Origin of the sequence: Cryobacterium levicorallinum, from assembly GCF_004402405.1 — a bacterium.
GTDB classification, from domain to species: domain Bacteria; phylum Actinomycetota; class Actinomycetes; order Actinomycetales; family Microbacteriaceae; genus Cryobacterium; species Cryobacterium levicorallinum.
On record NZ_SOFE01000036.1, the window covers coordinates 1 to 97,847 of the forward strand.

Here is a 97,847-nt window from a genome sequence, read left to right on the forward strand (position 1 = left end):
AACGCCGTTCTCATCTGCAACGCCGCGCATGCCAGCATCGAAACATCCGGATGGAACATCGACATGCGACACGGACGCCCCTGGGTCCGCGGACCCCTCATCTTCGACCTCACCCAAACCTGGCGCCCCGCCGGCCAAAACCGCGCCGCCACCCCAGCCGAGAAACCCCACTGGGAAAAGTGAGCGCCACCGCGCTGGGCGCGACGCCGCTACCGGGTCGGATGGGTCTGTGACAGTCTCGCTCGCTTCGACAGGCCCCATGGCCGGTTTTCACAAACAGTCTGCGCTGGTCGATGGCGGTCCCGACAAGCGCGACCAATGGAAATGGGCGCGCTGTCAAAACTGGATCGTTTGCTGCGCACCGCGGTCTCGACCAGCTCGACCAGAGGAACGCGGACATCGGCGAAGGCTGAGGGCAGGACTTCAGAAACGAGTGGCACCCGAAGTAGGCTAGTCAGGTTGCACAATCGATGCACCAGACGCGCGCGTACAGCGCGGGTCACCTGACTCAGGGGGCGGCACTTGACCGACAGCACGATATCCACGACCGACCGCGGCATTCCGAGCACGAACCGAAAGGTCATCGCGCTGGCCATCGCCGGTGCCCTCGGCGGGTTTCTGTTCGGCTTCGACTCCTCGGTCATCAACGGGGCCGTCAACGCGGTCCAGCAGGAATTCGGGCTGAACGCCACCCTGACCGGGTTCGCCGTGGCCTGCGCGCTGCTCGGCGCCGCGGCCGGAGCGTTCTTCGGCGGGCGCTTCGCCGACCGTTACGGCCGCATCCCCATGATGGTGGTCGGCGGCGTGGTGTTCCTGGTCAGCTCGATCGGCTCCGGCTTCGCCTTCGGCGTCGTCGACCTGATCATCTGGCGGGTGGTCGGCGGACTCGGTATCGGTCTCGCATCCGTTGTCGCACCGGCCTATATCGCCGAGATTTCGCCGCGTCAGATGCGTGGGCGCCTCGGCTCGCTGCAGCAGCTCGCGATCACCCTCGGAATCTTCACCGCGCTGCTCTCCGATGCCCTGTTCGCCGAGAGCGCCGGCGGCGCCGGCAGCGAGTTCTGGTTCGGCCTCGAAGCCTGGCGCTGGATGTTCCTGGCCGGCGCGGTTCCGGCCATCGTCTACGGCGGAATCGCGTTCATCCTGCCGGAATCCCCGCGTTTTCTCATTCTGAAAGATAAAGAAGCGGATGCCCGCGCCGTCTTCACCCGGCTCTGGCCGAGCGGCGACGTCGATCGCGAGATTCGCGACATGCGACGGTCGATCGAGGTCGACGCGCGATCCCAGAAATCGGGCTCGCTGCGGGGGGGTACCTTCGGGCTGAAGCCGATCGTCTGGGTCGGTATCATACTGTCGGTGTTCCAGCAGTTCGTCGGCATCAACGTGATTTTCTACTATTCGACCACCCTCTGGGAGGCCGTCGGGTTCGAAGAATCCAACTCGCTGACCATCTCGGTGATCACCTCGGTGACCAATATCCTGGTCACCCTGGTCGCGATCGCCCTGGTCGACCGGATCGGACGGCGACCGATTCTGCTCACCGGTTCCATCGGCATGACGGTGTCGCTCGCCACCATGGCTATCGCGTTCAGCCAGTCGGTGACGGTGGGTGGCGAGTTGAGCCTGCCGGGGGCGTGGGCGCCGATCGCGCTCGTTGCGGCCAACCTGTTCGTGATCTCGTTCGGCGCGTCCTGGGGTCCCGTGGTCTGGGTGTTGCTCGGGGAGATGTTCCCGAACTCGATTCGGGCCAAGGCACTCGGGCTCGCCGCGGCGGCCCAGTGGATCGCGAACTTCCTTATCACAGTCAGCTTCCCCCCGATGGCGGATGCCTCACTGCCGATCACCTACGGCCTCTACGCCCTGTTCGCCGGGTTGTCGTTCTGGTTCGTGCTGCGCAAGGTTCCCGAGACGAACGGTATGTCCCTCGAAGAGGCCGATACCCTGCTGCCGCCGAAGAACTCGGCGAAGAAGGCGGCCGCCGCCGCCCCGGCACGCTAACCCGGGCGCCGTCGCCCAGACCGCTGTCGTGGCTGCAAATTTGTGATTGTGCCCGAAAGCTGCTTGCACGCCTGGCCTGCCGGACGCGTGAGCAGCGTCCGCTCGCGCCTGCAGCGTTCAGCCTCGGCCGTACTGGGTTAGACCCAACGCGTGAGCAGTTTTTGGCCACACGACGAGACCCACTGCGCATAAATCAGTGGTTCAGGCGACGCGTCAAGCCCCCGAAGGGGAATTCGCACAGCCGGCGGTTTGTCGATAACTTCACAACACAAGATTGTGGAGTGTGACCATGCCCGAACGTGGATACGCCGTTATAAGTTTAAAAACCACTGGACTGTTCCCGTACCAACGGGACCGGGTCGTCGAGGTCGCCGTGGTGCACCTCGACGAGGGTGGTCACATTACTGCGCGGTGGGAGACTGTCGTCAACCCGGAAAGCAACGTGGGGGGCGCGACGAACCATGGCGTCAGCACGGCCGAGCTGCTGCGCGCACCGACGTTTGCCCAGATCGCTCCGCGCCTGGTCGATCTGCTCAGCGGACGTGTGCTGGTCACCCACAATGCCCAGTTCGTCACCGGCTTTCTGATGAGCGAGTTCGACCAGATCGGCTACGCCCCCGGTCGCGGACTCGAAGCTGTCTGCACCATGCAACTGGCCCGCAGCTACCTGCCGGGTGCCGGACGACTGCTGGTGGATTGCTGCGCGGCCTACGACATTGAGATCGAGCCCGGCCCTGGAGCACTCGTGCAGGCCGTCGCCGGTGCGAGCCTGCTGGCGGCCTATCTGCACGGTTCGCCGAGCGCTGCCCCGTGGACCGACGCCCTCGACCGGGCCGAGCTGAATGTCTGGCCGGCCCTCCCGCGCGCAACCACAGGCACTGCGCCGGTCGGCACTGCGCCGGCCTGGGTGCACCGCGACCCGACACCCACGGTTGTCCTGGCGACGCCGAGTTTTCTCGCCCGGGTGACCGTGAAGCTGCCCGACTACACCGGCCCGGAGGAGCACCTCGACTATCTCGCCCTGCTCGATCTGTGTCTGCTCGATCGCGTGCTTCTGCCTCGTGACACGCGTGAGTTGCGCATACAGGCGGAAGTCAGCGGGATCAGCCCGACCGACTGCACCGCCCTGCACCGCGGCTACTTCGAAGACCTCGTGCGCGTCGCGTGGTCGAGCGGCGCGCTGAGCATTGCCGATTCGGCCGAGCTGATCGCCGTCGCCCGCATGCTCGATGTTGCCCCCGAGGTCGTCGCGACCGCGCTGGCTACGCCCGCCTTGGCGCCGCGTCAACCGGTTACCTCCATCGACGAAGTACTGCTGGAACGCGGCGATATCGTCGTGTTGACCGGTGACATGGCCCGCGCCCGCGCCGACTGGGGCAAAGAATTGGTTGCCCGCGGACTGTCTCTGGGCACGGCGGTCACGATGCGCACCCGGCTGTTGGTCGCCGCCAACCCGGAGTCGTTCACCGGAAAGACCGGCAAGGCCCGCGACTACGGCATCCCGATCGTCTCCGAGTTCGGGCTGCGCTCGCTGATCGGCGTGCGTTGACGCGGCATCTGCTGCTGCACAACTCCCGCGTAGCGTGAAAGTGGGTGCAGCTAGCGTCGTCGCTGCGCGGCCGTCTCGGCGCAGGCGATGCAGAGGTCGGCGGCGGGCTTGATCTGCAGCCGGCCCTCGGGGATAATCTCGCCGCCGCGCACGCACCGGCCGTAGCTGCCATCGACGATGCGCTGCAGGGCCCGGTCGATGGCCGCGAGCTCTTCGACGGCCTCGCCCTGAAATCCCGACATGCGTGACCATTCGGTGCGCAGCGAGGAAGCCTCAGCGTCGTGGGCGCCATCGGCCGAGCCGTCGCTACGAGAGCTTTGCACGCCGGCGAACGTGTCGGCGAGACGCTGGGACTTCTCGGTCAGTTCGAGGCGGCGTTCGCCGAGTGCGGTCTCGAAAACGTGCAATTGCGTGGGATTAAAGGGTGAAACGATCATGTTCCATGGTCTCACGCCCTAGATCAGACCGCGTAGGTACTCCTCGACGGTCACGTTGCGGGCAGCGGCCCGCTGCACCAGGCGCTGGTGCTCCTCGGCGCTGAGCGACAGGGTCACCCGGTGCAACTCGCCCGCGCTGCGCACCGCGCTCGTGCCGTGTGGGTCGGTCAGGTCGCGAAAATTCTCGCCGATGTCGTGACCGAGATCGTCGAAAGAGAACAGCTCATCGTGTGCGTAGGCCGAAGCCTGCTCCGTCATCCGGTCCGCGGTCAACGTCGGCGAGCGCTGACCGACGGATGCCGCAGCCGTCGCAGCGCGCCCTCCGCTAACACCAGGCTCGGCCGCCGCTCCGCCCGCGCGAAAACCCGGCCCGGCCGGTGCCGGACGGCCGCGCTGAAACGCCTCGGCCGCCCCGCGCGCACGCTCGTCGGCGGCCTCGTTGAGCGGATGCCCGACGTGCCCCTTGACCCACTCGAACCGGTAGCGACGCCCGGCGATGGCCTCGTCGATCTCCTTGAGCAAATCCAGATTCATGACCGGTTTGCCGTCGCCCTTGCGCCAGCCCTTCGCCTTCCAGCCCTTCATCCACTTGGTGACGGAGTTGATCACGTACTGGCTGTCGCAGAGCACGAGCAGATCGTCATCGATGTGTGCGGTCGCCCGAAACAGTTCGAGCACGGCCTTGAGCTCACCCTGGTTGTTGGTCGCGTGCTTCCAGCCGCCAGCCGCCCAGGAGGAGTCGTCGACGTACCAGGCCCAACCGGCTGGTCCGGGGTTTCCGAGGGCAGAACCGTCGGCGGCAGCGGTGATCGTCATTAGGTGGCCTTTCAAACAGCGGAGCGCAGGTTGACTAAGTCTGCCACCCTCGTCATCCGTTGCCCGTATTGTGTCCGTCATGTAACAGCGCCCCATCACGTCCCCCGAGCTGGTGTGATCATCTCGTGATCGAAAGGTAACCGGTGCCACGGTTGCCGGAAACACGCGCTGGCTAACGTCGAAGTCATGGCTAGCCGCTCGGGCTGCCTGCCGCTTCATCCCGAGGGGACTTCGATGACATCCAGCACCGTTGAATCAGCACCGAACGTGATCGATACAGACACCGCCGTGCTCGTGCACCGTCCGGGCCGGTGGATCGACAATTGGAACCCGGAGAACAAGAAGCAGTGGGAACAGGGCGGCAAGCTCATCGCCGCCCGCAACCTCAAATGGTCGATCTTTGCCGAGTTCCTCGGCTTTGTGGTCTGGCAACTGTGGAGCATTGTCGTCGTGTCGTTGCCGGCCGCCGGCTTCACCTTCTCCACCACCGAGGTGTTCTGGCTCATCTCGATGCCGAGCCTCGTCGGCGCGACCCTGCGCTTTCCGTACACGTTCATGGTGCCCAAGTTCGGCGGTCGCAACTGGACCATCATCTCGGCCGGCCTGCTGCTGATACCCTCGATCGCCCTCGGAATCTGCGTCGGCAATCCGGACACCCCGTTCGGCGTCATGCTGTTTGTCGCCGCGCTCGCCGGCTTCGGTGGCGGCAATTTCGCCAGCTCGATGTCGAACATCACCTACTTCTACCCGCAGAGCCAGAAGGGCTACGCGCTCGGCCTAAATGCCGCAGGCGGCAACCTCGGCGCCGGGGTGGCCCAGCTCATCGTGCCGATCGTGATCACCCTCGGTGCCGTCGGCACCCTGAACATCAGCTTCGCCGGCTGGTTCTGGATTCCCCTCATCCTCGTCGCCATGTGGGGCGCCTGGAAGTACATGGACAACCTCACCAACGCCAAGGCCGACTTCGCCGGTTCGATCGCCGCGGTCAAGGAACCGCACTTCTGGATTCTCGCCGTGCTCTACATCGGCACCTTCGGCTCATTCATCGGCTTCGCGAGCGTCTTCCCCAAGCTCATCGCCGACCAGTTTCCGGCGTACTCCACCTTCCAGGTCGCATCCGCCTCCCTGTCGCTCGCTTTCATCGGCGCTCTCGTCGGTTCGCTGGCCCGCCCGGCCGGCGGACGCCTGGCCGACCGCTTTGGCGGGGCATCCGTCACCGTCGCCGCCTTCGGCGTGATGGCCGTCGGAGCTCTCGTGGTCGTCGCGGTGCTGCCGCTCGGTAACTTTTGGGCCTTCCTCGGCAGTTTCCTGCTCATCTTCGTCGCCACCGGAATCGGCAACGGCTCGACCTACCGCATGATTCCGAGCGTGTTCTCGGCCCGCAGCGGTGTGAAAGACGCCCACCAGAACTCGGGCGACGTCAACACCCAGCGTAAAACGGCCGCGGCCCTCGGCCTCATCTCCGCGGTCGGCGCCTACGGCGGGTTCATCATTCCGCAGGTGCTCGGCTATTCCAAGACCACCACTGGGGACTATTCCAGCGCGATCTACGCCTTCGCCATCGCCTATGTTGTGATGATGTGCGTCACCGCCTTCGTCTATCTCCGCCGCGGTTCCTCCGTCGCCGGCCAGAAGATCTAGGACCCTATGACCGCGACCGCCACCCACTGCCCGTACTGCGCTTTGCAGTGCGCGATGACACTGAGTTCCGCTGCTGCGACAGCGAGAGAAGCGGATGCTGACGGCTCCGCTTCGCTGGCCGCCGCGGTAACGGTCGCGGGCCGGGACTTTCCGACCAACCGTGGCGGCCTGTGCAAGAAAGGCTGGACCTCGGCCGAACTGCTCGTCTCGCCGGACCGGATTCTCGAACCCCTGCTGCGCCAGGCCGACGGAACCTTCGAGCCGGCCGCCTGGAGCGACGCGCTCGACCTCGTCGCCGCGAAGCTGCGCGAGACCCGTGCGGAGTTCGGGGCCGACGCGGTCGGCGTGTTCGGCGGCGGCGGCCTGACCAACGAGAAGGCCTACCAGCTCGGCAAATTCACCCGGGTGGCGCTTCGCTCCAGCCGCATTGACTACAACGGCAGGTTCTGCATGTCGAGCGCCGCCGCGGCCGGCAACCGTGCCTTCGGCCTCGACCGAGGGCTGCCGTTTCGGGTGGACGAGCTCGATGCGGCCGACACCATCCTCATTCTCGGCTCCAACGTGGCACAGACCATGCCTCCGTTCATTGGCCACCTCGACGGAGCCCGCGCCGCCGGTGGCCTCGTGGTCGTCGACCCACGGCGTACCGCGACCGCCCGGCTCACCGCGGACGGCGCCGGCATGCACGTGCAGCCGACCCCGGGCAGCGACTTCGTGCTGCTGCTCGGGCTGACCCACATCGTCATCGCCGAGAAACTCGTCGACCAGGACTACCTCGAAGCCCGCACCACCGGGTTCGACGCCGTGCGCCGCAGCGTGAGCCAGTGGTGGCCGACCCGCGTGCAGGAACAGACCGGCGTTCCGGTCTGGCAGCTGCGCGAACTCGCCCGCCGCCTCGCCGCCGGCGCTGCCCGGGGAGCCGCGACCGGCAGTGGCACCTACATTCTCACCGGGCGCGGCGTTGAGCAGCACGCCGACGGCACCGACACAGCGACCGCGGCCATCAACCTCAGCCTCGTGCTCGGCCTCGTCGGCACGAGCCATTCCGGTTACGGCACCCTCACCGGCCAGGGCAACGGGCAGGGCGGTCGCGAGCACGGGCAGAAGTGCGACCAGCTACCGGGCTACCGCAAGATCACCGACCCTGCCGCCCGGGCCCACGTCGCCGGGGTCTGGGGCGTCGACCCCGACAGCTTGCCCGGTGTGGGCCTGCCCGCGGTCGAGCTGCTGAGCGCACTCGGCGAGCCGGGCGGCATCCGCTGTCTGCTGGTACACGGCTCCAACGTCGTCGTCTCCGCGCCGAACGCCGACCGGGTGCGGGCCGCTCTTAAAACGCTCGATTTTCTGGTCGTGGCCGACTTTTTCTTCTCCGAAACCGCGGTGCTGGCGGACGTGGTACTGCCGGTGACCCAGTGGGCCGAGGAAGAGGGGACCATGACGTCGCTCGAGGGCCGCGTCATTCGTCGTCGCCAGGCCGTCGAGGCTCCGGGGGGAGTGCGCAGCGAACTGTGGATCTGGCAGGAACTCGCCAGACGGCTGAATTCTCCGGGAACCTTCAGTGCCGAGGCGGCTGCCGTGTTCGACGAACTCTGCCAGGCCTCCGCGGGCGGGCTGGCCGACTACTCCGGCCTGAGCTATGCCCTGCTCGACTCCGAGGAACCGGCCTTCTGGCCTTACCCGGTCGGGTCCACCGGAACGCCGCGGCTCTTTCTGGATCGCTTCGCCCACCCCGACGGCCGCGCGCACTTCGTCGCCGTCACGGCGCGGCGCCTCGGCGCGCCGGCCCAGGTCGGCGGCACCCTGACTCTGATCACCGGTCGCCTGCTCGAGCACTATCAGAGCGGAACCCAGACCCGGCGGGTGAAAGAACTGGCCGATGCGCGGCCGGAGGCCCGCCTGCAGCTGCACCCGGCCACCGCCGAGCAGCTCGGGATCGAGGACGAGGCCTGGGTCGAAGTCAGCAACGACCGCGGAACGGTGCGCTGCCGCGCCCAGGTGAGCACCGACATCCGCTTCGACACGGTGTTTCTACCGTTTCACTTTGCCGGCGACCAGCGCGCCAACCTGCTGACCGATGACGAGACCGATCCCATCAGCGGCATGCCCGAATTCAAGAAGACGACCGTTCGAGTGAAAGCACTCGTGGAAGCAGGCGCCCATGTCTGAGAAACCCGAGCGCATCGTGCTGGTCGGCTACGGCCCGGTCGGTGCCCGTTTCGTTGAAGAGCTGCTGCCGCTCGTGCGCCAGGGCGCGGCCACCCTGACCGTGGTCGGGGCCGAGAGCGCCGACGCCTACAATCGGGTGCTGATCGCCGAATATGCCGTCGGAAACGCCGACCGGGAGAGCCTGGATATCACCGACACGCTCGCCGCCCGGGAGGCCGGCGTGCACCTGCGCCGCGGTGTGGGTGTCACGGCCATTTTGCGCAGCCGCCGGGTGGTGTCCCTCAGCGATGGCACCCTGCTGCCCTACGATCGGCTCGTGCTCGCGACCGGCGCCCGCGCCAATATCCCCACGCTCGACGGCGTCACCCGGGTGCGCCGAGACCGCCAGATACCTCCAACGGATGCCGCCACCCTCGACACAAGCGGCGCCCCGCTCCCGCGCGGGGTTACCGTGTTGCGTGACCTGGACGACGCGGAGCGGGTACTCGCAGCAGTGACGGCCGGCAAACGCATCGTCGTGCTCGGCGCCGGAGTGCTCGGCATGGAGATCGCGCTCGCCGCTGCCGCCGCCGGGGGAGAGGCCTGTGTCGTCTACCACGGAGAGATTCCGATGGCGCGCAACCTCGACCGGGGCGGCGGCAGCGTGCTCGCCCGGAGCGCCCGGCGGGCCGGCGTCACCATGGTCAACCACTCCCGCGCCGAAAGCCTGCTGTTTCACCAGGACGACGACGGCGTCGACCGCTTCGACGCCCTGATCTGCGCCGACGGCAAACAGATTCATGGCGACCTGCTGCTGCTCTCCTGCGGGGTCGGCGCCCGCACCGAACTGGCCCAGCTGGCCGGTTTGCCGGTCTCGACCGGGGTCCTGGTCGATGAGAACCTGCAGAGCTGGACCGACGCGCGCATCTACGCGATCGGCGACTGTGCCCACGTGGCAGCCGCGCCCCGCGCCGGCGATTCGACGGCGCCGCCGGCCGGCGGGCCGAGCGGCCTGATCGGTCCGGGCTGGCGCCAGGCCGACTGGCTCGCCGCACGATTCATCGCCTCGGTGCTGGGCCGGCCCGACACGGCGGCGCTCGCGGCATCCGCTTCGGCCGTCGTCATGCTCAAAGCCGAGGGAATCGACGTCGTCTCGGTCGGCAACACCTCCGCTGACCCCGGGGACCTTTCAGTCGACGACCACGCTGCGGGGTGTGCATCCGCTCCGCTGCACGTGTCGCAGTGGGCCGACCCTGAGCACGGACGCTATGTGAAAATGGTCACCCGCGACGGCATTCTCGACGGCTTCGTCTGCGTCGGGATGCCGCGCACGGCCGCCGAGCTGACCCTGCTGTTCGAGCGCGGCAGTGAGCTGCCGGCGGACCGCTCTGTCCTGCTGCGCTACGACGGACCGGACTACGAGCCCGAGGCTGGCAGCGCGTTCGCGCGGGACGCGACCGTGTGCTGGTGCAACGGCGTCACCGTCGGCGCCATTGCCGACTCTGCCGAAGCCGGCAACACCACCATCGCCTGCATCGGTGCGGCCACTCGCGCCGGCACCGGATGTGGCGGCTGCAAAGCGCGGATCGGGGATGTTCTCGAGCGCTTCGCCGCGGCGACGGCCGAGTCAGCCAGCTGACGATAACCGGCTAGCAGAAACCTTACGGCCGCAGGAAATGCTGAGCTTTTCCCGGATTTGTCGGTGCTGCGGCGGATACACTGCTGCACGACCGACTTGATTCGAAGGAGAATTCATATGCTGGCCAACCTGACCGGATGGCATTTTCTGATCATTCTCGTTGTGATCCTGTTGTTGTTCGGCGCTCCGAAGCTGCCGGGGCTCGCCCGCAGCCTCGGCCAGTCGATGAAGATCTTCAAGAGCGAGATCACGCCGGACCGCAACAGTGAAACTCGGCCAGCCGACGGCAGCACGAGCGCCCACAGCAGCCCCAGTACAGACTCGCGCGGCGCACCACACCCGAAAGCCTGATGGTGGTTCAGGGGGTGCGCAGCACTCCCGACAAGAGCAAAATGTCGCTCGGGCAGCATCTGCTGGAATTGCGCAAGCGCCTCTTTCTCGCCGCTGCCGGGATCCTGGTCGGTGCGATTGCGGGCTGGCTGCTGTCTGGATTCGTCTGGGACGGGCTGCGCGAGCCGATCTATGCCATCGTTCGGGCGCAGAACCGCAACGCGCAGATCAACTACCCCGACATCACGAGTGCGTTCGACCTGAAGCTGCGCATCTCGTTCTACGTCGGGTTGATCGTCTCGAGCCCCGTCTGGCTCTACCAGATATTCGCCTTTCTGGTCCCCGGGCTGACCCGCCGCGAGAAGCAATACACCTTCGGATTCTTCTTCTCGGCCGTTCCGCTATTTCTGATCGGCTGCGCGGCTGGCTGGTACGTGCTGCCGCACGTCGTCGAGCTCATGACGAGTTTCGCGCCGCAGCAGGACGCAGCGCTCATCAACGCCCAGAACTATTTCGATTTCGTGCTCAAACTCATGATCGCCATCGGTATCGCGTTCGTGCTGCCGGTGTTCATCGTGCTGCTGAACTTCGCCGGGGTGATCAGCGCCCGTTCGGTCATCAAATCCTGGCGGGTGGCCATCCTCGTGATCATTCTGTTCACCGCCATCGCGACGCCGGCCGCCGACGTCGTATCGATGTTCCTGCTCGCGGTGCCCATGGTCGCGCTCTACTTTGCCGCCTACGGCATCGCCGTGCTGCACGACCGCCGGGCCGCCCGGCGCCTGGCTCCCGTCGGAGCGGACGGGCTGCTGCTCTGATCGTGGATCAGCATCCGCTTAAAGCGCACGTACTCCTTATCGTTTGCTTACGTCCGTGTCCAGCCGTTAGGGCGATCTGTTTTGCGCGGGTAGGTTGACGAGGTCTGTTCAGACACGCTCGGCACATTCATACAACGTCAGGAGAACAAGGATGTTCGATCAGGGTTTCATTACGAATGCCATCAACCGCAGTGCAGAGAATTCCACGGACCGCCGCAACTTTCTGCGGGCTGCCGGTGTGGCCGGCTTCGGCGTGGGAGCGGCGGTACTCGCCACCGGCGGTCCGGCGCTCGCGGCGGAAGCTGCCGTGGCACCAGCGGCCGCGCCCAGCGACGCCTCCATTTTGAACTTCGCACTCAACCTTGAATACCTCGAGGCTGAGTTCTACCTGCGCGCCACGACCGGCAGCGGGCTGCCCGACGGCCTGACCACAGGAACCGGAACCCGCGGCGGGGTGACCGGCGGTCGCATGGTGCACTTCAAGACGGCCATTATCAAGAAGTATGCCGACGAGATCGCCGCCGACGAGAAGGCGCACGTGGCCTTCCTGCGGTCAGCGCTCGGCAGCGTCGCCGTGTCCCGCCCCAAGATCAACCTCGATGCGAGCTTCACGGCTGCCGCCCAGGCGGCCGGCCTGGTCAAGCCGGGGCAAAAGTTCGACGTCTACGCCAACGAGGCGAACTTTCTGTTCGGTGCCTTCATTTTCGAAGACGTCGGAGTGACCGCCTACAAGGGCGCAGCGCCCCTGATCTCGAACAAGACGTTCCTGGAGGCGGCGGCTGGCCTGCTCGCGGTCGAGGCATATCACGCCGGTGTCATTCGCAGCACGCTCTACGCGCTCGGTATTGCCCTGCCGTCGGTCTACACGACCGCCCAGGCGATCTCCGATGTGCGCGACGCCGTCGATGGTTCGTCCGACCTCGACCAGGGCATTGGCAACGCGTCGAAGGCGAACCTCGTGCCGACCGATGCCAACGGTCTGGCTTTCAGCCGCAGCGCCGCCCAGGTGCTCAACATCACGTATCTCAACGCGGCCCCGGTGCGTTCGGGCGGGTTCTTCCCGGCCGGCGTCAACGGCGTGATCAACACGAGCGGGGCCAACGGCTAGTCGGTCGCCCTCGAACGGGGAGTGTCACGCGGCGCGGGACTTGCGCCAGTGCGCGGTAGGCGCAACTCCGGCGCAGCCCCCGCGCGACGGGTGGCGCGGGAGTGCTGGCCACGCCCGAACTCCCGCGTTTCTGCGCGTCTCCCGCGCACCGTGCTCGCCCGGCCTCACCCCGCTACCCGAATTCCCGCGTTCTGGCGCAGCCCCCACGCGTCTCGCTGCGGCGCCACAGGCCATTCGCCCTGATCGCAGCGGCGAGCGCCAAGCGCCTGCAGTTGGGCGTCAATCTGGCGGATGCCGCGCCCACCGACCGATTGCTGCTGGCCGGCGGGATATGCACCCACACGTTGTCGGTGACGAGTCTCGCCGAGGTCGACCCGGAGCTGCTCGGCTGGCTGCGCGCCGCCTATGAGGGCAACTGACTCCGAATGAACTACGAGACAGACACCGAGATTTCGTGCAGTCCGGTGGCGCCGTCGGGGGCGACGTCGGCTGTGGCCGACGTTTGAACGAGGCCAGCGGCATCCGTTGCCCGCACCCTTATGGTGTGGTCGCCGGCGATGGCGTCGGTCCAGGTGTACGCCCACTGCCGCCAGGTGTCGACTGAGATCGCGTCGGCGAGCGTAGTGTCCTGCCAGGGGCCGTCGTCGATCTGCACCGCGACGGCGCTCACGCCCACGTGCTGGGACCAGGCGACACCGGCAATGACGACCGACCCGGCCGTAGCCGACGTTCCGGCGCGCGGTACGTCGATGCGCGAGGAGACTTTGACCGGCCCGAGGGCGGACCAACCGCGCGGCGTCCAGTAACCCTGCTCATCGGCGAAGCGCGTGAGCTTGAGTTCCACCACCCACTTTGTCGCTGACACGTAGCCATACAGGCCGGGTACCACCATGCGCACCGGGTAGCCGTGTTCGAGCGGCAGCGGTTCGCCGTTCATGCCGACCGCCAGAATGGCGTTGCGCCCATCGGTCAGCGCCTCGATCGGGGTGCCGGCGGTGAAACCGTCCTGGCTTCGGGAGAGCACCATGTCGGCCCCGGTCTGCGGTTTCGCCCGGGCCAGCAGCTCGCGAATCGGATAGCCGAGCCAAGTGGCATTGCCGATCAGGTCGCCGCCGACATAGTTGGAGACGCAGGCGAGCGTCGTTGTGCTCTCTTCGAGCGGCAGGGCGAGCAGTTCGGCGAAGTCGATCTCGACCTCGTTCTCGACCATTCCGGTGATCTTCAGCCGCCAGTCGCGCGGGTCGATGCGCGGCACGCTGAGGGCGGTATCGATGCGGTAAAAGTCGGCGTTCGGGGTGATCAGCGGGGTGATGCCCGCCACGTCGAGGCTCGCCCCCGCCGGTATGGCGGCTTGTCGAACGGATGCCGGTGGCAGCGTGAACAGCGCGCGCGCGGCATCCGCTGCCCGGGTCGCTGCGGCGCTGATCTGGCCGCCGGCCAGGGCGAGCAGCCCGATGCCGGCGGTCACGCCGGTGTAGACGAGAAACCGACGACGGTCAGGGCCGTTCAGGTCGCGGGGTGCGCCGGCCAGTTCCGGCGCGGACCGCGGCAACCGGGTCGTGAGAAGGGTCAGCGCGATCGCCGCGACCCCCATGGCGACGACGGCGGGCACCGCGTCGAGGGTAGAGGCGCTCGAGCGGGACAGCGCCGCGAACAGGGCGATCCCCCCGATGAGTACGACGAGCAGTCGGCCGAACGGCGGGCGCCGGCTCTCCAGGATTCCGGCGAGGGCGGCGAGTACCAGCAGCACGAGCACGATGGTGACGATCAGCACGATCTTGTCGGCCGTGCCGAACAGGCCGATCACCAGGTCTTTGACGCCGGCAGGAACGATGTCGATGACGAGCGCGCCGACCGTGAGTACCGGGCTCGCGCCGGGGGCGATCCACGCGGCAGTCAGCTCGGCCAGCCCGAGGCCAGCCAGCGCCGCGGCGAGCCCGGCAGCCGCCGGTCGCCAGAGTGACCGGGCACGACTTGGCGTGGCAACAGCAGCGGTGTCCGGGGTGACGTAGACCATGTCGCCAGCCTAGAACGGGCTGCTGTGATTACCACCCAGCGGGGGGCGCAGGATCAGTTTCGTCAGACATCCGTCACATCTTGTGCGCGCGGTAGTGCAGTCTTGAGGGACTATGTCTGTGCTTGAACGCCTCGAAAACGAAACCGACCCCGATGTTCTCTTCGAGGCGTTCGAAAGCTGGGCGGCCGAGCAGGGCCTCACCCTGTACCCGGCGCAGGAGGAAGCGGTCATCGAAATCGTCTCCGGTGCCAACCTCATTTTGAGCACACCGACCGGAACCGGCAAGTCACTCGTGGCTGTCGGGGCCCACTTCGCCGCGCTCTCGGCCGGCAAGCGCAGTTTCTACACCGCGCCGATCAAGGCCCTGGTGAGCGAAAAGTTCTTCTCCCTGGTGGAGACCTTTGGAGCGGAGAACGTCGGCATGATGACCGGCGATTCGAGCGTCAACGCCGACGCTCCGATCATCTGCTGCACGGCGGAGATCCTCGCCAACCTCGCGCTGCGCAACGGTGAGGACACCGAAGTCGACCTCGTCGTGATGGACGAATTTCACTTCTACGGTGACCCGGAGCGCGGCTGGGCCTGGCAGGTGCCGCTGCTGTTGTTGCCGCGGGTGCAATTCATTCTCATGTCGGCCACGCTCGGTGACGTGAAGTTCATCAGCGACGACCTGTCCCGGCGTACCGGACGGGACACGGCCGTCGTGACCGGGGTGGAACGCCCGGTCCCACTCAGCTACTACTACGAGCAGACGCCCGTGCACGAAACCGTCGAAGAACTGTTGCACACCGACAAAGCCCCGGTGTATATCGTGCATTTCTCTCAGGCGGCCGCCCTGGAACGCGCCCAGGCCCTCGCGAGCGCCAAGGTCGCCTCCCGCGAGCAGCGTGATGTGATCGCCGAACTGATCGGCGAGTTTCGGTTCACCACGAGTTTCGGCAAGACCCTGTCGCGGCTCATTCGCATGGGAATCGGCGTGCACCACGCCGGCATGCTGCCCAAATACCGTCGGCTGGTCGAGCAGCTCGCCCAGCGCGGCTACCTGCGCGTGATCTGCGGCACCGACACCCTCGGCGTCGGCATCAACGTGCCCATTCGCACCGTGCTGTTCACCGCGCTCACCAAGTACGACGGTGTGAAAATGCGCCAGGTCAACGTGCGCGAGTTCCATCAGATCGCCGGGCGGGCCGGGCGGGCCGGCTACGACACCGCCGGCACGGTCGTGATCCAGGCGCCGGAGCACGAGAGCGAGAACCTCAAGGCCATTGAAAAGGCCGGCGACGACCCGAAGAAGAAGCGCAAGATCGTGCGCAAGAAGGCACCCGACGGCTTTGTGTCCTGGGGCGAACCGAGTTTTCGCCGACTGGTCGACGCCGAACCCGAGACCCTGTCGTCGAGCATGCAGATGACCGCGGCGATGCTGATCAACGTGATCGGGCGCGGCGGCGACGCCTTCGCGCACGTGTACTCGCTGGTCTTCGACAACCACGAACCGTGGCGGCGACAGCTGGTGCTGGCCCGGCGCGCGCTGGGCATCTACAAGACCCTCCGCGAAGCCGGAATTGTGGAGCAGAGCGCGAGCGGCAGCATCCGTTTGACCGTCGACCTGCAGGCCAACTTTGCGCTCAACCAGCCGCTCTCGCCGTTCGCGCTGGCCGCGTTCGAGCTGCTCGACCCCGAAGCGCCCACCTACTCGCTCGACATGATCTCGATTCTGGAATCTACCCTGGACGACCCGCGGCCGGTGCTCATGGGGCAGCAGTTCGCCGCCCGCGGTGAAGCTGTGAATGCGATGAAGCGGGAAGGCATCGAATACGACGAGCGGATGGCGCTGCTCGAAGAGATCACCTACCCCAAGCCCCTCGAGGAGCTGCTGAACTACACCTTCGAGACCTACAAGGCCTCCCAGCCATGGATCGCCGACTTCGAGCTGCGACCGAAGACCGTCGTGCGCGACATGTATGAGCGGGCCATGTCGTTCGGGGAATTCATCGCGTTCTACAAGCTCGCCCGCAGCGAGGGTGTCGTGCTGCGCTACCTGTCTGACGCCTACCGGGCGGCCCGACAGACCATTCCCGACGAGGCTAAGAACGAAGACCTGCTCGACCTGATCGAATGGCTCGGCGAGCTCGTGCGCCAGGTCGACTCGAGCCTGCTCGACGAGTGGGAGGAACTGCTGCACCCCGATCTCGCCGTGCACGCCGCCGAATCGCACGCGATTCTGCCGCCGCCGCCGCGCCGCCTCACCACCAACACGCGGGCCTTTCGCATTCTGGTGCGGAACGAACTGTTCCGCCGGGTGCAGTTGGCCGCACTCGAGCACTACGACCAGCTCGGCGAACTGGACCGCGAGTACGGCTATTCCAGTGACGTCTGGGCCGAGGCGATGGATGGCTACTTCGCCGAGCACAATGAGCTGCTCACCGGCGGCAACGCGCGCAGCTCCGACCTGCTCATGATCGAGGAGGGCGCCGAAGAGTGGATCGTGCGCCAGATTCTCGACGACCCGGCCGGGGACCACGACTGGGGAATCAGCGCGAGCGTGAACCTCGCCGACTCTGACGAGCTCGGCGAAGCCGTCGTGCGCGTCACCGGGGTCAACCGGCTGTAGCGCGGCTCCGCGCCCTTAACCGCGCCCGCGCCCTTAATCGCGCACAGGGTCTTGACCGCGCCCACGCCCGAGACTGGTAGCCGCTACGGTAACGGGCATAGCGGCTACCCAGATCGGGCGTGCGCGTGCGGTGTCGGCGTGCTGCGCCGCTACGCGCCGGGAGCGCTCAGCGGCGCGGCCGCGTCGGCCGTCCATTCGTTGAGCGACCCGTCATAGATCGAGACGTGCTCGTTGCCGGCGCGGATGAGCGCGAGAGCGCTGGCCGCCGCGGCGATCCCGCCGCCGCAGTAGGTCACGAGGTGAGCGCTTGAGGTCACGGTGGGCGCGAGGGTCGCTTTGAGCGCGTCACCACGGAGGAACGCGTTCGTGACGGGGTCGACGAGCTTCGCGGCTGGCAGGCTAATGCTGCCCGGAATGTGCCCGGCGCGCGGGCGGGTTCCGGCCGTACCGGCGAACTCCGCCGGCGGTATGGAGCAAACGAGGGCGGCATCCGCGTGGCCGGCGACGATCGACTCGACAAAGCTCTTGTCGACCCACAGCTCGGGCCGCGGCGTTGCCACAAAGCCGCCGGAGAATCTTGGGTGCGTGCCGCCGGCGACCCGCGGGCGTACGGCGCCGGTGGCGTACGGGCGCGTTTCGGCGTGCCACTTGGTCAGGCCGCCGTCGAGCACGGCGACATTGTCGTAGCCGAAGGATCGGAACAGCCACCAGATGCGCGCCGCCCATTGACCGACGACGGCGTCGTAGACGACCACCGTGGTCTCATTGTCAATGCCGACGGATGCTGCGGCCGCTTCAAACAGTTCGGCGTTCGGCCGCGAGAAGTCGAATTCGCCGGTCGGGTCGGAGAAAACGTCGAACAGGTCGGCGAACACGGCACCGGGGATGTGTCCCTTGGTGAGGTAGTCCTCGCGCCCACTGAGGTAACGCGGCCCATCGGGGGTGACGGGTGCCAGGGCAAACACGGTGGCGTCGAGAATGACCAGATTGTCGGAACCGAGATGGTCGGCCAGCCATTGCGTGGACACAATGGGGCTGGACACGACGAGTGAGGATGGCACGGGTGAAGTCATAATTCAAGGCTAGCGGTGGCCGCCGACACCGGCCGGAATCGGAGTCGGTTCAGGTCGTTCAGAGACACACAGCTACAGCGTCGTGGTCCAATCGAGGTTGATTTTCTGTTTGATGTAGATGTTCTCGCCGAGTCCGGGCACGGAGGGATTCATGGTGAGCAATAGCTGCACCGGGATATTGAATCGCTGGGCAATATCGAAGAATGCGTCACCTTCGATGACCGTGTAGGTGAGCAGCGCGCCGGCACCATCGGACATCGTGGTGCCGCGCGCGCCGGGTGTGCTGCCGAGGTCGACGGCCGGCCCCTGGGGCAGCGGCACGGGTTCCGCGTTCGGCACGAGATCGGGTACTTCCGGGTTGGGAATCAATGCCGCTTCCTCCGTGGGTGTCGGAGTGGGCGTGGGCGTCGGGGTGGGCGTCGGCGAAGGCGTCGGTGCGACGCTCGGCGTGATGGTCACCGTCACCGCGGGTGCTGGTTCACCGGCGCAGCCGACCAGCGCAACGAGCAGGAGGGCAGCGACGGCGATGCCCGGGGGGCGACGTGCGAAAACGGTGCGAATGGTGGAACCCTTCAAAGAAAGACGGTGCGGCCCGGCCGAGCCACGCGTTCAGCCAGCTTAGGGGGAGACCGGTCCGGTCGGACAGGCAGTACTACCCCCATGTGGGGATCAGATCAGCACTCGATCACGTTGACCGCGAGGCCATCCTCGCTGGTTTCCTTTTACTTCGTCATCATGTCGAGTCCGGTTTGGCGCATGGTTTCGATCACGGTGTCGAGGGAGACCAGGTGTGTCCCATCGCCGTGGAGCGCCAGCCGGGCCGCCGATACGGCCGTGGACGAGGCGATGGCGTTGCGTTCGATGCAAGGTACCTGTACCAGGCCGCCGACCGGGTATCAGGTCAGTCCAAGGTGATGCTCCATCGCGATCTCGGCCGTATTTTCGACCTGGCGCGGTGTGCCGCCGAGCACGGCACAGAGCGCACCGGACGCCATGGCACACGCAGCTCCGACCTCGACCTGGCAGCCGCCCCGTTGGTCGGCGCGGTGACACGCGGCCGCCGGCCGCATTCTCTTCGTTGACCGCGAGCGCGAAGGCGTGCAGCCACTTGGTCGAGGTGTCCTGGTCGTGTGCGGGCAGGCGGTCATATTCCTCTAAGCGCATACGTACCGCTGCGGCCCGACGCTTGACCTTGAGTCCGCCCGGCAGCGTGCCCTCGGCGACCAGGCCGGCTTCGACACAGACGTGCATGGCGTCCCAGATGGCGTCGAGTCCGGCATCGAATGCGGCGCTGCCATGGATGGCTCCTTCGTTGCGGCGCGCGACCTCGCAGATGCTGAGCTCGTGCGCGTCGCACAGCGCGAGCAATTCGGCACTGGACTCGAAGGGGAGCGGCTGCTGAGGAGCGGCCACGCGAATCTGGTCGCCGTCGTGCCGAATAAAACCCCCCCCCGATGAAATAGTACGTCTCCTCGAACAGCGCCGTCGAGTCGTCGGTGCCAAACGGATCGGCTCCAAACGCGGACAGGGTCAGCGCGTTCGGATGCCCGGGGAGCCGGGTATGCGGTTCGAAGTGCACATCACTCTGGAGGATCGGGATCGTGTGCCCGCCGAGCAGCGTGATGGTCGCGCCGGTGTCGAGGCCGGACCAGGCCGCGCGCACGTCACTCGGATCGCAGGTTTCGGGTCGAAGCCCCCGGAGGCCGGCCAGGACGGCGTCGGGAGTGCCGTGGCCGAGTCCGGTGGAACCGAGCGAGCCAAAGAGAGAACAGCGGATGCGGGTGACCTCGGCCAAGCGGCCGGTCGCGACCAGGTGTTCGGCGAACACGCGCGCAGCACGCAGCGGTCCCACCGTGTGGGAACTGGATGGACCCATGCCGATGGAGAAGAGGTCGAGAGCCGAGACGGACGCTGTCACACTCCCAAGATAAGTCTTTCGGCCGGGAAAGCCCCTTCGGGTCGCAGGCCGGATGCCAGCCACCGAAACGTGTGCGGCTTAAATACTCGAGCCACCCTTGCGGCAACAAGGGAGGCTCAAGAGTTCGGTGGGGCGTACTGAGCGTTACGCGATCGTGAAGGTGATGGTCGCGATGTAAGGGTTGACGGTGACGCCATCATCGCCGGCGTAATTGGAGCGGAAGGCGTTGGCCGGAACGGTCAGGTCGAACACCGGGGTCAAGGTGAAGGTGCCCTTGCCCGAGGTAGACGAGACCAGGGCCTGAGCCGTGCCGGACATTGTGACCGGCGCCGTAGTCGGAGCGGCGTCGGAGCCGGTGCCCGCGGTGACGGATCCGGGGGTGATCACGAGGTTGTTGGCGGCCAGCTCGCGCTCAACCGTGTCGACGGATCCCGCGGCGCTGGTGAAGGGGGTCACGCTGGCCGAGAGCGTCCAGGGGGCGGCGGTGCCGCGAGCGTTGACGACCTTCCACTGCGGGGCCTGGCCGGTCGAGGTCTTGTTGGAGATGCCGTCGAGCATGACACTGGTCATCGAGTCGGGCGCACTGGCCGCGAAGCTCAGAGTTCCGGCGCTGACGGTGGCGTCAACGGTGTCGGTGTCGGCGGCGTAAGCGGGGGAGAGGGCCAGACCGAGCAGCACGCCGGTGGTAGTGGTGATGACGATGCCTTTGATAAGAGCGTGCATGGTGTGTCCTCTGGATGATGCGGGTGCGGGCGCGCCAAAAAACGCGGCCACACGGTGCGGGCTGGCGAAGAAGAAGGGACAACTGGTCGCAGGGGATGAGCCGAACTTGTCAGTTGTGAGAACAAGCTCCGGTGGCGATAACCAATCTTCACACGGGCAAACCCCGAAATGGGGCTCGGTGGCGCAGGACTCGATCAGGGTTGGCGCAGGGTTCGCGCAGGGTACGGCTACGCGCCCTGTTCGGCCCGGGCGACCTGGGCGATGGCCTGCCGGGCGCGTCGGATGAACCGCGTGGTGCGCCAGCTGGCGAAGGCCAGGAGCAGCGGGACAAGCACGGCGACGGCGATGATCCACCACGGCAGATAGACGAGGCTGGTGCTGACCGTTTCGGCGCCGGCATCGCTCTGCAGAGTGGCGCGCGCGGTGCCAGCTTGGATGAGCGGCAGCTCGGTGAGCACGGCTCGCAGCGTTAGCGTCGCCCCGGGCAGGATGCTTTCGGGGGTGTTGAAGCTGAGCGAGTCGTTCACCCCGATGGCGCTGTCAATCGACAGCTCCGTGACCGGGAAGAGAATCGTGTTGCCGGTATTCGTGATGGGCAGCGCAAAGGTGATCGAATCACCCGAGCGTTCCCAGCTCAGGTCTCCGTGAGCCAAGGTCGCCGAGGCCGTTCCGTCGACGGTGAGGTAGATGCGCACCCCCTGACGCTGGATCACGTCGAGCCGCAGCGCTGCGTCACCGTTGCCCGTGGTTGTTTCGCCCTGCACCGGCGGACTTTGAATGATCAGCCCGCCGGCGTAGTCGCCGGGGGTCGTGCCGACCGGAACGGTCAGTCGGAATGGTACGGCGAGATCGGAATTGGCGGGAACGGTGATTTCCTCAGCGTCGAGGGCGACCCAGGCGCCCACCCCCGCTCTCGTGTCGGCCTGCGCAGCGAGGGCGAAGGCGCCCTGGGGGGTGCTTTGACCGTCGACGGCATAGTTGAGTAACGTCACCGCAGCATCCGTGTAGTTACTAACGATCGCGGTCGCATCGATGGCCGCGCCGGGTGCGAGAACAATGTGAAAGAAATCCGACTCAAGCTGAGGACGGATGCCCAGGGTTCCGTCATCGATAGCCTGAGCAGACTGCGGCATGGCCAGGGCCAGACCAACCGGCGCAAGCAGGGCGGCGGCCAGCAGCACGACCAGGATGGTAAGGGGCCGGGCCGTTCGCTCGGTCCGACGGGTACGGGGGAGACGTCCAAACGTGGGAAGCATGGGGTGAACCTTTGCCGAGGAAGCGGAGTGCCCCCGCGTGGGGGCCACTGAAATGTGAAGTGGGTCGTACTTTAGCTGATGGTGAAGGTGAGGGTCGTGACGTACGGGTTCACCGGGGAGGCGTTGATCTCGCCGGAAAAGTTGGACCGAAAGGCGTTCGGCGGAACAGCCAGGCTGAAGGACGGGGCCAACAGGTAGGTGCCCGGGTTGGATCCGACGGTCGAGAGCAGCACCTGCGGCGTACCCGACATGGTGAGGGGCCTGCCCACGATGCGCGCTGGGTTGGAGCCGTTCGGGCCCGCCGTGATCGGCCCGGGATCGATCACCAGGCTGTCGATGGGCAGGGTGCGGGCGATCAATTCCGTGCTGCCCGGTGCACTCGTCGCCGCCGTAGCGGTCACCGTGAGCGTCCACGGGGCTCCGGTACCCCGATCGTCGACGATCAACCACTGCGGGCCGGAGCCGGTGGCATACTGTGTGCTCGTGCCGTTCAAGACGACCGCTGACAGTGCCGCGCCGCCGGTCGAGGCGGTCAGGGTGCCCAGTCGCAGGGGCGTGAGCGTAAAGATGTTCGAATCGAGAGTGACCGCTGCGGTCACGGCGAGGGCGCGACCGTCGAACGTCGTGCCGGTCGTGACGGTGATCGACGCCAGGGCGAGGATCGTGCCGGCGAATGTCGAGTAGGTACCCATGGTCGCGGAGCTACCGACCTGCCAGAACACGTTGGCCGCCTGCGCTCCGTTGACCAGACGCACCGAGCTGCCGGACGCCGTCGTGAGGGTCGAGCCGATCTGGAAGATGAAGACGGCGTTGGGATCATTGCCGGCGTCGAGTGTGACGCTTCCGGTGATGGCGAGGGTGCTGTTCGCGCGGTAGACCCCCGGCGTGAGGGTTGACGCGCCGATTTCGGGGGAGAGAATGGTCTGCGAGACGCGGCCGACGGCATCCGCATAGGCGCTTTCCAGGTCGGCGTGGGCCGCTCCGGCGTCGGCGCCAACCAAGATGAGGCCCCCCACTTGGCCCGCCGACATGCCCGTGACGGACGTGCCGGGGCTGACGCCGAGGTCGCCGCTCGTGGTCGTGTGGCCGGTGTTGGTAACCGTCGATGCACCGAGTACCGAGTAAGTCTGTGCCGCTCCGAGATCGAGCGGTGCCGGCGACGGAGCAGCCTGCGCCGGCAGCGTGGGGCCTCCGATCAGGGCGAGGGCGAGGCCGAGAACGGCCAGAATGCCGTGCAGTCGTGGCGCGTGCCTGGTCATGGGCTACGCCATTGTGAAGGTGATGGTCGACGCGTACGGGTGCACGCCGTCGACGCCGACGTTGGAACGAAAGGCAGTGGCGGGAATGGTCAGGTCGAACAATGGAGCCGACAGCACAAAGGAACCCTTGGCTCCCGTTGCGGAGGGTGGCGCCCAGACGAGCGCCTGGGCGAGGGTGGACATGGTGAGGGCGGACGTCTCGGGGGCGGTGTCAGCACCGCCGGTGGCGACCACGGTGCCGGGTGTGATGACGAGATTCGCAACGCTGATCGTGCGCGGAACCAATTCGTCCGCCGAAGTTCCGGGGGCGCTCGTGAAGTCTGAGGCGGATGCCGACAAAGTCCAGCCGGCTCCCGACCCGCGAGCATCAATGATGGTCCAGGCCAGGGCGGTTCCGGTTGAGCGCTGCTCGCCGCTACGCAGCACGACGGACGACATATTGCTCGGCGCCGACACCGTGGATTGGAGCCCACCTGAGGTGATCGTGAACTCCGCGGTATCGGCGGACTCGGCCGAGGCCGGCGGCGTGCCCAGGAATGACGCGCCGACGAGGCAGCCTCCAACCAGCAGGCTGGTCAGCGTACCGGTGCCAATCCACGTAGTGCGTGTGTGCAATGGACGTCTCCTGAGCGAGAAAGGGGCGGGAATAGAGTCGTGGTGTGCCGGTTCAGAGACCCTGAAGGCTCAGCTCGCTGGTCGTGCGAACTGAGGGCCTGTCGTTGCCGCGAAAAACGCTCAGAGAGAAACAAAAAGTCGTATTGAGTGATGATTATAACACCGAACAATACCCATTTGACACATTCTCAGAAATGGTCCAGCTGCGATGCACGAAGGCCGCCTCCGGAGAGACGGCCTTCAGGTACTCGGTGCTGTGGAACTAGTGCGTGCGGAACCGTGCGGTCATCGGGCAGTCGAACGGGTCACGAGCGGCCAGGCCGACCTTGTTGAGGTAAGCGATGACGATGCCGTAGCTTTCGAAGACGCCGGTCTCGGTGTACTTCACGCCGTGCGACTGGCAGTATTCCTTGGCGATTTCCTGCGCCTTGCGCAGGTGCGGTCGGGCCATGTTCGGAAACAGGTGGTGCTCAATCTGGTAATTGAGCCCGCCCATATAGGTGTCGATGAAGGTGCCACCGCGAATATTGCGGCTGGTCAGCACCTGGCGGCGCAGAAAGTCGACCTTGCTTTCGGCCGGAAGCTGCGGCATCCCCTTGTGGTTGGGGGCAAAGGATGCACCCATGTAGACGCCGAACACGGCCATCTGCACGCCGACGAAGGCGAAGGCCATGCCGAGCGGCAGAAAGAAGAAGATGACGGCGAGGTAGAGCGAGATGCGGGTGACGAGCATCGTGATCTCGATCCAGCGCTGGTCGACCTTGTGCTTGCCGAAGACCGTCTTGAAGCCCTGAATGTGCAGGTTGATGCCTTCGAACATCAATAGCGGAAAGAAGAAGTAGCCCTGCTTGCGGGTGACGAGTGCGCCGAGGCGGCTGACCTTCTTGGCGTCTTCCTCGCGGAACACGATGAAGTCGGGCTCGATGTCGGGGTCCTTGCCGATGACGTTCGGGTTGGCGTGGTGCCGGCTGTGCTTGGTCATCCACCAGGCGTAGCTGATGCCGACGAACAGGTTGGCCAGGATGCGACCGGCTCGGTCGTTGGCTTTGCCGGAGGTGAACACGGCACGGTGTGAAGCTTCGTGCGCCAAGAAAGCGAACTGGGTGAAGATGAGGCCGAGGGCTGCGGCGATGATCAGCTGATACCAGGTGTCACCGAGCAGAACGAAACCGGCAATAGCGCCGCCCGTAGCGACGACGAGGATGGAGAACACCATCCAGTAGAAACCGGTGCGACGGCCGAGCAGGCCCAGATTGCGCACGGTGTGCAGGAGTGCGGAGTATTCGGTTGTGGGGTTCTTGGTGTCTCCACCCGGGCGGGTCCTGATGATGCGGACCGAGGGTGCGGCTAGTGCTTCCGACATGAGGCCTTAGTGGATCGGGACTTCTCAGTCGGGACGTGAGCGATTACTCGTCGTGCAGATAGTCGTCAGTCTACGGTCGTCCGACCGCGATTCGTGCCTCATTCACACAGCATTCCCAGTCATTATATGCCAAAAATGGAATGTATTCGACCGTTCTATCGCCAACTTGGCATCCATATATGCAGTTGCCAAAACGAGAATGATGTCTGCATTCCGGTCCATACCGGTAAGAAAAACGCCGTGAGCAGCAGGGCGACGCCGAGTCCGACGATGACCGCCCGAAGAGCCCCAGGCTGCGGTTGGGGGTCGTATTCCGGTACCTGCGAATGTGCTGAATGCTTGCGTTTGGGCTGCGCCTGGTCGGGAATTTGCTTCAGTACCAGGCCAATGACGAAGGTGAGTCCGAGCAGCAGGTACGGTTCGAAGGCGATCGTATAAAACTGAAAAACCGTGCGGTTGAGATACATCAACCACGGTAGGTAGCCGGCGACCATGCCCATCAATATGAAACCGACCCGCCATTCCCGATACCGAGCCAGCCGGTAGACGAGGTAGAACAGCGCTGCCGTCGCCGCCCACCAGATGAGGGGGTTACCGACCGATGTGATGGCCTCAGAGCAGCTCTGCAGCTGGCAGCCGGGTTCACCCGAGCTGGAACCGCGGTAGTACATGCTGGTCGGTCGGGTCATGAACAGCCAGGTCAACGGGTTTGCCTGGTACGGATGCGGTGTCGCGAGCCCCACGTGATAGGTGTACGCAGCCGCCTGGTAGTGCCAGAAGCTCTGCAGGGTATGCGGAACCCAGGCGAGCGGACCGGTCCAGGCGGCCCCTGCCCCGTCGGCCCCGGTCGAATCGGCCCATTGGCGGTAGTACCCACCGCGCGTGACAAACCACCCGGTCCAGGAAACCAGGAACGTCATGACGGCAATCGGAACCAGCAGCAGAAACGTGACCGGGGCCTGTTTGAGGATGGCGGCGCTGAGCCAGAATGACACGCCATTACGGCGCCGGGCCAGCGCATCCACGACGACGAGGTAGATGCCGAACGCGGCGAGAAAATAGACGCCGGACCATTTCACCGAGCTGGCCAGACCGAAGGCGAGGCCGGCGGCGAGCAGCCAGGGCCGCCACCACAGCGCCGGACCCCAGCCCTGCTCGCGGAGCCCGGCCAGTCGGCTGGCCAGTCGAGTCGCGTGCCACTCGCGGTCCAGCAAGATTGCCCCGAAACCGAGCAAGGCGAAGAACATCACGAAGTTGTCGAGCAGCGCCACGCGGCTCATGACGATGGCGTGACCGTCGATCGCGAGCAGAAAACCGGTGATCAGGGCGAGCAAGCGGGACTGAAACAGCTTCTGCGCCACGAGCATGATGAGCACGACCGCGAGCACCCCCACCAAGACCGTCGCCAGCCGCCAGCCCCACGGGTTGCCGGGGCCGAGCAAATTCATGCCGAGCCCGATGAGCCATTTTCCGAGCGGTGGATGCACGACAAAGGACGGGTCGGTTGTGAATATGTCGGTGTGGCCCGCCTCGAACTGAACGTTGGCGTCTGCCGGCCAGGTGGACTCGTAGCCGTTATTGAACAGGCTCCAGGCGTCCTTGACATAGAACGTCTCGTCGAAGACGAGCGCGTGCGGCACACCGAGGTTCCACAGCCGTAGCACCGCGGCCAGGAGGACCACTGCGAGGGGAGCGCCCCAGCGAACCCATCGACTAGTAGCGAGCACGTGACCATCGTACAGAGGGACCGAAGAACGGATGCTCGGCTGGTGCTGCGAGAATTGCAGCATGATCATTCTTGCTGCCACCCCGATCGGAAACCTCGGCGACGCCTCCCGGCGCCTGATCGAGACCCTGAGCACCATCACCATCGTGGCGGCCGAAGACACCCGCGTCACCGTTCACCTGCTCAAGGCCCTCGGCATCGAGAATCGGCCCAGACTCATTGCCCTGCATGATCACAACGAACGCGGCAAGGCCGCCGAACTGGTCGAACTGGCTCGCGACACGGACATTCTCGTACTCAGCGACGCCGGCATGCCCACCGTCTCTGATCCCGGCTTTCATTTAGTGGATGCCGCGGTCGCCGCCGGCGTGCAGGTCACCGCCCTGCCCGGCCCGTCCGCCGTGCTGACCGCCCTCGCCGTGTCCGGGCTGCCGACCGACCGGTTCACGTTCGAGGGGTTCCTGCCGCGCAAACACGGCGAGCGGGTCAAACTGCTGCGCGATCTCAGCGCTGAACGCCGCACTATGGTCTTCTTCGAATCGCCCAATCGCCTGGCGGACTCGCTGCTCGACCTCGCCGCAACGCTCGGCCCTGACCGCCGCGTCGTGGTCTGTCGCGAGCTGACCAAATTTTTTGAGGAGGTCAAGCGCGGCACGGCAAGCGAACTGGCCGAGTGGGCGGCAGCGGGGGTGCGTGGCGAGATCTGTATCGTCGTTGCCGGTGCGGAAGTGCGGGTGCTGGACCTGGCCATGGGCGTGGCCGAGGTGCTGGATTTGGTGGCTGGCGGCATCCGCTTGAAAGAAGCTGCGGCCGACGTGTCCGCGGCCAGCGGACTTGGCAAGCGTGAACTGTACGAGCACGCGCTGCAGGCCAAGGCCGGCCCGGGAAAACCTGCCGTAAAAAAACCGGAATACCCGAGTCCTCTTCAGCGTTAGGTTCGATAGGTGTGAGTCGCACGGTCGCGACCAACCTCGGGAGGTTCTCATGTGGCGCTCGGTGCAATTCTCCCGCTATGGGGGGCCGGAAGTTCTCGATCTGGTCGAGATGACTGCGCCGGTTCCTGGTGTCGGTGAGGTGGTCGTCGAGGTCATGGCGGCAGGCCTGAACCCTGGCGAATCCAGTATTCGGGAAGGGCGACTCGACAACGAGTGGCCTGCGCACTTCCCGGCAGGACAGGGCAGCGACTTCGCCGGCTTTATCGCGGGCGCCGGAGCGGGCGTCACCGGGTGGAAAATCGGCGACGCGGTGCTCGGTCACACGGTGCGCGGTTCCCAGGCGAATTTTGTCACAGTCCCGGTAGGGAACATCATTCACAAGCCCGAGCGGTTGCCGTGGGAGATCGCCGGCAGCCTTTACGTTGCTGCAACGACCGCGTGGCAGGCGGTCTCCGGCGCAAGCCCCGGCCCGGGTCGCACGGTGCTCGTGCACGCCGCACACGGTGGTGTCGGCGTGATCGCGGCACAGTTGGCCAAACGACGCGGAGCCCGAGTTATCGGCACCGCCAGCCCGAACAGTTTTGACTACCTGCGCCAAATCGGCGTGATACCGGTGGAATACGGTCCAGGATTCGACGAGCGGTTGCGGCGGATTGCGCCCGATGGTGTTGATGCCGAGCTGAATCGCCTGGGCGACAACGGACTGATGAATGTTGACTCGACCGACACCGTCGTGCTTGAGAAGATTGCGCGCCTGATCGCCGACCATCAGATCGTGATTCCGGTTGCCGCCATTTACCCATTCGAACGGGTGCGGGACGCCTATCGGGAGCTGGAAGCTGGGCATGCCCACGGCAAGATCGTGCTGTGCATGATGCCAGTCGAGTATGCGCACCAGAAGGTACGTGGCATCGACGTGCGCGAGAGCGAGGTAACGAAGGATGTCCCGAACCGCCCGCCGGTTCCGCCCATCCACGAGGCGCTCCCGCCGGTCTTCGGCCATCGACACCACCTGGCAGCCGCCGGCCCAGCGGCGGAGAGCTCCCACAGCGAGTAACAAAACGTCAGGTCCGCACGCTGCGCATAAGATGAACGCATGTCCGCAGGCTCTTTTTACATCACCACGCCCATTTTCTACGTGAATGATGTGCCGCACATCGGGCACGCCTACACCGAGGTCGCCGCCGATGTGCTCGCGCGCTGGCACCGGCAGTCGGGCGATGACGCTTGGCTGCTCACCGGCACCGACGAACACGGCCAGAAGATTCTGCGCACCGCCACCGCCAACGGCGTCACGCCGAAGGAATGGGCCGACCGGCTGGTCGAGACCGCGTGGAAGCCGCTGCTGGAGACCGTCAATATTGCCAACGACGACTTCATCCGCACCACCGACGAACGCCACGAGGTGAACGCGCAGAAGTTTCTGCAGCACCTGCACGACGAGGGCCACATCTACACCGGCGAGTATGAGGGCTACTACTGCGTCGGCTGCGAGGAATACAAGCAGACCACCGACCTCGTCGACGGCACCGGCGAATACGCCGGCCAACCGGTCTGCGCGATCCACTCCAAGCCGGTCGAACTGCTGCACGAGAAGAACTACTTCTTCAAGATGAGCGCCTTCGCCGACCGTCTGCTCGCGCTCTACGAAGAAAACCCTGACTTCGTGCAGCCGGAAGCGGCCCGCAACGAGGTCATGTCCTTCGTCAAGCGCGGCCTGAGTGACCTGTCGATCTCCCGCTCGAGCTTCGACTGGGGCATCAAAGTGCCGTGGGACGAATCGCACGTCGTCTACGTCTGGTTCGACGCGCTGCTCAACTACATCACCGCGGCCGGCTACGGCCAGAACGACGAGGAATTCGCGAGCCGCTGGCCCGCGACCCACATCGTCGGCAAGGATATTCTGCGTTTTCACGCCGTCATCTGGCCGGCCATGCTCATGGCCGCCGGTATCGAGGTACCCAAGCAGGTCTTCGGCCACGGCTGGCTGCTGGTCGGCGGCGAGAAGATGAGCAAGTCCAAGCTCACCGGTATCGCCCCGAGCCAGATCACCGACACTTTCGGCTCCGATGCCTTTCGTTACTACTTCATGCGTGCCATCAGCTTCGGCCAAGACGGTTCGTTCAGCTGGGAAGACCTCTCGGCCCGCTACCAGTCCGAACTCGCCAACGGCTTCGGCAACCTCGCCTCCCGCGTGATCGCCATGGTCGTGCGCTACTGCGTCGGCGTTGTGCCGGCCGCCGGCGAGCTCACAGCCGATGACCTCGCGATTGCTGCCACCGAACAGCGGGTGACGGATGCCGCGGCGCAAGCCATCGAGACCCTCGCCATCCACGACGCCCTCACCAGCGTGTGGGAACTCGTCGACGAACTCAACGGCTACATCACCCTGCAGGAACCGTGGGCCCTGGCCAAGAACCCGGAAACCCGGGCGCGCCTGGAGACCGTGCTGCACACGGCCGTGCGCGGCCTCGGCACCCTCACCGTGCTGCTCTCTCCGGTCATTCCCATTGCCACCGCCAAGCTGTGGACCGCCCTCGGCGGCGACGGCGCCCTCACCGACCAGCGCGTCGACCGGGCCTGGGAGTGGACCGGCGGCGCCCAGGTCAGCCCGCTCGAACCGCTGTTCCCGCGCATCGAATCGATCGTGGAGCCAGCCGATGCCTAATGACGCGGTGCCTAATGACGGGCCTGGTCCTGACGGCATCGACGGCTACGGCAGTGCCATTCGCCGCCGCGACAGTACCGCGGGCCGCGACCTGAGCTACCCACCGCTACCGGAGCCACTCACGGTTCCCGTCTACGACAACCACACCCATCTCGAAATCGCCGATGGGGAGCATCCGCTCAGCTATCGGGAACAGCTCGACCGCGCCTCGAGCGTTGGCGTGCGTGGTGTGATCCAGGTCGGCGGAGACGTCGAAACCTCACGTTGGTCGGCTGCTGCTGCCCGGATCGAGCCGCGCATGCTGGCCGCCGTCGCGATCCATCCCAACGAGGCACCCGATCTCGAGGAAGCCGGAACTCTCGACGACGCCCTCGCCGTGATCAACGAACTCGCCGGCCAGCCGCGCGTGGTCGCGGTCGGGGAGACCGGCCTCGACTTCTTTCGTACGGGTCACGACGGTCGCGCCGCCCAGTTCCGCTCCTTCGAAGCGCATATCCGCATCGCCAAGGAGCACAACCTTGCACTTCAAATTCACGACCGCGACGCCCACGAGGCCGTGATCGAAACTCTGCTTCGGGTTGGCGCCCCCGAACGTACGGTCTTTCACTGCTTCTCCGGCGACGCCGACATGGCTCGGCTGTGCGCCGAGCACGGCTGGTATATGTCCTTCGCCGGCAATGTCACGTTCAAGAACGCCGGCAACCTGCGGGAAGCCCTGTTCGCCGCCCCGCGCAACCTGCTGCTGGTCGAAACGGATGCCCCCTTTCTTACGCCGCTGCCCTACCGTGGCCGGCCCAATGCGCCGTACCTGCTGCCCAACACGCTGCGCGGCATGGCCGCCCACCTCGAAACGGATGTCTCCCTGCTCTCCGCGCAAATCACCGCCAACACCGAGCTGGTCTACGGACGCTGGGACGCCGAGCCCGTCACCGCTGCCTTCGCCGCCCCAAACGACGAGCAAAATCCCGATCAGGCCCCACTCGGCGGCCTCGCATGACCGGCCGCCACTCCCCGGAGCCCGTCCCCGCTGACCCCGCCATCGCGGCCAAGCCCACCAAGACGCTCCTCGGCCCCGCCGAGATTCGCGACCTCGCCGAGATGCTCGGAGTCAACCCCACCAAGAAGCTCGGCCAGAACTTCGTCATCGACGGCAACACCGTGCGGCGCATCGTCAAGGTCGCCCGGGTCGCGCCGGGTGACACCGTTGTCGAGGTCGGCCCGGGCCTCGGCTCACTCACCCTCGGCATGCTCGAAATCGGCGCGGCCGTTGTCGCCGTGGAGATCGACGACCGCCTCGCCGAGCAGCTTCCGCTGACGGTCGATCTCATGCAGCCCGGTGCTGCGCTCACGGTCATCCGCGCCGACGCCCTCAAGATCACCGAACTGCCCGGCGACCCGACCCGGCTCGTCGCCAACCTGCCCTACAACGTGTCCGTTCCGGTGCTGCTCTACCTGCTCGAGCACTTCGATTCGATTCGCGCTGGTGTGGTCATGGTGCAGGCCGAGGTCGGCGAGCGTCTCGCCGCTCCTCCCGGCAACAAGGTCTACGGCAGCCCAAGCGTCAAAGCCGCCTGGTACGGCGATTTTCGCACCGCCGGCAAGGTCAGCCGCCAGGTGTTCTGGCCGGTTCCCAACGTCGATTCGATCCTGATCGCCTTCGATCGTCGCGCCACCCCGCTGGAATCCGAGGAACTGCGGCTGAAGACCTTCGCGCTCGTCGACGCCGCTTTTCAACAGCGCCGCAAGATGCTGCGCCAGTCACTGTCGGTCGTTCTCGGGGACTCGTCGGCGGCATCCGCTCTCATGTCGGAGGCCGGAATCGACCCGACCACCCGCGGCGAACAGCTGACCGTGCACGACTTTCTCGCCATCGCCCGGGTCTGGATACCGGCTTAGCACGAGCGTGCTGTCCGTGCGGGTAGACAGGCTGGGCTAAGTTAAAAGCATGATGACGACCGCCGGCAGCCCCGTTGTGCACGCGCGGGCTCCCGGCAAAATCAACGTCTTTCTCAAGGTCGGTGCCGTCATGGAAGACGGCTACCACGACCTCGCGACGGCCTATCAGGCCGTTTCCCTGTTCGAAGAAGTGCGCGCCACGCCCGCTACCGACTTCTCGGTCGAATTCTGCGGCAGCATCGACGCCTCCGGCCTCGCGACCGGCGGCACCAACCTCGCCATCAAGGCCGCTCGGGCCCTGGCCCGCAAGGCGGGCTATCGCGGCGGCGTGCACCTCGAGATCGAAAAGAACGTACCCATTGCCGGTGGAATGGGCGGCGGCTCCGCGGACGCCGCAGCCACCCTTCTAGCCTGCGACGCGCTCTGGGGCACCAACGCCACCAAGGACGAGCTGCTCGGGATCGCCGCCAAGCTCGGCGCCGACGTGCCGTTCTCCTTCACCGGCGGCACCGCGATCGGCACCGGCCGCGGCGACCAGCTCAGCCCGGCGCTGGCAAAGGGCAAATTTCAGTGGGTGCTCGCCCTCGCCGACTTCGGTATGTCGACACCCGGTGTTTATCAGGAACTCGATCGGCACCGCGACCGCCACGCCCAGGATATTTTTCCGGCCCAGCACCAGCCCTCCGTCGACGCAAACGTGCTGCAGGCGTTGCGGGCCGGCGACCCGCACATGCTCGCCGACGTGCTGCACAACGACCTACAGGCCCCCGCTCTGCACCTCGCGCCCGGCCTCGCCAAGGTGCTGCAGCTCGGTGAAGAAAACGGAGCCCTCGCCGGTATCCTCTCCGGCTCCGGCCCGACCGTGGCCTTTCTGGTAGCGGATGCCGACAGCGCGCTCGAATTGCAGGTCGCGCTCTCCGCCTCCCGCCTGCGCGTCGTGCGCGCCACCGGCCCGGTGCACGGCGCCCGCCTGATCAACGACTAGTCCGGAATCGTACGCCCCGGCGTGCCGTAAACTTGGAGGCTATGGCACATCTTCTCGGGGCTGAGTCCCTGCACCTCGAATTTCCCACCCGCGTCATCTTTGACAGCGTCACCGCCGGCCTCAACGAAGGCGACCGCATCGGCGTCGTCGGCAAGAACGGCGACGGCAAGTCCACCCTGATGCGTCTGCTCGCCGGCCGCATGGAACCCGACGAAGGCCGGGTCACCCGTCGCCGCGGCGTCACGATCGGCATGCTCGACCAGTCCGACGACCTCGCCAGCGGCCAGACCGTCGGCCACACCATCGTCGGCGGGATCGAAGAACACGTCTGGGCTGGCGACGCCAAGGTGCGCGACGTCATCGGCGGTCTCGTGCGCGACATCCCCTGGGACGCCCTCGTCGACGACCTCTCCGGTGGCCAGCGCCGCCGCGTTGCCCTCGCCGCCGTGCTCATCGGCGATTACGACTGCATCTTCCTCGATGAGCCCACCAACCACCTCGACGTGGAAGGCATTTCCTGGCTCGCCGGTCACCTCAAGACCCGCTGGGCAGCCCAGTCGGGCGGACTCGTGGTCGTCACCCACGACCGGTGGTTCCTCGACGAGGTCTGCAATATCACCTGGGAGGTGCACGACCGCCTGATTGAGCCGTTCGAGGGTGGCTACGCCGCCTACATTCTGCAGCGCGTCGAGCGCGACCGCATGAGTTCCGTCGTTGAATCCAAGCGCCAGAACCTCATGAAGAAAGAACTGGCCTGGCTGCGCCGCGGCGCCCCGGCCCGCACCGCCAAGCCCAAGTTCCGCATCGATGCCGCCAACGTGCTGATCGAGAATGAGCCGCCGCCCCGCGACACCGTCACGATGCAGTCGATGGCGATGCAGCGCCTCGGCAAGGACGTCGTCGACCTCATCGACATCGGCGTGAAGTTCGGCGACAAGACCGTGCTGAACGACATCACCTGGCGCATCGCGCCGGGGGAGCGCACCGGCATCATGGGCGTCAACGGCGCAGGCAAGTCCACCCTGCTGAACCTCGTCGCCGGCACCCTGCAGCCGACGACGGGAACGGTCAAGCGCGGCAAGACCATCAAGGTGGCCGTGCTCACCCAGCAGCTGTTCGAACTCGACGAGATTCGCAACGACCGGGTCAGCGACGTCATCGGCCGCCAGAAAACCAGCTACATGGCCGGCGGCAAAGAGATCACGCCTGGCCAGATGCTCGAACGCATGGGCTTCTTGAGCGCACAGCTCACCACCCAGGTCAAGGACCTCTCCGGTGGCCAGAAGCGCCGTCTGCAACTGCTGCTCATCGTGCTGAGCGAGCCGAACGTGCTCATCCTCGACGAGCCCACCAACGACCTCGACACCGACATGCTCGCCGCCATGGAAGACCTGCTCGACTCCTTTCCCGGCACCCTGCTCGTCGTGTCGCACGACCGGTACCTCATCGAGCGCGTCACCGACAACCAGTACGCGGTCATGGACGGCGGCTTTCGCCACCTGCCCGGCGGCGTCGACCAGTACCTCGAGGTACGCCGCAGGGCGGTCGCCGGCCCGGCAGCCGGTTCTCCAACGGATGCCGCTGGCAAGACCAAAAAGATCCCCAGCCTGGGCGGCGCTGAACTGCGCAACGCCCAGAAGGAGCTCGGCTCCATCGACCGCAAGGTGGTCAAGTTGCAGGAGCGTATTGCGCAGAAGCACGAGAAGCTCGCCGCCCACGACCAGTCCGATTTTGCCGGTCTCGGCGAACTCGGCGTGAAGCTGACCGAACTCGAAGAGACCATCGCCACGCTGGAAACCCGCTGGGTCGAACTTACTGAGCTGATCGAGGGCTAGTTTCGCAGAAGCTGTGACGCAGTGTGTCGGTGCAGGCCACGCGTCGCAGCTTCGGCACGTATCGTTGAGGGGTGCCTGCGCAGCCGCGGTACACAGCTCCTCGTGGGCGCAGCCTTCTGGTTTGACCGGTCGTTGTTGTGTGCCCGCGAGCTGTCAGTGCGTCTCGTTGAACCGTGACGAAATACACTGTGCTGCGCCCTGCCATACGAAACCGAACCCACAGCGCCTGAAGGAATTACCGTGAAGAAAATCGTGAACAAGAAGAGCCTGCTCGCTGGTCTCGCCCTCGTACCGCTCGTCGCCCTGCTGGCCGGCTGTGCCGGAGCCTCCGAAGGACCGGCCACCGGTACCGAGGGTGATGCCATCAAGATCGGCGTCGTCGGAGCGAGCGACCCGTACTGGGAGATCTACACCGAGGCCGCAGCGGCCGAGGGCATTGAGATCGAGATCGTCGACTTCGCGCAGTACCCGCAGGTGAACCCGGCCCTCGCCGCCGGAGAGGTCGACCTCAACCAGTTCCAGCACATCGTCTACCTCGCCGAATACAACGAGGCGAGCGGCGACAACCTGGCTCCGATCGGCGCCACGGCCATCTACCCGCTGGGCCTGTACTCCACCGAGTACAGCAACGTCGATGACATCGTGAAGGGCGACACCATCGCCGTGCCCGACGACGACAGCAATCAGGCACGCGCGCTCGTCATTCTGCAGTCCAACGGTCTCATCGTTCTGAAAGACGGCGGATCCATCTTCTCGAGCCTGTCCGACATCGACGAGGAGGCCTCCAAGGTCAAGGTCACGGCCCTCGACGCCTCGCTCACCGTCGCGTCGCTGCCCGACGTCGCCGCCGCGGTCATCAACAACGACTTCGCCGAGAAGGGCGGACTCAAGTTCGAGGACGCCATCGCCACCGATGACGCGACCGACCCGCAGGCGCTGCCCTACGTCAACATCTTCGCCTCGCGGGACGAAGACAAGGACAACGCGACCTTCCAGCAGCTCGTCGAGATCTACCAGAACACCCAGGACGTGCAGGACGGCGTGCTGGCCGTCTCGGGCGACACCGCCGAAATGGTGACCACCCCCGCCTCCGACCTGGCCAAGTCGCTCGCGACGGTTCAGGCCGATATCAAGGCCGCCAAGTAAGCATCCGCTTCATCAGCGCAGTCCGGGGGAGCAGGCGCCCTGGACTGCGCTGTTGTGTCGGGTATCACGGAGCATGAAATGAGCGAGGCAAACGGATGGCTGTAGTCAGTCTGCGCAATGTGGGCAAGATCTACCCGCCCACGTCCAAAGACGGCGCGAGCGTCACGGCGATCGCCGATGTCAGCCTCGACGTTGAAGCCGGCGATATTTACGGCATTATCGGCTATTCCGGTGCCGGCAAGAGCACCCTGGTGCGTCTGGTCAATGCTCTCGAGCGTTCGACTTCCGGTGAAATCTGGGTCAACGGGCAGAACATCGCCGCGCTGCGAGAGCGCGAGCTGCGCCAGGTGCGCCTCGGCATCGGCATGATCTTTCAGCAGTTCAACCTGCTCGGCTCCCGCACGGTGGCCCGCAATGTGGCCTACCCGCTCGAAGTCGCCGGATATCCCAAGGAGAAGCGCGCCGCACGCGTGGCCGAGCTGCTCGACTTCGTCGGCCTCAGCGACAAGGCCGGGTCCTTTCCCGACCAGCTCTCCGGTGGCCAGAAGCAGCGGGTCGGTATTGCCCGTGCCCTCGCAACCCAGCCGAGCATCCTGCTCGCCGACGAGGCCACGAGCGCCCTCGATCCGGAAACCACCCACGAAGTCCTCGCCCTGCTGAAGCGAGTGAATGCGGAATTCGGGGTCACCATCATCGTGATCACCCACGAAATGGATGTCATCCAGACCATCGCGACCAAGGTCGCCGTGATGGACCAGGGCCGGGTCATTGAACGCGGACCCGTCTTTGATGTGTTCTCGAACCCGCAAGCCGCGGCATCCGCTCGGTTCGTCTCAACCGTGGTCAAGGGGGTGCCATCTCCGGCCGAACTCGCCGTGCTGCGCGAACGTCACGCCGGCCGCATCGTCACGCTGGCCTTTCGCGACAGCGCGGTCGACCAGGGCGCCGTCTTCGGTGAACTGGCCAGGGCCGGCATCGCCTTCGAGGTCGTCTACGGCGGCATTAACGAGATTCAGGGACGCCCGTTCGGGCACCTCACTCTCGCCCTCACCGGCGCTGACCCGGTCGTCGACCAGGTACTTGCCCATATTCGAACGCTCACGACCGTCACGGAGGTGCGCTGATGGATGCCCTGATCAATCTGCTGCCCGAACTCTGGACGGCCACCTACGAGACGCTCTACATCGTCGCGCTCACTCTCTTCTTTGGTGGCCTCGGTGGGCTGCTGGTGGGCCTCGGGCTCTACCTCACCCGGGCCGGCAGTATCCTCGAGAACAAACCGTTGTTCTTCGTGCTCAACCTGGTGGTGAACTTCATTCGCCCGATTCCGTTCATCATCTTTCTCGCGGCGGCGCAACCACTGGCCCGGGCCGTCACCGGCAGCGGCATCGGCAATAACGCGATCATCTTCACGATCGCTCTCGCGGCGTCCTTCGCCATGGCGCGCATCGTCGAGCAGAACCTGCTCACCGTGACGCCCGGCGTGATCGACGCGGCGCGCAGCGTCGGTGCCGGGCCGATTCGCATCATCTTCACGGTGCTGCTGCCCGAAGCGCTCGGGCCGCTGATTCTCGGCTATACCTTCATCTTCGTGGCGCTCGTGGACATGTCGGCGGTCGCCGGCTACGTCGGCGGCGGCGGCCTGGGCAACTTCGCCCTGCAGTACGGCTACCGCCAGTTCAACCCGATCGTGACCTGGGCGGCCGTGCTGCTGATCATCGTGCTGGTGCAGTTCGTGCAGTTCTTCGGCAACTACCTCGCCCGCAAGGCGCTTCGCCGCTAGTTGAGGCTGCGCGTGCGGACTAATCGCCGATTAGACTCTCGTCGTTCACCTCCTCGTAACCTGCCAGCCAACTGATCGTCACCTTAGCGACGGAAAGTTCTCGTCTAGCCGGGTTTACTCCAGCCGTCGCACCACCGAGACGGACAAGGTGTGCGCTCATTGTTTACGGGAGCCAGCATGCCAGGCAGAAGTCACGTCGTGTTTTCGGCATTTAGCACACTGGCCGATCCGCGACTGCAGGGCTGGGCAACTCTTCGTGGTCAAATTAACGCTGGTTCGCCGTCGATGACGCCCATCTCTCGCCCGGTAGCTGCCCGGACGTTGCCTGATGTGGCCGCCGTTCAGGCTGGACTGTGGCGCCTTCTCGCCCCCAACAATCGAGAACTCGGTCGCAGCGCGTCGGTTTACAGTTCGCTGGGGAGTGCCCGGGCACACGTTCTGCGGCTTCAGGGCCTCGTGGCGGAAATGCGCGCAGCGTCGGTAATCGGCCCCGCGTCGGGAACTTACGGTTTCTGCATATTTCTGGACGAAACGGTCGTGATGACCAACGGTCGCTGGTTTGCTGCTGCCGCGGCGAGCCTCGAAGCTGCTGCGGCTACCATCGAGGCGTTGGGCGGTGCGATGGTCATAGCCGATGCTCCAGTGCCACAGAATAGCGGCGCACACGAGCAGCCAGAAGCGACGAAAATTTTGTCGTGGTAACCCAACGACGTTCGGGTAGGTAGCGTCGATGATGGATGCCTCCGCTGACGGTCTTATCGCTGGCCGGTACCGCCTCGGGAATCTGCTCGGCACGGGAGGGACAGCGTCGGTCTTCTCAGCCGTCGAGGTCGCCTCGGGGCTGCCCGTGGCTTTGAAGATTCTGCATCCGCACCTGTCTGGTTCGGTTGAGTCCCGGGCGGCGTTCTTCGCCGAGGCCCGTTCGGCCTCCGAGGTGCACCATCCGAATGTCGTCAACGTTCTCGGTATCGGGGGAGAGGACGCCGTCGTACGGCACCGTGATGCCGGAGACCAGGACGGCACGGGGGGACCCGTCGACGTACCCCCGGCCTGGATTGCCCTGGCGCTTGCTCCCGGATTGAGTCTGGCCGAGATGGTGGAGAGAGACGGCCCGCTATCTGTCAGTAGTGCACTCGCCATGGCCAAGGGAGTGCTGCAGGCCCTTGTCGCGGTACATTCCGCGAGGCTCATCCACCGCGACGTGTCGCCGGCCAATATCATGGTGGCGCCGGAACCAGACGGTTCCCTATGGCCCGAACGAGTTGTGTTGCTCGACTTCGGCCTGGCCGATGCTGCGGGGCGTAGTACCGCCACCGTAAGCGCAGAAATGGCTGCGCCGAGTGCCGTTCAGGGTGCCCCGCCGGGGGTTCTCGGCACGATGAACTATCTGTCACCAGAACAGGCTCGGGGACTGGCGGTCGACGAACGCGGCGACATCTATCAGATGGGCGGGGTGCTCTACTTCGCTCTGACCGGCCGGCCGCCGTTTGCGCGAGAGACGGTTGCCGCAGTCTTGCGCGCACACGCGCAGTCGCCGCCCCCGGTCCCTTCCGTGGTGAGGTCGGGCGTATCCCGCGCGCTCGATGGCATCGTGGTCAAGGCGTTGCTCAAGGATCGCGGAAATCGGTTTGCGAGTGCCGGTGACATGCTCTCGTCGATCGAATCGCTCGCAGCGACGAGCGTTTCCACTGCGGAGGCGAGAACCAGAATTCTCACCGGGCCAGCGCTGGGCGCTGCCGATCAGATCACGTCTGTGCTTGCACGGCAGCTGACCGCGACGACGGCGACCGCTCGGGGCAACGAGCCGGGCGTGCGGGCGCTTTCGCGCCGGAGACGGCCTCATCCCGGATTCGCTGGCTGGCTCGCACTTCTGCTCGTCACTTCCTCCGTGGCCGGGGGCTGGGTGCTGGCTGCCCAAGGACAGGGCCAGCCGGCGAATGACTCCGCGAGCCAGATTCCGGTTGCTTCTCCCAGCGTGTCACCGCCAGTGGCGGCCCCGGTGGAGCAGTCTGTGGTGCCAGTTGCTGCCTCGATCGTCGTTCCAGAGCTGGTGTCCCTCAGCCTTGCGGCGGCGAAAGCTGTACTCGAAGCTGCGGGGCTGAGAGTGGGAACACTCACCATAGAGAATTCAGCGAATCCGGGTGACAGCGTGCTGGCGCTCGCGCCGGTCGCAGGCACCCGCATCGTTTCCGGCGGGATCGTCGACCTGGCGATCGCCTCGGGGTTCAACCCGATTCCCTCCCTTCGGAATCGCTCACCTGATGGCGCCACAACCGTGCTGCAGGCCGCCGGATTCAGCACGCAGATCGATTTTCGGACCAGCGCAACTGCACTTGCTGGCACGGTTGTGACGAGCGAACCCGACGAGGGGGTCGTGCACAGGCTGGGCGAGATCGTCACGATAGTGGTGTCAACCGGCCAGGCACCGACACCCATTGGCACCCCCGCGGTCACGCCAACGCCAACGCCAACGCCAACGCCTATCCCGACGCACACTACTCCTCCGGCACCGACAACGTTCATGGGCTGAGTCTCCAACACCCAGCGGCACTGCACATCCCGCAACCAGTGGATAACCAGTAGATAACCGGTGGATAACCTAATTGGCACCTGCTGTTCACCTTCCAAAATCAAAATCGACCTCAGGCCACGAAGCTCCCACTGTTTCAGCCACTTTCCGAGACTGACTGAGGACGCATCGTGACTACGACTAACCCCACTGGGCCGCTCGGCCAACCGGCCACGTCGGTGGGCTGGACACCCGATTTCGACGATGCTCCGCGCCGGTCCCTGCTTCCGCGGCCATCGCTGTCAGACTCCGTGTTCAAGTCGGTCGCTGTCACAGCCGGTGCGACGACAGTGGGCATCATGCTTGCCGTCGGGTTGTTCCTCTCGTTCCGGGCGAGCAGTGCGCTGCAGGTATCCGGGTTCTCCTTTCTGGTCGAACAGCAGTGGTCACCGGAAACTCAGGTCTTCGGAATCGCATCGATCCTCTTTGGCACCATCACCATCGCCCTGATTGCGATGTGCGTTGCCGTGCCGCTCGCCCTCGGCACAGCACTACTCATCTCCGAGATAGCCCAGGGCCAGCTGCGCAAGACCCTGATCACCCTGGTCGACCTGATGGCGGCCGTGCCCAGCGTCGTCTTCGGACTCTGGGGCGTCTTCTTCCTGCAGGCCAACGTCATCCCGGTGGCTTCTTGGATCTCGACCTACTTCGGTTGGATTCCCTTCTTTCAAGTGACGGATGCCTCCGGTCAGGTGTTGACCGAAGCCAGCGCCTTCACGTCATCGGCCTTCATCGCCGGAATCGTCGTGGGCCTGATGGTCGTGCCGACCCAGACATCCGTTATGCGTGAGGCCTTCTCGCAGGCCCCGAACGGCGAGCGTGAGGCTGCATTCGCCCTCGGGTCGACCCGCTGGGGCATGATCCGCTCCGTTGTTTTGCCGTTTGGCCGTGGTGGAATCATCGGCGGAACGATGCTTGGCCTTGGCCGAGCACTCGGGGAGACCATTGCCGTCTACATGATCATTTCGCCCATCTTCACGATCAACTGGCAGGTGCTCAAGACCGGCAGCAACTCGGTGTCTGCGCTCATCGCGCTGCGCTACGGCGAGTCGAGCGAGTTTGGTCTCTCGGCGCTCATGGCGGCGGGCCTCGTGCTCTTTTTGATTACCCTGATGGTCAACTTCACCGCCTCGTCTATCGTGGCCCGTTCGCGTTCCGGCGCCGATAGTGAGGCCTGAGCATGCTCATCGACACTCTCACTCCTGGCACGGCGCCGACCAAGACGACCACCGTCATTCCCTCCTCGGAGGGGATTGAGATCGGGCCGCGGCGTCGGGTTCGATCCGTGCGCCTCGACGATCGCTTCGACCTCATTGGCGCTGGTGTAGCCGGCATCGCTGTGGGAACGCTGCTCTTCGGCTGGTTCACGCCCCTGTCTGGTGGTGTGGGGTGGACCATCGTGTCCTTCCTCTCCTTCATCACGTTCTACGCCGTGTTGGTGGGGATGAAGGCGGATCGCCAGGAAATCAAGGACCGGGTAGTTTCGGTGCTCCTGGCCAGCGCCGGCGTGATCTTATTCGGCGCCCTGGTCTTCGTCGTCGCTTACACCCTGGTGCGTGGGCAGGACGCGTTGCCGCACCTCAACTTCTTCATCGAGAACATGGAATTGGCTGGCCCGCTCGATCCGCTGTCCGCGGGTGGAATCCTGCACGCTGTTCTCGGCACTCTGATTCAGATCAGCATCGCGCTGGCGATCACCATTCCGCTGGGCATTCTCACCGCGTTGTTTTTAAACGAGATTGGTGGCCGCTTCGCGAAGTTCGTTCGAACAATTGCCGACGCCATGACGGCGTTGCCCTCGATTGTGGCGGGCCTGTTCGTGTATTCGGCGATCATCGTGTTGATCACGCACCAGCGTTCTGGATTTGCAGCAGCCATGGCCATCACCGTCATGATGCTGCCCATCGTCATTCGCGCCTCCGACATTGTGCTGCGGCTGGTCGCCGGGAACCTGCGTGAAGCGGCGTACGCTTTGGGCGCTACCCGTTGGCGTACGGTCTGGCATGTCGTGCTGCCTACGGCCCGACCGGGGCTGGCGACGGCCGTCATTCTCGGCACAGCGCGCGGCATTGGCGAGACATCGCCGGTGCTGCTGACCTCCGGAGTCACCGCGGTGACAAATCTCAACCCGTTCTCCGGCCCCATGATCTCGTTGCCGCTGCAGGTCTTCGACTTCGTCAAGTCGCCAGAACCGAACATGATTGCCCGCGGTTTCGGTACCGCTGCCGTTCTAATCCTGCTCGTGCTGGCCCTATTCGCGGTGGCCCGGCTGATCGGTGGTCGTGGACCGGGAGAACTCTCCCACGGTCAGCAGCGTCGAGTGCTGGAGGCATCCGCTCGAGACGTGCGGCGCATCACGATTGCGGCGGACCGTCGTCAGCCTGTGGCCGCGGTTCCGGAACCTGACCCAGCTCCAGGCCTTCCCTCCACGCCAGAACGTCCCGCACCATCGAAAGAGGAGTCGTCATCGTGACGCGGAAAAATTACTGGGCGCGCGCAGCCCAAACGCTGACTGCGGCCTTCGTCGTGGCGTTGAGCGTGGCGACCGTGGTTCCGGCCCAGGCAGTCACGTACGATCCGATCACCGGTACCGGGTCGACGTGGTCGCAGAACGCCCTCGACCAGTGGCGTAAAAACGTTGCCGCCAATTATGGAATGACCGTGAACTATTCGGGAGTCGGTTCCTCGGCCGGTCGTCGCGATTTTGCCGCCGGCAGCGTGGACTACGCCGTCAGTGAGATCCCTTTTCAGTCCAAACCCGAAGACGGTTCGGCCCCGGAGGTGCCCACCCGCGGTTTTGCGTACATGCCCATTGTGGCTGGTGGCTCCTCCTTCATGTACAACCTGAAGATCGGTGGGGTGCGGGTGTCGAACCTGCGACTGAGTGGTGAAACGATCACCAAGATATTTACCGGGGTGATCACCAAATGGAACGACCCGATCATCGCCACCGACAATCCGGGCCTAACCATGCCGGACAAAGGCATCGTGCCGGTCGTGCGCTCTGACGGCTCCGGCTCGACGGCGCAGTTCACCCTGTGGATGTCGAAGCAGCACCCGGCACTGTGGAACTCGTACTGCGCATCCGTTGGCAAGGCGACCCCGTGCGGACTCACTTCGCAGTATCCACTCACCGGCAATATGAAGGGCCAGAGCGGTTCCTCCGGCGTCGCCGGCTACGTCAGCCAAGACTACGGCGAAGGTGCCATCACCTACGTCGAATACTCCTATGCCTTGGAATCGGGTTATCCGGTGGCCAAGGTGCTGAACGCCTCCGGATATTATGTCGAACCCACCGCGCCGAGCGTAGCCGTCGCCCTGATGCAGGCGCAGATCAACACCACCCCCGGCCCCGACTACCTCACCCAGATTCTGGATGGCGTATATAACAGCACGGACCCGCGCACCTATCCACTGTCGAGCTACTCCTACATGATTGTGCCGACCGAAGTGGTCGCCGGAGGAGTCTTCACCGCGAAGAAGGGCGCCACGCTCGGTGCCTTCGCGAGTTACATGCTGTGCGAGGGCCAGCAGCAGGCCGAAGCCCTCGGCTATTCGCCATTACCTATGAACCTGGTCCTGGCCGGATTTGACCAGATCGGCCGCATTCCTGGCGCAGCGCCCGCACCCGATCCCAACGCCTGCAACAACCCGACTTTCAAGCCGGGCGACTCCCCGTCGAATAACCAGCTCGCACTGACAGCTCCGCAGCCCGCGGAATGCGACAAGGTCGGTGCGAACCAGTGCACCACTGGCACGGGCGGATCCTTGGCCGAGACGCCCATTTCCGGTGCGGGCACCGGCGGGACCGCGTCCAATGCCGTGGCCGGCTCAGCGGATCCGGCAACCGCTGCGGCCGCCGGCGCCGCCGGCGCCGCCGCTGGCGTGACGGCAAGCTACGACGAAAACGGCGCTTTGATTAGCGGAACCGGTATCTCAGGGTCTGCGGTTGCTTCACCGTTCACCCTGGCATCCTCCGCGTGGGGATCCGGCCAATCGACCATGCTCTTCGCCGCAGTCCTCCTTCTGGCAGCGGCACTGCTTCCGCCCCTAATCTGGCCTCGGCTAAAGCGCACGCCGGCCAAGGTCGTTGCCAAATGAGTGCAATGATGTCTCGCCAGCGGCGCCTGTTCCTGGGTAGGTCGACGGCGACTCGCGCTGGCGCTACCGGAGTGGTTGTCGGATTGATCGTCGGCATGGGGATGTCGTTGGTGTCAACGCTGCTGCCGACGCCGGCCGAGGCCTCAACCTCGAGTGTGGTGACCGTTGCCGCCCGGGGATACGACCTCGACTACGGCAATGCCCCCTTTCCCGACCTCGCGGTGACGGTGTCGAAAACCAGCGAACTGGTCTCCCAGGGAATTCTGGTGAGTTGGACCGGAGGCAAAAAATCCGTGCGACCGCAGGGAAGCGTTGGCGGCGAAAACTTCATGCAGATCGCCCAGTGCTGGGGCGAGGACCCACTGAACCCGGGACATCCCGACCGTACGACGTGCCAGTACGGCGCGTTCCCCAACGTCGGCCGCGACTCCAACGTCCTCGACAACGTCACTGACCCCAACGACGAGACGTTCAATCTTAAGAGCATCGCGCCGGAGGACGAGCAATACACGGCCAAGGGCACCGGCGGATTGGTGCCAACGTACACGTCCATTCCGTTCCGGGCTGTGAGCGGTGAAACGGTCGCGTCCGTGGCGCCGAATGCCGAAGGCGTGCTGAAACACGATACGTCCATTGACGTGAATACGAACGAGTTCTTTACCCAGTTCACCTCCAACGAAATCAAATGGGCCGGCGCCGATGACACCGGAGCTGGTTCCGTAAAGTTCGAGGTTCAAACGTCGATGCAGTCGCCGGGTTTGGGCTGTGGCCAGCCGATCATCGTGAGCGGTCGACCCATTGTTGGGCAGTCCTGCTGGCTCGTGATCATCCCCCGCGGCACCGGCGACTCCGGCGTAAAGAGCATCACCAGGCCGGGTCTGTTTTGGGATGCCTGGCAGCATCATGTCGCCGTCAAGCTAGATTTCAAACCGGTCGGCATCCGCTGTGAAATCGGTGGGGCCGAAGCCGCACTTTCGGGCAGTGAACTGATCGGGGGTGCGATCGCATCATGGCAGCCCAGCCTCTGCGCGGGTACCACGAACTCGGCCTTCGTCTTGAGCACGGGCAATGAAGCGGATGCTGCTTTCAAGGCAAGCAAGACCGTGCCCAGTCCGCTGGCGCTCACGTCCCGGCCCCTAGGCGCAGACTTCTTGAACGGAGCCGCTGACCCTCTGCAGTACGCTCCCGTCGGAATCTCTGGACTGTCCGTTTCGTTTGCCGTCGACCGCCGCGTCACACCGATCGACGGCATCAAACAAGAATATAAAGACCGGGAAACGCAAGCTTTTTCGAGCCTCAAGCTCACTCCGCGCCTCGTGGCGAAGCTCTTAACGTCGTCCTACATTTCGTCCCTGCCGCCGGGGGCTGATCTGACCCACGTGAATTACCACAGTTTTGCTGATCAGGGTAAAAATCCAGCCAACCTCACGCGCGATCGTGACTTTCTCGCGATCAACGACGAGGAATGGGCTTCTCAGGACCTGAACAGTACGTCTTTGGCTGACCTTCTGATTCCCTCAGGCCGGTCAGACCTAGCCGTGGCTCTGTGGCGTTATGTTCTGAGCGATCCGGACGCCGTTGCTTTCCTGTCCGGAACACCGGATCCCTGGGGCATGATCGTGAACCCGTGGTATTCCACGAGTGCAACGGTCAATCCGAGCACGGTTGGCCTGAGTCTGCCGCGGGACAATTTTCCCAAGGCGGACCCCGTTGAGAAAGCCGGAACGACCGGGTCCAATGGGGAGGGTCCGGTGAATCTCGTAACCTGGCGCCCCTACACCTCGGACTTCGAAAATGGCGCCTATCTGACCCTCCGTGGTGACGGCCAGCTGCTCGGCGGTTGGGACACCAGCTACACGCCGCCGAAATATGCCAAGACCGCACGCAGCCTAGTTGGTGAGCAGGGTGTTCTCGGGTTGACGACAACGGCTTCCGCCGCTCGGTATCAAAACGTTACGGCGTCGCTGTTGAATCCGGCCGGCGAGTACGTCACACCAACGGAGTCGTCTCTGACCGCCGCCGCCGCGGCAATGACACCTTCTGTGGTCCAGCCGAAGGTTGTGGAATTTGATCCGGATTCATCGGCTGCGATCGCGGCATCCAATGCTTACCCCCTGGCCATGCCAATCTATGCAGCGCTGAACCCCTTGCAGACCGATGCGGTTCTTCGTGCCAAGTACGCCAATATGATCCGCTACGCTGTGGGTGCCGGACAGATATCCGGCCCGGAGATTGGGCAACTGCCCGAGGGGTATGCCCCGCTGCCGGCAAGCTGGGTATCCCAGGCTCAGACTGCGGCCACCGCCATTGAGAAGGGCATCAGCCCGATCCCTGCGGCTGTCGCGAACGTCGCCCCAACATCGGCGGCGGTGGCGGCCAGCGCACCCCGGCCGGGTTCGGTCCAATCACCCGTCATGGCGCCTGAGACCGCGCCGGTCGTGACGACACCGGCAGTTACCGGCAATGCCGCCGGACCTTTGCTCGGGCTGGCCACCCCCAAGGACCCTCCGGCAGGTCCGGCGGGAGTGGCTATACCGGCCGGCCTATTATCCGGCCTCGCGGCTGCTGGTGCTGTCCCCATGATTTCGCGCTTCCGAAGAAGACTTTGAGGCGTTGAGGCTTGACCGTTCGACCTCCAGCATTCCGGTCGGATCGGTTTAGGAGAAAAACGGACTCGATCGAGTCCGTTCCAAGGTAAGAGACCGAAAGGCATAACAGTGATTTCGAAGAGGACTATTGCACTTTGCGCAACAGTCGGCGTTGTCGTTTCCGGCATCGTCATCTCCGCTCCGGCACACGCCGAGCCCGTTTCCAACAGCTACTCGATTGTCGGTTCCGACACCCTCGAAGACGTCGTCAACGCACTCGCCAACGGGACAGCCATCACAGGCTCGAGCGTTCGTTCCACGGTCAACAACACCACCATTGGTTCGTTTGACGCCACTGGTTCTCCTTACATCACCACAAAATCTTCCGGAGTAAGGTTCGGCCGACCCAACGGTTCCGGCGATGGCGTGAAGGCACTCAGCCGCTCGATTGACGGTGCCGCGTATACGTCCGCCACGGTCGGGAGCCCTGCGAGCGTGGTCATCACCGGTCAGGTGGATATTGCCCGCTCATCCAGTGGTGGCACGGCCAACGCCGCGGGAGAACTGCTGTACGTTCCGTTCGGCCGCGATGCCATCGCCTACGCCTACAAGGGTTCGGCAACCGGCATCGAAACTTTGACGGCATCACAAATGAAGAGCCTCTACGAGTGCTCTGCTGGCTTCCAGATCGGTGGCGTAACCGTCACGCCGATCATCCCGCAGGCTGGCTCGGGCACCCGCAAGGACTTCCTGAACAAGATCGGCTCCACCGAAACCCTGATGAAGACGATCAGCGAAGCTGGCTGTGTCGTCGAAGACCAGGAGCACGACGCGACGAACCTCACGGCCGAGTCGGTCATGCCCATGGCTGTTTCCCGTTGGATCGCCATGAACACCGGCGCCAGCTACGACAAGCGCGGTACCGGCACCCTCGGCTCTCTCGTCGCCGGAGTCGTTCCGGTGACCGGAACCGGATCGTCCATGGTTCCGAACGCTCCCTACTACGCCGACACCACCTGGGGTCGCGACACCTATCTGGTCGTGGAGAATGCTCGGGTTGACCCGGCAAGCGCCAAGTTCGACGCCGGCCTCGCCACGCTGATGGACTCCGCCGTATCGAGTGCTCTGACCAATTCCTCGCCCGTGGTGTCGCGTTCGGGAGCAGTGAAGAAGAAGTATGGCTTCCTAGCGCCCACCGCAGGTGTCGTCGCATTCCGCGTTGCCAAGACCGCTTAATCCATTCCCCTAAGCACTGGAAGGTTAAGAAATGTACATGAATAAGAAAATGCGTATTGCAGCAGTCGGTTTCGTCTCCCTGGCCCTCGTGGCCGGTGCGACCGCGGTTGCCTCGGCCGCGGTCCAGCCGAATGGTTCTGACGCAGCGCTGTACAGCTATGACGCGAACATTGCCCTCGTTACCGATCCGTCGACGGTTTTCACCTGGACCGCCGACAACTTTGGCTCGGGTAACAAGGTCTCCTACGATGCGCCGACAACCTGTCCGACAACGGCCGATGATGCCTACATCTTCGTGGCAACGGCCGGAAACGAACGGACGAAGGCTGCGTGGAGCGCCTATGGCGATAGCGCATTTGCACCGGGAACCAAAGACGTGATCGCCGCAACCCTGACCCCCGGTGTTGCGCTGACCTCAGGTAACTACGGCACGGTCAAGTCCAACGGTGGAACGTACAGCCTCGGTATCGCGTGCACGAACAACAACGGCAACACCATCGTCGGAGCGTTTTACCGTACGGCATCCATCACCGCCGGCACCGGCTCCTACACGATGACCGCGGTGACGGAAGACACGACGACGCCGCCGCCCCCCGCCAACACCGACACTACCGGCAGCGTCGCGATGTCGCCCCAGACTGTCGGCGCCAACGACGGAGTGCTCAGCTTGATCGTTCCCGTCGGTGCCGCGGCTGTATTCGCCGCCCCAACCCTGGTCAACAACAAGTCGACCACGACCGGTACTTTAGGCAACGTGACCGTCGCCGACGGTCGTAGCGTCAGCCGTAAGGGTTGGGACCTGAATGCCAGCGTCACCGACTTTGTCAACGCCAGTGACGCTACCAACACGATCAGCAAGGCTCAGCTCGGTCTGATACCGAAGATCGTCTCCTCCGAAGCGACCGGCGTGACCGCTGGTACCGCCCAGGTCGCCGGTTTGGCAACGTACTCGTCGCTCTTCGCGTCGGGCGCAGCGGCAAACACGGTGGGCAACACTGTGCTCAACGCCGACCTCACGTTTGTGGCGCCAGCCAACAAAGCTGCGGGCACCTACGTCTCGACCCTCACCCTCACGGTCGTCTCGAAGTAACGACTCCTCGGTAAAAGCAAGATCCCGATAGCAGGGGGAGAGGTGGTGGGGCGCCTCTTCCTTTGCTTTCACTTGTCGACATTTGTGCAGAAAAGAGAAAGTCCAGCGTGATGATCCATCGCCTTATACGCCCTCTCGGTCTGTTGGCCGGAGCGCTCCTCATCATCGGATTGACCGTGGGAACGGGAGCGGTGCAAGCCATGAGCTCATCGGCAGCCGAGTCCGACGGTATTGCGGGTGCCCCCTCAGCCGACGGTGGGGTCGACCAATCCCGCTCGCGCTACAGCTACCAGATGGATCCGGGACAGGCGGTCTCCGATGAGTACCTGGTGCAGAACACCGGAACGACGGCCCAGTCTGTCACCGTCTACGCTACCGACGCCTTCAACGGGGATGACGGCGCCTTCTCGCTCTTAAACGGAGGCGTATCCCCGGTGGACGTCGGACGCTGGGTGACCTTTGCCAACGGCGCGGACCAGATCACAGCGACCTTGGAGCCCGGCGCGTCCCAGGTGATTCCCTTCACCGTGACGACGCCCGCTGATGCCCGTCCCGGGGACCATGCCGGCGGCATAATTGTCTCCGCGCTGTCCCCATCCGGACAAATTTCGCTGGACCGACGGGTTGCCATTCGTCTCTACGTTCGCGTCAAGGGCGCACTTCAAGCGGGCCTGACCATTAGTAGCATTGCGTCGTCCTATCAGGCCGAATTGAATCCGTTTTCTGGCAAGACCCAGCTCACCGTGACGCTCAATAACACCGGCAATGTGGCGCTCGGTGCTACGACCGTGTCGCGAGTGCGCGGCATCTTCGGCATTCCGCTATCAGGAATCAGCCGGGAAGAAATTCCCGAGATGCTGCCCGGCAGCACGCGCACCCTGACCATGACCGTGCCAGGTGTTGGTTCGTGGATTTACCTCAATCCGCAGGTCAATCTTGCCGCAACGATCGACAAAGAAGCCATCAACCCCGGGGTGCTGCCCACCGCGAGTCGGGACACCGCCTTGATTGTCGTTCCGTGGGGCGCTCTCATCATCCTGTTGCTCACTGGCCTGATTTATTTCCTAGTGCGGTTCACTCGCCTCAGGGGCGCGCAACGTGCCGCCGCCTGGATCGAATACACCGAGGCCGAGGCGCGACGCCAGGCTCGGGGGGAGTGACGTGACTGTGTCCAACCAACGCCGATCCCCAAGAATTCGACTCGTCGGTGTCCTTGCCCTTCTCGTTTTCTTGGGCTCAAGCACCGGAATATCGGGCGCCCAAGCCGCGAACGATGACAGCGGTATCGGCATTAGTGTTCCCGTCGTTGATTCGGCGACGGCGACAGAGCCGCAGTCCACTATCGCCCTGCCGTTTGGGTCGTCAGCGACGAACGCGCCGGTGGTCATCACCCTCACAGGCCTCAAGCCTTTCTCGTTTATAGAAATTTTCGTCAACTCCACACCGGTCTTGCTCGCGAGCGGTCACGCTGATGCTGCCGGATCATTCACCGTTTCGGTGGCTCTGCCCGCCGGGCTGGAAACCGGTAATCACACCGTGTCGGTGACCGGAACGAGAGCAGACGGGACGGCAGCGGACTGGATCATTTCACAATTCCTGATCACTGCCGGTGGACTCCTGGCACAGCCGGAGACGCGCGCGGCACCCTCAGCGGCGTCCATAATCCCGTCAGTGAGGAGCATCACCAGCCCGTTAGTTGGCGTGACTGAAGTCGTGGCGAACACTCCGGCTGCCGCGGCCGATGCACTGGGTGAAGTCCCATTTGATTTGGGCGGCGTCTTCTACTTGAGCGGCTTGGTTGGCAGCGCAGCGTCGGTCGTTGGTCCCGAAGGTGGGGACATCACCCTCGCGTTCACGGCGAAGAATGTCACCTCGTGGCCGCTCAGCGCTGACTTGCGATTCTGGCTGGAGAACTCCGTTGGAATGGACGTTGCCCATCCCACCGACAGTCGCGTGATTGATCTGGAGCCGGGGCAAACGAAGACCGTCAGCATCACTCTGTCTGACGTTGGCCAGTGGGGCGTTCTCAACGCCCATATGACCTTCACTCCGCCAGATACCGTAAACGGAGCCGTGCTAACTCCGGTCACCCGCGACACCCTGGTGATCCTGCCCCCCTACTTCGTGATGCTTGTTGTGGGCATCCTTGGCGTACTTGTCTTCGCTGCACGCTTTTTATTGGCGTGGCAGCGGTCTCGTCGCCAGAATGCGCCGGCAATCGGTGCGTCTGAAGTCTCGGTCGAGGCCACAACATGATGAGTGCCAGGCGCAGCCTGCCGTCGACCCGACGCCTACTGCGGTCGATCCGCCCAGCACAGCCGCGCCAGCGGATTATGCCTCCACGTGGATGGAAGCCGGGTCAGACCCTTCCAACCAAACCGCCACTGTGGGCGGCGCCGGTGGCGAGCCCGCGGATCGTGCTGACCGCGCGAGAACGGCTCGTTCGGAGTTCCCTGGCCATGGTCGCCGCGCTTCTCTTCGGCTTTTTGGCGCAGGTGACCGTTGTTGGACAACTCCAACACCTCGTCGCTCAACAACAGCTCACCGACACATTTCGCCTCCAGCTGGCCGAGGGAACGGCCCCGGTCAGTGAGGGCACGGTCGAGAAGGTGCTGCTCGCCGATGGTGCCCCGGTTGCACTCATCGACATCCCGGCCCTTGACGTTCACGAAATCATCGTAGAGGGAACGGACTCGGGTACGACCCAAAACGGGCCGGGTCACCGCCGCGACACTGTGCTCCCCGGCCAAGCGGGAGTGAGCGTGGTGATGGGGCGTGCCGCAGCCTACGGTGCACCGTTCGCGCGCATTCAGGAGCTGCGACCCGGACAGAAATTCACCGTGCTGACCGGTCAGGGCAAGTCGACTTTCTCGGTCATCGGGGTTCGGTATGCCGGCGATCCGGCTCCGGCATCGCCCCGAGCTGACCAGGGTCGTCTCATCCTGGAGACGGCTCGCGGTTTGGCCTTTGTGCCCAATGGCATTGCCAGGGTGGATGCCGAATTAGTCAGTACAACGCACCCTGCCGGTCAGCGCCAAACCACCTTTGCCACTCTCCGTCCGGCCGAGCGGGAACTTGCCAGTGACCTGTCTACGGTGTGGGCGCTGGCCTTTGCCCTGCAATTCTTTCTGCTGGTCGAATTTGCCGTGGTCTGGTCCATTCCTCGCGTTGGCGCACAGAAGACCTGGATCGTTTTCATCCCGGTGGGAGTGCTGAGCGGTCTGGTCGTCGCCGACCAGGTCGTCCGGCTGCTGCCCAACCTGCTCTAACTCGCTCTGCCACCAGTATTTTTTCCTTCAACTATTCATATCGTCCCGAGTCACGGGGCACTAAAGAAAAGATGTGGTCATGACTCCACTGTTCCGCGACGATGACCGAACCCTTACATTGCCCATGCAGGGGGCGTCGCGCTCGAGCCTGGTCGGGCGGCTGCACGCGCCCATGAATCAACTACGTGCGCGCGCTCCCTGGAGCCGACGTTCGGTCGACTCCTCAGAATCGGCACGGGGCGTCGCAGCAGCGGGAGTATCCGCTCCCGAACAGACAAACATCCCAGCGCTGGCCACCCTGGAAGGCCGCAACGTCTCAGCGTGGTTCGGTGAACGCCAAGTGCTCGACCGAGTGTCACTTACCATGCCGGCCGGTGTCATTACCTCGTTGATCGGCCCATCAGGCTGCGGAAAATCCACGTTTCTGCGCATCCTGAATCGCATGCACGAGCTTGTGCCATCGGCCAGCCTCGCTGGAGAGGTGCTCCTCGACGGTGAGGACATCTACAACGCAGAACGCAAGCTCGTTGATGCCAGGAAGAGCATCGGTATGGTCTTTCAGAAACCAAACCCGTTCCCGTCGATGTCCATCTACGACAACGTGATTGCGGGCCTGACTCTCACCGGTACCAGGGCATCGAGTGCCGAAAAGGACTACCTCGTTGAAAGTTGCCTCACCAAGGCCGGGTTATGGAAGGAGGTGCGAGACCGACTCCGCTCGCCGGGAAGCGGGTTGTCCGGCGGACAGCAGCAACGCTTGTGCATTGCCCGATCACTGGCGGTTACCCCGCGCATCCTGCTGATGGACGAACCGTGTTCCGCGCTCGACCCGACGTCGACCCGGGTGATCGAAGAGACCATGCTGGAGCTCGCTCAGGAGGTCACGATCGTGATTGTGACGCACAATATGCAGCAGGCGCAGCGGGTATCGCAGAATTGCGCCTTCTTTCTGGCTGCCCAGGGCACGCCCGGTGGCATCGTGGAGCACGGTCCCACCGACGCCATGTTCGGTGACCCGATCGACAGCCGCACCGCCGACTACGTCAACGGTCGGTTTGGATAACCAGCCGGTTTCTGGCTGCGGCAAGCGGATGCCGGCGGGCGGGCATCCGCTTGCCGCGCGTGCAGCAAACGGCCGCGCTGGCGCCGGCGCTTAGTCGAAGTCGAGGCTCAACTTGCGCAGCAGGCCGGCCAGGCGCTCCTGGTCGCTCACCGAGAGGGTCGCGAGCAGAGCAGCCTCGGCTTCGACCAGCCGGGTGATCGCGGCGTCCACTCGGCTGAGGCCGGCGGGCGTCATGCCCACCAGGATTCCGCGACCGTCGTTCGGTGCGGAGCGGCGCTTCACGAGCCCGCGTTCGACGAGCCCGTCGATGCGGTTCGTCATGGTGCCGCTTGAGACCAGGGTCTGCTGCAGCAGGGCCTTCGGGCTGAGCTCAAAGGGACTGCCGGCCCGGCGCAGGGCCGACAATACGTCGAATTCCCAGGACGCGAGCTCCGAACGGGAGAATGCGGTACGGCGGGCACGGTCGAGATGCTTGGACAGCCGGGCGACGCGGCTGAGCACCTGCAGCGGCGCGAAGTCGAGATCGGGCCGTTCACGCAGCCACGAATCAACGATTCGATCGACTTCATCATGGCCAGGCATTGCTCCATTATCCCGCTTACCGGGTGCTTTCTTCGCCCAGAGGCCTCCTGCAGGTGCCAGCGGTGCATGCTGGCCGCCGGAATCTGGCAGACTTGACAGGTTGCTGGCCCCGGTCAGCATGGTCCGCCATAGTGTAACGGCAGCACGGCAACCTTTGGAGTTGTTCGGTCCAGGTTCGAATCCTGGTGGCGGAGCCCTCACTTTCTTCACCAAATGCGTTAGGAATCCTGTGACAGACGCCCGCCTCGCCATCATCGTGTTGGCCGCCGGCCAGGGCACCCGCATGAAGTCCAGCCTGCCGAAGCTGCTGCATCCGCTGGCCGGGGTGCCCATCGTCAGTCACGTTCTCGCGACCGCGCGCGCACTGGACGCCGCCCACGTCATCACCGTCGTGCGGCACGAGCGCGACCTGCTCGCCGCTGTCGTCGCGCAGGACCTGCCGGAGAGCACCATCATCGACCAGGACGAGATTCCCGGCACCGGTCGTGCCGTCGAGCAGGCCGTCGCCGCGCTTCCTGCGGGCTGGGACGGTGACGTGCTCGTCATTAACGGTGACGTGCCGCTGCTGAACGCCTCCACGCTCGCCTCCTTCATCGCCTCGCACCGTACCGGTGCCGCCGCCGGCACCGTACTCTCCGCCTACCCCGACGATGCGACCGGCTACGGCCGCATCATCCGCTCGGTCGAGGGTGTTTTCGACCGCATCGTCGAGCAAAAAGATGCGACGGATGCCGAATTGGCCGTCACCGAGATCAACGCCGGTGTCTACCTGTTTGGCCTGGCCGAGCTGCGCAAACAGCTCGCGCAGCTCACCACCGCGAACGCGCAGGGTGAGAAGTACCTCACCGATGTGATCGAACTGCTGCGCCGGGCCGGCTCCGAGGTGAGCGCCGTTCCCGTCGCCGATGCCTGGATCGTCGCCGGCATCAACGACCGCGCCCAGCTCGGCGACACCGCGCAGAAGCTCAACGCCCTGATCGTGCGCGGCTGGCAGCTGGCCGGCGTGACCGTGCAAGACCCGGCCACGACCTGGATCGACCTTAAGGCCGTGCTCGCAGCCGACGTCACTCTGCTGCCGGGCACCCAGATTGAGGGAGCCACCGTCGTGGCCACCGGCGCCATCGTGGGCCCGGACACGACCTTGCGCGACTGCGAAATCGGCGAAGGCGCGCGCGTCAACCGTACAGACGCGACCCTCGCGGTGATCGAGGCCGGGGCATCCGTCGGCCCGTTCTCATATCTGCGCCCGAACACAGTGCTCGGTGCCGATGGCAAGATCGGTGCCTTCGTCGAGACCAAAAACGCCCAGATCGGCGCGGGCAGCAAGGTTCCGCACCTGAGCTACGTTGGCGATGCCACGGTCGGGGTCGAATCCAATATCGGCGCCGGAACAATATTCGCCAACTATGACGGAGTGGCCAAACACCACTCGGCGATCGGGTCGCACGTGCGCACCGGGTCGCACAACGTGTTCGTCGCCCCGATTACAATTGGAGACGGGGCGTATACGGGGGCTGGCACGGTCGTTCGCAAAAACGTTCCGGCCGGCGCTTTGGCCATTAACGTGGCCCCGCAACGCAATATGGACGGCTGGGCCGAGACCAACCGGGCCGGCACAGCTGCGGCGACAGCAGCCGCAGCGAGCAGCACCACAGAGACTGGAGAATAAGTGTCGGAAATCAAGACCAGCGGCGACAAACGACTAGTACTGGTTTCGGGGCGAGCACACCCGCAGCTCGCTCTCGATATCGCCACGGAGCTTGGTTCTGAGCTGCTCCACACCGACGCACGTACTTTCGCCAACGGCGAACTGTACGCCCGGTTCGACGAGAGCGTGCGCGGCTCGGATGCCTTCGTCATCCAGTCGCACACCGCGCCGATCAACGAATGGCTGATGGAACAGCTCATCATGGTCGACGCCCTCAAGCGTGCCTCGGCCAAGCGCATCACGGTGGTCGCGCCGTTCTACCCCTATGCCCGCCAGGACAAAAAGGGCCGCGGTCGCGAGCCGATCTCGGCCCGCCTCGTCGCCGACCTGTTCAAGGTCGCCGGCGCCGACCGCATCATGTCGATCGACCTGCACGCGGCCCAGATTCAGGGCTTCTTCGACGGCCCCGTTGACCACCTGTTCGCGATGCCGGTGCTGCTCGAGCACTTCCGCGAGAAGCTCGACCCGGCCACCCTCACCGTAGTCTCGCCCGACATGGGTCGCGTGCGCGTCGCTGACATCTGGAGCGACCGCCTCGGTGTGCCGCTGGCCATCATCCACAAGCGTCGCGACCCGCTCGTGCCGAACCGCGTCTCCGTGCACGAGATCGTCGGCCAAGTCAGCGGCCGCGTCTGCCTGCTCGTTGACGACATGATCGACACCGGACGCACCATCGCCCTGGCCGCCGAAGCCCTCCGTGAGGCCGGCGCCATCGGCGTTGTCGTCGCCGCGACCCACGCCGTGTTCAGCGACCCGGCCGTCGACATGCTGCAGAACCCGGCCATCAGCGCCGTCGTCGTGACCGACACGCTGCCGATCCCGCCGGAGAAGCGCTTCCCCACCCTGACCGTGCTGCCGATCGCTCCGCTGCTCGCGCGCGCGATCCATGAGGTCTTCGACGAGGGTTCGGTCACCTCGATGTTCGACGGTGCCGCGTAGGTTTCACGCGCCTGACGGGCTGATCTCGGGAGGCGGTGGCTGCGGCCATTGCCTCCCGTTCTATTAACGGCGTTAAGTGCGCCAACAACGGATGCTGCCTGCTGCGTTTCGCAGAGATTCGCGCGTTTTCCGTGCCCCGCCTCGAGCATTGGGCAGTACATGGGGCCGAAGGTAGCATCTCGTGGCGGCTGCCTCGACGAGCCGTGAGTTTTGATCGCCGAGCCGTGAGTTCGCGGCCGTTTTGCGTCATTTTCGGGTCAGAACTCACGGCTCGGCAACCAAGTTCCGACGGATGCTGCAGCAGGCATCCGTTTCACCCAGCGCGGGAGTTCCGCCGCTGCGCGGGAGGCCGAACTCCCGCGCACTGGCGCAAGTCCTGCGCAGCGCAGCTAGGTGCGGGTGGCGGGGGCCAGCTGGCGCGGCGCGGCGGGGATGATGCCGAGCGGCGTGACGAAAGTGTCGCGCTCGTTCTGGTCGATCGCATAACACTGCCAGCCGAATCCGCCGGGTCCGGTCAGGTCGAAGCGGGCATCGAAGTCGACGGCGAAGGGATAGTACTGGGCCACCGCGGCCACGCAGGCGTTGGCCGCGGTGTCGGAGGCGACCCGCATGGTCGTGAGCACGCCCGGCACCACCAGGGCAATGAGCCCGAGCACGACAGCGACCCGCAAAATTGCGGTGAAGTGCTTGCCGCGCAGCGGACGGTAGTTGTCGTTCGGCTCGTAACCGGAGAGCTCGGGGTGGTTGTCAGTCATGGGGAGTCCAAGTATTCCAGACGTGGGTGTGAAGCGACCCGGGTAGACAAAACGGCCGGCAGCATCCGTTATATAAGTGGATGCTGCCGGCCGGCAGAACTGCGGGCCTAGTGAGTCGACGCTTCCGTGGCGATCTCGCTGCGGTCGCCCGACCACAGCGTGTGGAAGGTGCCGGGCATGTCTACGCGGTGGTAGGTGTGCGCGCCGAAGAAGTCGCGCTGTCCCTGCACGAGCGCGGCCGGAAGGCGTTCGCTCGCGAGCGAGTCGAAGTAGCTCAGGCTCGAACCGAAACCGGGAACCGGGATGCCCGACAGTGCGGCGGTCGAGACGACGCGGCGCCACGCGGCTTCACCGGAGGCAATGGCCTCGGCGAAGTACGGGTCGACGAGCAGGCTCGGGATGGACGGGTCGTTGTTGTAGGCATCGACGATGCGGTTGAGGAACTGGGCCCGAATGATGCAACCGCCGCGCCAGATGGTGGCGATGGCGCCTTTGTCGATGTTCCAGCCGTACTTCTTGGCTCCGGCGATGATCGCGTCGAAACCCTGCGCGTAGGCAACAATCTTCGAGGCGTAGAGCGCCTGGCGCACGTCTTCCTGAAAGGTGTGACCGACCACGGCGATCTCGGGGCGAGCCGTGAGGGTGGCGCGCACGGGGCCGCGCTGTTCCGGGTGGCTGGACACGGCGCGAGCGAAGACGGCTTCGGCGATTCCGCCGACGGGAACGCCGAGGTCGAGCGAGTTCTGCACGGTCCAGACGCCCGTTCCCTTCGAGCCGGCCTCGTCGAGAACGACGTCGATGAACGGGGCTCCGGTCTTGGCGTCAACCTGACGCAGAATCTCGGCGGTGATTTCGATGAGGTAGCTGTTGAGCTCCCCGTCGTTCCAATCGGTGAAGACGTCGGCGATGGCTTCGGGGGAGTGCCCGCCGACCTTGCGGAGCAGGTCGTAAGCCTCGGCGATGAGCTGCATGTCGGCATATTCGATGCCGTTGTGGATCATCTTGACGAAGTGACCGGCACCGTCGGTGCCGATGTGGGTGACGCAGGGCACACCGTCGACGACGGCGGCAATGGATTCGAGGATCGGGCCGAGGGTTTTGTACGCCTCGACGGAACCGCCGGGCATGATGCTCGGGCCGTTGAGAGCGCCCTCTTCGCCACCGGAGATGCCGGCGCCGACGAAGTTGATGCCCTTGGCGCTCTGCTCCTTCTCGCGACGGATGGTGTCGGTGAATTCGGCGTTGCCGCCGTCGACGATGATGTCGCCGGGTTCGAACAGCTCGGAGAGCTGGGTAATGACGGCGTCGGTTCCCTTACCGGCCTGCACCATGATGATTGCGGTGCGCGGCTTGGTGAGCGAGGCGACGAAGTCGGCGATGTTCTCGGAGGCGACGAAGTTCGCTTCCGGGTGTTCGGTCGTGAGTAGGCGGGTTCGCTCAGGGGAGCGGTTGTACACGGCGACCGTGTTTCCCTCGCGGCCGGCGAGGTTACGGGCGAGGTTCGAGCCCATCACCGCCAGTCCGACGACACCAATATTTGCCTGCGCTGCACGGGACTCTGACACGTTTTCTCCTTTGGGACTGTATTGAACAGGCCACTGTCAAGGTTATCCCACGAGGCTGCTTCACCCCGCATTCACGGGTCAGTGGGGATCTGGCGGGAGGCTCACTCGGCCGGTTTTCCCTCCCAGATGGAACTCATCTCGTTGAAGGAATGCGCCCTGAAGTGGGCCGGTTCAGCGGTCCACGCTGATCGTAACGTTGAGCACGTGGCTGGCGCCCGGGCCGAGCGTCTGAGTGCTCTCACGAATATTCCCTGATTCGAAGCAAACCATCTTCTTCCAGCCGTCATCCTGGAAGTCATCAAACTCGCGGGCGATTCTTGCTCCGGGATTCCACAGTACAGAACTCAAACCATTCGACGTGATGCGAGTGTTCCTGCCCGCATCGCTTATCGTGACCGGGTCGGTCAATCCCTGATAAACCCTGGATATCTCATCGCCGACGATCGTGGGCCCAGACCGGCGCAGGTCGGCTGGGGCCGCCGAGATGAAGGGTGCACCCTCCAACCCGTGAAAGCTCACTGCCCGCAAGTCCCTGATCGCGAAGTAGGTGTGCAGCATCTCCTCGAAGCTGAAGGCCTGCAGCCCTGTGTTTGTGACCTTCAGGCTGAGCTGCAGTTCCCGGCCAACGGTCACGGAGTAGGTGGCCGTGAAACTGTGCGGCCAATGCGATGAACGATCGTCAGCTCGGCTGGCCAACTGAAACACCGCGGTCACGGATTCGCTGCTGAGGTTGCTCCCCAAGTAATCCCACGCTGACTGCCGGGCAAACCCGTGTTGAGGAGCGAATGTGTCCTCAGATGGCGTGCCGAACCACGGGAAACAAACCGGTATTCCGCCGCGCAGCGGTGTGATGCCATCGAAGCTGGTGGTCTCGCTCATCCAAAGTACGTCGGGGGCGGCCGCTGATGGCTTCCACGAGGTCACGTGTGCACCGTGGAGGTAAATTGTTGCGCACGCGCCTAAAGCCTCAACCGTCAGTTCGAGCAGTCCGTGCTGGTCGCGACCCAATTGTGCACTGGGCGTTGGTGCTGAGGGAGTCTTCTTCTTCAATCGCATCATTCCTTCGAACGTTTCAGAAGAGGGGAGTGCTGTGCTCTGCGTTTGGTCTCGCGCGGCTGTCCGTCGAACAGCGTCACGACATGCGATGGCGCGTCGCCCGAGCCTCCACAGAAGCCAAACGTGATTGTTGCACCAGTGCTCCGCGAGCAGAAGCATATCTATCGCCAACGAAACACCTCTACAGGATATCATTCGGTCATGAGTGAAGACAGGAACGACGAGCGGGTTGATGCTAGCGAGACCGTAACCTCCGGACTGCATGCACGAGTTGTCGATGCCTTGGGACTATGGGTTTGCGGGCAGGAGGTTCCCGCTGGGACTGTCATGAAGATCGAGGAAATGGAACGCGAGTACAAGGCCTCTCGATCGGTCGTTCGCGAAGCGGTTCGCGTGCTCGAATCCATGGGCCTGGTCGCCTCCCGTCGGCGGGTCGGGGTGCGTGTCTGCCCGCCCAGCGACTGGAACCTTTTCGACCCACAGGTAATCCGATGGCGCTTGGCCTCTCGCACCAGAGTGACGCAGCTGCGTTCCCTCACGGAGCTGCGAGTTGCCATTGAACCGGAGGCCGCTCGGTTGGCGGCGATTCGTTCCCCGCTCACAAATGCCAGCGACCTCATGGGACTCGCCGGCCAACTATGGGCAGCGGGGGAGGGGGGAGATGGTGAGCTTTTCCTTGACCTTGACACGCGATTCCATGCGCTTGTTCTGGCGAGTTCAGGTAACGAGATGTTCGCCAAGCTCAGCTCCGTGGTCGGCGAAGTGCTGGCTGGGCGCACCCACTACGGGTTGATGCCGAACAGCCCCCATGCCGAGGCCCTGCAGCTCCACGTCGATGTGGCCTCGGCGATTCAGAGGGGTGCTCCCGAGGCGGCGCAAGGGGCGATGTTCGCGATTATGAAGCGGACTATGGACGAAATGGCCAAGATATGGGAGTCACCGGTTCAAACAGGGGATTTCATAGCCACGGAACCACATATCTAAAGATAATATTGTTGTCGAAAATCTCTTGCATAAGTATGTTCTTTCGTAATAGGGTCTGTTGAAGAGGTCAGGGCTTTCGATCTGACCTCTGATCGACCACGCGATTGACTTCGACCAAGGGATGAGACATGCCGAGACCCCGACAAACAGCTTCATTCCTCGTTGCGGGGCAGCGGCGCGCGAGTGGGCGCAGGTGACCGTTACTTCCCCGATCATTAGCGAAGTTGTGAGGCAGAAAGCCCCGTCGCTAACGACTGCACGCCGATCTCGTCGGCGTGTGCCGACCGGGTTTTTCTTCATTCTCCCGGCGTTTCTCTTTATTTTCGTGTTCATGCTGTACCCGATCGTGTCTTCGGGATACATGAGTCTTACGGAATACAATTTTGTCTACGACGAAGCACCGACTTTTATCGGCATCGACAACTATGTAGCCGCCTTCCAAGACGACAAATTTGTTACGGCTTTGACGAATACGTTTGTATTCGGAATCAGCTTCTTTGTCATCGTGATGCTGTCATCGCTGTGCATCGCCCTGTTGCTGTTCCAGAAACTGAGATTCAATAGTTTCTATCGAAGCGCGATCTTCGTTCCCATCGTCGTGCCGTTGTCGTTGGCAGCGTTGATTTTTCTTTGGATTCTCCAGCCAAACTACGGACTGCTCAGCCATGTCGTAGGCGATGTTCTCGGCTGGCACGCTTTGAATCAACCGTGGCTCGCGAACGGCACCATCGCAATGATCGCGATCGTGATCCTCGCATCCTGGGCCAGTATCGGATTTGTGACGATTCTCTTCCTCGCTGGGTTGCAGGGGATCTCCACTGAGACTCTCGAAGCCGCCGAGATGGACGGCGCTGCGGGCTTCAAGAAAGTGCTCCACATCATTCTTCCCAGTCTGCGCGAGACATACGTCTTGACGGGCACGTGGACGATCATCCATGCTCTGAAAGTTTTCGTAGAGCCGATGGTGATGACGGACGGGGGGCCGGGCACGAGCACCCTCGTGTTGTATCAGCAGGTCTACCTCACCGCTTTCACCTACTTCGACATGGGCTACGCGTCAGCGATGGCTTACATCCTCGGCGCGATCATCTTGGTACTGGTCGTCGTGAATTTTGCTGTATCGAGAATCAAGGCGGACAAAGATGTTTAGCGAAACGAGTAATGCGCGATGAAATCATCTCCCTTTTCCCTCGACCGGCTGAACCGTGTCTGGATTAATGGCGTCCTCATCGCCCTCGCTGTGTTATTCCTGGCGCCACTGATATATATATTCCTCAATTCATTCAAAGCAGCCGATGAGATATTTCTCGTGCCGCAGAGCATCTTGCCCCTCAACTGGACACTCGAAAACTATGCCGCAGCTCTCAGCGGTGGTTTCGTCGGATACTTCACCAACAGTGTTGTTATTACGGTGGGCGGAGTCGCTCTTACTGTCATTCTCAGTAGTCTCGCCGGCTATGGTTTCGCCAAGCTCCCGTTCAGAGGCGTGAACTTTATCCTTCTCGTTATCGTGGCAACGCTCACAGTGCCCCTCGTGATCTTTCTCGTGCCGATGTTCCTGATGGAGAACGCCGTGGGGCTGCTTGACACGAACCTCGGTCTTATCCTGCCAAACGTTGCAGTGTCACTGCCTTTTGCCATTCTCATCATGCGCGCGTCTTTTGGGGCTATTCCCCAAGAAATCGAGGAGTCTGCGGTCATGGACGGTGCCGGCGTGATGCGGCGTTGGTGGACGATCATGCTGCCAATGGCCCGCAACGGGATGGTTCTGGTGGTGATCATGACGACGTACTCAATCTGGGGCGAGTACACGATGGCCAAGACGCTGGCCATGGATCCCGGTGCAATGCCGTTGTCGGTAGGTCTTACCTTGCTCAAAGGCGAGGTATGGCAGTACGGCGTTCTCGCTGCCGTCATCGTGCTCGCGGTGCTTCCGCCCGTCGTCATTTTCATCATTTTCCAGCGGCACATCGTTGCCGGAGTTGCCCAGGGCGCGGTCAAGGGCTGACCTGCGCACGTTGAGTTTTTACGCGAATGCTCTGTCCGTTCAATCAAGAGGGGTGTTACAGAATGAAGCGAACCAAAATACTGGCGATTGCCGCGATTGCGTCACTGACGCTAAGCGGATGCGCAGCGCAAGAGGGCGCAGGAGATGGGGATGTCGCAGAATCGACTAATGTCACCGTCGCGGCGCAGGCATGGATGATTGACAAGTTCAACATGAGCGCGATGGTTGATACATTTGAAGCAGATAACCCGGGAAAGACCGTCACGCTTGTTGAGTATGCCGACAACCAGGCTCTATCGAACTTCGCTCTGCAGTGGAGCCAGGGCGAGTCGAGCCAGGACATCGTCGTAACAGACGGGGCTTCTGTTGGAGTTCAGTTCCTCGCCAGAGATTTGATCGTTGATTTCAACACGACTGATTTCTTCTCGGGCTCCACGGCAAAGGACCGCTTCATCGGTGAAACCCTGGCATTCACCTCCCTCGGAGATGTGCAGTTCTCCATCCCGATCGGGTTGGAGACGTACAACATCAACGCGAACAAGACTTTCTTTGCTGAGGCAGGGCTACTGAACGCTGACGGAACTATTCCGAATCCGACTGACTGGAATGACGTCTACGACATGGCGGCGGCATTGACCGTGCGCGAAGGTGGAGCCGTCACTCGACCTGGCATGACCATCCAGTGGGGTCCGAACGCCGTGAGCACGATGATCGCCGTGCAGCAGGCCGTGTCCGGGACCTTGTATAAGAGCGACGGCGAAACCCTGACCTTCGACACTCCGGAGATGCGCGAAGTCTTTGAAATCTGGAAGAAGGGTGCAGACGAGGGAGTGTTCTCCATTGACACTTTCGCGAACAAGGACGCGGGCCGGAGCAACTTCAACGCCGGCAATCTGCCGATGCTCCTGCAATCGGTGTCTCATGTCGCTGAGGCCACGCCGACCATCGGCTTGGAGAATGGTGCGGTCGTTGCCATGCCGGGGTCGTTGGAGAATGGTTCCTATGGCTTCACCGCCGGTATTCTCGTTCCCACGGCGTCCACGAATCAAGCTCTGGCACTGCAGTTCATCAAGGACGCGATGATGTCAGATCTGCAGGTCGGAGTTGGCGACCAGTGGGGCAAGCTTCCCGTGTTGACAGAGCACTTCGACGCACTCGATGCACCGTGGCGTGACACCGTCTATGACCTCGTCAAGATTTCAGTGGCAGCTCCGATGTACCGCGACCTTGCGCGAATCCAGGTCGATGGCAAGCAGATGTTGCAGGAGTACCTGACCGGGGCGATGGATCTCAATACCTTTGTCGACGGTCTGGAAGCCATGATCGATGGAGCGGACAAGAACCCGCTGTAAGACGTCTGGGGGCTTCGCGATCCAATCGCGGAGCCCCCACCTACTGCCAATCGCCGCAGCACCGCACAGGAAGAGGGAGCATGTCGTCGACCACTTGGATCGGAAAACACTGGAAGACTGGTGCCGTTGTCGAAATCTCCGTCGAAGGGGGCCTGGTCACGGGCATGGCACCGTCATCGGCCGTTGTGGACAACTGGATTGCACCTGCGTTGATTGACGTACAGGTGAACGGTATCGCCGGGCACAATTTCAACGGGGCTCCGGTGTCGATCGAAAGCATGCGTGCCGCAATCGATGCACTGCACGGTTCCGGAGTCGTGCGTTTTTGCCCGACCGTCGTCACTGCTCCAGCGGAACGTATGCTGACAAGCATCGCTGCGGTTGCCAGTGCCTGCGAAAGTGACCCTGCGGTGGACTACGCCGTGCTGGGCCTCCACGTTGAAGGACCGTTCATTTCGCCGGAGGACGGGCCGCGTGGGGCTCACAATCCTGCATGGGTACGAAATCCTGACTGGCGAGAATTCGAGCGCTGGCAAGAAGCGGCTCGTGGTCGAATCAGCAAGGTCACACTCGCCCCGGAACTACCAGGAGCGATCGACTTCATTGAGCGCCTGACCGAGGCGGGTATTGTTGCGTCAATCGGGCACAGTGCCGCATCGCCGACTATCATCACCGCTGCGATTGACGCCGGCGCACGCATGGCCACTCACCTCGGCAATGGGTCCCACGCGATGATTAAACGTCACCCGAACTACATCTGGGCTCAGCTCGCTGACGACCGACAATGGGCGGGTCTGATCGCCGATGGATTCCACCTTCCGCCTGAGACTCTCAAGGTCATGACCCGAGCGAAGGGGCACAAGACAATCTTCACCAGCGATTCCTCGTACCTCGCTCTGATGCCTGCAGGCCGTTATGAGGCGCATCACGGGACAACCGTGGTTCTTCAGGAAAACGGGCGGCTGCATCTCGAATCTAACGCTGACACTCTGTCGGGCTCGGCGTCAACGCTGCTGGACGGCCTGCGGAATGTCATCAATTCAGGAATCCTGCCACTCGGCGAAGCCATAGACTGTGTGACCCTGCATCCGGCCGAGCTCTTCGGCCTGGATCCGTCCGGGATCGGGCAACTGCTCGCGGGTGGGCCGGCAGATCTCATCACCTTCTTTCGGCCGGAGGGCGCTGCTGAGATCACGATCACGAACACTGTCGCCGCCGGGCAGATTGTGTATTCCGCATGAGTGCCAGGGGTCGTGTTGAGAACCCGAGTGGCAACCACTCGATGAAGGGCGCTCGCGAAGCCATCGTGGGGCCGGTAATCGTCACCAATGATGCCGTGGTTTCCGGTCACGCGGTGGTTGTGAGGGAAGGACGCGTTGAAGGAGTCGTTCCGATCGGTAGTCTATCGTCGGATCTTTCAGTGCGAGACCTTGGACCAGGCATCCTGACCGCCGGTCTCATCGATATCCATACGCACGGGGCGGGCGGAAAGGGCTTCAACGACGGGGATATCGAGGGGAACAGAGTTGCTCTCTCGGCATACCTGCAAGCTGGAGTGACAACCGTTCTTCCCACCCTGGGTGCGGCGCCCCTCGATGACATGATCGCGGGCATCGAGGCAATTGATGCACTGCGCGCCCAGCCGGGACTGCCGCGGGTTCCGGGAACACACTTAGAAGGCCCATTCTTCGCACCGGCGCAGCGCGGGGCGCAGGATATTTCTGCGCTACGGCAGTTCAATACCAGATCCGTGGACCGAGTGCTGAGCTATTCGGATGCGATCAGCATGATTAGTTACGCACCAGAGCTTGGCGGCGCCGTTGCGTTTACAGAGCGGCTGGTCGGCAAAGGCATAGTTGCGGCCGCCGGCCACAGTGACGGAAGAGACGTGGACTTGTGGGCCTGCCAGCGCGCTGGTCTGTCGCATGTGATTCACGTCTTCAGCGGTCAATCTTCCACGGTGCGTGTCGGGCCGTGGCGGATGCCAGGAATGCTGGAGGCAACACTCGCCTCCGACGACCTCACCGTGGAGATGATCGCCGACGGGAAACATTTACCGCTGACGCTGATGAAAATCGCGATCCGGTGTTTAGAAGGGCGGCTGTGCTTGGTCTCCGACTCGACGCCGGGAGCGGGGATGCCGGACGGCAGTACTTATCGCATGGGAGCGAGCGAGTTCATGGTTGAGGACGGAGTGGGCGTCACCATGGATAGATCCGCGTTCGGAGGCAGTACCACTTTGATCTCCGAGATGCTTCCGATCGCGGTGCAGGTACAGAACTCACTCCCTGCCCTGTTGGCGATGGTTACCTCGATTCCGGCACGGGCGGCCCGACTGGAGGACGTCGGTCAAATCGCTCCGGGATTTCACGCCGACTTCGTTCTGTTCAACGAGGATCTCACGGTGCAAGCAACTGGGCTCGCCGGCGAGTGGTTCTCATAAAAGATGATCAAAAAAATAAAGCAGGCTTTATAAGTCTGTTTAATTAGATATAAAAGTATTTACGTATGCTTAATAATGTAGGATTGCGGCAAGGAACTAGGAGAAACTTATGTTGGAAAACTTGATGTACGATGCGCTGGAAGTTTCTATTGTCGAAGACAATGACTCCCTCGGTGCGGCCGTCGCGGAGGCCTTCGCTGTGGCAGCGCGCGAAGCTCTGGCGAGCCAGGACGAGATTGCTGTGATTCTGGCGACGGGGAACTCGCAGTTGAGCTTTGCGCGTGCCGTGCGCGAGCGAACTGACATCGACTGGACACGCATCACGGTTCTTCACATGGATGAGTATCTGGGCATGTCTGAAGATCACTCAGCCAGCTTTCGGCGCTGGATGAACGAGAATTTGGCGAGCCGACTCCCGTTGAAAGCTTTCGAGGGCGTTCGAGGCGATCACGAGCCCGCAGAGGAAGAGTTGGAACGGTACGCCGCTCTCATTCGTGAGTTGAAACCGTCAATTACCGTTATGGGAATCGGCGAGAACGGACACCTTGCCTTCAACGATCCGCCCGCCCTCTTCGAGACCGATGAGCTGATTGCCATTGTCAAAATGGACGAAGTCTCCCGGCAACAGCAGTTGGGGGAAGGCCATTTCCCTTCCCTGGAGGAGACCCCTCAATCTGCACTCAGCCTGACGATCCCGGCGCTTCTGATGTCTGGGACGGTTCTTGTGGGGGTGCCGGAAGCGCGCAAAGCGCCGGCGGTTCGGGCTGCGCTTGAGGGGCCCGTAACGCCAGACTGTCCCGCATCCATTCTGAGGCGTCAGCCGCACGCCCGAGTATTCCTCGATCGTGACTCTGCTGCACTCCTCAAGCGTGACAACGGATGAGTGAAGCCTTAGCGAAGCTATCGGTCGCGACCGCTCACGGTGAGCGTGTTCTGCGTGTCGAATCGGGAGATCTCTCTCAGCTCCATGGATTCGTGGGCAACACTGCGGAGGGGCTGAGTGGTCACGTCCTTGAGGGCCAGCTCAGCCCAGCCAACGCCCACGCTGCGCGGGCACTCATGCCCTCTCTGCGCCCGGTTCCCATGGGGCTTCGCACGTCGATGGGCACGGGGGACCGTCTGGGTGTGGCCACTGTGGGACACATTCGCGCGTTTCGCGCCTATGGACGCGGCATCGAGCCGGTTTTCGCCCAGCAGTCGATGCGCGAAATGGATCGCTTGGGCCGAACGCCCCAGCAAGTCATGGATGCTGCAACCTTCGGATGCATCGAAGCCGGGTGGACAGGAATCTTCGGCGCCGACGCCGATCACCTCAAGACTATCGCTGAGATCGACCGCGCCCTCGAAGCGGGCTTCACAACATTCACGCTTGATCCCGGAGAGCACGTCGTGGCCGTCGCTGATGGCGTGACCGACGAAACGCTGGAGGCGCTCCCCTGGGGCGATCTTGAGGACACCATCGGCGCCATGCTCAATCGATATCGCGGACTTGTACTGGATCTCGATCAGATTGCCTTGGTTGCCCATGACGCCGGGATACGGCGGGCGGCTGCGAAGTACGCACGCGCCGTTGTTCACACGGTGGCCATGTATCGCCACCTTGTTGCCACCGCAAATTACGACACTGAGGTGGAGATTTCGGTCGACGAAACCGATGAGGCGACGACCCTGATCGAGCACGTCTACTTGGCAACGGAACTGAAGAGGTTGGGCGTTGAGTGGGTCGGCTTCGCGCCGCGGTATATCGGTGACTTCGAGAAGGGCGTTGAGTACATCGGCGATGTAACCGAACTTGCGGGATCGCTTGCGCACCACGCCCGCATCGCGGAGCATTTCGGTGGGTACAAGATCAGTCTGCATTCGGGGTCTGACAAGTTCAGCATCTATCGCGCCGCTGCAGAGGCCACCAAGGGTGTGATGCACCTCAAGACCTCCGGAACGAGCTATCTCGTTGCTCTCGAGGTTGCGGCTCGATTCGATCCCGCGCTCTTTTGGGAGGCGTATGACGTGAGCCGGGAAGCCTACCGGCAGGCGCGGTCCAGCTATCAGGTGTCTGCAGAACTGAGTCGCGCAGCGCCGGCTGCTCGTGGCCACGAGGAACGGCCGATCGACGTGTTGAATCAGTTCGACAGCCGCCAGATTCTCCACGTCGGCTACGCGGCGGTGCTTCGCGAGGAGCAGGCAGGACGGCCATCGGGGCTGTCAATACGCCTTTCATCACTCCTCGCCGATCGTGGCGACGAGTATGCGGCGGCGCTGGAAGACCATATCGGGCGTCACCTCTCACCCATCGTGGCGGCCTTGCGATGAAATCGGAACTGACTTCCTTGTTCGACCTGACCGGTAAACGCGCGGCCATCGTCGGTGGTACCGGAGTGCTCGGGGGACGCTTCGCGCACACCCTGGCGGCGGCCGGGGCCCGGGTGATTGTCCTTGGTCGTTCCCGGGAACGAGGGGAATCTGTCGTGCAGTCAATCGAGCAGGCTGGCGGCACAGCATCGTTCGAAGTTCTGGACGCCTCGAATCGCGATTCCGTGGTTAGAGCGCGGGAGAAGATCGCACGCGGCGGGGGGCTGGACGTGCTCATCAACGCGCCAGGAGCAAATAGCACAACCCCATTCGAAGATATAAAAGACGAAGAATGGCAGCGGCTCCTCGACGTCAACCTCGGTTCGGTCTTTCGCGTCTGTCAGGAGTTCCTGCCGCTGTTGCAGGCGAGGCCCGAAGGCGCGTCCATCATCAACGTCTCGTCGGCGTCGTCAGGTCCGCCCCTGAGTCGAGTGTTTGGCTACGGGGTGGCCAAGGCCGGGGTAAACAACTTGACCCAGTACCTAGCCAGGGAGCTGGCCGGGCACGGCATCAGGGTGAACGCAATTGTTCCGGGGTTCTTTCCCGCCGAGCAGAACCGGGCAATCCTGACTCCGGAGCGGCTGGAGGCGATCATTTCGCACACCCCGATGGCGCGACTAGGGGAGCCGCAGGAGCTTGATGGAGTCCTATTGTGGCTCTCCTCGCACCGAGCTTCAGGATTTGTCACGGGGGCACTCGTGCCGGTTGATGGTGGCTTTTCAGCCATGACCATCTAATCAATTCCAGTCTTGTTCGCGTACCCATCGTTTAGATTCGCCCAAGAAAGGTCACTATGAAGATCATCCAGGCTGAAGTCATCGTCACCAGCCCCGATCGAAACTTCGTCACGCTCAAGCTGACGACCGAGAGTGGCATAACCGGTCTCGGTGATGCCACTGTGAACGGGCGCGAGCTTGCGGTGGTCAGCTACCTTCGAGACCATGTCGTGCAGCTTCTGATCGGACGGGATGCCACGAGGATCGAAGACACCTGGCAATTCCTCTATCGCAGTGCCTATTGGCGACGTGGGCCAATCACGATGGCGGCGATCGCCGCCGTTGACGTCGCGCTCTGGGATATCAAGGGCAAGATGGCCGGAATGCCGGTGTATCAACTGCTCGGTGGCGCCAGCCGATCGGGACTGCTGACTTACGGTCACGCCTCAGGACGAGACAACCAAGAGCTCTTCGATAGCGTGCGCAAGCATCAGGAAGAAGGATACAAGGCGATCCGAATTCAGTCCGCCGTGCCCGGGCTCGAATCGATCTACGGAATCGCCTCGAACGCGACGGTTGAGGCGAATGCGGGCGTGCGATACGACCACGAACCTGCCCAGAGGAGTGCGTACCCGGCCGAGGAAGATTGGGACACTCGATCGTACTTGCGTCACATTCCCACGGTGTTCGAAGCGGTTCGAAACGAGTTCGGGCCAGCGGTGCCGCTGTTGCATGACGGGCACCATCGAATGACGCCGATCCAGGCGGCAAAACTGGGCAAGTCACTGGAACCGTATGACTTGTTCTGGTTAGAAGATGTGACGCCGGCGGAGAACCCGGAGGCGCTGCGACTTGTACGGCAGCACACAACGACCCCCCTAGCCATCGGCGAGATTTTCAACACAGTCTGGGACTATCAGCAGATCATTCGAGAACAGCTCATTGACTACGTGCGAGGTGCCGTGACCCATATGGGAGGGATCACCCATCTGAAGAAGACCCTCGATTATGCAGCGCTCTATCAGATCAAGTCGGGGATGCACGGGCCGACAGATATCTCTCCGGTCGGGATGGCAGCGGCGATGCATCTGGGGATGGCGATTCACAACTTCGGCATTCAGGAGTACATGAAGCACGGGCCGAAGACCGACGCCGTATTCGAGCAGTCCTACACCTTTGTTGACGGCATGCTCCATCCCGGTGACAAGCCAGGAATCGGTGTCGAGCTCAACGTTGATGAGGCAGGAAAATACCCCTATCAACAGGCTTACCTGCCGTACAATCGCCTCGCTGACGGAACCGTCCACGATTGGTGACAGCATGACCTACCCCGGCACCGCTAGGCGCAGGAGCTTATCGGTGCAGAGAAAAATGGATCTTGCGTCGTCCGTCCCTCGTATCGAATTTGTAATCCCGTCGAGCGGAGTTGCTTTATGAACAGGGACTTTGCGGCCTGCCCGCCAATTGCCGTCATGGGCGTATCCGGTTCGGGGAAGTCGACGATCGCCAGAATGCTGGCGATTGAACTCCATGTTCCGTTTGTTGAAGCCGACGACCTCCACCCAACGGAGAACAAAGATCGGATGCGGCAAGGCCTCCCGCTTGACGACGAGCATCGACGTCCCTGGTTGCGCACCGTGGCTGAGCATCTGCAGGTCGCCGCCATAGAACAAGGCACTGCCGTCGCCGCCTGCTCTGCCCTCAAGCGTGCACACCGTGACGTCTTACGTGAGGTTATCCCCTCCGTGTTCTTCGTCTACCTTGCCGGCAGGCAGGATGAGATCGCCGAGCGCATTTCAGACCGAAAACACGAATTCATGCCCGCAAGCCTGCTGGGCTCGCAGTTTGACGCGCTTGAAGCACCCGGTGACGATGAAGAGCATCTCAAAGTTTCGATCAGTCCGGCGCCCGCGCAGATCGTGTTCGAGATCGTCGCACATCTGAGTTCCCGGTTCGGCAGAACTCCTCACGGCGCCCTGTCTGACTCTGACCATGCGGGCCTCCGCAGAACTGTGTAGAATCGTAATTCGAACTTCGGCGAGGGATATCGTCACCCGGGCAACCGGGCTGACGGCATCCGTGATCGACGCGGCGGACGAGACCTTGGGCTTTTCCTCACGCTGACATGCGTTCGAGTTGAATCAGTACCCCCATCTTCGGGCCTCGGCCCGACGACCACGATCTGGGTCTTATACCCGCTAGGAGTAACACCATGGCTAAAAAAGAAGTAAATGCCGTCGTCGCTGAACTGCGCGAAAACTTTGGCAAGGGTGCGGCCCGCAAGCTGCGCGTGCTCGGCCTGATCCCGGCCGTCATCTACGGCCACGGCACCGAGCCGGTGCACGTGTCACTGCCCTCGCACCGCATCGGTCTGCTGCTGCGTCGCAAGAACATGATTCTTGAGCTCGATCTCGCTGGCGAGAAGCAGCTTGTGCTGGTCAAGGACGTGCAGAAGGACCCGGTCAAGGCCATCATTGAGCACATTGACCTCATCGTCGTCCGCAAGGGTGAAAAGGTCCAGGTTGAGGTCCCCGTACACACCACCGGCGAATCGTTCCCCGGCACCATGGCCGACTTCGACACCAAGTCGCTCCTGCTTGAGGTTGAAGCCACCGACATCCCCGAGAACCTCCAGTTGTCGATCGAGGGCCTCGAAGACGGCGCGCAGCTGCACGCCAAGGACGTCACGCTGCCCGCTGGCGCCGTGCTCGTGTCCGACCCCGAGACCCTGGTCATCTACGTCCACACGCCGCGTGGCGAGGACGAGTCCGAGGAGACCGAGGTCATCACTGCTGGCACCCCGGCCGCCACGCCGCCCGCCGCGTAACAATTATCTTCACTCGGTTCTCGCGGGGTTTTCCAACACTTAGGCGGAGGATTCCCCTGGATACGAACCTGTGGCTCGTAGTCGGGCTCGGTAACCCCGGGCCCGACTACGCTGGCAACCGCCACAACGTCGGGCAGATGGTCACAGGGCAACTCGCCAATCGTCTGCCCGCGAATTTCAAGCGTCACAAAACCGCCGCCCTGGTCGCCGAGGGGCGACTGGCTCCCGGCGCACCCAAGCTGGTGCTGGCCAAGCCAACCACGTTTATGAACGTCTCCGGCAGCCCGGTCGCCGCGCTGCTGAGCTTCTACTCGCTGCCCATTTCCCGCCTCATCGTCGTGCACGATGACCTGGACCTGCCCTTCGACACCCTCAAGATCAAGGTTGGCGGCGGTCACGGCGGCCACAACGGCCTGCGCGACATTATTGCGGCCACCGGAAGCAACGAGTTCATTCGCATCCGCATGGGCATCGGCCGGCCGCCGGGCCGTCAGAACGCGGCCGACTTCGTGTTGCACGACTTCGCAGCCGCCGAGCGCAGCATTCTGCCCGTTTTAATAGCGGATGCCGCCGACGCGATCGAATTGATCGCCACCGACGGCGTCGTGGCGGCCCAACAGAAGTTCCACTCGCCCGCGTAGGTAGACTCGTTCAGTGATCCTTCAGGGCTTAATCGCAGCGCTCGCGCGCGCCTCCACGTTCGACAACGCCCTCGCCTATGCCAGCCGGGATGCTGATTTCAGTCTGACCGAGGGCATACGTGCCCCGCTGCTCGCCGCGCTGCTCGACCTGCGCCGCGATGATGCTCAGGCGCTGTTCGTCATCACCGCGACCGGCCGCGAGTCCGAGGCGCTGCGCGAGAACCTCGGCTGCTTCGCCACGAGCGCGGAGATCATCGACTTTCCAGCCTGGGAAACCCTCCCGCACGAACGCCTGAGCCCGAGCGCCGAGATCGTCGGCAAGCGCCTGCACGCCCTGCGGCGGATGCGCGAGTGGCAGGAGCAGGACGCGCGCGAGCGGCATCCGCTTATCGTCGTCGCCTCGGTGCGAGCCGCCCTGCAGCCGGTCGCCGACAACCTCACCGACTACGAACCGATCGAACTGACGGTCGGAGCCCGCGGGCACGACCTCTCGGCGATCGTGCTGCAGCTGGTCAATGTGGCCTACGCCCGCGTCGACATGGTCACCCGGCGCGGCGAGTTCGCCGTGCGCGGCGGTATTCTCGACGTCTTTCCGCCGGTCGCCTCGCACCCCTACCGGGTGGAATTCTTCGGCGACGAGGTCGAGCAGATTCGCCTGTTCAGCGTCGCCGACCAACGGTCCTTGCCCGAACCGGTCGCATCCGTCAGCCTGCCGCCGAGCCGGGAACTCCTACTCAGCCCTGCCGTGCGGCAGCGCGCCCAGGAAATGCAGCACGAATTTCCGAGCCTGTCCGGTCTGCTCGCCAAGATCGCCGAGGGCATCCCGGTCGAGGGCATGGAAAGCCTCGCCCCCGCCCTGGTCGACCGGCTGGTGCCGGTCACGCACTACCTGCCGAGCAACGCTGCCGTCGCCGTGATCTCGCCGGAGCGCGTCGCAAGCCGCGCGATCAGCCTCGCCGAGACCAACCGGGAGTTTCTCGGTGCCGCCTGGAGCGCTGCCACGGCCGGTGCCGACGCGCCGATCGACCTCGAATCCGGCGACTTTCTCACTCTCGGCCGCCTGCGCGACAGCGTCAAATATTCGGCTCCCGGTGCACCGGCGTCCGGCCACCACTGGTGGACCCTGAGCACGTTCCAGGCGGCGCCGACCGACGAGGCGGTTCTGCCCGAACACCTCGAAATGGACGAACTGCTCACCATCCGCATCGAAGCGGATGCCGTCCCCACCTTCGCCGGCAGCGTCGACGGGGCCGTGGGTCATGTCGCCTCCCGGCTGCACGACGGCTGGGTCGTCGGTATCGTCGCCCAGGGGGCGGGGCTGGTCGAGCGGGCCGCGCAGGTTTTGGCCGAGCGCGAACTTCCGGTGCGCGTCGTAGACGTGTGGCCGCTGGAACCGGAGGCCGGTATCGCTTACCTGTTGAAGGCATCCGTCGATCATGGTTTTGAGCTCCCGACCAGCAAACTCACCCTGATCAGCGAGAGCGAATTTTACGGGCGCACCGTCGGCTACTCGGCCAGGCAGATCAAGAAGCTCGCGAGCCGCCGCAAGAATGTCGTCGACCCGTTGCAGCTGGTCGCCGGTGACCACGTCGTGCACCAGACGCACGGCATCGGTCGTTTTCTCGAACTGACCCAGCGCGAGGTGTCGAGCGGCGGGCGCAACCCGGTCAAGACCACCCGCGAATATCTGGTGCTGGAATATGCGGCGTCCAAGCGCGGCCACGCCGGCGACCGGCTGTATGTGCCGACCGACCAGCTCGACCTGGTCACCCGGTATGTCGGCGGGGAGGCGCCGACCCTGAGCAAGATGGGCGGCAGCGACTGGTCGAGCGCAAAGACCAAGGCGCGCAAGGCGGTGCGCGACATTGCCGTCGAGCTGGTCAAGCTGTATTCGGCGCGGATGGCGAGCAAGGGTCACGCCTTCGGGCCGGACACCCCCTGGCAGCGCGAGCTCGAAGAAGCCTTCCCATTCGTGGAGACCCCCGACCAGCTGACGACGATCGACGAGGTCAAAGCCGATATGGAACGGCCGATTCCGATGGACCGGCTGCTCAGTGGCGACGTCGGTTTCGGCAAAACCGAGGTGGCCATTCGTGCCGCATTCAAGGCCGTGCAGGACGGCAAGCAGGTGGCCATGCTGGTTCCGACCACGCTGCTGGTCAGCCAGCACATGGAAACGTTCAAGGAGCGCTTCGCCGGGTTCCCAATTCACCTGCGCGCCCTGTCCCGATTCCAGACCGACAAGGAGTCGCGCGAGACGATCGCCGGAATGCTCGAGGGCACGGTCGACGTCGTCATCGGCACGCACCGGCTACTGTCGCCGTCGATCATCTTCAAGGATCTCGGCCTGGTCATTATCGACGAGGAACAGCGCTTTGGTGTCGAGCACAAGGACGCCCTGAAGAAGCTCAAGACCAACGTGGATATTCTCGCGATGAGCGCGACCCCCATTCCGCGGTCGCTGGAGATGGCGGTAACCGGAATTCGCGAAATGTCGACCCTGGCCACCCCGCCCGAGGACCGGCACCCCATCCTGACCTTTGTCGGACCGTACTCGCAACGGCAGGTGGCTGCGGCCATCCGTCGGGAACTGCTGCGCGAAGGTCAGATCTTCTTCGTGCACAACCGGGTCACGAGCATCAACCGCATCGCCTCGGAGCTCGCCGAACTGGTGCCGGAGGCGCGCATCGCGATCGCGCACGGGCAGCTGCCCGAGGCTCAGCTCGAGCAGGTGGTCGGCGACTTCTGGGAGCGCAAGTTCGACATTCTGGTCTGCACCACGATCATCGAAACCGGCCTCGACATCAACAACGCGAACACGATCATCATCGACCGGGCCGACAAGTTCGGCTTGAGCCAGCTGCACCAGCTGCGCGGCCGGGTCGGTCGTGGGCGTGAGCGGGCCTACGCCTATTTCCTCTACGACGAGAACAAGCCGCTGTCGGAGACCGCGCACGATCGGCTCGCCACGATCGCGGCGAACAACGAACTCGGTGCCGGTATGCAGGTAGCGCTGAAGGACCTGGAGATTCGTGGCGCCGGAAACCTGCTCGGCGGCGAACAGGCCGGGCACATCGCGGGCGTCGGCTTCGACCTGTACCTGCGCATGATCGGTGAGGCCGTGTCGACGTTCCGCGGCGAGGTCGCCGAGGGGCAGACCGAACTGCGGCTCGAGCTGCCGGTGGACGCGCACATTCCGCACGACTTCGTCGACAGCGAGCGGCTGCGTCTCGAGGCGTACCAGAAGCTGTCCAGCGCGAGCTCGCCGACGGCGGCCGACGACCAGATCGACCTCGTGGTCGAGGAACTCACCGACCGTTACGGCGAACCGCCGGTGCCGGTTCAGAACCTCGTGGCCGTGTCGCGGCTGCGCTGGCAGGCGCAGCAGGCGAACCTCAGCGAGGTCGTCGCCATGGGGTCGAACCTGCGGGTTGCTCCGGCCGATCTGGCCGACTCCATTCAAATTCGGTTGCAGCGAATGTATCCTGGCTCACGTTACGTGTCGGCCACTGGGGCGCTCAGCGTGCCGATGCCACGGCCGAACGGTGAGCCGCTGGATGACAACGCCCTGATCGGGTGGACCAAGTCGCTGCTGACCGCGATCTTCCCGCCGGCCGTTCTGTCCGCCACCTAACCGTTAACGCAGACAGCACCGTCGTTGCGGGAACGACGGTGCTGTCTGCGTCAGCGGATGCTTAGCCCTTCGACGACTGTTCCGTCTGGTACACATCCGGGATGCCGTCGCTGTCGCTGTCGATGGCATCCTTCTCGGCAATGCGACCGTAGTGACGGTTGCGGGAGCGCAGGATCGCGGTGGCCAGCAGGGCGGCGAGCAGCGAACCGACCAGGATGGCGACCTTGGCGTGATCGTCGTGCGGGCTGCCCTGGCCGAAAGCGAGCTCGCTGATCAGCAGTGACACGGTGAAGCCGACGCCGGCCAGCAGGGACACGCCGATGACGTCGATCCAGGCCAGGTCGGGGTCGAGGGTTGCCTTGGTGGTCTTGGTCACGATGAAGGTGGCCAGCAACACCCCGATCGGCTTGCCGACCACGAGAGCGACGACGATGCCGACCGCTACCGGGTCGGTGATGGCCTGGTACAGACCCTCGGCGCCGCCGAGGGTGACGCCGGCGGAGAAGAACGCGAACACCGGAATCGCGAAACCGCTCGACAGCGGGCGAATGCGGTGTTCCAGGGTTTCGGCCAGGCCGGGCCCGGCATCTGGCCCGCCGCCGCGCTTGCTGCGCAGCACGGGTACGGCGAAACCGAGGAGTACGCCAGCGACGGTCGCGTGTACGCCGGAACCGTGCACGAGCGCCCAGACGATGAAGCCGAGCGGCAGCAGCACCGTCCATGCCGCCCAGCCCCTGGTTCCAAAGAAGTAGGAGAATTTATGAGTCAACAGCCAGAACAGACTGAGCAGCACCAGGGCCACAATGAGTGGCAGCACGGAGATGTCCGTGGTGTAGAAGAAAGCGATGATCGCAATGGCGAGTAAATCGTCGACCACGGCGAGGGTCAGCAGAAAAATGCGTAGTGCGGGCGGAAGCTTCGATCCGATGACGGCAAGAACGGCGACGGCAAACGCAATGTCGGTCGCGGTGGGAATTGCCCAGCCGCGAAGAGTTTCAGCGCCGGATTCGAGGTTGATCAGCGTGTAGATGACCGCCGGAACGATCACGCCACCAACCGCTGCGGCCACCGGTACGATGGCCCGGTTTATGCTGCGCAGGTCGCCAGCCACGAATTCACGTTTCAGCTCGAGGCCGGCCAGAAAGAAGAAGATTGCCAGCAGGCCGTCGGCCGCCCAGGCGCCGAGGCTCAGCTTGAGGTGCCAGGGGGCGTAGCCGATTTTGTAGTCGCGAAAGGCGTAGTAGGCGTCGGAGAAGCCGGAGTTGGCCATGATCAGCGCGGCCACGGTCGCGGCGAGCAGAATGGCGCCTCCGACGGTTTCCTTGCGCAGAATGCGCGAGATCCGCACGAATTCGTTGTGGCTGCCGCGGCGAAGCACGGTGGCGGTCGACGGGGTGGCCTTCGAAGCTGGCAGGTTGGATGGTTCGGTCATTTAAAATCCTCTGGTCTTTTGGGCGCGAACATACATGTGCCGACCAGACTTCCCGGCTCACCATGGACCAGAATACACGACGTACCTGAGCGATCATCGGTGGCCCGCCTACGATGGAGGGACGATGGAACCGATCCAGGAGTGCCGACCATGACCAACCCCGTGTTTTCCTCCGGCTCCGTGTCCGGCGCTGTGTCCGGTGCCAACGCTACCCGACCGACTCCGCCGGCCGACGAAAATGACCGGGATGCGGCATCCGCTCGGCAGACAACGATGCAATCCAGCCCTCTCGACACCCTGATCGTCACCGTCGCGCGGCTGCGCGGGCCCGGCGGCTGCGCGTGGGACGCCGACCAGACCCACGCCTCGCTGGTGCGCCACCTGGTCGAAGAGACGCACGAACTGATCGAGGCGATCGAGGACGGCAGCCGCGACGACCTGCTCGAGGAACTCGGCGATGTGCTCTACCAGGTGCTGTTCCACGCCGACCTGGCCGCGCACACGCCGGAGGAGAACTTCGACATTCAGGATGTCGCTGCCCGCCTGACCGAGAAAATGGTCGGGCGACACCCGCACGTGTTCGGCGATGTCACCCTCGACACCGCGGCGGAGGTTTCGGCTGCCTGGGACGGTTTTAAAGCCGCGGAGAAGCCGGGCCGCACCAGCGTGCTCGACGGAATTCCGGGTGGTATGCCGGCCCTCGCCCTCGCCGACAAGGTGCTGGGTCGGGCCGAAAAGATCGGCCTGATCGAAGCGGATGCCGGCTTCCCGCTTCCGATCGAATCCGAAGCCGATCTGGGCCCGCTGCTGCTGGCGATCGTGGCATCCGCTCGGGCGCAGGGCCTTGACGCCGAGCGCGCGCTGCGCGCCGCAGTGCGCGACCTGCAGGGCGAAATTCGCGGAGCCGAGGGAGTCCAGGCGCCCGGCGCTCCGCTGGACGAATCCTTCGACGCCGGAATAATCGCCCTCCCCTCCTAACGCGGATCAGTACGGAGGGTTAGGCGATGCGGCTGCCGGCGGGGAGATGGGTCGCGGGGGTGCGCGTGCGGCGCCACGCCCAGAGCAGGGCGCCCGCGCCGAGCAGCAGGTGTATGGCGAGGCCGATGAACCAGCTCGGCACCGCGCCGTCGTAGGTCTGCTGTGCGGTCGGCCCCCGGTCGAAGGCCTCACCGGAAAAGGCGCCACTGTCGCTGAAGCTGCTCTGGGCGGCCTCGTCGCAGCCGTTGAACTCCGTGTACAACTCCGGCGGCGACTGGGCGCTGCGCACGCCGACGGCGATCTGGCCGAACAGGTCGGTCGGGTAGCCGGCGTCGTTGAAGCTGCCGGGGGCGGCATCCGCGACCACCACGTAGGGGTTCGCGGCGAGAATCCACCAGAAGTAGTCGAAGCGCGGCACGTTTTGGGTCGTCGTCTCGGCCGTGGAACAGACGATGTCCGACTGCTCGCCGGTGGCCTCGTCGAACGTCGACGAAACCACGTAGTAGTTCACATTCGTCGCCTGCTGTTGGGTGGCGGTGCCGAGCAGCGCGAACGCGATGAGGGTGCCGAGGCTGAGTGCCGCGACGACCAGATAGGTCAGCACGATCGAAAACAGCGGCCGGGTCAGAATGCCGGAGAGTCCGACTCCGACGGCGGCAATGACGCCGAGCTCGGCCGCGAGCACGAGCACCGACACGGCGATGGTGCCGAACGAGACTTCGCCGAGCACGACTGCGAAGATGAGAAACGGCAGCGCCGCCGCGAGAAAGGCGAGGGCCGTGATCCAGGCGGCAAGAAACTTGCCGAGCACGAGTTGCCCGGTGCTGATCAGCGTGACCTGCGTCGTGGCGAGGGTGCCGGCATCCCGATCGCCGTTGATGGCATTGCCCGACAGCGCCGGAGAGACCAGCGTGCCGAGCAGCAGCACGAAGAAGATGATGGTGGAGAACACGCCGCCGCCGCCGGACAGCCAGGCCGAGGTCGCCAGCCAGAGCAGAAATGTGACCACGCCGACGAGCAGCATGAAGACGCCGAGCAATACGTACCACGAGGCTCCACGCACGCGCTGACGCAGTTCGAGGGTGACGATGAGCCAGAGCCCGGAGAAGAACACCCGTGAGTGGATCATTTCGTCGCCTCCTCCCCGGTCGACCGGGTGAGGTCCTGAAAGGTGTGTTCGAGGTTGCTGACGGCCGGTCCGAAATCGCAGACCGGAACCCCGCTCAGCACCAGATTGTGCAGCAGAGCCGCCGCCGAGGCCTCGTTCTCCACCTGCACCAAAGTGCCGAGCTGGTCGACGCCGCGCACAGTGACGAGCGCGCCGACCACTCCGGGAGTGGCGAGGGCACGTTCCAGCGCCACCTCATCCAGGGAACGGATGCGCCAGGATCTGGCACTCGCGCCCGCCGCGGCCACCTGCTCCGGGCTCGCCGTGCGTCCGGCGGCGAGGTACACCGCGGCATCCGCAATCTCGTCGAGTTCGGCGAGGACGTGACTCGACACCAAAATGGCGGTGCCGTCGCCGGCCAGGCGACGCAGCAGCTGGCGCAACGACGCGCGCGCGGCCGGGTCGAGACCGGACGCCGGTTCGTCGAGCAGCAGCACGCCCGGGGAGTGCACGAGCGCCCGCGCCAGGCTCAGGCGTTGTTTCTGACCGCGGGACAGTACCCGCGAGGGTCGATCGGCAAAATCACCGAGGTCGGTCAGCGCGATCAGTTCGTCGGCGCGCACGGCGGCTTGCTCGCGGGTCATTCGGTACATGCGCCCGGTGGTCTGCAGGGCGGCACGGGCGGAGAGGCTCGGCCAGGAACCCAGGGCGTCCGGCATCCAGCCCGTGACGGCGCGCACCCGTTCGGGTTCGGTGACCGGGTCGTGCCCGTTGATGCGGATGCTGCCCGTCGACGGTGTGAGCAACGTGGCGAGCATGAGCAGCAGGGTCGTCTTGCCCGCGCCGTTCGGTCCGATCAACGCCGTCACCGACCCGGCCGGCACAACGAGCGACGCATCCACCACCGCCAGCACACTGCCAAATGACCGACTGACCCCGGTCACCGCGACGCCGCTCGACGTCACGTCCGTCTCGCCGGAAAAAGTCGCGACCGACATTCACACCCCCACTTGTTCCCCCGAGTCTAGGGCGCGGCCAATTTCAGGAGCGGACGGTGAATCGCATCCACGGCATGCTGAGAGAATTACCCCATGGCTATTGCAGTGACCCCGCCGCGCGGCATGCGCGATTTTCTCCCCGCCGACAAGGCCCTCCGCGAACGCTCGCTCGGCATTATTCGCGAGAGTTTTCGTGCGCACGGCTTCGACGAGATCGAAACCCCGGTCATGGAAGACTCCGCCCGCCTGCACTCCGGGCTCGGCGGCGACAACGAGAAACTCGCCTTCGCGGTGCTCAAGCGCGGGCTCAGCCCAGCGGATGTTGCGGTGGCGGCCGAGCAGGATGACCTTCTGTCGCTGGCCGACCTGGGCCTGCGGTTCGACCTGACGGTGCCGCTCGCCCGGTTTTACGCCACTCACCGTGCGAGCTTGCCGACCGTGTTCCGGTCGATTCAGATCGCACCGGTCTGGCGCGCCGAACGGCCGCAGAAGGGCCGCTACCGCCAGTTCATGCAGTGCGACATCGACATCATCGGTGAGGCCGGCGCGCTCGCCGAGATCGAACTGATCACCGCCACGGCCGCGACGCTCGATCTGCTCGGCCTCGAGGACTGCTCCATTCGCATCAACGACCGCCGCATCCTCAGCGCCCTGCTCGCCCACTGGGGCGTCGCCGCCGAGCTGACCGAGCGGGCGCTGATCGTGATCGACAAGCTCGACAAGATCGGCGTCGACGGTGTCGCGGCCGAACTCGGTGCCCTCGGCATCGATGCGCCGGGCCTCGCCGCGCTGCTCACCGAGCTTGGCACCGGCGGCTGGGCCCTGGGCGACGGCTTGTTCGACGGCGCTGCGCCGGCTTGGCTCGACCCGAAAGCCTTCGCCGACCTCGCCGCCCTGCGCGCCGCCCTCCCCGGCGTCGACCTGGTCTTCGACCCCACCCTGGTGCGCGGCATGGGCTATTACACCGGCACCATCTTCGAGATCTCGCACCCCTCCCTCGGCTATTCCCTCGGCGGCGGCGGCCGCTATGACGGCATGATCGGCCGGTTCCTCGGCACCGACGTGCCCGCCTGCGGATTCTCGATCGGCTTTGAACGCATCGTCGACCTGCTTGAAGCGGATACCGCATCCGCTGATCTGGCGGTCGTGCTCGTGCACGACAAAGAGGCCGATCCGGCCCGACTGGTCGCTCTCAAGCGCGACCTGGTCGCCGACGGCCTGCGTGTCCGCCTCGAACGCCGCACCAAGAACCTCAAGGCGCTGCTCGACCGGGCCGGCGAGGCCGGCTACGGGAGGTTCGCGTTCGTGACCGCCGAGACTCAGACGGCCGGCGACCTCGACTTCAAACCGCTCGGCGTCTGACCAGGCCACCCGCGCCCGACCAGGCAGCTCTGCGGTTCGGCGAACGGCCGACGGGTTTGGTTAGACTGAATTCGCCTGGGCTGCGTTCATTAAAAGTGTCCGGCACACCCCTACCTTTATTCCGACCAGTACCCCGGCGCCCGACCAGGCGTCAATCCCGACAAAACAGGAGACAGTTGTGGCCCTAATTGAGGCAGTAGACGCACGCGAAATTCTCGACTCGCGAGGCAACCCGACCATCGAAGTCGAGGTTTTGCTCGGCGATGGAACGGTCAGCCGTGCCGCGGTGCCGTCCGGAGCGTCCACCGGCGTGTTCGAGGCTTATGAGCTGCGCGACGGCGACAAAGCCCGTTACCAGGGCAAGGGCGTGCTCAAGGCCGTCGAAGCCGTCATCGACGACCTCGGCCCCGCGGTCGAAGACATCGACGCGACCGACCAGCGCATCGTCGACCTCGTTCTGATCGAAGCCGACGGTACCGACAACAAGGAGCGCCTCGGCGCCAACGCCATCCTCGGCGTCAGCCTCGCCGTGGCCAAGGCCGCCGCGAGCTCGGCCGGACTGCCGCTGTTCCGCTACCTCGGCGGCCCGAACGCGCACACCCTCCCGGTTCCGCTCATGAACATCATCAACGGCGGATCGCACGCCGACAACGATGTGGACATCCAGGAATTCATGATCGTTCCGCTCGGTGCTGAGTCGTTCAGCGAGGCCCTGCGCTGGGGCGTCGAGACCTACCACTCGCTCAAGGCCCTGCTGCAGTCCAAGGGCCTCTCCACCGGCCTCGGCGACGAGGGCGGCTTCGCCCCCAACCTGCCCAGCAACCGGGCAGCGCTCGACCTCATCGTCGAAGCGATCGAAAACGCCGGTTACGTTCCCGGCAAGGACATCGCCCTCGCCCTCGACGTCGCTGCGAGCGAATTCTTCAAGGACGGCAGCTACAACTTCGAGGGCAAGAAGCTTTCGGCCGAAGAGATGAGCGCCTACTACGCTGAGCTCGTCACCGACTACCCGCTCGTTTCGCTCGAAGACCCGCTCGAAGAAGACGACTGGGACGGCTACGTACACCTCACGGCCGCGCTCGGCGACAAGGTGCAGATCGTCGGAGACGACCTGTTCGTGACCAACCCGGTGCGCCTGGCCAAGGGCCTTTCCCTCGCGGCTGCGAACTCTATTCTGGTCAAGGTCAACCAGATCGGCACCCTGACCGAGACAATGGATGCCGTCTCCCTCGCCCAGCGCGCCGGTTACACCGCGATCATCTCGCACCGCTCCGGCGAGACCGAAGACACCTTCATCGCCGACCTCGCCGTCGCAACGGATGCCGGCCAGATCAAGACCGGCGCCCCCGCCCGCAGCGAACGCGTCGCGAAGTACAACCAGCTGCTGCGCATCGAAGAGGAACTCGGCGAGGCCGCGGTCTACGCCGGTCGCACCGCGTTTCCCCGCTTCACCGCGTAGTAGGCACTCAGCAGCAATAGCACCATCGGGCCCTCGACCACCGATATTTCGGTTGGTCGGGGGCCCACAGCTTTCCCTTGGTACCATTTTTTACTGACAGACATGACCGACCAGCGAAAGGAGTTGTGATGGCGCCGAAGCGACCTCAGCAGACGCCGTCCCAGCCCCAGCCGGCGCAGACCAAGTCGGGCAAGCGCCCGCAGGCTCAGCGGCAAACAGCCCACCGTCAACCAGTACAGCGTGAACCAGCCCAGCGGCCACCCATGGTCTCGGAGACGGAAACGCCCGCCGGCGGCTGGCTGCGCGGCATCCGCTTTTCGGGATTCTCGTTGGTGATGATGGTGATTCTGGTGCTCGCCGTGGTGATTCTCGCGCCGAGCCTGCGTACCTACGCCGAGCAGCGGCAGCAGATCAGCCAGTTGAGCAGGGCCGTCGCCGATCAACAGGACGAGGTCGACCGTCTCACCAGCCAGCGTGAACGCTGGAACGACCGCACCTACGTCACAACGCAGGCGCGCGAGCGGTTGTTCTACGTACTGCCCGGCGACATCAGCTTTCTCGTCATTAACGATTTACCGGTCGTCGCCCCGCTTGAAGCGGATGCCGCGCCGGTGAGTACCAATATCCAAAGCACCAAGATTGATTGGCTGGGTTCCTTGTTCGCCTCCACCATGACCGCCGGCCTCGCCCCGCAAGCCGGAGCACCCGCGACATTAACACCCGCGACACCGGAAACGGTGGCGCCGTGACCCGGCCGCCGTTCGACCCGTTCACCGCGGCCGACATCGACCTCGTCTCGGCCCAGCTCGGACGACCGGCCCGCAACGTCGTCGGCATCGCCGCCCGCTGCGTCTGCGGCGCGCCGACCGTCGTGGCGACCGCACCGCGGCTCGCCGACGGAACCCCGTTCCCCACGCTGTATTACCTCTGCCACCCCGCGGCCACCGCAGCGATCTCCGCCCTCGAAGCCACCCAGGTCATGAACGAGTACAACGACCTGCTCGCCGACGGTGCGGACGTGCGCGCGGCCTACCAAGCGGCGCACGAGAGCTTTCTGTTCGACCGCGACCAGCTCGGAAGCGTGCCGGAAATCGCTGGCATCTCCTCCGGCGGCATGCCGAACCGGGTGAAATGCCTGCACGCCCTGGCCGCCCACTCGCTGGCGGCCGGACCCGGCGTCAATCCGGTCGGCGACCTCGCGCTGGAACGCGCCACCTGGTCGCCCACGGTCTGCGAGTGTCTGGACTACTCCGCGGCGCCGATCGACGAATCCGGGGCGGCCCTGGCGTGACCGCGACTACGCACCGGGTCAGCGCTCGTCGGGTCAGCGCGGGCGTCGGGCTCGCGTTGGCCACGGCGCTGTTCGGCGGTACCGTGGTCGGTTCCGTCGTGCTCGACGCGCCCGCCGCGCACGCCGATCAGATTCGCGACCTGCAGTATTGGCTCGCCGATTATGGCTTCACCGAAGCGTGGAACACCACGCGCGGGGCCGGTGTCACGGTCGCGGTCATCGACTCTGGAGTCAACGGCAACGTGGCAGAGCTGACCGGCGCGGTCATCGGGGGAACGGATGTCTCCGGGCTCGGCTCCGCAAACGGTCAAACCCCGGTCGCCGGCGACGATGATGAGGGCGAGCATGGCACCCTGGTCGCCTCGCTTCTGGCCGGACGCGGCACTGGCGACGGTACCGGACTGATCGGCGTGGCGCCTGAGGCATCCATTTTGGCGGTGTCGGTCGGATTTGGCAGCAGTCGTTCTGCAGTGAGCAACGACGATCAGATCGCGCAGGGCATCCGTTGGGCCGTCGACAATGGGGCGGACGTCATCAATATGTCCCTCACCCGCAATACGTTGTACTGGCCGGAGAGCTGGGATGACGCATTTCTCTATGCCTTCGAAAATGATGTCGTCGTTGTGGCCGCCGCCGGCAACCGGGGGAGCGGAACCACCGAAGTCGGGGCTCCCGCGACGATTCCCGGCGTGCTGACGGTCGCCGGCGTTGACCGCGAAAAATCGGCGAGCTTCGATGCCTCCTCGCAAGGCATCACCATTGCCGTCGCTGCGCCGAGCGAGAAGCTCGTCGGGGTGACGCCCGATTCGACCTATGTACAGTGGGACGGCACGAGTGCCGCGACGCCGATCGTGTCCGGGCTCGTTGCTTTGGTGCGGGCGGCCTATCCGACGCTCGACGCTGCGGGAGTCATGAACCGGGTCATCGCGACCGCGAACGCCAACGGGCGGAGCGTGCCGAGCCCCATCTATGGCAACGGCCTGATCGATGCCGCTGCCGCCGTCACCCGCTATGTCGCTCCGGCGACAGAGGCCACTCCGAGCGAGTTGCTCACGGAGTGGATCACGCTGCACCGGCGGGCTCAGATTGACGTGGTTCCGACCGAGACTCCCGTTGCGGAGGCTCCGGCTGCGGTCGATGAAGACCCGGCGCTGCCGGTGCAAAATGTGCTCACGGCGTGGCTCCCGAACCAGCTGACACTGACCTATATTAGTCTGCCGCTCGCTGTACTCGTAGGGTTTGGTATCCTAGTAACGCTGGTGGGCATTGGGGCCACTCGGTACATCAAGCGAATTCGGCGCAACCCCAAAGATTTCGCACAATCATAATCCTGTAGGAGGCCTTCTCATCGTGCCCAAAATTCTCATTGTTGGTGGCGGCTACGCCGGTTTTTACACGGCGTGGAAGCTCGAGAAGTGGCTACGATCCGGTGAAGCCGAGGTCACCATGGTCGACCCGCTGCCCTACATGACGTACCAGCCCTTCCTGCCGGAGGTCGCTGCCGGATCCATCGAACCGCGTCACGCGGTCGTGTCGCACCGTCGCCACCTCAAGAAGACCAACGTCATCTCCGCCAAGGTCACGCACGTGAACCACGCCGAGAAGACCGCCACGATCACCCCACCGACCGGCGAGCCGTACGAGTTCAAGTACGACATCATCGTGGTCACCGCCGGTGCGGTGTCGCGCACGTTCCCGATTCCGGGCGTCGCCGACCAGGCCATCGGACTCAAGACCATCGAAGAAGCCGTCGCCATTCGCGACCGCGTTTTGACCAACTTCGACAAGGCGGCAGCCCTTCCGGCCGGCCCCGAGCGTGAGCGCCTGCTCACGTTCGTTGTGGTCGGTGGCGGCTTCGCCGGCATCGAGGTGTTTGCCGAGCTGCGCTCGTTCGCGACCTCGCTGCTCACCCTGTACCCCGAGATCAGCTTCGAGGACACCAACTTTCACCTCATCGAAGCCATGGGCCGCATCATGCCCGAGGTCTCGCTCAAGACAAGCCTCTGGGTCATCGACAACCTCGCCGGTCGCGGCGCTCAGATTCACCTCGACACCCAGCTGACCAGCGCGGTGGACGGAAAGATCGAGCTCTCCACCGGAGAGACCTTCGAAACCGACCTCATCGTCTGGACTGCAGGCGTCATGGCGAACCCGACGATCGTGCGCCACACCGACCTTCCCATCGAAGAGCGCGGTCGCCTGCAGGTTCGTGCCGACCTGCGCGTCGGAACCGAAGACGACATCATCGCCGATGCCTGGGGCGCCGGCGATGTGAGCTGTGTCCCCGACCTGAGTGGTGGCGGCGTCGGCGGCAACTGCGTGCCGAACGCCCAGCACGCTGTGCGCCAGGGCAAGCTGCTCGCCAAGAACATCGTTGCCGTGCTGCGCGACGAAGCACCGGTGCAGTACTTCCACAAGAACATGGGCGCCGTTGCCGGCCTTGGCGTTGGAGTCGGTGTCTTCCAGAGCGGCAACCTGGCCATCACGGGCATGCCGGCCTGGTTCGCCCACCGTGGCTACCACGGCCTGGCCATGCCGAGCTGGGAGCGCAAGCTGCGCGTCGTCTGGGGCTGGGTCAACAACGTTTTCCTCGGCCGCGACGTGGTGTCGTTGAGCGCCACCGAGAACCCGCGTGCCGTGTTCGAAGAGTTCGTTTCGCGCCCCAAGCCGCCGGCACCTGCTGCTGCGCCAGCTGCAGCCCCCGCGGCCAAGGCTCCGGCGGCCCCGCGTGCGCCCCGTGCGCCGCGCAAGCCCACGGTCAAGGCTGCTGCAGCCGAGGCTGCTTCGGCCACCACGGCACCCGCTGCGCAGAAGGCGGCCGCCGAGGCATCCGCTTCAAAGTAGCTCTTTCGATAGGTGCTGCCGGGCGATCGCATCGCTCGGCAGCACCTATGCTGGAACCGCCCGTTACCGGGCACGCCCCCATAGCCCAATTGGCAGAGGCAGACGACTTAAAATCGTCACAGTCTGGGTTCAAGTCCCAGTGGGGGCACCACGAATATATCTACGCTCATCTGGGTTTTAACTTGGTGTCGGGTGCCTCAGATGCCCCGTTTGCCCACACTTGAAATCATTCGGGCTTGATTGAGGGCCACTGCGACGCTGTCCAGATCGTCGTCGAAGAGGTCCGCGTACACGTCGAGGGTTATCGCGGCCGAGGCGGGGCCGAGCATCCGCTGCAGTGCTTTGACGTTCGCGCCGGCGGACACGGCCAGGCTCGCGGCGGTGAGCCGGAGGTCATGGGGCGTGACGCGAGGGAAGTTCGGATCGACCTCCCGGGCACGTTTGAGGGCGTAGACCAGCCAGCCGTCCCGAGTCGACGGCGTGCGCTGGTGCGACAGCCCGTTGCCGAACAGGATCTGGTCGGGTGTCTTGTCGGCGCAGAGCAGTGCCAACTGACCATCACGCTGGAGCCGATGCCCACCCAACGCGAAACCGCCGCCGTCAGCGAGCTCTGCTCGAGTCTCACAGAAACTCAGACCCGCTATCCGGGCACCGACCTAATCCTGCGATACGTCATCAAAGAACGGCCCTGAGTTACGACAGAATAAATCGACCTAAGATGTCCTGTTAGGATCCCTGAAGTCGTGGCAGCGGTACTAGAAGATCGTGACCAACCACGGCTACCGCCTCGTGCACGAAAACGTCGACCGGGTCGCGTACTGCTGCACTTCCGACGCCCATCGTGCCATCACCCGCGAAGCGGACAGACGGCTCGTCCGCACCGAACACCCACGGTTGGTCTCGTACCCCTGCCTCGATGCCCGCGGCATCTGGATCGGCCCCAACCTTGACCCTGGCGACCATGCCGTCCAGCGCGTTGCAGCGACGCAGCTCGACGGTCCCCAAGCCCCGGGCAAGGAATTAGCAGCGATATTTCTGCCCCGGTTAGCCTCCCTCCACCGGGCATTTTCTCGGGCGGGGGTTACGGGAATGAAGGTCCTAGCCTTCATATGGCCCTCCGTGGAACACAACCGCGGGTTATGCCGTCCTGGTCGAGGTCCGGCTTACGGGCGGTCGCATGAGCGACACGCAAATTTCTCCGAGCGTATGCTCGGCTGCATGAGTTCGATACCCCCGATCAGCAAGACGCGAAGCACCGTCATCATCCTGGCGGCCGCGGTCCTCGCTGTCGCTGGCCTGGCGCAAGTTTTGCTTCGGATCACTGAGGGGGAGGGCGAGCCGGGTGACATATTCGTGTTGGTACTCGGTGCCGTTCAGTTCATCTGCGGGCTAGCGGCGTTCATCTATTACGGTCGTCGCCGCTATCTGCAAAAATTTGCGCTCGACAAGTCTCAGGATGACTCGCCTGAAAGCTAGCGCGCGATCCGCCAGGCAACCCGTGAGGGTCCGGCTTACGGCACCATTCGTCAAGCTACATTCGGAGTCATGTGGAGGACTTTTGTGCGACAGGCGACGGCCGACGACCTGGAATTTCTTGAAGCGATCGAGAATGAAGCAGATGCGCTGTTCGCGACCGTGTTCTCGATAGTCTACTGGCGGCCTGCTCCTTCCTATACGACGCCCTCACTGCAGAGTGGCTTCATCCTCGTAGCCAGCGAAAATCCGGGATCGGACCCGATCGGGTTGCCCATGTCCTCGAAGTCCCTGGCAGCAGTCATCTCGAGCAGCTGTCGGTCATGCCGTCGGCGGCACACCGCGGGCATGGGCGCGCGCTCGTCGAGGCAGTCAAGAGCGAATCACGACTGCGCGGATGCAAACGGGTTACCTTGCGAACGTTCACGGACGTTCCATGGAATGCGCCCTTCTACTTGAGCTGTGGTTTCATCGAGCGTGATCCCGATTCTGATTTTCTTCGTGATCTGTCAGCGGCAGAGCACCAGCGAGGACTTGGGTACGGCCGGCGTATTCAAATGAACTTCGACCTGACTGATGAGCTGCCCCGATAACCGTTCCCCACTAGGAGCCTCTGGCGGGGGTGCTCCCAGTTCACCGCGAGCGGAACACGATTCGCGGAAATCAAGCTCTCGACAGCCGCCGTCCTCCGGCGTCGGTTTCACCGGGCTTCGCACCGCCCGCACCGCAGCAATCGGCGCAGGGCTTTATTTGGTTTGGCCGTCGTGCGCTCGGCCACCGCACCACCGCCGTCTAGAAGTCAGTCACTTTCTTGGCATGTCACGCACACCTTGCGGGAATACGATCTCTCTATCGGGCTTCCCGTCACGTCGGCAGCCCGCGACGCACCGCCTCACAGCAGCGTCGAAGCATCGCTGCACCACAGATTGACGCCGCTGCGATGCGGCGGCTAATCGTTAAATTGTGACCCCGACGACACCGTTTCTCATCTAGCTAAAGCACACAGGGAGCATCAATGAGCACTGACGACCAGACCAACACATGCAGTTTCCACATGAGCGGTGCGCTGCCAGCAGGTGGCGACCACCTCGGTGGCACCTTCGGTCAGTCGCCGACCCTGGACAGTTGGTACCCGCAACGTCTCCGGGTTGAGCTTCTCCACCGGAACGGCGTAGACGCCGACCCGCTCGGCGCGGACTTCGACTACGCGGCGGCTTTCGCCACGATCGACCTCACGACGCTCAAGTCGGACATCAAGCGACTGCTCACCACATCGGTCGACTGGTGGCCGGCGGACTACGGCAACTACGGTCCACAGATGATCCGAATGGCGTGGCATGCCGCCGGCACGTACCGAATTGCCGACGGCCGTGGCGGAGCGGGCACCGCGATGCAGCGGTTCGCACCAATCGGAAGCTGGTGGGACAACGGCAACACCGACAAATCACGACGACTCCTACAGCCGATCAAGCACCAGTACGGCAACGCTCTGTCGTGGGCCGACCTGATGGTCTTGACCGGCAACTGCTCCCTCGAGTTGATGGGCCTGCCGACGTACGGCTTCGGTGGTGGACGACTCGATGCGTGGGAACCGGACGACGGCACCTGGTGGGGCCCGGAGGTCTGGGACCCGCACGCGGTCGCGAGCCCTGACGAGATGGTGAGCCGCGACGAACGCTGGCATGGTCAGAACGGCGACGCGGGCTACGACTTGCAGAGCCCCCTGGCCGCGTCGCACCAGGCGCTCATCTACGTCAACCCTGAGGGGCCCTATTCGAACGGCGACCCGCTGGGCTCAGCACGCGACATTCGCATCACGTTCACGCGGATGGCGATGAACGACGAGGAAACGGTGGCATTGATCGCCGGTGGCCACGCGTTCGGTAAGAGCCACGGCCAGGTGCCCGCATCCGACATCGGACCGTCACCCGAGAAAGCCCCGATCGAGTCGATGGGGCTCGGTTGGCACAACCCGGTGGGTACCGGCAGTGCCGAGCACACTTCGACCAACGGCATCGAGGGCAGTTGGACTCCGAACCCGACACAGTGGGACAACACCTACCTCGAGAACCTGTTCGCGTACGACTACGAGCAGACGAAAAGCCCGGCCGGCGCGCTGCAGTGGACACCGACTGACTCGGAGGCGCCGAAGACTCCGGACGCCCACGTACCCGGTCAGATGAACCCGCTCATGATGATGACCTCGGACATCGCACTCAAGGTCGACCCGGAGTATCGGGCCATATGCGAGCGTTTCCTGGCCGACTTCGATCTGTTCACCCTCGCGTTCTCGAAGGCCTGGTACAAGCTCACGCACCGCGACATGGGGCCGAAGCACCGGTACCTCGGCCCGGAGGTTACCATCGCCGACGACCTGCTCTGGCAGGACCCGCTCCCGGACGCAGCAGGATACTCACTCGACGAGGCCGACGTGGCAGCGCTCAAGGAAGCCGTCCTCGCGACCGGGCTGTCCGTGTCCGACCTCGTCTACACGGCGTTCTCCGCCGCCTCGACCTACCGCGACAGCGACAAGCGCGGAGGGGCGAACGGTGCCCGCCTGGCTTTGTCGCCGCAGAAAGACTGGGCGGTCAACCGACGCACCGTCCCAGTCCTCGACGCGCTGCGGAACGTGCAGGCGGCTTTCACGGCGACGTCGGGCGGCCGGGAGGTGTCTCTCGCCGACCTCATCGTCCTCGCCGGCAGCGCCGCCGTGGAGCAGGCGGCACGGGCGGCAGGATCTGACGCCAGCGTGCCGTTTACGCCAGGCCGTGTCGACACGACGCAGGAGTTGACCGACATCGAGATGTTCGAGTGGCTGCGACCCATTGCGGACGGGTTCCGCAACTTCGTGTCCGAGCGCTTCGAAGAGTTTGCTCCGGGCGTCGCGCCCGAGGCGGCATTCCTCGACAAGGCGAACCTGTTCACTCTCACCGCACCGGAGTGGACCGTCCTGCACGCCGGGCTCCGCGTGCTCGGCAGCAACTGGGACGGGTCCGACGTGGGTGTGCTCACGGATCACGTCGGAGCCCTGACGACCGACTTCCTCGTGAATCTGACCGACACCGACCTCATCTGGACGAAGGACGACGAGACCGCGATGACCTTCACTGGTCGGGTTCAGGCGACCGGCGAGGCTCGCTGGAGGGCCTCCCGGAATGACCTGGTATTCGGCTCGAACGCGCAACTGCGGTCGATCGCCGACGCCTACGCGGGCAGCGACGGGCAAGAGCGGTTCGTCCGCGAATTCATCCGCGTCTGGTCGAAGGTCATGATGCTCGACCGCTACGACGTCAATGGCCACAAGCGTTACGGGGCGATGGCCGCCTGACCCCGGAGGTCGCGTCCCGGTGAGCTGACGGCGTGGAGGCACGGCGCGGTCACGCGCTGAGTCTCCAAGCCGTCGAAGCCTTGACCGAACGACGTTTGAGGCCGCGAGCCGAACGTTGCACGGATTGATCAGGCTGGGGACGGCCAAGGAACCTCCGCGGGCAGCACGTGGTCGACCACACTTGCACCTCGACGGCCTGCGAGGGTGGACGGGCCGCTATGCCCTGGAATCCGTTGCCCCCGCTCGTAGAGACGCCGGCCGGATTTGCTTTGGCCTCGGGTTGCGAGAGGGTGCCGCTGATGTTCTCTGTGGCGGCTCGTAAGGCCTGAGCCTTCCGGGGTCATGTCTCGCTGAGGAATGCGCGTGACCGGTAGAGGTTCCCCTTTCGGGAATGAACATAAAACCACCGATCACTGGTCCCAAGTCTCCCTGTGGAGTTGGTTTATAACGCGGGCCGTGTTGATTTAGGCCGTGCCATATCGTCTAAGGCGCGTCGGCGAAGCTGCGGGGTCTCCCAATCGCACTAGGCATCCGTTTTACAGAGTCGAGGAGGACAGCGCTATCGCGCTGTCAGAGTGCCCCTGGCGCAAGATCATACGTAACCCACTTTGTAGACGTTGCGGTCAAATCATAAAGCCGGCGGGCCCGAGTATTGTTTTCTGCCGTGATCCAGCGAACGACTGAGCGTCCTTCGCGTTCGGCCAGCGCGGAGAGTTCGCTCAGTAGCGCGCGCCCGACGCCGGCGCCCCGAGCTGTCGAGTCCGTGAACAGATCGTCGAGGTAGATACCCACGCTTCCAGTTGAGGGACGAGAAAATCGACGGTAGTGCGCGAGCCCTACGAGTCGATCCCCGGAGGTGGCGACGAAGGCGTTGACTTCATTCGAGTCGTCATTGATCCAGGTCCAGACACGCTCAACGATGTTGTTATCGGGAGTCAGCTCGTAGAAGTCTCGATAGCCCCGATAGAGCTCAGCTCACTGGGACGAGTCTGAGGATTGGACCGCGCGGATAGAGACCGAATCATTTGTAATCATCGCCCCAGAGTATCGGCGCTCATTACGTTCCGGACCTCGTTCCTATTCGGGCTCTTCTGATCACGGTTCCACCGTCGGCCGGCCCGGAGGTGCGGGGCGCCCGCGGGGGGTTCCCCAGAGAGGACTGCATAGGCGTTCGCGGGCGTCTGCCACTCGAAGTAGTTAAGGCCTTCACCGCAGCAACCGCGTGAATTTCGCGCAAAGCACGTCTCACCTGTTCGTGCGTCCGCGCCCCGGCCGTCGTAGACCAAGCAGAATCAGGATGATGCCAGCGATGGCAAGGACGAGCCCGATGGAAAGCCACATCCTGCTCCCCGTCATGAAGCTTCCCGGGATCAGATTCATGCCTTGCCCCGTCCAGACTCCACCAAGGATAAGAGCTATCACGCCGACGGTGATCAAGGTCTCGCGTCTGAAGCTGCTACTCATGTCGCTCAAGATACTCGGACCGGCTGACTTGTCCCCGGGAGCGGTTCCCGCCCGAGAAGTTGGTCAGAATGCCGTGTCAGGACGGTTGGCGACCGACTACTGGTTGTTCGATCTCTGCGCGCAACAGTGCCTCGATGAGGTCCGTGAGGTCGACGACGGTCGTCGCCGGCAGGACGATATCGCTGGGGCCCACCCGGACCGGCACGTCACTCATCGGGGTTCCCTTTTATCCCTCCGCGTCATCATCGGTGCTTGGAATCTTCGGGCGCGCCCACGAGGAGGGCGCGGAGGCGGTCTTTGGCAGCGGCGTACCGTGACCGTGCTGTTGAGTCCGAGACGCCCATGATTTGGGCCGCATCAGCGATGCTGAATCCGTCCCAGTGCACGAGTTCCACCAGCTCTCGTTGTTCTTTGGGGAGTTGTGTCACGGCGCCGCGAACATCGATCGTGTCGGAACTGTCGTGATCAGGTCCGGTGCTGGTCTGCTCGAGTTCCTGACGCAGACGGTCGGTGGCGGCGAGGCGGCGGCGGGTCGCGCGTCGGGCGTTCAGCAGGGTGTTTCGTGCGATGGTGAAGAGCCACCTGCGGCCGCCGATCTCATCGGCAGGAGCCGAGCGGGCCTTCTTCCACGCGATGATGAGGGCCTCGCTGAGGACATCGGCCGCGTCCGCGCGCGGATCGACCCGACGTTCCAGGTATGCAAGGAGATCGGACGCATTCGCGCGGATGAGCTTCTCCAGATGGGTGGTGCCGTCCCGACGCGTCACGGGGCGACCGCATCGCAGGTGCCGGCGCCCTCAAGGGAGAAATGGCTGGCGTCCAGGTCCTGAGCGGTCACACCGTCTGTCAGCAGTCGGTATGTGGTGTCAAAGAGCATGTCCGTTCGTAGGTCGGCGGCCGCGGGCTGCATGGTCGCCTCCGGATGTGCTGCGTTCCAGTCGGAGAAAGACTGCGTTTTGGCGGCCTCTCGTTCGGCATAGTTAGTGTCGGTGCGGATGTCGTCCGGAATCTGCAGGGTGTCGAAGTCGATGTCCATTAGAAGCGTGCGTGCGGCCAGGAACGACGCGTCGTCGGCCGGGACCCCCTCGGGATGGATGATGATTCCGGCCGCGCAGACGTCACCGTCCGCGGTGACGTGCTGGACGGTCTTGTCGGGGACGAACCCCAGCCACGACAGAAGCGACGGCGATGCGAACGCCGCAGACGTGCCGCCCACGAGCACCAGGGACAGGGTGATCCCGGTGACAAGGAACCGCTTACGCCGCTGAGGCGGCCGGCTGCCGCGGACAACGTCCTCCAGCGCTCCCAGCAGAGGACCGGTTCGCGGCGCGATCGCCGGACGGTTGCTCGTGATCCGGCCCATCAGCTCGTCGTCATCCATAGTGTTCTCCCGTCAGTGATGCTCTTACTACCTACATGTCCGCGGGAAAAGGAAACGTCCATCGTCAGTCACAAAACAAGCAGAAGGTACCCGTCACAGTCTCTCTTACCCCGCAATCGCGCGGGGTCGACCGCGCATTCATGCGATCAGACGGGCCGCCTCGGGTGACGCGTGCGGCGTCGCTGAGTGAAGAGACAATGGCGCAGACGCCGGCAACCACTGACGGAAGTCCGATCGTCCCGCAGAGGGTTCCCCTTGCGGGCAGCGATGGTTCGCACTCAATCTGGAGTGTGGCTTTCAGATTTGTATGGCGGTGTTTCTTCAGAATTAGATGGCGGCACTGACGGGTAGATCCCATTGACGCCGCCGCGTTCCCCGGAATGACGGAGTCAACCCGCCATCGTCATCGGGATAACGACATAGAGCGACCACAGAACGCCGCCATAGACCGGCAAAGTCCACAGCGCTGAAGCGCAACAAGAGCATCCCCGAGGCGCTGCAGTACGTAGCCGATCACCCGGTCAGCAACATCGAGGCACCGATCGACACTCCGGTCTGGGAGCTGGTGTGCCGGAAACTGTTCGAACTGGCCAACAGCCCCGACAAGAAAGTGCGGGGCTCGATGGCCCGTGCGACCAAGGCTCAGAAGATCATCCTGGATCGGCTCGTCGGTCGACGTCGACCCGGTACCCACCCTGCACAAGTACAGGTAGACGCCATCAACTTTATCGACTTGACTGTTGGGGTAATCCCCATCAGAGAGAAGACATTGTGAGCACCTGGCCTAAAGACCTCCCCCGCCCGGACAACCAGCCGGATCCTGTGCATGAACCAGAGGAAGCTCCCTATGACTACTGACCTGCCGCGGATATCTCGGACAGTGGGCCCTCTTAAAATGAGGGTTCACTGAAAGTAGAGATCAGCATGACCGCAGCACGCAGGCGTTTCACCCAGGAGTTCAAAG

The 97,847-nt window shown here is 64.1% G+C and carries 81 protein-coding genes, 2 tRNA genes and 2 pseudogenes; 61 read left to right on the forward strand and 24 right to left on the reverse strand.

Translation table 11 applies throughout. The annotated features are described in order from the left end of the window. The 3 genes from E3O11_RS17935 to E3O11_RS16980 form a co-directional block, all read left to right on the forward strand. A partial coding sequence (locus tag E3O11_RS17935; RefSeq protein ID WP_206750981.1) for a hypothetical protein occupies positions 1 to 183 on the forward strand: 183 nt, incomplete at its 5' end. Positions 184 to 522: 339 nt separating this feature from the next. After that, entirely contained in the window at positions 523 to 1,998 is a 1,476-nt protein-coding gene (locus E3O11_RS16975; RefSeq protein WP_241994769.1) for a sugar porter family MFS transporter, read from the forward strand. 289 nt (positions 1,999 to 2,287) lie between these two features. After that, entirely contained in the window at positions 2,288 to 3,547 is a 1,260-nt protein-coding gene (locus tag E3O11_RS16980) for an exonuclease domain-containing protein (RefSeq protein WP_092451557.1), read from the forward strand. Positions 3,548 to 3,597: 50 nt separating this feature from the next. Here E3O11_RS16980 and E3O11_RS16985 read toward each other — a convergent pair whose 3' ends face one another. Then, positions 3,598 to 3,984, reverse strand: coding sequence for a TraR/DksA family transcriptional regulator (locus tag E3O11_RS16985; RefSeq protein WP_092451559.1), 387 nt, complete (start codon positions 3,982 to 3,984; stop codon positions 3,598 to 3,600). An 18-nt stretch (positions 3,985 to 4,002) separates the two neighbouring features. After that, positions 4,003 to 4,800 (reverse strand): RNase H family protein, encoded by a 798-nt coding sequence (locus E3O11_RS16990; RefSeq protein ID WP_092451562.1) that lies wholly within the window; start codon positions 4,798 to 4,800, stop codon positions 4,003 to 4,005. A gap of 234 nt (positions 4,801 to 5,034) precedes the next feature. On the opposite strand from E3O11_RS16990, the gene E3O11_RS16995 reads away from it, so the two are divergent. The 7 genes from E3O11_RS16995 (at position 5,035) to E3O11_RS17025 (ending at position 12,900) form a co-directional block, all read left to right on the forward strand. Then, a complete protein-coding gene (locus tag E3O11_RS16995; protein ID WP_092451563.1) occupies positions 5,035 to 6,441 on the forward strand; it encodes an MFS transporter in 1,407 nt (468 codons plus the stop codon). A gap of 6 nt (positions 6,442 to 6,447) precedes the next feature. Next, positions 6,448 to 8,607, forward strand: coding sequence for a molybdopterin oxidoreductase family protein (locus tag E3O11_RS17000; protein ID WP_092451565.1), 2,160 nt, complete (start codon positions 6,448 to 6,450; stop codon positions 8,605 to 8,607). Continuing rightward, on the forward strand, positions 8,600 to 10,225 hold the full coding sequence (locus E3O11_RS17005) for an FAD-dependent oxidoreductase (RefSeq protein ID WP_092451567.1): 1,626 nt from the start codon (positions 8,600 to 8,602) through the stop codon (positions 10,223 to 10,225). The genes E3O11_RS17000 and E3O11_RS17005 overlap by 8 nt, the downstream gene beginning before the upstream one ends. Positions 10,226 to 10,342: 117 nt before the next feature. After that, the gene (gene tatA, locus E3O11_RS17010) at positions 10,343 to 10,576 is read left to right on the forward strand and encodes a twin-arginine translocase TatA/TatE family subunit (RefSeq protein ID WP_092451569.1); all 234 of its coding nucleotides are present in this window, start codon (positions 10,343 to 10,345) and stop codon (positions 10,574 to 10,576) included. Positions 10,577 to 10,617: 41 nt separating this feature from the next. Next, a complete protein-coding gene (tatC, locus tag E3O11_RS17015) occupies positions 10,618 to 11,373 on the forward strand; it encodes a twin-arginine translocase subunit TatC (RefSeq protein ID WP_092451687.1) in 756 nt (251 codons plus the stop codon). 151 nt (positions 11,374 to 11,524) lie between these two features. Then, positions 11,525 to 12,481, forward strand: a complete 957-nt coding sequence (locus tag E3O11_RS17020) for a ferritin-like domain-containing protein (protein WP_092451571.1) — start codon at positions 11,525 to 11,527, stop codon at positions 12,479 to 12,481. Between the two features lie 101 nt (positions 12,482 to 12,582). Next, positions 12,583 to 12,900: a DUF5655 domain-containing protein gene (locus tag E3O11_RS17025; RefSeq protein ID WP_092451573.1), complete on the forward strand. Its 318-nt coding sequence runs from the start codon at positions 12,583 to 12,585 to the stop codon at positions 12,898 to 12,900. Positions 12,901 to 12,911: 11 nt separating this feature from the next. Here the strand turns inward: E3O11_RS17025 and E3O11_RS17030 are convergent, their stop codons facing one another. After that, positions 12,912 to 14,498: a molybdopterin-dependent oxidoreductase gene (locus tag E3O11_RS17030; RefSeq protein WP_092451575.1), complete on the reverse strand. Its 1,587-nt coding sequence runs from the start codon at positions 14,496 to 14,498 to the stop codon at positions 12,912 to 12,914. Positions 14,499 to 14,610: 112 nt separating this feature from the next. Here E3O11_RS17030 and E3O11_RS17035 point away from each other — a divergent pair, with 112 nt between their 5' ends. Continuing rightward, positions 14,611 to 17,109, forward strand: a complete 2,499-nt coding sequence (locus E3O11_RS17035; protein ID WP_092451577.1) for a DEAD/DEAH box helicase — start codon at positions 14,611 to 14,613, stop codon at positions 17,107 to 17,109. Between the two features lie 149 nt (positions 17,110 to 17,258). On the opposite strand, the gene E3O11_RS17040 is transcribed toward E3O11_RS17035, so the two are convergent. From E3O11_RS17040 to E3O11_RS17080, 9 genes and pseudogenes are all read right to left on the reverse strand, one after another. Then, positions 17,259 to 18,182: a sulfurtransferase gene (locus E3O11_RS17040; protein WP_092451579.1), complete on the reverse strand. Its 924-nt coding sequence runs from the start codon at positions 18,180 to 18,182 to the stop codon at positions 17,259 to 17,261. A gap of 72 nt (positions 18,183 to 18,254) precedes the next feature. Beyond that, on the reverse strand, positions 18,255 to 18,758 hold the full coding sequence (locus tag E3O11_RS17045; RefSeq protein ID WP_092451582.1) for a LysM peptidoglycan-binding domain-containing protein: 504 nt from the start codon (positions 18,756 to 18,758) through the stop codon (positions 18,255 to 18,257). A gap of 146 nt (positions 18,759 to 18,904) precedes the next feature. Further along, a pseudogene (locus E3O11_RS18860) lies at positions 18,905 to 20,100 on the reverse strand (L-serine ammonia-lyase, iron-sulfur-dependent, subunit alpha). Positions 20,101 to 20,244: 144 nt separating this feature from the next. Then, entirely contained in the window at positions 20,245 to 20,823 is a 579-nt protein-coding gene (locus tag E3O11_RS17055) for a WxL domain-containing protein (RefSeq protein ID WP_092451584.1), read from the reverse strand. Positions 20,824 to 21,050: 227 nt separating this feature from the next. Continuing rightward, complete coding sequence (locus tag E3O11_RS17060; RefSeq protein ID WP_241994770.1) at positions 21,051 to 22,079, reverse strand: DUF916 domain-containing protein; 1,029 nt, start codon at positions 22,077 to 22,079, stop codon at positions 21,051 to 21,053. Positions 22,080 to 22,150: 71 nt separating this feature from the next. Beyond that, positions 22,151 to 23,338, reverse strand: a complete 1,188-nt coding sequence (locus E3O11_RS17065; protein ID WP_092451588.1) for an ice-binding family protein — start codon at positions 23,336 to 23,338, stop codon at positions 22,151 to 22,153. A gap of 3 nt (positions 23,339 to 23,341) precedes the next feature. Further along, positions 23,342 to 23,953 (reverse strand): WxL domain-containing protein, encoded by a 612-nt coding sequence (locus tag E3O11_RS17070; protein ID WP_241994771.1) that lies wholly within the window; start codon positions 23,951 to 23,953, stop codon positions 23,342 to 23,344. Between the two features lie 262 nt (positions 23,954 to 24,215). Continuing rightward, entirely contained in the window at positions 24,216 to 25,316 is a 1,101-nt protein-coding gene (locus tag E3O11_RS17075) for a fatty acid desaturase family protein (RefSeq protein ID WP_092451590.1), read from the reverse strand. A gap of 155 nt (positions 25,317 to 25,471) precedes the next feature. Beyond that, positions 25,472 to 27,106, reverse strand: coding sequence for a dolichyl-phosphate-mannose--protein mannosyltransferase (locus tag E3O11_RS17080; RefSeq protein WP_241994772.1), 1,635 nt, complete (start codon positions 27,104 to 27,106; stop codon positions 25,472 to 25,474). On the opposite strand from E3O11_RS17080, the gene rsmI reads away from it, so the two are divergent. The 22 genes from rsmI to E3O11_RS17190 all read left to right on the forward strand — a co-directional run bounded on the left by rsmI (position 27,105) and on the right by E3O11_RS17190 (position 54,206). Continuing rightward, positions 27,105 to 27,977 (forward strand): 16S rRNA (cytidine(1402)-2'-O)-methyltransferase, encoded by an 873-nt coding sequence (gene rsmI, locus E3O11_RS17085; RefSeq protein ID WP_092451691.1) that lies wholly within the window; start codon positions 27,105 to 27,107, stop codon positions 27,975 to 27,977. The genes E3O11_RS17080 and rsmI overlap by 2 nt on opposite strands. 49 nt (positions 27,978 to 28,026) lie before the next feature. Then, positions 28,027 to 29,034 carry an NADP-dependent oxidoreductase gene (locus E3O11_RS17090; RefSeq protein WP_092451594.1) on the forward strand — a complete coding sequence of 336 codons (1,008 nt, stop codon included), beginning with the start codon at positions 28,027 to 28,029 and terminating at the stop codon, positions 29,032 to 29,034. 39 nt (positions 29,035 to 29,073) lie between these two features. Further along, a complete protein-coding gene (gene metG, locus E3O11_RS17095; protein WP_092451596.1) occupies positions 29,074 to 30,645 on the forward strand; it encodes a methionine--tRNA ligase in 1,572 nt (523 codons plus the stop codon). After that, positions 30,638 to 31,642 (forward strand): TatD family hydrolase, encoded by a 1,005-nt coding sequence (locus E3O11_RS17100; RefSeq protein WP_092451598.1) that lies wholly within the window; start codon positions 30,638 to 30,640, stop codon positions 31,640 to 31,642. Before metG ends, E3O11_RS17100 begins: the two co-directional genes overlap by 8 nt. A gap of 101 nt (positions 31,643 to 31,743) precedes the next feature. Next, positions 31,744 to 32,541 carry a 16S rRNA (adenine(1518)-N(6)/adenine(1519)-N(6))-dimethyltransferase RsmA gene (rsmA, locus tag E3O11_RS17105; RefSeq protein WP_233194940.1) on the forward strand — a complete coding sequence of 266 codons (798 nt, stop codon included), beginning with the start codon at positions 31,744 to 31,746 and terminating at the stop codon, positions 32,539 to 32,541. A gap of 52 nt (positions 32,542 to 32,593) precedes the next feature. Next, a complete protein-coding gene (locus tag E3O11_RS17110; protein ID WP_092451693.1) occupies positions 32,594 to 33,526 on the forward strand; it encodes a 4-(cytidine 5'-diphospho)-2-C-methyl-D-erythritol kinase in 933 nt (310 codons plus the stop codon). Positions 33,527 to 33,567: 41 nt separating this feature from the next. Then, positions 33,568 to 35,361: an ABC-F family ATP-binding cassette domain-containing protein gene (locus E3O11_RS17115; protein WP_092451601.1), complete on the forward strand. Its 1,794-nt coding sequence runs from the start codon at positions 33,568 to 33,570 to the stop codon at positions 35,359 to 35,361. 249 nt (positions 35,362 to 35,610) lie between these two features. Further along, complete coding sequence (locus tag E3O11_RS17120) at positions 35,611 to 36,507, forward strand: MetQ/NlpA family ABC transporter substrate-binding protein (protein WP_233194936.1); 897 nt, start codon at positions 35,611 to 35,613, stop codon at positions 36,505 to 36,507. A 95-nt stretch (positions 36,508 to 36,602) separates the two neighbouring features. Further along, entirely contained in the window at positions 36,603 to 37,631 is a 1,029-nt protein-coding gene (locus E3O11_RS17125; protein WP_092451603.1) for a methionine ABC transporter ATP-binding protein, read from the forward strand. Beyond that, a complete protein-coding gene (locus E3O11_RS17130; protein WP_092451605.1) occupies positions 37,631 to 38,290 on the forward strand; it encodes a methionine ABC transporter permease in 660 nt (219 codons plus the stop codon). The genes E3O11_RS17125 and E3O11_RS17130 overlap by 1 nt, the downstream gene beginning before the upstream one ends. Positions 38,291 to 38,449: 159 nt before the next feature. Next, positions 38,450 to 38,992 carry a hypothetical protein gene (locus E3O11_RS17135; protein WP_134479420.1) on the forward strand — a complete coding sequence of 181 codons (543 nt, stop codon included), beginning with the start codon at positions 38,450 to 38,452 and terminating at the stop codon, positions 38,990 to 38,992. Between the two features lie 28 nt (positions 38,993 to 39,020). Beyond that, positions 39,021 to 40,820, forward strand: coding sequence for a protein kinase domain-containing protein (locus tag E3O11_RS17140; RefSeq protein ID WP_092451609.1), 1,800 nt, complete (start codon positions 39,021 to 39,023; stop codon positions 40,818 to 40,820). A 170-nt stretch (positions 40,821 to 40,990) separates the two neighbouring features. Then, the gene (pstC, locus tag E3O11_RS17145; RefSeq protein ID WP_233194927.1) at positions 40,991 to 42,037 is read left to right on the forward strand and encodes a phosphate ABC transporter permease subunit PstC; all 1,047 of its coding nucleotides are present in this window, start codon (positions 40,991 to 40,993) and stop codon (positions 42,035 to 42,037) included. A gap of 2 nt (positions 42,038 to 42,039) precedes the next feature. Then, positions 42,040 to 43,332, forward strand: coding sequence for a phosphate ABC transporter permease PstA (gene pstA, locus E3O11_RS17150; protein ID WP_092451613.1), 1,293 nt, complete (start codon positions 42,040 to 42,042; stop codon positions 43,330 to 43,332). After that, on the forward strand, positions 43,329 to 44,960 hold the full coding sequence (pstS, locus tag E3O11_RS17155) for a phosphate ABC transporter substrate-binding protein PstS (protein WP_241994773.1): 1,632 nt from the start codon (positions 43,329 to 43,331) through the stop codon (positions 44,958 to 44,960). Before pstA ends, pstS begins: the two co-directional genes overlap by 4 nt. 5 nt (positions 44,961 to 44,965) lie before the next feature. Then, entirely contained in the window at positions 44,966 to 47,569 is a 2,604-nt protein-coding gene (locus tag E3O11_RS17160) for a hypothetical protein (RefSeq protein ID WP_134495675.1), read from the forward strand. 108 nt (positions 47,570 to 47,677) lie between these two features. Beyond that, entirely contained in the window at positions 47,678 to 48,784 is a 1,107-nt protein-coding gene (locus E3O11_RS17165; RefSeq protein ID WP_092451617.1) for a hypothetical protein, read from the forward strand. Positions 48,785 to 48,821: 37 nt separating this feature from the next. Then, positions 48,822 to 49,874, forward strand: coding sequence for a hypothetical protein (locus tag E3O11_RS17170; protein WP_134495677.1), 1,053 nt, complete (start codon positions 48,822 to 48,824; stop codon positions 49,872 to 49,874). 200 nt (positions 49,875 to 50,074) lie between these two features. Continuing rightward, positions 50,075 to 51,034 carry a WxL protein peptidoglycan domain-containing protein gene (locus E3O11_RS17175; RefSeq protein ID WP_166787622.1) on the forward strand — a complete coding sequence of 320 codons (960 nt, stop codon included), beginning with the start codon at positions 50,075 to 50,077 and terminating at the stop codon, positions 51,032 to 51,034. Between the two features lie 220 nt (positions 51,035 to 51,254). Continuing rightward, positions 51,255 to 52,130 (forward strand): hypothetical protein, encoded by an 876-nt coding sequence (locus E3O11_RS17180; RefSeq protein WP_134495679.1) that lies wholly within the window; start codon positions 51,255 to 51,257, stop codon positions 52,128 to 52,130. Between the two features lie 143 nt (positions 52,131 to 52,273). Beyond that, complete coding sequence (locus E3O11_RS17185) at positions 52,274 to 53,143, forward strand: sortase (protein ID WP_233194925.1); 870 nt, start codon at positions 52,274 to 52,276, stop codon at positions 53,141 to 53,143. Positions 53,144 to 53,315: 172 nt separating this feature from the next. Continuing rightward, the gene (locus E3O11_RS17190; RefSeq protein WP_092451696.1) at positions 53,316 to 54,206 is read left to right on the forward strand and encodes a phosphate ABC transporter ATP-binding protein; all 891 of its coding nucleotides are present in this window, start codon (positions 53,316 to 53,318) and stop codon (positions 54,204 to 54,206) included. A gap of 90 nt (positions 54,207 to 54,296) precedes the next feature. Here E3O11_RS17190 and E3O11_RS17195 read toward each other — a convergent pair whose 3' ends face one another. Beyond that, positions 54,297 to 54,788, reverse strand: coding sequence for a MarR family winged helix-turn-helix transcriptional regulator (locus tag E3O11_RS17195; RefSeq protein WP_092451627.1), 492 nt, complete (start codon positions 54,786 to 54,788; stop codon positions 54,297 to 54,299). 122 nt (positions 54,789 to 54,910) lie between these two features. Here E3O11_RS17195 and E3O11_RS17200 point away from each other — a divergent pair. From E3O11_RS17200 to E3O11_RS17210, 3 genes are all read left to right on the forward strand, one after another. Next, a tRNA-Gln gene (locus tag E3O11_RS17200) sits at positions 54,911 to 54,982 on the forward strand. 35 nt (positions 54,983 to 55,017) lie between these two features. Then, the gene (glmU, locus tag E3O11_RS17205) at positions 55,018 to 56,457 is read left to right on the forward strand and encodes a bifunctional UDP-N-acetylglucosamine diphosphorylase/glucosamine-1-phosphate N-acetyltransferase GlmU (RefSeq protein WP_092451629.1); all 1,440 of its coding nucleotides are present in this window, start codon (positions 55,018 to 55,020) and stop codon (positions 56,455 to 56,457) included. Next, entirely contained in the window at positions 56,458 to 57,435 is a 978-nt protein-coding gene (locus E3O11_RS17210) for a ribose-phosphate diphosphokinase (protein ID WP_092340644.1), read from the forward strand. 389 nt (positions 57,436 to 57,824) lie between these two features. Here E3O11_RS17210 and E3O11_RS17215 read toward each other — a convergent pair whose 3' ends face one another. The 3 genes from E3O11_RS17215 to E3O11_RS17225 all read right to left on the reverse strand — a co-directional run bounded on the left by E3O11_RS17215 (position 57,825) and on the right by E3O11_RS17225 (position 60,805). Then, on the reverse strand, positions 57,825 to 58,190 hold the full coding sequence (locus tag E3O11_RS17215) for a hypothetical protein (protein WP_092451631.1): 366 nt from the start codon (positions 58,188 to 58,190) through the stop codon (positions 57,825 to 57,827). A 107-nt stretch (positions 58,191 to 58,297) separates the two neighbouring features. Beyond that, entirely contained in the window at positions 58,298 to 59,755 is a 1,458-nt protein-coding gene (gene gndA, locus E3O11_RS17220) for an NADP-dependent phosphogluconate dehydrogenase (protein ID WP_092451633.1), read from the reverse strand. A gap of 171 nt (positions 59,756 to 59,926) precedes the next feature. Then, positions 59,927 to 60,805 carry a D-hexose-6-phosphate mutarotase gene (locus E3O11_RS17225; protein ID WP_166787623.1) on the reverse strand — a complete coding sequence of 293 codons (879 nt, stop codon included), beginning with the start codon at positions 60,803 to 60,805 and terminating at the stop codon, positions 59,927 to 59,929. A gap of 207 nt (positions 60,806 to 61,012) precedes the next feature. On the opposite strand from E3O11_RS17225, the gene E3O11_RS17230 reads away from it, so the two are divergent. The 14 genes from E3O11_RS17230 to mfd all read left to right on the forward strand — a co-directional run bounded on the left by E3O11_RS17230 (position 61,013) and on the right by mfd (position 77,765). Beyond that, positions 61,013 to 61,795 (forward strand): FadR/GntR family transcriptional regulator, encoded by a 783-nt coding sequence (locus E3O11_RS17230; RefSeq protein WP_092451635.1) that lies wholly within the window; start codon positions 61,013 to 61,015, stop codon positions 61,793 to 61,795. Between the two features lie 121 nt (positions 61,796 to 61,916). Next, the gene (locus E3O11_RS17235; RefSeq protein WP_092451637.1) at positions 61,917 to 62,945 is read left to right on the forward strand and encodes a carbohydrate ABC transporter permease; all 1,029 of its coding nucleotides are present in this window, start codon (positions 61,917 to 61,919) and stop codon (positions 62,943 to 62,945) included. Positions 62,946 to 62,963: 18 nt separating this feature from the next. Continuing rightward, a complete protein-coding gene (locus E3O11_RS17240) occupies positions 62,964 to 63,803 on the forward strand; it encodes a carbohydrate ABC transporter permease (protein ID WP_092451639.1) in 840 nt (279 codons plus the stop codon). Between the two features lie 62 nt (positions 63,804 to 63,865). Continuing rightward, positions 63,866 to 65,155: an ABC transporter substrate-binding protein gene (locus tag E3O11_RS17245; RefSeq protein ID WP_166787624.1), complete on the forward strand. Its 1,290-nt coding sequence runs from the start codon at positions 63,866 to 63,868 to the stop codon at positions 65,153 to 65,155. A gap of 80 nt (positions 65,156 to 65,235) precedes the next feature. Then, a complete protein-coding gene (locus E3O11_RS17250; protein ID WP_092451643.1) occupies positions 65,236 to 66,396 on the forward strand; it encodes an N-acetylglucosamine-6-phosphate deacetylase in 1,161 nt (386 codons plus the stop codon). A 41-nt stretch (positions 66,397 to 66,437) separates the two neighbouring features. Then, positions 66,438 to 67,598 (forward strand): N-acetylglucosamine-6-phosphate deacetylase, encoded by a 1,161-nt coding sequence (locus E3O11_RS17255; protein ID WP_166787625.1) that lies wholly within the window; start codon positions 66,438 to 66,440, stop codon positions 67,596 to 67,598. Positions 67,599 to 67,707: 109 nt separating this feature from the next. Next, on the forward strand, positions 67,708 to 68,481 hold the full coding sequence (locus tag E3O11_RS17260; protein WP_092451647.1) for a 6-phosphogluconolactonase: 774 nt from the start codon (positions 67,708 to 67,710) through the stop codon (positions 68,479 to 68,481). Continuing rightward, positions 68,478 to 69,908, forward strand: a complete 1,431-nt coding sequence (locus tag E3O11_RS17265) for a tagaturonate epimerase family protein (protein ID WP_092451649.1) — start codon at positions 68,478 to 68,480, stop codon at positions 69,906 to 69,908. The genes E3O11_RS17260 and E3O11_RS17265 overlap by 4 nt, the downstream gene beginning before the upstream one ends. Then, on the forward strand, positions 69,905 to 70,684 hold the full coding sequence (locus E3O11_RS17270) for an SDR family oxidoreductase (protein ID WP_092451651.1): 780 nt from the start codon (positions 69,905 to 69,907) through the stop codon (positions 70,682 to 70,684). Before E3O11_RS17265 ends, E3O11_RS17270 begins: the two co-directional genes overlap by 4 nt. A 56-nt stretch (positions 70,685 to 70,740) precedes the next feature. Continuing rightward, complete coding sequence (gene manD / locus E3O11_RS17275) at positions 70,741 to 71,979, forward strand: D-mannonate dehydratase ManD (protein ID WP_092451653.1); 1,239 nt, start codon at positions 70,741 to 70,743, stop codon at positions 71,977 to 71,979. 117 nt (positions 71,980 to 72,096) lie between these two features. Further along, complete coding sequence (locus tag E3O11_RS17280; RefSeq protein ID WP_198415617.1) at positions 72,097 to 72,681, forward strand: gluconokinase; 585 nt, start codon at positions 72,097 to 72,099, stop codon at positions 72,679 to 72,681. A gap of 194 nt (positions 72,682 to 72,875) precedes the next feature. Then, complete coding sequence (locus E3O11_RS17285) at positions 72,876 to 73,490, forward strand: 50S ribosomal protein L25/general stress protein Ctc (protein WP_092451655.1); 615 nt, start codon at positions 72,876 to 72,878, stop codon at positions 73,488 to 73,490. Between the two features lie 56 nt (positions 73,491 to 73,546). Next, positions 73,547 to 74,131: an aminoacyl-tRNA hydrolase gene (gene pth, locus E3O11_RS17290; RefSeq protein WP_092451657.1), complete on the forward strand. Its 585-nt coding sequence runs from the start codon at positions 73,547 to 73,549 to the stop codon at positions 74,129 to 74,131. A 13-nt stretch (positions 74,132 to 74,144) separates the two neighbouring features. Beyond that, positions 74,145 to 77,765: a transcription-repair coupling factor gene (gene mfd / locus E3O11_RS17295; RefSeq protein ID WP_092451659.1), complete on the forward strand. Its 3,621-nt coding sequence runs from the start codon at positions 74,145 to 74,147 to the stop codon at positions 77,763 to 77,765. Between the two features lie 61 nt (positions 77,766 to 77,826). Here the strand turns inward: mfd and nhaA are convergent, their stop codons facing one another. After that, the gene (gene nhaA, locus E3O11_RS17300; RefSeq protein WP_092451661.1) at positions 77,827 to 79,197 is read right to left on the reverse strand and encodes a Na+/H+ antiporter NhaA; all 1,371 of its coding nucleotides are present in this window, start codon (positions 79,195 to 79,197) and stop codon (positions 77,827 to 77,829) included. Positions 79,198 to 79,347: 150 nt separating this feature from the next. On the opposite strand from nhaA, the gene E3O11_RS17305 reads away from it, so the two are divergent. Further along, positions 79,348 to 80,175, forward strand: a complete 828-nt coding sequence (locus tag E3O11_RS17305; RefSeq protein ID WP_307725700.1) for a nucleoside triphosphate pyrophosphohydrolase — start codon at positions 79,348 to 79,350, stop codon at positions 80,173 to 80,175. A gap of 19 nt (positions 80,176 to 80,194) precedes the next feature. On the opposite strand, the gene E3O11_RS17310 is transcribed toward E3O11_RS17305, so the two are convergent. Both E3O11_RS17310 and E3O11_RS17315 read right to left on the reverse strand, forming a co-directional pair. After that, a complete protein-coding gene (locus E3O11_RS17310; protein ID WP_241994774.1) occupies positions 80,195 to 81,304 on the reverse strand; it encodes an ABC transporter permease in 1,110 nt (369 codons plus the stop codon). Continuing rightward, positions 81,301 to 82,281 carry an ABC transporter ATP-binding protein gene (locus tag E3O11_RS17315; protein ID WP_170851586.1) on the reverse strand — a complete coding sequence of 327 codons (981 nt, stop codon included), beginning with the start codon at positions 82,279 to 82,281 and terminating at the stop codon, positions 81,301 to 81,303. The genes E3O11_RS17310 and E3O11_RS17315 overlap by 4 nt, the downstream gene beginning before the upstream one ends. A gap of 93 nt (positions 82,282 to 82,374) precedes the next feature. Here E3O11_RS17315 and hisS point away from each other — a divergent pair, with 93 nt between their 5' ends. The 7 genes from hisS (at position 82,375) to E3O11_RS17350 (ending at position 89,388) form a co-directional block, all read left to right on the forward strand. Further along, a complete protein-coding gene (gene hisS / locus E3O11_RS17320) occupies positions 82,375 to 83,643 on the forward strand; it encodes a histidine--tRNA ligase (protein ID WP_092451663.1) in 1,269 nt (422 codons plus the stop codon). Between the two features lie 178 nt (positions 83,644 to 83,821). Further along, positions 83,822 to 85,102 carry a phosphopyruvate hydratase gene (eno, locus tag E3O11_RS17325; protein ID WP_092451665.1) on the forward strand — a complete coding sequence of 427 codons (1,281 nt, stop codon included), beginning with the start codon at positions 83,822 to 83,824 and terminating at the stop codon, positions 85,100 to 85,102. 263 nt (positions 85,103 to 85,365) lie between these two features. Further along, a complete protein-coding gene (locus E3O11_RS17330; RefSeq protein WP_092451667.1) occupies positions 85,366 to 85,851 on the forward strand; it encodes an FtsB family cell division protein in 486 nt (161 codons plus the stop codon). Beyond that, positions 85,848 to 86,393: a DUF501 domain-containing protein gene (locus E3O11_RS17335; protein WP_092451669.1), complete on the forward strand. Its 546-nt coding sequence runs from the start codon at positions 85,848 to 85,850 to the stop codon at positions 86,391 to 86,393. Before E3O11_RS17330 ends, E3O11_RS17335 begins: the two co-directional genes overlap by 4 nt. After that, positions 86,390 to 87,721, forward strand: a complete 1,332-nt coding sequence (locus tag E3O11_RS17340) for a S8 family serine peptidase (protein WP_233194821.1) — start codon at positions 86,390 to 86,392, stop codon at positions 87,719 to 87,721. The genes E3O11_RS17335 and E3O11_RS17340 overlap by 4 nt, the downstream gene beginning before the upstream one ends. 22 nt (positions 87,722 to 87,743) lie before the next feature. Then, complete coding sequence (locus E3O11_RS17345; RefSeq protein ID WP_092451671.1) at positions 87,744 to 89,237, forward strand: NAD(P)/FAD-dependent oxidoreductase; 1,494 nt, start codon at positions 87,744 to 87,746, stop codon at positions 89,235 to 89,237. 74 nt (positions 89,238 to 89,311) lie between these two features. Beyond that, a tRNA-Leu gene (locus E3O11_RS17350) sits at positions 89,312 to 89,388 on the forward strand. 46 nt (positions 89,389 to 89,434) lie between these two features. Here E3O11_RS17350 and E3O11_RS17355 read toward each other — a convergent pair. Next, a pseudogene (locus E3O11_RS17355) lies at positions 89,435 to 89,776 on the reverse strand (tyrosine-type recombinase/integrase); the annotation flags it as partial. Between the two features lie 679 nt (positions 89,777 to 90,455). Between E3O11_RS17355 and E3O11_RS17360 the strand changes: the two are divergent. From E3O11_RS17360 to katG, 3 genes are all read left to right on the forward strand, one after another. Beyond that, the gene (locus tag E3O11_RS17360; RefSeq protein ID WP_134495681.1) at positions 90,456 to 90,713 is read left to right on the forward strand and encodes a hypothetical protein; all 258 of its coding nucleotides are present in this window, start codon (positions 90,456 to 90,458) and stop codon (positions 90,711 to 90,713) included. Positions 90,714 to 91,033: 320 nt separating this feature from the next. Beyond that, on the forward strand, positions 91,034 to 91,303 hold the full coding sequence (locus E3O11_RS18865) for a GNAT family N-acetyltransferase (RefSeq protein WP_092451675.1): 270 nt from the start codon (positions 91,034 to 91,036) through the stop codon (positions 91,301 to 91,303). A gap of 422 nt (positions 91,304 to 91,725) precedes the next feature. Further along, entirely contained in the window at positions 91,726 to 94,038 is a 2,313-nt protein-coding gene (gene katG / locus E3O11_RS17370; protein ID WP_092451677.1) for a catalase/peroxidase HPI, read from the forward strand. A gap of 570 nt (positions 94,039 to 94,608) precedes the next feature. Here the strand turns inward: katG and E3O11_RS17375 are convergent. The 4 genes from E3O11_RS17375 to E3O11_RS17390 all read right to left on the reverse strand — a co-directional run bounded on the left by E3O11_RS17375 (position 94,609) and on the right by E3O11_RS17390 (position 96,883). Continuing rightward, on the reverse strand, positions 94,609 to 94,977 hold the full coding sequence (locus tag E3O11_RS17375) for a GNAT family N-acetyltransferase (RefSeq protein ID WP_307725701.1): 369 nt from the start codon (positions 94,975 to 94,977) through the stop codon (positions 94,609 to 94,611). A gap of 601 nt (positions 94,978 to 95,578) precedes the next feature. Beyond that, the gene (locus tag E3O11_RS17815; RefSeq protein WP_166787627.1) at positions 95,579 to 95,716 is read right to left on the reverse strand and encodes a hypothetical protein; all 138 of its coding nucleotides are present in this window, start codon (positions 95,714 to 95,716) and stop codon (positions 95,579 to 95,581) included. A gap of 28 nt (positions 95,717 to 95,744) precedes the next feature. Continuing rightward, positions 95,745 to 96,269 (reverse strand): RNA polymerase sigma factor, encoded by a 525-nt coding sequence (locus E3O11_RS17385; RefSeq protein WP_198415618.1) that lies wholly within the window; start codon positions 96,267 to 96,269, stop codon positions 95,745 to 95,747. Continuing rightward, positions 96,266 to 96,883, reverse strand: a complete 618-nt coding sequence (locus E3O11_RS17390) for a hypothetical protein (RefSeq protein ID WP_092451681.1) — start codon at positions 96,881 to 96,883, stop codon at positions 96,266 to 96,268. The genes E3O11_RS17385 and E3O11_RS17390 overlap by 4 nt, the downstream gene beginning before the upstream one ends. Positions 96,884 to 97,847: the final 964 nt, after the last annotated feature.

Coding starts and splice junctions, on each gene's coding strand:
- E3O11_RS17100 (WP_092451598.1), top strand. CDS start 30,638: ATGCCTAATGACGCGGTGCCTAATGACGGGCCTGGTCCTGACGGCATC.
- E3O11_RS17170 (WP_134495677.1), top strand. CDS start 48,822: ATGAATAAGAAAATGCGTATTGCAGCAGTCGGTTTCGTCTCCCTGGCC.
- rsmA (WP_233194940.1), top strand. CDS start 31,744: ATGCTCGGAGTCAACCCCACCAAGAAGCTCGGCCAGAACTTCGTCATC.
- katG (WP_092451677.1), top strand. CDS start 91,726: ATGAGCACTGACGACCAGACCAACACATGCAGTTTCCACATGAGCGGT.
- E3O11_RS17280 (WP_198415617.1), top strand. CDS start 72,097: ATGAACAGGGACTTTGCGGCCTGCCCGCCAATTGCCGTCATGGGCGTA.
- E3O11_RS17020 (WP_092451571.1), top strand. CDS start 11,525: ATGTTCGATCAGGGTTTCATTACGAATGCCATCAACCGCAGTGCAGAG.
- E3O11_RS17330 (WP_092451667.1), top strand. CDS start 85,366: ATGGTCTCGGAGACGGAAACGCCCGCCGGCGGCTGGCTGCGCGGCATC.
- hisS (WP_092451663.1), top strand. CDS start 82,375: ATGGCTATTGCAGTGACCCCGCCGCGCGGCATGCGCGATTTTCTCCCC.
- E3O11_RS17360 (WP_134495681.1), top strand. CDS start 90,456: ATGAGTTCGATACCCCCGATCAGCAAGACGCGAAGCACCGTCATCATC.
- E3O11_RS17005 (WP_092451567.1), top strand. CDS start 8,600: ATGTCTGAGAAACCCGAGCGCATCGTGCTGGTCGGCTACGGCCCGGTC.
- E3O11_RS17140 (WP_092451609.1), top strand. CDS start 39,021: ATGATGGATGCCTCCGCTGACGGTCTTATCGCTGGCCGGTACCGCCTC.
- E3O11_RS17110 (WP_092451693.1), top strand. CDS start 32,594: ATGACGACCGCCGGCAGCCCCGTTGTGCACGCGCGGGCTCCCGGCAAA.
- E3O11_RS18865 (WP_092451675.1), top strand. CDS start 91,034: ATGCCGTCGGCGGCACACCGCGGGCATGGGCGCGCGCTCGTCGAGGCA.
- E3O11_RS17240 (WP_092451639.1), top strand. CDS start 62,964: ATGAAATCATCTCCCTTTTCCCTCGACCGGCTGAACCGTGTCTGGATT.
- E3O11_RS17060 (WP_241994770.1), bottom strand. CDS start 22,079: ATGCTTCCCACGTTTGGACGTCTCCCCCGTACCCGTCGGACCGAGCGA.
- E3O11_RS17000 (WP_092451565.1), top strand. CDS start 6,448: ATGACCGCGACCGCCACCCACTGCCCGTACTGCGCTTTGCAGTGCGCG.
- E3O11_RS17235 (WP_092451637.1), top strand. CDS start 61,917: ATGAGACATGCCGAGACCCCGACAAACAGCTTCATTCCTCGTTGCGGG.
- E3O11_RS17250 (WP_092451643.1), top strand. CDS start 65,236: ATGTCGTCGACCACTTGGATCGGAAAACACTGGAAGACTGGTGCCGTT.
- E3O11_RS17080 (WP_241994772.1), bottom strand. CDS start 27,106: ATGCTGCAATTCTCGCAGCACCAGCCGAGCATCCGTTCTTCGGTCCCT.
- E3O11_RS17160 (WP_134495675.1), top strand. CDS start 44,966: ATGATGTCTCGCCAGCGGCGCCTGTTCCTGGGTAGGTCGACGGCGACT.
- rsmI (WP_092451691.1), top strand. CDS start 27,105: ATGATCATTCTTGCTGCCACCCCGATCGGAAACCTCGGCGACGCCTCC.
- manD (WP_092451653.1), top strand. CDS start 70,741: ATGAAGATCATCCAGGCTGAAGTCATCGTCACCAGCCCCGATCGAAAC.
- E3O11_RS17130 (WP_092451605.1), top strand. CDS start 37,631: ATGGATGCCCTGATCAATCTGCTGCCCGAACTCTGGACGGCCACCTAC.
- E3O11_RS17815 (WP_166787627.1), bottom strand. CDS start 95,716: ATGAGTGACGTGCCGGTCCGGGTGGGCCCCAGCGATATCGTCCTGCCG.
- pstA (WP_092451613.1), top strand. CDS start 42,040: ATGCTCATCGACACTCTCACTCCTGGCACGGCGCCGACCAAGACGACC.
- E3O11_RS17035 (WP_092451577.1), top strand. CDS start 14,611: ATGTCTGTGCTTGAACGCCTCGAAAACGAAACCGACCCCGATGTTCTC.
- E3O11_RS17075 (WP_092451590.1), bottom strand. CDS start 25,316: ATGTCGGAAGCACTAGCCGCACCCTCGGTCCGCATCATCAGGACCCGC.
- E3O11_RS17310 (WP_241994774.1), bottom strand. CDS start 81,304: ATGATCCACTCACGGGTGTTCTTCTCCGGGCTCTGGCTCATCGTCACC.
- E3O11_RS17245 (WP_166787624.1), top strand. CDS start 63,866: ATGAAGCGAACCAAAATACTGGCGATTGCCGCGATTGCGTCACTGACG.
- tatA (WP_092451569.1), top strand. CDS start 10,343: ATGCTGGCCAACCTGACCGGATGGCATTTTCTGATCATTCTCGTTGTG.
- E3O11_RS17195 (WP_092451627.1), bottom strand. CDS start 54,788: ATGCCTGGCCATGATGAAGTCGATCGAATCGTTGATTCGTGGCTGCGT.
- E3O11_RS17175 (WP_166787622.1), top strand. CDS start 50,075: ATGAGCTCATCGGCAGCCGAGTCCGACGGTATTGCGGGTGCCCCCTCA.
- E3O11_RS17390 (WP_092451681.1), bottom strand. CDS start 96,883: ATGGATGACGACGAGCTGATGGGCCGGATCACGAGCAACCGTCCGGCG.
- E3O11_RS17125 (WP_092451603.1), top strand. CDS start 36,603: ATGGCTGTAGTCAGTCTGCGCAATGTGGGCAAGATCTACCCGCCCACG.
- E3O11_RS17215 (WP_092451631.1), bottom strand. CDS start 58,190: ATGACTGACAACCACCCCGAGCTCTCCGGTTACGAGCCGAACGACAAC.
- E3O11_RS17255 (WP_166787625.1), top strand. CDS start 66,438: ATGAAGGGCGCTCGCGAAGCCATCGTGGGGCCGGTAATCGTCACCAAT.
- E3O11_RS17055 (WP_092451584.1), bottom strand. CDS start 20,823: ATGCACGCTCTTATCAAAGGCATCGTCATCACCACTACCACCGGCGTG.
- E3O11_RS17260 (WP_092451647.1), top strand. CDS start 67,708: ATGTTGGAAAACTTGATGTACGATGCGCTGGAAGTTTCTATTGTCGAA.
- E3O11_RS16990 (WP_092451562.1), bottom strand. CDS start 4,800: ATGACGATCACCGCTGCCGCCGACGGTTCTGCCCTCGGAAACCCCGGA.
- E3O11_RS16985 (WP_092451559.1), bottom strand. CDS start 3,984: ATGATCGTTTCACCCTTTAATCCCACGCAATTGCACGTTTTCGAGACC.
- E3O11_RS17190 (WP_092451696.1), top strand. CDS start 53,316: ATGAATCAACTACGTGCGCGCGCTCCCTGGAGCCGACGTTCGGTCGAC.
- E3O11_RS17090 (WP_092451594.1), top strand. CDS start 28,027: ATGTGGCGCTCGGTGCAATTCTCCCGCTATGGGGGGCCGGAAGTTCTC.
- E3O11_RS17040 (WP_092451579.1), bottom strand. CDS start 18,182: ATGACTTCACCCGTGCCATCCTCACTCGTCGTGTCCAGCCCCATTGTG.
- E3O11_RS17230 (WP_092451635.1), top strand. CDS start 61,013: ATGAGTGAAGACAGGAACGACGAGCGGGTTGATGCTAGCGAGACCGTA.
- tatC (WP_092451687.1), top strand. CDS start 10,618: ATGTCGCTCGGGCAGCATCTGCTGGAATTGCGCAAGCGCCTCTTTCTC.
- E3O11_RS17315 (WP_170851586.1), bottom strand. CDS start 82,281: ATGTCGGTCGCGACTTTTTCCGGCGAGACGGACGTGACGTCGAGCGGC.
- E3O11_RS17115 (WP_092451601.1), top strand. CDS start 33,568: ATGGCACATCTTCTCGGGGCTGAGTCCCTGCACCTCGAATTTCCCACC.
- E3O11_RS17065 (WP_092451588.1), bottom strand. CDS start 23,338: ATGACCAGGCACGCGCCACGACTGCACGGCATTCTGGCCGTTCTCGGC.
- nhaA (WP_092451661.1), bottom strand. CDS start 79,197: ATGACCGAACCATCCAACCTGCCAGCTTCGAAGGCCACCCCGTCGACC.
- metG (WP_092451596.1), top strand. CDS start 29,074: ATGTCCGCAGGCTCTTTTTACATCACCACGCCCATTTTCTACGTGAAT.
- E3O11_RS17270 (WP_092451651.1), top strand. CDS start 69,905: ATGAAATCGGAACTGACTTCCTTGTTCGACCTGACCGGTAAACGCGCG.
- E3O11_RS16995 (WP_092451563.1), top strand. CDS start 5,035: ATGACATCCAGCACCGTTGAATCAGCACCGAACGTGATCGATACAGAC.
- E3O11_RS17305 (WP_307725700.1), top strand. CDS start 79,348: ATGACCAACCCCGTGTTTTCCTCCGGCTCCGTGTCCGGCGCTGTGTCC.
- E3O11_RS17285 (WP_092451655.1), top strand. CDS start 72,876: ATGGCTAAAAAAGAAGTAAATGCCGTCGTCGCTGAACTGCGCGAAAAC.
- E3O11_RS16980 (WP_092451557.1), top strand. CDS start 2,288: ATGCCCGAACGTGGATACGCCGTTATAAGTTTAAAAACCACTGGACTG.
- E3O11_RS17030 (WP_092451575.1), bottom strand. CDS start 14,498: ATGGTCTACGTCACCCCGGACACCGCTGCTGTTGCCACGCCAAGTCGT.
- E3O11_RS17265 (WP_092451649.1), top strand. CDS start 68,478: ATGAGTGAAGCCTTAGCGAAGCTATCGGTCGCGACCGCTCACGGTGAG.